This is a genomic window from Algibacter lectus, from assembly GCF_004368925.1.
Lineage (GTDB): Bacteria > Bacteroidota > Bacteroidia > Flavobacteriales > Flavobacteriaceae > Algibacter > Algibacter lectus.
This window is the reverse complement of the sequence record NZ_SORL01000007.1, coordinates 1,458,341-1,573,683: the sequence shown is the minus strand read 5'-3', so window position 1 is coordinate 1,573,683 and position 115,343 is coordinate 1,458,341. Positions and strand designations below refer to the sequence as shown.

The 115,343-nt window shown below is 33.3% G+C and carries 96 protein-coding genes (2 of these 96 running past the window's edge); 62 read left to right on the top strand and 34 right to left on the bottom strand.

The annotated features are described in order from the left end of the window. The 22 genes from DFQ06_RS07200 to DFQ06_RS07095 form a co-directional block, all read left to right on the top strand. Nucleotides 1–378: the 3' end of a UxaA family hydrolase gene (locus DFQ06_RS07200; protein ID WP_133966882.1), read on the top strand. The gene continues 1,284 nt to the left of window position 1, outside the view; 378 of the gene's 1,662 nt are visible here — the last part of the coding sequence; its start codon lies beyond the left edge, outside the window; it ends in the stop codon at nt 376–378. A 31-nt stretch (nt 379–409) separates the two neighbouring features. Then, nucleotides 410–1,192, top strand: coding sequence for an SDR family NAD(P)-dependent oxidoreductase (locus DFQ06_RS07195; RefSeq protein WP_042497407.1), 783 nt, complete (start codon nt 410–412; stop codon nt 1,190–1,192). Between the two features lie 36 nt (nt 1,193–1,228). After that, a complete protein-coding gene (locus DFQ06_RS07190) occupies nt 1,229–2,086 on the top strand; it encodes a fumarylacetoacetate hydrolase family protein (RefSeq protein WP_133966880.1) in 858 nt (285 codons plus the stop codon). Continuing rightward, on the top strand, nt 2,086–2,910 hold the full coding sequence (locus DFQ06_RS07185; RefSeq protein WP_133966878.1) for an amidohydrolase family protein: 825 nt from the start codon (nt 2,086–2,088) through the stop codon (nt 2,908–2,910). Before DFQ06_RS07190 ends, DFQ06_RS07185 begins: the two co-directional genes overlap by 1 nt. 34 nt (nt 2,911–2,944) lie before the next feature. Beyond that, nucleotides 2,945–3,724, top strand: a complete 780-nt coding sequence (locus DFQ06_RS07180) for an L-fucose dehydrogenase (protein WP_133966876.1) — start codon at nt 2,945–2,947, stop codon at nt 3,722–3,724. 49 nt (nt 3,725–3,773) lie between these two features. Continuing rightward, on the top strand, nt 3,774–5,114 hold the full coding sequence (gene fucP, locus DFQ06_RS07175; protein ID WP_133966874.1) for an L-fucose:H+ symporter permease: 1,341 nt from the start codon (nt 3,774–3,776) through the stop codon (nt 5,112–5,114). Nucleotides 5,115–5,135: 21 nt separating this feature from the next. Next, complete coding sequence (locus DFQ06_RS07170; RefSeq protein WP_042502991.1) at nt 5,136–5,465, top strand: L-rhamnose mutarotase; 330 nt, start codon at nt 5,136–5,138, stop codon at nt 5,463–5,465. Between the two features lie 292 nt (nt 5,466–5,757). Further along, nucleotides 5,758–6,948: a BaiN/RdsA family NAD(P)/FAD-dependent oxidoreductase gene (locus DFQ06_RS07165; RefSeq protein ID WP_133966872.1), complete on the top strand. Its 1,191-nt coding sequence runs from the start codon at nt 5,758–5,760 to the stop codon at nt 6,946–6,948. Between the two features lie 103 nt (nt 6,949–7,051). Further along, nucleotides 7,052–7,486, top strand: a complete 435-nt coding sequence (locus DFQ06_RS07160; RefSeq protein ID WP_133966870.1) for a hypothetical protein — start codon at nt 7,052–7,054, stop codon at nt 7,484–7,486. Nucleotides 7,487–7,509: 23 nt separating this feature from the next. Beyond that, a complete protein-coding gene (locus tag DFQ06_RS07155) occupies nt 7,510–8,100 on the top strand; it encodes a TPM domain-containing protein (protein WP_235833506.1) in 591 nt (196 codons plus the stop codon). A 143-nt stretch (nt 8,101–8,243) separates the two neighbouring features. After that, entirely contained in the window at nt 8,244–8,477 is a 234-nt protein-coding gene (locus tag DFQ06_RS07150) for a thioredoxin family protein (protein ID WP_133966868.1), read from the top strand. A 14-nt stretch (nt 8,478–8,491) separates the two neighbouring features. Next, the gene (locus DFQ06_RS07145; RefSeq protein WP_133966867.1) at nt 8,492–8,899 is read left to right on the top strand and encodes an OsmC family protein; all 408 of its coding nucleotides are present in this window, start codon (nt 8,492–8,494) and stop codon (nt 8,897–8,899) included. Next, on the top strand, nt 8,892–9,869 hold the full coding sequence (locus DFQ06_RS07140; protein ID WP_133966865.1) for a permease: 978 nt from the start codon (nt 8,892–8,894) through the stop codon (nt 9,867–9,869). Before DFQ06_RS07145 ends, DFQ06_RS07140 begins: the two co-directional genes overlap by 8 nt. Before the next feature lie 108 nt (nt 9,870–9,977). Then, nucleotides 9,978–10,463 carry a hypothetical protein gene (locus DFQ06_RS07135; protein ID WP_133966863.1) on the top strand — a complete coding sequence of 162 codons (486 nt, stop codon included), beginning with the start codon at nt 9,978–9,980 and terminating at the stop codon, nt 10,461–10,463. Continuing rightward, nucleotides 10,433–10,987, top strand: coding sequence for a hypothetical protein (locus tag DFQ06_RS07130; protein WP_133966860.1), 555 nt, complete (start codon nt 10,433–10,435; stop codon nt 10,985–10,987). The genes DFQ06_RS07135 and DFQ06_RS07130 overlap by 31 nt, the downstream gene beginning before the upstream one ends. Nucleotides 10,988–11,138: 151 nt before the next feature. Then, nucleotides 11,139–12,341: a toll/interleukin-1 receptor domain-containing protein gene (locus tag DFQ06_RS07125; RefSeq protein ID WP_133966858.1), complete on the top strand. Its 1,203-nt coding sequence runs from the start codon at nt 11,139–11,141 to the stop codon at nt 12,339–12,341. 230 nt (nt 12,342–12,571) lie between these two features. Next, nucleotides 12,572–13,036 carry a hypothetical protein gene (locus tag DFQ06_RS07120; protein WP_133966856.1) on the top strand — a complete coding sequence of 155 codons (465 nt, stop codon included), beginning with the start codon at nt 12,572–12,574 and terminating at the stop codon, nt 13,034–13,036. 96 nt (nt 13,037–13,132) lie between these two features. Next, complete coding sequence (locus DFQ06_RS07115; protein ID WP_194235715.1) at nt 13,133–13,732, top strand: hypothetical protein; 600 nt, start codon at nt 13,133–13,135, stop codon at nt 13,730–13,732. Then, nucleotides 13,732–14,166 (top strand): hypothetical protein, encoded by a 435-nt coding sequence (locus tag DFQ06_RS07110; protein ID WP_133966854.1) that lies wholly within the window; start codon nt 13,732–13,734, stop codon nt 14,164–14,166. The genes DFQ06_RS07115 and DFQ06_RS07110 overlap by 1 nt, the downstream gene beginning before the upstream one ends. 221 nt (nt 14,167–14,387) lie before the next feature. After that, a complete protein-coding gene (locus DFQ06_RS07105) occupies nt 14,388–14,933 on the top strand; it encodes an imm11 family protein (protein WP_133966852.1) in 546 nt (181 codons plus the stop codon). Nucleotides 14,934–15,057: 124 nt separating this feature from the next. After that, nucleotides 15,058–15,381 carry a hypothetical protein gene (locus tag DFQ06_RS07100; protein ID WP_133966850.1) on the top strand — a complete coding sequence of 108 codons (324 nt, stop codon included), beginning with the start codon at nt 15,058–15,060 and terminating at the stop codon, nt 15,379–15,381. 119 nt (nt 15,382–15,500) lie between these two features. Next, nucleotides 15,501–15,716, top strand: coding sequence for a hypothetical protein (locus DFQ06_RS07095; protein WP_159140070.1), 216 nt, complete (start codon nt 15,501–15,503; stop codon nt 15,714–15,716). A 61-nt stretch (nt 15,717–15,777) separates the two neighbouring features. Here DFQ06_RS07095 and DFQ06_RS07090 read toward each other — a convergent pair whose 3' ends face one another. From DFQ06_RS07090 to DFQ06_RS07075, 4 genes are all read right to left on the bottom strand, one after another. After that, on the bottom strand, nt 15,778–16,365 hold the full coding sequence (locus DFQ06_RS07090; RefSeq protein WP_133966846.1) for a LutC/YkgG family protein: 588 nt from the start codon (nt 16,363–16,365) through the stop codon (nt 15,778–15,780). 3 nt (nt 16,366–16,368) lie between these two features. Beyond that, nucleotides 16,369–17,748 (bottom strand): lactate utilization protein B, encoded by a 1,380-nt coding sequence (locus tag DFQ06_RS07085; protein ID WP_074939120.1) that lies wholly within the window; start codon nt 17,746–17,748, stop codon nt 16,369–16,371. A 36-nt stretch (nt 17,749–17,784) separates the two neighbouring features. After that, nucleotides 17,785–18,522 carry a (Fe-S)-binding protein gene (locus DFQ06_RS07080; protein ID WP_042502976.1) on the bottom strand — a complete coding sequence of 246 codons (738 nt, stop codon included), beginning with the start codon at nt 18,520–18,522 and terminating at the stop codon, nt 17,785–17,787. A 172-nt stretch (nt 18,523–18,694) separates the two neighbouring features. Beyond that, nucleotides 18,695–19,567 (bottom strand): AraC family transcriptional regulator, encoded by an 873-nt coding sequence (locus DFQ06_RS07075; protein WP_042502974.1) that lies wholly within the window; start codon nt 19,565–19,567, stop codon nt 18,695–18,697. 338 nt (nt 19,568–19,905) lie between these two features. Between DFQ06_RS07075 and trxB the strand changes: the two genes are divergently transcribed. From trxB to DFQ06_RS07030, 9 genes are all read left to right on the top strand, one after another. Beyond that, the gene (gene trxB / locus DFQ06_RS07070; RefSeq protein WP_074939123.1) at nt 19,906–20,886 is read left to right on the top strand and encodes a thioredoxin-disulfide reductase; all 981 of its coding nucleotides are present in this window, start codon (nt 19,906–19,908) and stop codon (nt 20,884–20,886) included. Nucleotides 20,887–21,141: 255 nt separating this feature from the next. Continuing rightward, nucleotides 21,142–22,236, top strand: coding sequence for a sensor histidine kinase (locus tag DFQ06_RS07065; RefSeq protein ID WP_133966844.1), 1,095 nt, complete (start codon nt 21,142–21,144; stop codon nt 22,234–22,236). Nucleotides 22,237–22,239: 3 nt separating this feature from the next. Beyond that, complete coding sequence (locus DFQ06_RS07060; RefSeq protein WP_133966842.1) at nt 22,240–23,568, top strand: sigma-54-dependent transcriptional regulator; 1,329 nt, start codon at nt 22,240–22,242, stop codon at nt 23,566–23,568. 68 nt (nt 23,569–23,636) lie between these two features. Beyond that, nucleotides 23,637–23,939, top strand: coding sequence for a hypothetical protein (locus tag DFQ06_RS07055; RefSeq protein ID WP_074939133.1), 303 nt, complete (start codon nt 23,637–23,639; stop codon nt 23,937–23,939). Nucleotides 23,940–24,019: 80 nt separating this feature from the next. Next, nucleotides 24,020–24,382, top strand: a complete 363-nt coding sequence (locus tag DFQ06_RS07050; RefSeq protein ID WP_074939135.1) for a hypothetical protein — start codon at nt 24,020–24,022, stop codon at nt 24,380–24,382. 28 nt (nt 24,383–24,410) lie between these two features. Then, nucleotides 24,411–25,712 carry a Glu/Leu/Phe/Val family dehydrogenase gene (locus DFQ06_RS07045; RefSeq protein WP_133966840.1) on the top strand — a complete coding sequence of 434 codons (1,302 nt, stop codon included), beginning with the start codon at nt 24,411–24,413 and terminating at the stop codon, nt 25,710–25,712. 25 nt (nt 25,713–25,737) lie between these two features. Next, nucleotides 25,738–26,157 (top strand): GreA/GreB family elongation factor, encoded by a 420-nt coding sequence (locus DFQ06_RS07040; protein ID WP_133966838.1) that lies wholly within the window; start codon nt 25,738–25,740, stop codon nt 26,155–26,157. A 13-nt stretch (nt 26,158–26,170) separates the two neighbouring features. Continuing rightward, entirely contained in the window at nt 26,171–26,575 is a 405-nt protein-coding gene (locus DFQ06_RS07035; protein ID WP_042497459.1) for a hypothetical protein, read from the top strand. 430 nt (nt 26,576–27,005) lie between these two features. After that, complete coding sequence (locus DFQ06_RS07030; RefSeq protein ID WP_133966836.1) at nt 27,006–27,830, top strand: universal stress protein; 825 nt, start codon at nt 27,006–27,008, stop codon at nt 27,828–27,830. Nucleotides 27,831–27,908: 78 nt separating this feature from the next. Here the strand turns inward: DFQ06_RS07030 and DFQ06_RS07025 are convergent, their stop codons facing one another. Continuing rightward, nucleotides 27,909–28,370, bottom strand: a complete 462-nt coding sequence (locus DFQ06_RS07025) for an Lrp/AsnC family transcriptional regulator (RefSeq protein ID WP_042497467.1) — start codon at nt 28,368–28,370, stop codon at nt 27,909–27,911. 168 nt (nt 28,371–28,538) lie between these two features. Here DFQ06_RS07025 and DFQ06_RS07020 point away from each other — a divergent pair, with 168 nt between their 5' ends. After that, nucleotides 28,539–29,498, top strand: a complete 960-nt coding sequence (locus DFQ06_RS07020; protein WP_133966834.1) for an NAD-dependent epimerase/dehydratase family protein — start codon at nt 28,539–28,541, stop codon at nt 29,496–29,498. 10 nt (nt 29,499–29,508) lie between these two features. Then, nucleotides 29,509–30,705 (top strand): glycine C-acetyltransferase, encoded by a 1,197-nt coding sequence (gene kbl / locus DFQ06_RS07015; protein WP_133966832.1) that lies wholly within the window; start codon nt 29,509–29,511, stop codon nt 30,703–30,705. 47 nt (nt 30,706–30,752) lie between these two features. Here kbl and DFQ06_RS07010 read toward each other — a convergent pair whose 3' ends face one another. The 5 genes from DFQ06_RS07010 to DFQ06_RS06990 all read right to left on the bottom strand — a co-directional run bounded on the left by DFQ06_RS07010 (nt 30,753) and on the right by DFQ06_RS06990 (nt 42,711). Next, nucleotides 30,753–35,645, bottom strand: a complete 4,893-nt coding sequence (locus DFQ06_RS07010; RefSeq protein WP_133966830.1) for a T9SS type B sorting domain-containing protein — start codon at nt 35,643–35,645, stop codon at nt 30,753–30,755. Nucleotides 35,646–35,768: 123 nt separating this feature from the next. Continuing rightward, nucleotides 35,769–38,216 (bottom strand): T9SS type B sorting domain-containing protein, encoded by a 2,448-nt coding sequence (locus DFQ06_RS07005; RefSeq protein WP_235833504.1) that lies wholly within the window; start codon nt 38,214–38,216, stop codon nt 35,769–35,771. A 3-nt stretch (nt 38,217–38,219) separates the two neighbouring features. Next, a complete protein-coding gene (locus tag DFQ06_RS07000) occupies nt 38,220–40,940 on the bottom strand; it encodes a T9SS type B sorting domain-containing protein (protein ID WP_074939165.1) in 2,721 nt (906 codons plus the stop codon). A gap of 29 nt (nt 40,941–40,969) precedes the next feature. Next, complete coding sequence (locus DFQ06_RS06995; RefSeq protein ID WP_133966828.1) at nt 40,970–41,794, bottom strand: ABC transporter permease; 825 nt, start codon at nt 41,792–41,794, stop codon at nt 40,970–40,972. A gap of 20 nt (nt 41,795–41,814) precedes the next feature. Next, the gene (locus DFQ06_RS06990) at nt 41,815–42,711 is read right to left on the bottom strand and encodes an ABC transporter ATP-binding protein (RefSeq protein ID WP_042502939.1); all 897 of its coding nucleotides are present in this window, start codon (nt 42,709–42,711) and stop codon (nt 41,815–41,817) included. A gap of 228 nt (nt 42,712–42,939) precedes the next feature. On the opposite strand from DFQ06_RS06990, the gene DFQ06_RS06985 reads away from it, so the two are divergent. After that, nucleotides 42,940–44,007: a hypothetical protein gene (locus tag DFQ06_RS06985; protein ID WP_042502937.1), complete on the top strand. Its 1,068-nt coding sequence runs from the start codon at nt 42,940–42,942 to the stop codon at nt 44,005–44,007. 9 nt (nt 44,008–44,016) lie between these two features. On the opposite strand, the gene DFQ06_RS06980 is transcribed toward DFQ06_RS06985, so the two are convergent. After that, on the bottom strand, nt 44,017–44,253 hold the full coding sequence (locus DFQ06_RS06980; RefSeq protein WP_042501037.1) for a hypothetical protein: 237 nt from the start codon (nt 44,251–44,253) through the stop codon (nt 44,017–44,019). 136 nt (nt 44,254–44,389) lie between these two features. Between DFQ06_RS06980 and DFQ06_RS06975 the strand changes: the two genes are divergently transcribed. From DFQ06_RS06975 to DFQ06_RS06945, 7 genes are all read left to right on the top strand, one after another. Next, nucleotides 44,390–46,345, top strand: coding sequence for a peptidylprolyl isomerase (locus DFQ06_RS06975; RefSeq protein WP_133966826.1), 1,956 nt, complete (start codon nt 44,390–44,392; stop codon nt 46,343–46,345). Further along, nucleotides 46,346–47,200, top strand: coding sequence for a peptidyl-prolyl cis-trans isomerase (locus DFQ06_RS06970; RefSeq protein WP_235833503.1), 855 nt, complete (start codon nt 46,346–46,348; stop codon nt 47,198–47,200). After that, nucleotides 47,163–48,632, top strand: coding sequence for a peptidylprolyl isomerase (locus tag DFQ06_RS06965; protein WP_042501040.1), 1,470 nt, complete (start codon nt 47,163–47,165; stop codon nt 48,630–48,632). Before DFQ06_RS06970 ends, DFQ06_RS06965 begins: the two co-directional genes overlap by 38 nt. Nucleotides 48,633–48,636: 4 nt before the next feature. Beyond that, nucleotides 48,637–49,590 carry an AAA family ATPase gene (locus tag DFQ06_RS06960; protein WP_042502932.1) on the top strand — a complete coding sequence of 318 codons (954 nt, stop codon included), beginning with the start codon at nt 48,637–48,639 and terminating at the stop codon, nt 49,588–49,590. A gap of 25 nt (nt 49,591–49,615) precedes the next feature. Then, nucleotides 49,616–50,752 (top strand): acyltransferase family protein, encoded by a 1,137-nt coding sequence (locus DFQ06_RS06955; RefSeq protein ID WP_133966824.1) that lies wholly within the window; start codon nt 49,616–49,618, stop codon nt 50,750–50,752. A gap of 235 nt (nt 50,753–50,987) precedes the next feature. Continuing rightward, the gene (locus DFQ06_RS06950; protein ID WP_074939180.1) at nt 50,988–53,765 is read left to right on the top strand and encodes a bifunctional aconitate hydratase 2/2-methylisocitrate dehydratase; all 2,778 of its coding nucleotides are present in this window, start codon (nt 50,988–50,990) and stop codon (nt 53,763–53,765) included. A gap of 304 nt (nt 53,766–54,069) precedes the next feature. Then, nucleotides 54,070–56,340, top strand: a complete 2,271-nt coding sequence (locus DFQ06_RS06945) for an aconitate hydratase (protein WP_133966822.1) — start codon at nt 54,070–54,072, stop codon at nt 56,338–56,340. 268 nt (nt 56,341–56,608) lie between these two features. Here the strand turns inward: DFQ06_RS06945 and DFQ06_RS06940 are convergent, their stop codons facing one another. Both DFQ06_RS06940 and DFQ06_RS06935 read right to left on the bottom strand, forming a co-directional pair. Beyond that, complete coding sequence (locus tag DFQ06_RS06940; protein WP_133966820.1) at nt 56,609–57,985, bottom strand: LEM-3-like GIY-YIG domain-containing protein; 1,377 nt, start codon at nt 57,983–57,985, stop codon at nt 56,609–56,611. 86 nt (nt 57,986–58,071) lie between these two features. Further along, on the bottom strand, nt 58,072–58,872 hold the full coding sequence (locus DFQ06_RS06935; protein WP_133966818.1) for a hypothetical protein: 801 nt from the start codon (nt 58,870–58,872) through the stop codon (nt 58,072–58,074). A gap of 211 nt (nt 58,873–59,083) precedes the next feature. Between DFQ06_RS06935 and DFQ06_RS06930 the strand changes: the two genes are divergently transcribed. Further along, entirely contained in the window at nt 59,084–61,327 is a 2,244-nt protein-coding gene (locus DFQ06_RS06930; protein ID WP_133966816.1) for an efflux RND transporter permease subunit, read from the top strand. 24 nt (nt 61,328–61,351) lie between these two features. Here DFQ06_RS06930 and DFQ06_RS06925 read toward each other — a convergent pair whose 3' ends face one another. Continuing rightward, entirely contained in the window at nt 61,352–62,026 is a 675-nt protein-coding gene (locus DFQ06_RS06925) for a hypothetical protein (protein ID WP_133966814.1), read from the bottom strand. Nucleotides 62,027–62,356: 330 nt separating this feature from the next. Here DFQ06_RS06925 and mazG point away from each other — a divergent pair, with 330 nt between their 5' ends. From mazG to DFQ06_RS06895, 6 genes are all read left to right on the top strand, one after another. Then, on the top strand, nt 62,357–63,130 hold the full coding sequence (gene mazG, locus DFQ06_RS06920) for a nucleoside triphosphate pyrophosphohydrolase (protein WP_042501059.1): 774 nt from the start codon (nt 62,357–62,359) through the stop codon (nt 63,128–63,130). A gap of 324 nt (nt 63,131–63,454) precedes the next feature. Next, on the top strand, nt 63,455–63,892 hold the full coding sequence (locus DFQ06_RS06915) for a GNAT family N-acetyltransferase (RefSeq protein WP_042501076.1): 438 nt from the start codon (nt 63,455–63,457) through the stop codon (nt 63,890–63,892). A gap of 26 nt (nt 63,893–63,918) precedes the next feature. Next, nucleotides 63,919–64,110, top strand: coding sequence for a hypothetical protein (locus DFQ06_RS06910; RefSeq protein WP_042501061.1), 192 nt, complete (start codon nt 63,919–63,921; stop codon nt 64,108–64,110). 35 nt (nt 64,111–64,145) lie between these two features. Continuing rightward, the gene (proC, locus tag DFQ06_RS06905) at nt 64,146–64,952 is read left to right on the top strand and encodes a pyrroline-5-carboxylate reductase (protein WP_042501064.1); all 807 of its coding nucleotides are present in this window, start codon (nt 64,146–64,148) and stop codon (nt 64,950–64,952) included. A gap of 1 nt (nt 64,953) precedes the next feature. Further along, nucleotides 64,954–65,724: a glutamate 5-kinase gene (gene proB / locus DFQ06_RS06900; RefSeq protein WP_042502920.1), complete on the top strand. Its 771-nt coding sequence runs from the start codon at nt 64,954–64,956 to the stop codon at nt 65,722–65,724. A gap of 13 nt (nt 65,725–65,737) precedes the next feature. Then, entirely contained in the window at nt 65,738–66,937 is a 1,200-nt protein-coding gene (locus tag DFQ06_RS06895) for a glutamate-5-semialdehyde dehydrogenase (RefSeq protein WP_133966812.1), read from the top strand. A gap of 97 nt (nt 66,938–67,034) precedes the next feature. On the opposite strand, the gene DFQ06_RS06890 is transcribed toward DFQ06_RS06895, so the two are convergent. From DFQ06_RS06890 to DFQ06_RS06810, 17 genes are all read right to left on the bottom strand, one after another. Further along, a complete protein-coding gene (locus DFQ06_RS06890; protein ID WP_042502914.1) occupies nt 67,035–69,032 on the bottom strand; it encodes a DUF349 domain-containing protein in 1,998 nt (665 codons plus the stop codon). An 89-nt stretch (nt 69,033–69,121) separates the two neighbouring features. Next, nucleotides 69,122–69,859, bottom strand: coding sequence for a shikimate dehydrogenase family protein (locus DFQ06_RS06885; protein WP_042498171.1), 738 nt, complete (start codon nt 69,857–69,859; stop codon nt 69,122–69,124). Nucleotides 69,860–69,875: 16 nt separating this feature from the next. Next, complete coding sequence (locus DFQ06_RS06880; protein WP_133966810.1) at nt 69,876–70,895, bottom strand: DUF368 domain-containing protein; 1,020 nt, start codon at nt 70,893–70,895, stop codon at nt 69,876–69,878. Next, nucleotides 70,895–71,815 (bottom strand): polyprenyl-phosphate transporter, encoded by a 921-nt coding sequence (locus DFQ06_RS06875; protein ID WP_133966808.1) that lies wholly within the window; start codon nt 71,813–71,815, stop codon nt 70,895–70,897. The genes DFQ06_RS06880 and DFQ06_RS06875 overlap by 1 nt, the downstream gene beginning before the upstream one ends. A 69-nt stretch (nt 71,816–71,884) precedes the next feature. Then, a complete protein-coding gene (locus DFQ06_RS06870) occupies nt 71,885–73,276 on the bottom strand; it encodes a tetratricopeptide repeat protein (protein WP_042498179.1) in 1,392 nt (463 codons plus the stop codon). Between the two features lie 147 nt (nt 73,277–73,423). Then, the gene (locus DFQ06_RS06865) at nt 73,424–74,608 is read right to left on the bottom strand and encodes an aspartate aminotransferase family protein (protein ID WP_133966805.1); all 1,185 of its coding nucleotides are present in this window, start codon (nt 74,606–74,608) and stop codon (nt 73,424–73,426) included. Nucleotides 74,609–74,666: 58 nt separating this feature from the next. Next, complete coding sequence (locus tag DFQ06_RS06860; protein WP_081959058.1) at nt 74,667–76,823, bottom strand: OstA-like protein; 2,157 nt, start codon at nt 76,821–76,823, stop codon at nt 74,667–74,669. 124 nt (nt 76,824–76,947) lie between these two features. Then, the gene (locus DFQ06_RS06855) at nt 76,948–77,853 is read right to left on the bottom strand and encodes a glycerophosphodiester phosphodiesterase family protein (RefSeq protein ID WP_133966803.1); all 906 of its coding nucleotides are present in this window, start codon (nt 77,851–77,853) and stop codon (nt 76,948–76,950) included. A 60-nt stretch (nt 77,854–77,913) separates the two neighbouring features. Then, a complete protein-coding gene (locus DFQ06_RS06850) occupies nt 77,914–79,491 on the bottom strand; it encodes a calcineurin-like phosphoesterase C-terminal domain-containing protein (protein ID WP_133966801.1) in 1,578 nt (525 codons plus the stop codon). Between the two features lie 10 nt (nt 79,492–79,501). After that, nucleotides 79,502–80,938 carry a SusD/RagB family nutrient-binding outer membrane lipoprotein gene (locus DFQ06_RS06845; RefSeq protein ID WP_133966799.1) on the bottom strand — a complete coding sequence of 479 codons (1,437 nt, stop codon included), beginning with the start codon at nt 80,936–80,938 and terminating at the stop codon, nt 79,502–79,504. A gap of 11 nt (nt 80,939–80,949) precedes the next feature. Further along, entirely contained in the window at nt 80,950–84,324 is a 3,375-nt protein-coding gene (locus DFQ06_RS06840) for a SusC/RagA family TonB-linked outer membrane protein (RefSeq protein ID WP_317129991.1), read from the bottom strand. 154 nt (nt 84,325–84,478) lie between these two features. Then, nucleotides 84,479–85,402 (bottom strand): FecR family protein, encoded by a 924-nt coding sequence (locus DFQ06_RS06835; RefSeq protein WP_133966795.1) that lies wholly within the window; start codon nt 85,400–85,402, stop codon nt 84,479–84,481. 99 nt (nt 85,403–85,501) lie between these two features. Next, nucleotides 85,502–86,080: an RNA polymerase sigma factor gene (locus tag DFQ06_RS06830; protein WP_042502899.1), complete on the bottom strand. Its 579-nt coding sequence runs from the start codon at nt 86,078–86,080 to the stop codon at nt 85,502–85,504. A 148-nt stretch (nt 86,081–86,228) separates the two neighbouring features. After that, entirely contained in the window at nt 86,229–87,506 is a 1,278-nt protein-coding gene (locus DFQ06_RS06825) for an adenylosuccinate synthase (RefSeq protein ID WP_042502897.1), read from the bottom strand. A gap of 11 nt (nt 87,507–87,517) precedes the next feature. Then, complete coding sequence (locus DFQ06_RS06820; protein ID WP_042502895.1) at nt 87,518–87,985, bottom strand: Fur family transcriptional regulator; 468 nt, start codon at nt 87,983–87,985, stop codon at nt 87,518–87,520. Nucleotides 87,986–88,011: 26 nt separating this feature from the next. Continuing rightward, nucleotides 88,012–90,237 carry a RelA/SpoT family protein gene (locus tag DFQ06_RS06815; protein WP_133966793.1) on the bottom strand — a complete coding sequence of 742 codons (2,226 nt, stop codon included), beginning with the start codon at nt 90,235–90,237 and terminating at the stop codon, nt 88,012–88,014. A 66-nt stretch (nt 90,238–90,303) separates the two neighbouring features. After that, nucleotides 90,304–90,882 (bottom strand): non-canonical purine NTP diphosphatase, encoded by a 579-nt coding sequence (locus tag DFQ06_RS06810; RefSeq protein WP_133966791.1) that lies wholly within the window; start codon nt 90,880–90,882, stop codon nt 90,304–90,306. A gap of 276 nt (nt 90,883–91,158) precedes the next feature. Between DFQ06_RS06810 and DFQ06_RS06805 the strand changes: the two genes are divergently transcribed. The 3 genes from DFQ06_RS06805 to hpf all read left to right on the top strand — a co-directional run bounded on the left by DFQ06_RS06805 (nt 91,159) and on the right by hpf (nt 97,227). After that, on the top strand, nt 91,159–96,396 hold the full coding sequence (locus DFQ06_RS06805; protein WP_133966789.1) for a PAS domain S-box protein: 5,238 nt from the start codon (nt 91,159–91,161) through the stop codon (nt 96,394–96,396). Between the two features lie 10 nt (nt 96,397–96,406). Then, on the top strand, nt 96,407–96,820 hold the full coding sequence (locus DFQ06_RS06800; RefSeq protein WP_042498201.1) for a response regulator: 414 nt from the start codon (nt 96,407–96,409) through the stop codon (nt 96,818–96,820). A 107-nt stretch (nt 96,821–96,927) separates the two neighbouring features. Further along, nucleotides 96,928–97,227: a ribosome hibernation-promoting factor, HPF/YfiA family gene (gene hpf / locus DFQ06_RS06795; protein ID WP_042498204.1), complete on the top strand. Its 300-nt coding sequence runs from the start codon at nt 96,928–96,930 to the stop codon at nt 97,225–97,227. A 138-nt stretch (nt 97,228–97,365) separates the two neighbouring features. Here hpf and rlmH read toward each other — a convergent pair whose 3' ends face one another. Then, a complete protein-coding gene (rlmH, locus tag DFQ06_RS06790) occupies nt 97,366–97,839 on the bottom strand; it encodes a 23S rRNA (pseudouridine(1915)-N(3))-methyltransferase RlmH (protein WP_042502889.1) in 474 nt (157 codons plus the stop codon). A gap of 128 nt (nt 97,840–97,967) precedes the next feature. On the opposite strand from rlmH, the gene nadC reads away from it, so the two are divergent. The 4 genes from nadC to priA all read left to right on the top strand — a co-directional run bounded on the left by nadC (nt 97,968) and on the right by priA (nt 102,784). After that, the gene (gene nadC / locus DFQ06_RS06785) at nt 97,968–98,828 is read left to right on the top strand and encodes a carboxylating nicotinate-nucleotide diphosphorylase (protein ID WP_042498210.1); all 861 of its coding nucleotides are present in this window, start codon (nt 97,968–97,970) and stop codon (nt 98,826–98,828) included. 114 nt (nt 98,829–98,942) lie between these two features. Then, complete coding sequence (locus tag DFQ06_RS06780; protein ID WP_074939219.1) at nt 98,943–99,884, top strand: YihY/virulence factor BrkB family protein; 942 nt, start codon at nt 98,943–98,945, stop codon at nt 99,882–99,884. A 2-nt stretch (nt 99,885–99,886) separates the two neighbouring features. Beyond that, nucleotides 99,887–100,309, top strand: coding sequence for a DUF2147 domain-containing protein (locus tag DFQ06_RS06775; RefSeq protein WP_042502886.1), 423 nt, complete (start codon nt 99,887–99,889; stop codon nt 100,307–100,309). Between the two features lie 24 nt (nt 100,310–100,333). Beyond that, the gene (priA, locus tag DFQ06_RS06770) at nt 100,334–102,784 is read left to right on the top strand and encodes a replication restart helicase PriA (protein WP_133966787.1); all 2,451 of its coding nucleotides are present in this window, start codon (nt 100,334–100,336) and stop codon (nt 102,782–102,784) included. A 70-nt stretch (nt 102,785–102,854) separates the two neighbouring features. Here priA and DFQ06_RS06765 read toward each other — a convergent pair whose 3' ends face one another. After that, the gene (locus DFQ06_RS06765) at nt 102,855–103,550 is read right to left on the bottom strand and encodes a LytR/AlgR family response regulator transcription factor (protein ID WP_042498213.1); all 696 of its coding nucleotides are present in this window, start codon (nt 103,548–103,550) and stop codon (nt 102,855–102,857) included. A gap of 206 nt (nt 103,551–103,756) precedes the next feature. Between DFQ06_RS06765 and rpsF the strand changes: the two genes are divergently transcribed. The 7 genes from rpsF to hisS all read left to right on the top strand — a co-directional run bounded on the left by rpsF (nt 103,757) and on the right by hisS (nt 111,013). Further along, on the top strand, nt 103,757–104,095 hold the full coding sequence (gene rpsF, locus DFQ06_RS06760) for a 30S ribosomal protein S6 (protein WP_042498216.1): 339 nt from the start codon (nt 103,757–103,759) through the stop codon (nt 104,093–104,095). A gap of 2 nt (nt 104,096–104,097) precedes the next feature. Then, a complete protein-coding gene (gene rpsR, locus DFQ06_RS06755; protein WP_042498218.1) occupies nt 104,098–104,394 on the top strand; it encodes a 30S ribosomal protein S18 in 297 nt (98 codons plus the stop codon). A gap of 13 nt (nt 104,395–104,407) precedes the next feature. After that, nucleotides 104,408–104,854 (top strand): 50S ribosomal protein L9, encoded by a 447-nt coding sequence (gene rplI, locus DFQ06_RS06750; RefSeq protein ID WP_042498223.1) that lies wholly within the window; start codon nt 104,408–104,410, stop codon nt 104,852–104,854. A 136-nt stretch (nt 104,855–104,990) separates the two neighbouring features. After that, entirely contained in the window at nt 104,991–108,125 is a 3,135-nt protein-coding gene (locus DFQ06_RS06745; RefSeq protein WP_133966785.1) for a TonB-dependent receptor, read from the top strand. A 66-nt stretch (nt 108,126–108,191) separates the two neighbouring features. Next, nucleotides 108,192–109,064 (top strand): glycerophosphodiester phosphodiesterase family protein, encoded by an 873-nt coding sequence (locus tag DFQ06_RS06740; RefSeq protein WP_133966783.1) that lies wholly within the window; start codon nt 108,192–108,194, stop codon nt 109,062–109,064. Between the two features lie 39 nt (nt 109,065–109,103). Beyond that, nucleotides 109,104–109,571 carry a DUF6495 family protein gene (locus tag DFQ06_RS06735; protein WP_042498229.1) on the top strand — a complete coding sequence of 156 codons (468 nt, stop codon included), beginning with the start codon at nt 109,104–109,106 and terminating at the stop codon, nt 109,569–109,571. Nucleotides 109,572–109,642: 71 nt separating this feature from the next. Then, entirely contained in the window at nt 109,643–111,013 is a 1,371-nt protein-coding gene (gene hisS / locus DFQ06_RS06730; protein ID WP_133966781.1) for a histidine--tRNA ligase, read from the top strand. 95 nt (nt 111,014–111,108) lie between these two features. Here the strand turns inward: hisS and DFQ06_RS06725 are convergent, their stop codons facing one another. Beyond that, nucleotides 111,109–115,343 carry the 3' portion of a LamG-like jellyroll fold domain-containing protein gene (locus tag DFQ06_RS06725; protein ID WP_133966779.1) on the bottom strand. The gene runs 2,149 nt beyond the window's last position, so only the last 4,235 of its 6,384 coding nucleotides appear in the window; the start codon falls outside the window, past its right edge — the gene reads right to left on this strand; the stop codon is at nt 111,109–111,111.

Below are 115,343 nucleotides of genomic sequence, written 5' to 3'. Positions count from 1 at the left end.
GATGTTTTAGATTATACGGAGCAGGTTGTAACTTCTGGTTTAAATTTATTATGCACACCAGGTAACGATGTAGAGTCTACAACAGGTTTAGCAGGTTCTGGCTGTAACGTTATTCTGTTTACTACAGGTTTAGGTACGCCTACAGGAAACCCAATAACACCGGTTGTAAAAGTATCTACCAACTCAACACTTTTTAATAAAATGGGTGATATTATTGATTTCAATACGGGATCAATAATCGAAGGTTCTAAAACCATTGAACAAGCTGGCGAAGAACTTTTAGACTTTGTTATCGAGGTGGCTAGTGGTAAACAAACAAAAGCAAGACAATTAAGACAAGACGATTTTATTCCGTGGAAACGTGGTATGTCTCTTTAATAATTATAAAACATAAATTAAACATAGAAAAATGACAAAATTCAGTTTAAAAAATAAAGTAGCCCTTGTAACAGGTGGCGGTAGCGGAATTGGTAAAGCCATATCTTTAACGTTTGCTGAGCAAGGTGCAGAAGTGCATATTCTAGATTTTAATCTTGAAGCTGCGGAACAAACAGTGAAAGAAATTGAAGCTTTAGGTGAAAAAGCAGCGGCTCATAAATGTGATGTTGCAAACCAAGCTAATGTGGATAGTATTGTAAAAACGATTTCGGAAAACGGAACGATTGATATTTTAATTAACAATGCAGGTATTGCCCATGTTGGTAATATTGAAGGATGTGAGGAAGCCGATTTAGATCGTCTTTACAACGTAAATATCAAAGGAGTTTACAATTGCATTAAAGCATGTTTACCAGCTTTAAAGAAAACAGGGAACGGCGTAATTTTAAACCTAGCATCTATTGCATCTACAGTTGGTATTAACGATCGTTTTGCATATTCTATGACAAAAGGCGCGGTGTTAACGATGACGTATTCTATTGCAAAAGATTTTATAAAAGATGGTATTCGTTGTAATTGTATTGCACCCGGACGTGTACATACACCTTTTGTAGATGGTTTTATTAAAAATAATTACCCAGGTAAAGAAGAGGAAATGTTCGAAAAATTATCGGCAACTCAACCTATTGGGCGTATGGGAAAACCTCAAGAAATGGCAGATTTAGTGCTGTTTTTATGTTCTGATGAAGCTGGCTTTATCACAGGATCTAATTATGCTATCGATGGTGGTTTTGTAACACTAAACGGTAATTAAAAATATATATTTATAAACATAAAATAACTTATACAGATGAAATTAATAAGATTTGGAGCAGTAGGAAGCGAGCAACCAGGTGTTCAATTAGAAGATGGGACAATAATCGATGTATCGGCATTTGGAACAGATTATAATGAAGAATTTTTTGGAAACGATGGTATTGGAAAACTAAAAGCTTGGTTAAAAGATAACCAAGATAGTTGCCCAACCGTAGCAGACGATGTACGTTTAGGTGTGCCATTAACAAGACCATCAAAAATTGTTTGTGTGGGCTTAAACTATGCACAACACGCAGCAGAAGCTGGTATGGATATTCCTAAAGAACCGGTATTGTTTTTTAAATCGACTACCGCTTTAGTGGGACCTAATGATGATGTTATTATTCCGAAAAACAGTGAAAAATCTGATTGGGAAGTAGAATTAGCTATCGTTATTGGTAAAAAAGCATCTTATGTAGAAGAGGCAGATGCTTTCGATCATATTGCAGGTTACGTTTTACATAACGATGTAAGTGAGCGTGCTTTTCAAATAGAAAAATCTGGACAATGGTGTAAAGGTAAAGGTTGTGATACATTCGCACCAGTTGGACCTTTTATTGCTACAACAGACGAAATTAAAGATCCGAATAACTTAAATCTTTGGTTAAAAATTAACGGAGAAATGATGCAAAATAGCTCAACATCCGATTTTATTTTTAATGTACAACACGTAGTAAGTCATATTAGTCAATTCATGACCTTACTTCCTGGAGATATTATTTCTACAGGTACGCCATTTGGTGTTGGTTTAGGTTTAACACCTCCAACATACTTAAAACCTGGCGATGTTATGGAATTAGGTATTGAAGGTTTAGGTGTTTCTAAGCAATCGGTAAAAGCATACAAAAAATAATGAAAATAGATGCGCATCAGCATTTTTGGAGTTACAATCCAGTTAGAGATAGCTGGATTGATGCTTCTATGGAAGTGATAAGAAAAGATTTTCTTCCTAAAAATCTAAAACCTATTTTAGATGCCAATGCTATTGATGGTTGCATTGTGGTAGAGGCCAATCCGTCGGAAGCTGAAACCCTATTTTTATTAGATTTAGCCCATAAAAATCCTTTTATAAAAGGTGTTGTTGGCTGGGTCGATTTATGTGCAGATAATGCAGAAGCGCGCTTAAAACATTTTTCTGAAAACAAGATGTTTAAAGGCGTTCGCTATTTATTACAAGTAGAAAACGAAGACTTTGTTTTACGCGAAGATTTTCAGCAAGGCATTAGTAAATTAAGTCAATTCAACTTAGCTTACGATGTTTTAATTTTTCCAAAATATTTGGCAAATGTGGTCAAGTTGGTCGAGAAATTTCCGAACCAACAATTTGTGATCGATCATATCGCGAAACCACAAATTTCAAAAGGATTAGATCCCGATTGGGTAAAGCATATTAAGAAATTAGGCACATTTAAAAATGTGGCTTGTAAAATTTCGGGTATGGTTACCGAAACGGAAGATTTTAATTTTCAACCAGAAGATTTTACGCCATTTTTAGATACAATGGTCGATGCTTTTGGAACCGATAGATTACTATTTGGATCCGATTGGCCTGTATGTCTTTTAGCTGCGGAATATAAAAGTGTTTTACAAATTATTGAAAACTATTTTATCGATTTCTCAGAAGAAGAACAATGCCAAATTATGGGCGAAAATGCCATAAAGATTTACAATTTATAAACGTAGAACTACAACTAAAACTAAAATTCAAATTATGGATTTAAATTTAAAAGATAAAGTTATTATAGTTACCGGAGGCTCCAAAGGTATCGGCTTAGGGATTGTAGAATCCTTAATTCGTGAAGGTGCTAAGCCAGTAATTATAACTAGAAATAAAGCCAGTGTAGATGAGGTTATCGACGTGTTTTCTAAACAAGGTATCGATATATTTTATGCATTAGCAGAACTTACCGATCCTGTACAATGCGAAAAAGCAGTGGCAGCTGTAGTAGAAAAATATGGCCAAATTGATGGCTTAGTAAATAACGCAGGCGTTAACGATGGTGTTGGCTTAGAAAGCGGTAATTACGAAGGTTTCATGGAGTCTTTAAAACGTAATGTTGTACATTATTACCTAATGGCACACTACGCATTACCAGAGCTTAAAAGGAGCAAAGGTGCTATTGTAAATATTGGTTCTAAAACAGCCGATACAGGCCAAGGTGGTACTTCGGGTTATGCTGCATCAAACGGTGGGCGAAATGCTTTAACCAGAGAATGGGCCGTAGAGTTATTGCCATATAGCATTCGTGTAAACGCATTAATTGTTGCCGAATGTTACACACCATTATACGAAAAATGGATTAGTACATTCCCAGATAAAGAAGAAAAGCTAGAAGCCATTACTAAAAATATTCCTTTTGAAAATCGTATGACAACGGCTGAAGAAATTGGAGATACGGTTGCTTTTTTATTATCTAGTAAATCTAGCCATACCACGGGGCAATTACTTTATGTAGACGGCGGGTACACACACCTCGATCGTTCTATATAATACGTCATTTTTTCAATTAAAAATTAATAAGCTATCCTAACTAATTTATATGAATACCACACCAAAAATACCTGTAGTATCAAAAAAAGTACTTATTCCATTTATACTTGTAACGTCATTGTTTGCCCTTTGGGGATTTGCAAATGCCGTTACCGATCCCATGGTAAATGCCTTTAAAAAAGTATTAGAATTAACCAACACACAAGCCTCTTGGGTACAAATGGCTTTTTACGGTGGTTACTTCTGTATGGCCTTACCTGCAGCTATGTTTATGCGTAAGTACTCGTATAAAGTTGGAGTTTTAATAGGTTTAGGTTTATATGCTGGTGGTGCATTATTGTTTTATCCAGCGGCTATTACAGAGCAATTTTGGTTTTTCTGTTTAGGTTTATATGTATTAACATTTGGTTTAGCCTTTTTAGAAACGGCTGCCAATCCATATATTTTAGCAATGGGAGCTAAAGAAACAGCAACCCAACGTTTAAATTTAGCACAATCGGTAAACCCAGTAGGTTTAATAGCAGGTTTGCTAGTGGCAAAATATTTTGTTTACGATAAACTTCAATCTGATGATATTGCAGATTTTAGCGCATTAGACGAAGCTAAAAGAGCCATGATAAAAGTAGCCGATTTAGCAGTTATTCGCGATCCTTACGTTGTTTTAGGTTTAGTAATTACGGCTGTATTTGTGTTGTTTTTAGTGAGCAAAATGCCACAGTCTAAAGAAGAAGGTGTTATGCCAAGTTTAGGGCAAACCTTTAAAAAATTAGGGTCTAACAGTAAATATGTTTTGGGTGTTGTAGCACAAATATTATATGTTGGTGCACAAATTATGACGTGGACGTACATTTACCAATACGCCGAAGCTATCGATTTATCGAATGCCGATGTTCCTGGTTACGAGAAAATAGATGTATTTGCTTATCAATTTATCGCCTTTGTTTTATTTACAGTAGGTAGAATTGTAGGTACAGCCATGTTGCGTGTTATGAGTCCAGGAAAATTATTAATGATGTTTGCACTTTTAGCTATGGCATGTGTTGCAGGCGCTATATTTGTAGAAGGCATTTTTGGCTTGTATTGTGTAGTAGGTATTTCATTTTGTATGTCTTTAATGTTCCCAACTATTTATGGTATTGCATTAAACGATTTAACCGAAGAGCAATCTAAAGTAGGTTCTGCAGGATTAGTAATGGCCATTGTTGGTGGTGCCTTATTACCAATGTTACAAGGTATGATTATCGATGCCGGCGGAAGCGGTGTTGCCGATACTACAATTATGGGTGTTGCCGAGGTTAATTTCTCGTTTATATTACCTCTAGTATGCTTTGTTTACATCGCTTGGTATGGTATGCATGTTTTTAAGAACCACGAAGGAACTGTTGCTTAAATTGAGTTGAAAAATTATAATATGAAAAAACATTGTTTCGCTTTAGATTTAGTAGATGATGCTAAATTAATAGAAGATTATAAAGTGGCCCATCAAAAGGTGTGGCCAGAAATTATAAAGAGTATTAAAGATTCTGGTATAGAAGATTTAGAAATTTATTTAGTAGGAAATCGTTTATTCATGATTATGGTGGTAAACGATAGTTTTTCATTCGAACAGAAGAACGCTATGGATGCTAATAATCCTAAAGTTCAAGAATGGGAAACATTAATGTGGAACTACCAACAAGCACTACCAATGGCCAAAGAAGGCGAGAAGTGGATGCTTATGGAAAAAATATTTCAGTTGTAGAATATAGTAGATGTCTTTGTTTTCGTTTGCACGGAAGCATAAAAATAATATTGTAAAAGCTCAAAAGCATCATTGTTTTTGAGCTTTGCTTTTTTTATGAATTTGGAGAGAACTACACATGAATAATTATCGCTAAATCTGAAATTAATACATGATTCAACTATCTAAATTTTTAAGAGTCAATTTATATGCTTAAGTTTCGGCTTTCAGTTTGAGATTTTCGAAATATGACACAGCATAACACCATATTCCCAAACGGGGCATTTCATTTAAAACCTTTTATTTTTTTTAGATGAAACAGGTATCCATTATTGGCGGAGGTCCAGCAGCACTTATGCTTGCGGCACAAATAGATACTGCAAAATATAGCGTAACTATTTACGAAAAGAAAAAAACGGCCGGACGTAAGTTCCTTGTAGCTGGAGAAGGTGGTTTAAACCTCACGTTTAGTACTTCGGAAGATGCGCTAATACAGCAATATCACCCTAGTGGATTTATGGCGCCCATTATCCGTGAGTTTAATAATCAAGATTTTATAAATTGGCTCAATCAACTCGGTATTTCAACCTTTGTAGGCTCTAGTAATCGTGTGTTTCCAAAGCAAGGCGTAAAGCCCATAGAAGTGCTTAAAACCATTGTAGATTATGTTGCAGCACATGGCGTTCAATTTAAATTTAATACAAAATGGACGGGCTGGAATACGCAAGGCGATTTAACTTTTGAGAATGAAGCTGCAGTAACTTCAGATATTGTAGTTTTTGCATTAGGAGGTGCAAGTTGGAAAGTTACAGGTTCCACAGGTTCATGGAAATCTAAGTTTGAAAAACGCCATATAAATGTTCTGCCTTTTAGAGCTGCAAATTGTGCTTTTGGTGTTAATTGGCAAACCGATTTTATAAACATTCACGAAGGGAAACCTTTAAAAAATATAGCACTTACTTTTAATAATGTATTAGCAAAAGGTGAGTTGGTAATATCTAAATTCGGGTTGGAAGGCAACGCTATTTATGCGCTTAGTCAAAAAATACAAGATCGGTTACTTACAGAAAAAGAAGTGATTATCTACTTAGATTTAAAACCTAAAATGACGGTTAATCAAATACGTAGTAAGTATAAAAATGCACGACGTTCTAAAGTTACCGATATTCTTAAAAATGATTTAAATCTCGATAGAACAGCTATTGGTTTGTTAAAACAATTTACAGATAAACACACCTTTTCAAATCCCGATGTGTTGGTGCAAACTATTAAAGCCGTTCCGGTGGTTATTACCTTGGCAGGTCCTTTAGATGAAGCTATTTCGTCTTTAGGCGGTATCGCTTTAGATGAAGTTGACGCCAATTTTCAATGTAAAAAAATAAAAAACACCTACGCCATTGGCGAAATGCTAGATTGGTATGCGCCCACTGGTGGTTATTTATTACAAGGTTGTTTTAGTATGGGTGTCGCTTTGGCTAATCATTTAAATAGTTTGGAAGGGTAGAGTTGGGCTGCAATGGTCTTTTTATTTTTGAATTGTTTTTTTGGGATGTGTAATATGATTATTATATATTAGGTGGATACAATTTATTAAACAGCACAAAAAAATGGCTAGTCGTAAAACCTTGAAAAGCGTTTCTCATAATTTTGGACATTCATTTGTGAGTTTGATGAATTTTATAGAAACAGATTATTTCTTGGGGCTTTTACTTAAAGAAATGCGAAAAACAAAACTAAACCGACTTGACGTAGATATTTTGAATGATAAATCGTATCCAAAAGAATTGCTCACATTGAAAATTCTAAAATCTATTGGTTATTGGAACAAATCATTTCCAAAATTAGTTGAAAATAGTGGTTCTTCCATGGAGTATGTAAAATCGGCAAAAATGATAATTGAATTTGATTTAGCTTTAAGCAGAGTGTGTTCTCACGACAAACAGTTTATTGAAAATCCATACGTTTGCGAAATAACAATTTTAGATGATAATGGAAAGGAATACAGGAAACAACAAAATGGATGGTGGTTTCCAGAAAATTAATATATTAACTTTACTTTCAAGCCATGAAAAAAGAGAAAACCAAATTAAAGTTACTAACGTCAGTATTGCATAAAATGAAAATAAGTACAAAAATAGTATTGATTTTCTTGGCTTTAAATGTATGCTCTTGCAAAGGAAATGCTCAAGATACCGAAACTGGAAAATTGACGCCGAAATATGAATATTTGGGAATAGAAAATAGTGCGTTTCCAAAACCGATAGGTATAATAAATGATTACGGACAGGTGTTTACAGAATCTCAACGGGCAGAATTATCGAAAATCCTTTATGATTATGATATGGAAACAACAAGGCAAGTTGTGGTGGTCACCATCGACAGTATAAAACCTTATCAAAACATTCAAAAATATGCAACCAATTTAGGACAAAGTTGGGGCGTTGGAACGGCTGAAAAAAACAACGGACTTACCATAGTATTATGCAAGCCTTGTAGAGAAATTGGGATTGCAACAGGAACTGGAACCGAGCTGATTTTAACCGACCAAATTTGTAAAGAAATCATTGATGAAAAAATGATACCCGAATTTAAAAATGAAGCATTTTATGCAGGAATTAAAAGCGGTGTACTTCAATTAATTAAAAAGTGGGAATAAACAGGTTTTTTCTTCTAAATTTACTTCAGTAATACGTCGTGTAGTACATAAACAATACACAAAACAATTCAATTTTAGTGTAACATAAATCACCTTTTTAAATATTTTGGGTGCTTATCTTTGGTATAAGAAACCCGAATATTATGACTACAATTAAAATATTAGGCACCGGATGTCCAAAATGTAAAACAATGACAACCGTTGTTCGAGAGGTCGTTTCAGAAAACAACATTGAGGCAACTATCGAAAAAGTTGAGGATATTATTGAAATTATGAAATTTGATGTCATGACAACGCCAGCATTGGTAATCGATAATGTGGTGACAATAAAAGGGCGCGTACCTTCAAAAGACGAAGTGCTAGCGCTATTTAATTAATACACCAAACGGTTATGGAATATCATATTAAAGCATCGTCTGTTTCAAATCAAGATGCTGTTATTCATATCAAACAATCTGATATAGATTTCGGTACAACGCCAAAAACGGCCGAAACCTTACCAAATCCTGCTGAATTATTCTTGGGGGCTTTCGCATCTTGCGTATTAAAAAATGTAGAACGTTTTTCGGGCATGATGAAGTTCTCTTATACAAAAGCCACCATTGAAGTTAATGCCACCCGACTTGAAAATCCGCCAAGGATGGAACATCTTATTTACAATGTAACCATCTATACCAACGATAAAAAACTGAATACAGATTTACTTAAAAAGAACATCGAAAAGTTCGGCACCATCTACAACACAGTAAAATTATCGTGCTCCATTTCTGGTACTGTTAGTGCTAAAGCACATGTTTAACTGGGTACAAAATATAGCCGATTGGTTTGTTTACAACCTTCTAAATTTAAATAAAGAACAACATATAGCAGAAGCCTTAAACTTCTTTATTTACGACACTATAAAGATTTTAATTCTACTCTTTGTAGTTATCTTTTTTATGGGAATCGTAAATAGTTACTTCCCTATAGATAAGGTTAAAAACTATCTCTCCAGAAATAAATTATTTGGTTTAGAATATCTTATGGCTAGCCTTTTTGGAGTTGTAACACCGTTTTGTTCCTGCTCATCAGTACCTTTATTTATTGGTTTTGTGCGTGGCGGAATTCCTTTAGGTGTCACCTTTGCATTTTTAATAACCTCACCTTTGGTTAATGAGGTTGCCATTGGTCTCTTTATGGGCTTGTTTGGTGTAAAAACAACTATAATCTACGTAATTAGTGGTGTGCTTTTAGGTACAATATCTGGCGTTATACTTCAAAAATTAAAACTAGAACCTTATTTAACACCATGGGTGAAAGATGTTTTAGCACATGCACAAAGAGATCAAGATGTGTTTCAGGCAGAAAAACAAACCTTTAAACAACGCTTACCAATTATTTGGGCCGAAGTTCTTAAAATTATAAAAGGCATCATCCCTTATGTGCTGGCAGGTATCGCCATTGGCGGGCTCATGCACGGCTATATTCCAGAAGGGTTTTTCGAAAAATATATGGATAAAGACAATCTGTTTGCTGTACCTATTGCAACCATTTTGGCAGTGCCTATGTACTCAAACGCATCGGGCATACTTCCGGTGGTGCAGGTATTGGTAGCAAAGGGCATTCCCTTAGGAACCGCAATTGCTTTCATGATGGGTGTTGTTGGCCTGTCGTTACCAGAAGCCATGCTTTTAAAAAAAGTTATGACGCTTAAACTCATTGCTATATTTTTTGGAGTGGTAACATTATGCATTATCATCTCGGGTTACGTGTTCAATTTAATTTTATAATTGAGAATAAAACAAGATTAAAAAAATCTACAACTTTATCAATCTGTTTTTAGTTCGGTTGGTATGTTTGTTATATTTTAGTTGTAGGTAATTTAAACAGATTTGAAATTGAAAGAAGTAGAAAGCAATTTAAACGAAAGTGCATTCGAGGAATTCGAAACTATTACAGAACGAAGAAGAAAACTACTGCCATGGTGGATTAAAGTATTCTGTTGGATTTTTATGTTATTCGGGTTTATGGCTGTTGTGTGTTTAATGTTAGGCTTCACAGATATAAAACCAAATTTGGCGTTTTATGGATTTGAAACAAACGAACCCTTCTCGCTGTTTGGTTTAATGGTAGTTTCCATAGGTGTTTTAAAAGGTTTTACAGCATTCTCGCTTTGGTTTGAAAAAGATTATGCCATAAAAATTGGAAAAATAGATGCTATAATCGGCATCGTTTTATGCTTAATTTCAATGATTGTTTTGCCCTTTTTTCAAAACGGTTTCAACATAACGTTTCGTTTAGAGTTAGCATTATTAATTCCGTTTTTAATTAAGCTTAAAAGAATTGAAAATACATGGGAGTCAACAAGCCTAAAAGTGGCATAAATAAAATACTAAACGTTGTTTTAGTATTCCTATTTCTGTTTTTATTTATGTATTCACCATTTGCCTTTTTTTCTGTAAAAGATAAATTTCTGTACTTAAAACATAAAACAGAGTTTGTAAAACAGAAAGTAAAAGTAGATTCCGTAGAGGTAATAGAAACTGGAACTCATAATACGGGAAGCAGTTCGTTTTATGGCTACCACCTGCACTACAACAACTTTAAAGATATAGTTACGGTTATTTCTCCTAAAAATAATATGATAGTATCTAAACAAGAGGCAGCCGATTTTAACCACTTTTATAAAATCTACGATGCCACACCATTTTATCTTCCCAAAAACGATTCTATTTATGTCTGGCACCATAGCAAACTACAAGATAAATACGCAACCGAAAACCAATTACAACTTAACACCTCTAACTTTGTATGGCATATCATTGTAAATAGCACAATACTCATACTCGTAATTTGGGGATTTACTTGGCAAATAATGCAATGGGTAAAACTGAAGCGAGAGAAATAAATTTTTGCTTTTACGGAAACCCGTAATGTTATGTAAAATCGATGTATTAAATTAGAGGTCAATTAGGAGGGATATGTGTTTTAGTTTATGATGACTATTCATATCCCTTAGTTGGGCAACATGCGAAAAAACACAATACCGTTAAAATTTGATGGATAAAATAAAAATTTTTATAAGCCACTCTTCAAAAGATATTCTGTTAGTCGAATCTTTTGTTAAACATATTTTAAGACTTGGATTAGACATTCCTGCAAGTAGAATTTTCTGCACCAGTATGGAAGGACACGGAATTAGAAGTGGAGAATATATTCCTGATAGATTGAAAACCGAAATTCAATTAGCTTCTCTTGCCTTACTGTTCATTTCAGATAATTACAAAAAAAGTGAAATCTGTTTGAATGAAGTTGGTGCTGCTTGGGCTTCTCTTGAAAAAACAAATGTGATTCCAATTCTACTACCCGAAATTAATTTTAATCAACTAGGTTTTTTAGATTTAAATAGATTAGGCTTAAAAATTGGTGATAAAAAAGACATTCTTAAATTTATAAATGATAATAAAACAGAACTAAATCCAACTTTTAATTTAGAATTGGTTCATGAGCATATTGAAGAATTCTTAAAAGAAACGCAAAATAAAGAACCTACTGAAGAAAAAAAAGAAGAAGAAATTCCTCTAGAAGTTAATGAATGGAATGAATGCTTTGAAAAAAATCTTATCCCTTTTGACCATATTATTAGAAAGTCAATACCAGCTCATGACGATGGTATTCATGAAATAAAAGATGTACAAACTCAAACTAAGTTGATGAAAGAACTTGGTAGAGCTGATTTTTTAAGAAAATTTTGGTATAAAAAATCAGCAGGAGATTTTTATGTTGAGCGTATTAGGCAGTTACCAACTGGAAATTGGTTAATCTCAGCTTTTAATTGGGAAATTAAAATATCGACAATGTGGGTTTCAAAAAATACGGAACCACAAAATGAATTTTTCTTGATTCATTCAGAATTACTTCCACCTTTCAAAATTGAATCAGATATTGGTGGGGAATCTCATAATGTTGGAATATTGACAGATGGGACAATAGTAAGTGAAAACGAAAGGCTAAATGGTTATGCGATAATAAACGGAGAGACAGTTGATTTACATGAACATGGAGTAGAACCAAGAATAAGAGATAGAGAATCTCATTGGGTATTCTTAATTTCTGACTATCACAAAGCTGGATTTAATCCAGATGAAACAATAAAGTTTTGCGAAAAAATTGACAAAGGTGAAATTGAAGTAAGTAAAGAGAATTTAAGAACATTTATTCGCTCATTAAGAAATCATCCAACGGTACTAAGATGGAGATAAAACAAGCACGATTGCCCAACAATGGCTATAATTAATACGGGTTTTAGTTCTTAACACAAAGATTAGTGTTTAAAACCAAGTCCGCCAAATCTTTTGATTTGGCTTTAGAACAAAAAAGATAAACAAAATAAAAAGTTTTGGCTAAGTGCTTATTCGGAAATTCAGTAATTTTAATTCCCGTACTAACCATAGCCGAGACGTTGGCAACAATTACCAATCACACCCAAAGAATGAAAAATTGGAATAAAATCGGAAAAATAAAAAGTTTAGTGATTTTGATTCTTTGTATTTTATCATTAACGCTTGTTGATTTTAGCGGAAAAACGGAATTTAAAAATGACTTTTATATCGGAATTATTATTCTGATTTTTTTATTCTTTGTTGCATTTCTTCTATTAATCACCAAGTTTTTGAGTTTACTTGGGTTTAAGTTTAAAAGACCGAATTGGAATGAAAATCCTATAACTTTTAAATTCTCAAAGAGTTTAAACTTTTTTCATTTTATGGCTTTTTGGTTTATAAGTTCGGGATTTATTAATACTTTATTTGTTGGAATTTTTAATCAACAATTTGACGGAGAAAGTGCTAATTTATTTTTTGCTGGAATCAGTCTATTAATCGGAATAAAATTGAGCTTAAAATGGTTGAATAAAAGTGGAAACGGAAAAGAAAAAACTGTTGCCAACAATGCATAAAAATAATGCTAAATTAGGTGCTTAATCAAAGCTTAGTGCTATTTTGTTACGAGACCGTTGGCAACAAGCTGAAAAAACATCGATACAAAGAACAATATGAATTCAATTACAGCAAATCAAATCCAAGTAAAATCAGTAGTTGGAGATGACTATTCATATGTGACAATTGGAGTTACTTGGAAAGGGAAGGAAAATTTGGAAATACCAACTGAAAATGATAAAACGCAAGTGATGTGGTCACACGAAAGTGCTTATGGAGTTGTTGGCTCAAAAGTTGGCGATTTTATTGGTTGTTATGGAGAAAGCTCTTCGTTACAAGAAGGAATATTTACGCATAGAAATATTGCCGAATTATTAATAGAAAAATTTAGTGGTTTAAAATACAATGAATTAATCTGGCACGAAAACCCTTTAGAAAAAAAACTTAAATCGGGAAAACTAAGAGCCAAAAAGGCAAAATGGCTACCTGAAAAAGAAGCAGACATTGTTCATTTATATTCTGACCAATATATTGATGTACGAAATCCAAAACCTGAAAAAACTGACTTTTATGTGGTTTACAGAGAAAATAAAGGAAAATCAAATTGGAGACACACTTGGCTGATGTGTTCTGATGAAACGGCAACAAGATTGAGGGAATTTAATTTTAGTTGTTTGTATATAGAAGAATCAACAATTATTGGAAAAAAGACATAATGACAAAAGAAGAAATTCTAGATAAACTGGAGGATTTGATTTTAAAAGCTCATAAAAGTGGTGATAAATATGATTTTATTGACGAAGCTTATGATTTAACAGATGAAATTGAAGAACACGAAAACAATCATGATTTTGTTGAGCCAATTTTAAAACTAATTGAAAAAAGTCCAAACATTGATTTTGGTGGTCCAGGACCTTTAGGAAGTTTTATCGAACAGCATTATAAGAAAGGGTATGAAGATATTTTAGTAGATTCTCTTAATAGAAAACCAACTGAATATACCATTCATTTATTACATAGATTAATGAATGATAAAACAAACTCCAAACGAAATGAATATCTTAATATCCTAAAATCAATTGCAGGGAATCAAAACCTGGGAAAGGAAATAACTGAAAATGCGAAGGAAATTTTAACATATTTCACTTAATAAACTGTTGCCAACACGGTGTATAAAACATAGCTAATAAGTACTAAATCTAAAGGTTTGTATATATTTTATAAAGTCCGCCAAATTTTTAATTTGGCTATTAAAATGAGAAAAATTAAAAATAAAATATAAAAATTTGGCTCTGTGTTAATCCGAAAAGTTAGTGTCTTTTTATACGCAACTAACCATACACAAAACCGTTACCTTTAATTTGAAAAAAAATGAAATTTTACACCTTAAAAGCAGCAGAAGGATTTGATTGGATTTGGTCTGATAAAATTGAATTAAGAGGTTATGCTATGGATTTTAAAGGCAAATCAATATTAAATGATTGGAAAATAATTGATATTGATTATGTGGATAATGGAAAAAGGAATTTTGATATTTGTGTAGCAACATCACCTCTATATATTTTAAGTAAAAAGGCTTATGAATTACTGAGAAATATATTAAATGAATATGGTGAATTTTTGCCTTTTAACTCGCCAAATGATAATTATATTGGATATCACTGTACCAACATAATTGAAGATGCTCTTAATGACCAAAACTCAATATTTGATTGGCTAGATAAAGAAGAAGGTTGGCTGAATGGAATTTCAAAATATTCTTTCTTTAAAGAAAAATTAAATAATGAATTAATATTTAGATTACCAAGCAAATATGGGTTTAAAACCTACTTAAGTCAAGACTTAAAGGAAATTATTGAGAAAAGTTCTTTAAAAGCATTTGAGTTTTCTGAAATTAAAGAAATAGAATTCGTCTGAAAAAAACTAAAGGTAACACTGTATAAAATCACCAACTTTTTCAGCCCCAAACCCCATTATAAATATTTTACCTAAATTGTTAAAATATTAAAACCATTAACCAAATCAATTAAAACCGAAAAACATGTTAGGATTAGTATTACTGTATTGGATAGGAAAGTATTTTTACAAATTGGCAGAAGTCTACAATAAAAGCCAATGGGGCTTTGCAATTTTAGGCATAGTAGTATATTACGCAGGTATAGTCGTTTTTGCGTTCGCTTTAGGCATAATAGCAGAACTTGTAGCTCCAGGCGCTATAGATGGTGTTAACGACACGTTGTTAGGTATTATGATGCTTCCTTTTGGACTTTTAAGCACCTATTTACTGTACAAATATTTAGAGAAAACGTGGGAGAAGAACAAGCCAAAAACCGATGTAATGATCGATGAAATTGGTTTAGAGTAGGTATTTAGTTTTCTATTAAAGTACAAGCTAATTAAAGCTCATGTTTTAAAAATTTGCTTTTAAGTAAATATTGCTTAAATTGTTTGTTTAACACTCTAATAATTCTCACGATGAAGAAAATGAAAAATGCAGTAGCTTTAGTATTAGTAGCGATTATGATGTCTAGTTGTGCCACTCTATTTGGAGGCCCTGTAACGGCATCTCAAAAAAGAAAACCAGCTGGAGGCGAACAACAACGCCAAATAAGAGTTGTGGCTTTAGTAGCCGATATTATCATTTTTGCACCTAGCGTAATAGTAGATTTTGCAACAGGCGCTATTTACAAACCAAGATAGTAACTTGGTAAAAGATATATTTAAAAAGCTCAAAAGATATTTTCTTTTGAGCTTTTTTATTTTATTTCAATAATAAAGTTAAACTTAAAGCGCCATGTGCGCCAATAACAAGCGATTGTTCGATATCGGCTGTTTTAGACGGGCCAGCAATAAATACTCCAAAATCGTTAGCATTGCCAGCATTTATTTTGTGGTACGCTTGGTGCATATAAGACACAATATTGTCTTTACTGGTTACAATAACAAGGTGTTTTGTAATAAAGGGTAAAACACGCATAGGTAATTGCTTATCGGTTACCCAAACCGATCCGTTTTCGGCTACAGCCAATTCACTTTCAAGAATTAAAATATCTAAATCTTCTAAATCTTGTGGTTTTTCAATGTTTGCTAAATCTATAGTGTTAAAAGCACTGGTGTTCTCTATAGCCGAATATTTAATTTTAGCATCCGGAAACAAGTTTTCAACCTGCGTAACAACATCGTTAGACACCATATCGATAACGTTAGCACCAACAACTTCAGCTTTCTTGGTAAACTCCTGTACTAAGTCTAAACCTTCATCAAAAAGCGATAAATCGATATTTGGTAACGCTAGAGCGTCTGGTTTATTAGCTTCTATTCGGCTTAATATTTTATCTCTACTGCTCATAGCTTAGTTGTTTTTACCTTTATTTTCTTCTCTTTTTTTGTACCAATCATCAAAACTTTCTTTTGGACCTGTTGGTAAATCACGGGCTTTTCCCCAGGCATTGGGTTTAGAATTTATTACCGCTTTTGGTAAGGTTCTTAAACTCCAACGCGCAATTTTTCCAACCTTTTCAAATTGTTTAGGTTTGGCAAAAATGCTTCCCATAACTTGCATAGACTTCTTTTTTATAAAAGGCTGTGGCGTTTCTTTAGTAATAATTTGTCGCCATTTATAAAGTTGCGCATGGATGTCTATTTTCACCGGACACACATCCGAACAAGATCCGCAAAGGGTAGAGGCAAAGGGTAAGCTGCTGTGTTTTGTTAAATCTTTACCAGGCGATAGTATAGAACCAATTGGTCCTGGTATTGTAGCATCGTAACTGTGGCCACCACTACGTCTGTAAATTGGACAAGTATTCATACAAGCACCACAACGAATACAGTGTAAAGAGGCTCTAAAATCCGGACGACTTAATTGCTCCGATCTGCCGTTGTCTACAATTACAATGTGCATTTTTCTACCATCGCTAGGTTTTTTAAAATGCGATGAGTAGGTAGTTACCGGTTGTCCAGTAGCCGACCTTGCCAATAAGCGTAAAAACACACCTAAATGTTCTTGCTTTGGTATTATTTTCTCGACACCCATGCAGGCAATATGTACAGGCGCTAAATGTGCGCCCATATCGGCATTACCTTCGTTGGTACAAACTACAAAGCCTCCAGTTTCTGCAATGGCGAAATTTACACCGGTAATTGCAGCATCGGCTTCAATAAATTTTTGTCTTAAATGTTTTCTCGCTTCTCCAGTTAAATATTGCGGATCGCCATCACAAGGTTTAGTGCCTAAATGTTCTTGAAACAACTCGTCTACCTCATGTTTGTTTTTATGTATGGCTGGCAATACAATGTGACTAGGTGGCTCTTTGGCCAATTGCACAATGCGTTCACCTAAATCGGTATCGATAACTTCTATACCATCGGCTTCCAAATGTGGATTTAAATGGCATTCTTCAGTGAGCATCGACTTACTTTTTACAACTTTTTTAGCGTTGTTATCTTTTAAAATTTTATGTACTATTTGGTTGTGCTCTTCGGCATTGGCTGCCCAGTGTACTTCTACACCGTTTTTGTTGGCATTGGCTTCAAACTCACGTAAGTAAATATCGAGATTAGAAAGCATGTGCGCTTTAATGCCATGCCCTAAATTTCTCAGTTCTTCCCAACCTTGCACATGGTGTACAGATTTGTCGCGTTTATGGCGCACAAACCACAAGGCTTTATCATGCCAATCGACTTTTTTTTCGTCTTTATTAAATATGCTAGCTAGTTTTGGATGACTCATAATGTTTTGTTTTACAACACCTGTTGGCGGTTAAAATTAAAGACTACTGTTTAAAATTTCGGCAATATGCAAGATTTTTAAAGGCTGTTGGTTTCGGTTAACCAAACCTTCTAAATGCATTAAACAGGAGGTGTCGGTGGCCGTCATAACTTCAACACCACTTTCTAAATGATCTTTAATTTTATCTTTCCCCATTTTAACGGAAATGGCTTCTTCGGTAACGGCAAATGTGCCACCAAATCCGCAACATTCATCACTTCGTTTTACAGGCATTAATTCTACGCCTTTTACTTCTTGTAGTAATTCTTCAATGTAAGAAAAACGCGGTCCTACCACTTCCGAGCAAGAACCTAAACGTAGGCCTCGTAAACCGTGGCAGCTTTTATGTACACCAACCTTAAAGGGGAATGATGCGCCTAAATCTTTAACTTTTAAAATATTTAATATGAAGTCGCACAACTCGTAAACATTGTTTCTAACCTTAGTAACCTCGTCGGTTTGAGGAATAATGTTGTAATGCTTTTTTACATGATAAGCACAACTTCCAGAAGGCGTAACAATGTAATCGAAGTCTTTAAAATTATCTACAAAATTATTGCAAGCACCAACCGATTCGTACTCGTAACCCGAATTGGCCATGGGTTGTCCGCAACAGGTTTGTCCCGACGGATAGGCAACATCAACCTTTAGTTTTTCTAAAAGTTCTAAAGTTGCTTTACCAACTTGCGGATAGAGTTGATTGATGTAACAAGGAATAAATAAACCTACTTTCATAAAATTTCTAATTTAAATGACTTGGGCTTCTAAAATGGTTTAAAATGAAGTTTTAAAACCGTTTTACAGCGCAGGACAAAATTAGAAGGAAATAGTATACCAGTCTGCCTAATTTTTGATCGTGTGTGATACTTTTTTTGCCTTGTATTGATTCTTTACTTAAAAAATGCAATTAATCGTGCTTTGTTTTGTGCTTCTCCAAATACTCTGAGGGTGTGTAATTCATCACGATTTTAAACTGCCTATTAAAGTTAGAAATGTTATTAAAACCAGACTCGTAACATATTTTTGAAATGTTGAATCTGTTCTCTAAGAGCAGCTTACAAGCATAGCCAATGCGGATTTCGGTAACGTATCTAGAAAACGTTTTTTTGTTAACACGCTTAAAGTAGCGGCTAAAGGCCGAAGGATTCATATGTGCAATTTCGGCAGCTTTATTAAGTGAAATATCTAAGTTGAAATTTTTAAAAATATAAGCTTGCACATTATCTTGGGTATCACTTTTAGAGGAATTAAAGGAGTTTATAAAGCCTTGGCTCGATAATTTTTTAGTGTCGGTATGCTTAGCTAGAGCGTGTAGAATATGTAAAAAGGCCATGGTTTTTTCAAAACCTTCCAGTTCTAGCATGCTTTTAATACTGTTAATCAGTTTTTTGTTAACATTTAAAAACTTGAGTCCGTAGCTAGCACGTTTAAATAATTCTAAAATATGAATCATTTCGGGCGTTTCGAAAAACTTAGGTCCTAAATAGTTTTCTTTAAAATGAATAGCAATGGCTTTGGCTGTTTGTTCCGAGGTTTGCTCGAAATACCCGTCGTCGTTCAACCACATGTGCGGCAAGTTTTTACCAATAAGTACCACATCGCCAATACCAAACTTTTCTACACTATCGCCAATAAAGCAGGTGCCTTCACTCTTTAAAACCACCACAAGCTCCAGCTCGGGATGGTAATGCCATATTTTTAAAAAATAAGGATATTCGTTAATTTTAGTGGTAAACGAACTGTTGGTGAGGTTACTACGATCTAAAAGGTGCAGTTTCATTATTAAAGTTAGTATAGGTGGTGGTTAATAGACATAAAATAACGAAAAAGGTTTAATCCGGCAAAAATAATATTGCTATTGTTTTGTTAATTGTGATTTTAAGCAGAAACTAGAGTTGGTTAATGTGCTATTAAATGGGCTAATTGTTGATAATAATTAAAAATCTATTAGGTTTACCATAGCCTTTTTATAAATAACAATGAAAGCCGGTTTATAGCGACTAACTATTGAACTATAAAAACTGTTGATAACTTCTATGTAAGGATTCAATCAAAAATTCTACTTTTGTTATACCAATTTCATAGTTAAATTGGTCTTAATAAAATTTAATAGCAATTATGTCTGATACAATTGAAAAGTTAAAATGCTTAATTATAGGGTCAGGACCTGCAGGTTATACAGCAGCAATTTATGCGGCTAGAGCCAACATGAATCCGGTGTTATATCAAGGAATACAGCCAGGCGGACAATTAACTACAACCAATGAAGTAGAGAATTTTCCAGGTTATCCAGAAGGTGTTACAGGACCTCAAATGATGATGGAATTACAAAAGCAAGCAGAACGTTTTGAAACTGATGTACGCGACGGTTGGATTACTAAAGTTGATTTCTCTGGTGATGTACATAAAGTTTGGGTAAATGATACTAAAGAAATTCACTGTGATACTGTAATTATTTCAACAGGAGCTTCTGCTAAATATCTAGGTATAGAATCTGAACAAAAATATTTAAAACTAGGTGGTGGTGTTTCTGCTTGTGCAGTTTGCGACGGCTTTTTCTATAGAAACCATGAGGTTGTTATTGTAGGAGCAGGAGATTCTGCTTGTGAAGAAGCTCACTATTTATCTAAACTTTGTAAAAAAGTTACCATGTTAGTGCGTAGAGACGAATTTAGAGCGTCTAAAATAATGGCTACTCGTGTTAAAAACACAGAAAATATTGAAATTTTATTCAATACGGAAACAGAAGAAGTTTTAGGTGACGGTCAAGTTGTTACAGGAGTAAGAGTATCAAATAATAAAACGAAAGAAACTCAAGATATTCCTGCTACAGGATTTTTTGTAGCTATTGGGCATAAACCAAATACAGATATCTTTAAAGGCTTTATTGATATGGACGAAACAGGATACATTAAAAATGTACCAGGTCGTGCTTTAACAAATGTTGAAGGCGTATTTGTTTGTGGAGATGCTGCAGATCACGTATACCGCCAAGCTGTTACAGCTGCAGGTACGGGATGTATGGCTGCTTTAGATGCAGAGCGTTATTTAGCTGCTAAAGACTCTTCTTTTGAGGTAAGCACTTCAAACTATAACTAAGAGTATTATAAAATATTTTTTAATATGAAGAAAAGACTGCTTGAAAAAGCAGTCTTTTTTTTGTTTAAAAGTGTGGCTAAGGTTTTGTTTTTTAGTTGAAAATTCATTTTAATAATTTTGATTAAAGTGAAATAATTAAAGCAAATTTCAGGTCGATATTATTTTACAATAGGTTTTAAATTTCGTATTTTAATAGATTAAAATAAAGTTTGTAAATAAGAAGAATTACAAAGGTTTTCTAAAGAAAAAGTAGCGATGAGCAAAGTAACCGATAAGGCATTAAAAGAACGTATTAAAGAGCTTACCTGCCTTTACGAGGTGTCGTCGAGCATTAGTAATGCCGATCCCGAACATATTGAAGCCACTTTAGAGGCTATTGCTAAAAGCCTGCAAAAAGCATTTTTATATCCTAAAAAAATAGGCATTCGTATTCTAGTGAATCGTTTAGAGATACATACCGGAACAGACCCTGAAGATGTGGTTTCAATTCAATCTGAAATCAAAATTTTTAATGTGGTTAAAGGTCATATTGTTTGTAGTTTAAATGCAGATTCTTTTAAGGTGGACGATTTTTTAAATGAAGAACAACTCTTGTTAGATAATGTCGCTTTAAAAGTTGGCGATTTGTTGGAGCGTATTGAAATTCAAAACAGTGAAGCCGCTTTAAAAAAACGTATGGAACATGCGGATCGATTAGGAATTCTTGGTGAAATAACAGCAGGGATTGCTCACGAACTCAATACACCATTAGCCAATATTTTAGGCTTTGCCGAATTACTGAAATCTGATTTTGAAGATGATAAAAAGATATCGGGCGATTTAAATAAAATTATTGATAATGCCATTTTTTCTAGAGAGGTTTTAAAGAAATTAATGTTTTTTGCTTGCGAAATGCCTCAAGAAATGAAACGTGTTAATCTCGTGCCTATTATTAAAAGTGCTATCGATTTACTCGATGCTTCTTTTAGAAAAGAACAGGTTAAATATGTTGTGAAGATTGAAGATGAAACGCTGTGGTTAAAAGCAGATCCTATTCAACTGACTCAAATAATATTCAATTTATTGATGAATGCTATTTACTTCTCTCCAAAAGATGGATTGGTAACCATGGAAGCTCTACAAACAGAAACCGATATTATTCTAAAAATTCTAGATGAAGGTTCTGGCTTTACATCCGAAGCATTAGAAAAAGTATTTCAACCATTTTTTACCACAAAACCTATGGAAGATGGTTCTGGTCTAGGGTTAAGCGTGGTGCATGGTATTGTGGCATCTCACAAAGGCATCATAAAAGCAGAAAATAGAACACGTAAAGGTGCTATATTTACAATTACTTTACCAAAAAATTAAGGCATGCTATTACGTAAAGAAAACATATTAATTGTTGACGATGATGTTGATATTCTAGAGCTCTTGCAAAGGCATTTGCAGTCATGGAATTATCATACCTACAAAGCGGTTTCTGTAAAAGAAGCGGTTACTATTTTGCGCGATACTAAAATAGATTTACTAATTACAGATTTAAAAATGCCTGAAATTGATGGGGCAGAACTCATCAAATTTGTTTCCGAGCATTATCCTAAATTGCCAAAATTAGTCGTTACAGGTTATCCTTCGGTTCAAGATTCGCTGTCGTTTATAAAATCACGTGTGGTCGATTATTTAACGAAACCATTCACGAGAGAGGAACTTCAAAATGCGGTGAATAAATCGTTGGCGATTTCTAATGAAAACAATCAAAAAGCGATTAAACCTTCCGAAGAAAAAAATAAAGCTTACGGCGATATTATTGGAGAATCTGAAAAAATACAGAGTGTTATTCAAATTATCGAACGGATAAAAGATAACAAAGCCACTGTATTTATTAACGGAGAAAGTGGTACAGGAAAAGAACTTGTAGCACGTGCGATACATTACCAAGGTAAATTTGCTAGAGCGCCATTTATTGTGGTTAACTGCGGTGCTATACCCGAAAATTTATTGGAAGCCGAATTGTTTGGTTACGTAAAGGGTGCTTTTACAGGTGCCGATACAAATAGAGATGGCTTTTTTCAGGCGGCAAATGGTGGTACTATTTTTTTAGATGAAATAGGTAATGCGCCTTTATCTGTGCAATTGCGTTTATTGCGTGTGTTGCAAGAAAAGGAAGTGATTAAAGTTGGTGCACAAAAGCCCGAAAAAATTGATATTCGAATTATAGCGGCAACCAATAGCGATTTGCGCGACATGATCCAGAAACAAACCTTTCGAGAAGATTTGTTTTACAGATTAACCGTTGTAGAAATACATGTAGCGCCACTCCGAGAACGCAAAGAGGATATTCCGGTTTTGGTGGATAAGTTCCTGTTTAAATATGGCGTAGAATATAAAGATCGATTTATAAAAATAACACCCGAAGCTTTGGCTATTTTAAACCGCTATAATTGGCCAGGGAATATTAGAGAGTTAGAAAACGTTGTGCAGCGCGCTGTAATTATGTGCGATAAAATTATAGATGTGGCGCATTTGCCAGAGCATTTAAAATACACTTTGGAGTTTAGTGATGCCAATTTTGAACCTCTAAAAGTTATTGAAAAAAAATATATAGAAAAAGTATTGCGTGCCACAGGTAATAATAAAACGAAGGCCGCAGAAATTCTTCAAATAGATAGAAAAACTATTCGCCAAAAACTATCAGAATAACGCCTTTTTACTGAGGCATTTTCTCCCAACTGGGTAATTTTGTACCAGTTTAAAATATAAGTCTTTTATTGAAATATCACCAAAACCCTTTATTCGTAAAGGGTTTTGGTGTTTCTACGTGTTACGTAATTCCAAATGGCACAAACGTTGCCTTTTATGGTTTAAGAATACTAAATGTAATAGAAATGAGTGTCAATCAATTTAATATCTGTCCGAGTTGTGTGCATTGTAAAACATGTGTATTAACGTCTCAAAAGGATAAAGTTTGGTCTTGTAGCGAGTACGAAGAAGAAGTCTTAGAACCGAGTTTTTCATTAGCAAATCGAATAGATAAAAATAGAAGTAAAAAATCTTTAATGACGCTGGCTTAAGTTGGTGTTGTTAGTAATTGATAAAAACAGAATATCCAAAAAAAGAATTTAAATAGTTTTAATTTTAAAAGTAAGTATCCATGAAAAAGTATGTATTAGCAAGTTTTATAGTTTTAGGAAGTTTAAGCATCAATGCTCAAGATGATGTAAATGCATCGGCAACTTTAAAAGTAGGCGATGTTATTGAAATCGGAAATCCTTCAACAAGTAAATACAAACACATTAAGTTTCCGCGTGCAAATTTCATCATTAAAAGAAATGGCGTTGCAGATTATAAAAGCGCTTTAGGCGAAGAAGTTGTTGTAACAGAAGTAGAAACGCTTAAAGAAGGTGATACTAGAATTAGCGTAAAGCGTAAGGATGGTCGACGTTTTTTTAATACAGTATCCAACGTTTCTATAAGTTTAGAAAAAGCTATAGAGGCTAACGAAATTAAAATATAGTACCTAATCTCATTAAAAATCGAAGGTAATGGTAGAAGTAGCAGAATTAAATAAGAAAGCACATAAGAAACCGTTAAAAGGCATGATGGAGAACGTCATGAATCAGTTTAATCATGCTGCTGATATAATTAATTTACATCCTAATATTCGTAAAATACTGAGCATAACCAATAACGAAATTATTGTGCATTTTCCGGTTAAGATGGATAATGGCGAAGTAGAAATATTTACTGGATATCGCGTACAGCATAATAATGCGTTAGGACCTTATAAAGGCGGTTTGCGTTATCATCCAACAGTTGATATTGATGCCGCAAGAGCATTGGCGATGTGGATGACGTGGAAAACCTCTTTGGCTGGTTTGCCTTATGGTGGAGGTAAAGGAGGTATTCAAATAGATCCTTCTAAATATTCTACCTCAGAATTAGAACGTATTACAAGACGTTTCACCTTTGCTTTAGCCGATAATATTGGGCCAGAACACGATATTCCTGCCCCAGATGTGAACACGAATAGCCAGACGATGGCATGGATTTCAGATACGTACATGAGTACGCGTCCGCCAGCAGAACGTTCGGCTAATTTACACGTAGTAACAGGTAAGCCCGCAGGAAGCGGTGGCTTGGAAGGCAGAGATCGCGCAACGGGTTACGGTGTGTTTTTAACCATTAAGTTTTGGGCCGATAAAAATAAAATCAACCTAGAAAATAAAAAGTTTATAGTACAGGGTTTTGGTAATGTTGGGTACTGGGCATCTTATTTTTTAGAAAAAGAAGGCGCTGTGCTTGTTGCTGTGCAAGATGCGTTTGGTAGCATTGAAAACCAAAAAGGGATTGACGTTGAAAGCCTGTTTAATTATACAAAATCTAACGCAGGGAGCATTGTTGGTTTCCCAATAGCTAATGATACTTCGAATGATACGTTTTTTGGAATAGATTGCGATATTTTAATTCCTGCGGCATTGGGTAATCAAATTACAAAAGATAATGCGCACGATATTAAAGCGACCCTTATTGCCGAAGGTGCAAACGGACCAATAAATGTAGAAGGTGAACAAATTTTAGTTGAAAATGGCGTAACCATAATACCCGATATTTTATGTAATTCGGGTGGTGTTATTGGAAGTTATTTTGAATGGTTACAAAACCGAAACGGCGAGCTTTGGCAGTTAGAAGAGGTGGTTGCAAAACTTGATAAAAAATTAAAAGAATCGTTTAATAAAGTTTATGAATATTCTATAAAAGAATCTATGGATATGCGCACAGCCGCCTACTGTATTGCCATAGAACGCATTGAGAAAGCTTATGTGTTAAGAGGGATATTTCCATAAATAGAATTGATAAAACAGAATAAAAATGAAATACGGAAGCCTAATATTAGAGAAAAGAGAATACGTGTATTTAAAACGTATACTTAATGTGTCTAGTTATGCCGGAGATTTTGAAATTCAAAAGTCTTTGCAAAAACTAAGTGAAGAGTTAAAGGAAGCTCAAATAGTGGATAATGAAAAAATGCCAAGCGACATTATTCGCTTTAATAGTAAGGCGACTTTAATTTTTGAGAATGGCATAGAAAAAACATTGCAATTGGTGATTCCAACCGAAAGGGATGTAAACAAGAATAAAGTTTCAATTTTAGCGCCTATGGGTGCAGCGTTAATTGGGTATGCTGAAGGCGATACTATTATTTGGGATTTTCCGGGAGGAAGGCATCATTTAAAAATAGCCCATGTAAATCAGGAAGAAACCGTTAAAGGTTTAAATCTAGTAATTTAAAAAATCTTTAAAAATGAAAACAGAATATTTAGAAATTTACGACCATGATTCTGATGTTGATATTACACATAAAATCAACACCACAGAACTCGATAATTGGATAAGCCATATTAAATACATTCAAAAAGAATTGGATAATTTAACTAGTATATATAGTGCAATAAGCCAAACCGTAGAAGAGGATGGAGTTTTAAATAAGCTTTCTAAAAAGCAAGCAGAAAACCAAATCTTGCTAAATGCACTTAATAAGTATGTACTATTACGCTCTAATTTAATTGAGTGTGATGATATGCAATGCGATATGGTGTACATAACAGAACACGAAAGTTATAGAAGAACTTACCTCTACCATATTGATAAATATCGAAGATTGAAAGATGAGGTATATAGTGTAATACAAGCCAAACTAACTTTGTAAACGGGTAATAGTACTTAATTTATATAATTTTTTGGACCATATTTTATTACATAGAATAGATAATCAAAGGCGACTTTGCATTCAAAAAGATTTAAAAGAATTAAATCTTTGGCTCTATACACTCGAGCAGTTTAATAACAAATTAGATTGCTTTAGTGTTTTAGAAAAACGGCTTATTAAAAGTCCATCGGTTGAAAATCTGATTAAAGCACTCCGACGAAAAAATGTTTTGGTTATGGCCACTTTTTGCAAGTATAGCCAAGATTTAAAAATTGAATTTGAATACGGTAAAACAGAGTACAATGAAGTAAGATCAAAATTGCACGAAAAAAAGCGAGAACAATACAAACTCCTTTTACAGGAATGTACAGCTTTTGAAACGCATATTTATAAATTGTTAATGCGATATAAACTTAAATAATTAGAAAACATGAAAAAGATTTTAATTCCCACAGATTTCTCTACAAATAGCTATAAAGCTATAGATTACATTACAGAGCTCTTTAAAAATGAAGCCTGTGCGTTTTACTTTCTTAATGTTTATAATTACGGAACAGGTGGTTTAAGCGCTATTGAAATGTTGCAGGCCGATGATGAATGGTTTGAAAAACCTAAAGAAGAATCTTTACTACACTTGGGAGATTTACTCGATGAGTACGCTGTAAATAAAAATAATGAAAAGCACGAGTATCATGTTATTTCCGAAGGTTTAAGTCTGGTAAAGGCTATGGAAAAACATATAGAAAGTATCGATGTCGATTTAATTGTGCTAAAAGGCAATGCTAAAATTAGTAAAAACATAGAATCTATTGTTGGTAAAATTAGAACCTGCCCCGTTTTAATTGTTCCACCGTATGCTTCCATGAACAAAAAAATAAATTTAGCTATAGCGTCATATTTTACTGAAGAAGTAAGAACTAATGAAATTGATAGCTTTTTAGAAATCTTTAAAAACACCAATTTCATCATTACTGTCTTAGCTCTCACAAACGAGAAAGACATGCCAGATGAAACTAGTAGACATATTAAATTACTATGTAATCATTTAGAAAATCAAACGGATAAAACTGTGGCCTTAGAGTTTACAGCAAAATCTGATAATTTAAAAACTTATGCTATTTCTCATTTAAGTAGCATTATGTGTGTGGTAGACAAGAAACCAGATCTACTTCGAAAAATTGGGTTGTGTAAATCTAGAGTTATTTCAACTTTAGAGAAACTTCATAACAACCCAGTTTTGACTATACATCAGTAGTTTGAAGTTAATTTTTTAGTTAAGTTGTTGGTAGAGCCTTTGAGATAATCAGAGGCTTTATCTTTTTCTGAAATTAGTTTAAATGTAAAACTCTGTAGTAGAGTGTATTTCTTTTAAAACAAAATAACTTTCTAGTACGCCAATGTTTTCAATTTTAGAAAGTTTAAGCCGAACAAATTCATGATAATCAGTAAGACTTTCAAGATTTATCTTCAGGAAAAAATCAACCTTTCCAGCCATATGGTAACACTCTTGTACTTCTTTTAGAGCTTTAATTTGGCTTTCAAACTTTTCTATAAAACCTTCGTTGTGGTAACGAAGAGAAACCATACACACCGCTGTTACAGCTTTGTTTAAATGTGTTTTGTTAAGTAAGGCAACGTACTTTTTTATGTAGCCTTTGTTTTCTAAACGTCTAATACGCTCGTAAACTGGTGAGGCTGTTAAATTGAGTATTTTGGCAATTTCTTTAGTTGTTTTTTTAGAATCTTTTTGTAAAATTCTTAAAATATGAAGGTCTACGTCGTCTAATTTTTCCATTTGTGCAGATAATTTTACTGTTTAAAAAGATTAAAAGGAGTTGATTTAGTTAATAATATGGTGTTGTTTTTTTTTAAAAGATAAAAATACTTATTTATTGCTTATGTAGAGATTAATTAATGGGTTAATTGTTGTTTTTAGTAATTTTGTTCTGTAATACATTGAGTTATGAAACACGAAAGGATTTTAATTACTGGAGCAGGTGGCCAACTTGGTACCGTATTAACAGTTGAATTACAGAAAAAATATGGAGCGGATAATGTTATCGCTTCAGATTTAAAATTAAACCCAGATTTTATGGGACATTTTGAGGTTTTGGATGCTACCGATTTCGAAGCGCTCAAAAGTGTAGTCTTAAAATATAAGATCACTCAAATATTTCATTTAGTGGCTATTTTATCTGCTAATGGTGAGAAGTTCCCTTTAAATACTTGGGATATTAACATGAAATCTTTATTTAATGTTTTAGAAGTTTCAAGGTTACACGGTATTAATAAAGTGTTTTACCCAAGTTCCATAGCTGTTTTTGGCGAAGATGTAGAAAAAGATAACACACCTCAAAATCCTAATTTAACGCCTTCAACTGTTTATGGTATGAGTAAAGTAGCTGGTGAAAACTGGGCGAATTATTATCATAAAAGATATGGTTTAGATGTCCGTTCTTTAAGGTATCCAGGAGTTATTGGATATCAATCTATGCCAGGCGGAGGTACAACAGATTATGCTGTAGATATTTATCATAAGGCTGTTAAAAATGAATCTTTCGAGTGTTTTTTAGAAGCTTCAACTCATTTACCAATGATTTTTATAGACGATGCCATTAGAGCAACTATAGAGTTAATGGATGCGCCTGCCGAAGAAATTTCAGTGAGAACATCTTATAACTTATCAGGAATGAGTTTTGCGCCACAAGAGGTGTTCGGTGTTATTAAAAAAACAATTCCTAATTTTGAAATAACTTATAAACCCGATTTCAGACAAGGTATTGCAGACTCATGGCCTAATAGTATCGATGATACTCAGGCCAAAAAAGATTGGGGTTGGCAACCAAAATACAACTTGGAAAACATGACGGAAGTTATGATTGAAAAGTTGAGAATATATTATAATAATAAATTAATAGCATAAAAATAAAGCGATGTACGGAGGCATAAAAGACAAATTACAAGAAGAGTTACAAGCCATTAAAAATGAAGGTTTGTACAAAGAAGAGCGCATTATTACAAGTTCTCAAGATGCCGTTATTAAAGTATCAACAGGCGATGAGGTTATTAATTTTTGTGCGAATAATTATTTAGGATTATCAAACAATAAAGACGTGATTCAGGCAGCTAAAGATACTTTGGATACGCACGGATTTGGTATGTCTTCAGTGCGTTTTATATGTGGAACTCAAGATATTCATAAAGAATTAGAAGCTAAAATAGCCGAGTTTTTTCATTGTGAAGATACTATTCTATATGCTGCTGCTTTTGATGCCAATGGAGGGGTTTTCGAACCACTTCTAAATCATGAAGATGCTATTATTTCCGATTCATTAAATCATGCTTCTATTATCGATGGTGTACGTTTATGTAAGGCTGCAAGATATCGTTATGCTAATAATGACATGACGGATTTAGAAGCTAAACTTATTGAAGCTAATAAACAAAATCATCGTTTTAAAATTATTGTAACCGATGGTGTATTTTCTATGGATGGCGTAGTTGCAGAATTGGATAAAATTTGTGATTTAGCCGATAAGTATGATGCTTTAGTTATGGTTGATGAATGCCATGCCTCTGGTTTTATTGGTAAAACGGGTCGTGGTACTATTGAGCTTAAAAATGTATTAGGCCGTGTAGATATTATCACAGGTACGCTTGGTAAAGCTTTAGGTGGCGCGATGGGTGGTTTTACAACGGGTAAAAAAGAAATTATCGATATGTTACGCCAACGTTCGCGTCCGTATTTGTTTTCAAACTCTTTAGCTCCAGCTATAGTTGGTGCTTCTTTAAAAGTGTTTGAAATGTTAGAAAAAGATACTTCGCTTCGAGATAAGTTAGAAGAAAATACAAAATATTTTAGGAGTAAAATGGAAGCTGCTGGTTTCGATTTAGTAGGGGCAGATGCAGCAATTGTGCCAGTTATGCTTTATGATGCTAAGCTTTCTCAAGATATGGCAAATCAACTTTTAGATGAAGGGATTTACGTTATTGGTTTCTTCTACCCTGTAGTACCAAAAGATAAAGCTAGAATTAGAGTACAACTATCTGCTGCGCATACTAAAGCGCACATTGATAAAGCCGTTAATGCTTTTATTAAAGTGGGTAAAAACCTAAAGGTTATTAGTTAAAAAGAAAACTTTAAAGAGTTAAATATTTAAGTTGAAATGCCTTCGTTTTAACGCTTCAAAGCGAAGTGTCCTCTTAAATCGAAGGCATTTCCATCTTGAATAATTTGTGCTAAATACCAATAATCATCAGCAGGAAGATGTTGTCCGTTAAAGGTGCCATCCCAACCATCTGATTCATGAGTAAGTGTTTTTAATAGTTTTCCATATCTATTATAAATATATACTACTGTTCCTGGTAATTGAGCAGCGCCAACAACATGCCAAGTGTCGTTAAACAAGTCGTTGTTAGGTGTGAAGTACTTAGGGATATCAAATATAAACACAGGGCGGGTTTCGTCCATACAGCCATTTAAATCTCTAACAGTAACCAAATGTTCCCCATAAGGAACATTTGTGAAAATATTAGAAGTTTGTGGTTCTCCATCATCTAAGATATAAACATAATCTCCTGTTCCGCCAGAGCGAATATTTACGATAATACTATTTGGATCGGTAAAGTTTGTTGTTGGAGGTGCAATGTCTATTATTGCAGCATCAGATAGAACAACCTCAAAATTGGCCGAACTCGAACAAGAATTTGCGGAAGCGTAATCTCTAGTTACGGTAACACTATAATTTCCTGGGTTTTCTGGTTGAATTGTAATTTCTGGAGTTGTTGCTCCTGTAGACCATAAATACGTATCCCCAGCTACACCTGTTTCTGCGCTAACAGTAATAGGCATGCCATTACAAATCGGGATTATTTCTTCTAAATCAATAATTGGTAAAGCGTTTATGTAGGTGTTAAATTGTGTAATATCGTAACATGTGGTGGCTGTAGACTCTAATCTAGCGTAAATAGTTTCGCCGTTTTCAGCAACGTATAAATTACTTAAAGGATTTATTTTTTCATCCGCATCGGTAACGTTATTGTAATAAGTAATACTGTGTGTATTTGGATTTAAACCTCCAAGAATAATGGTGTTGGCATTGGTTAAATCGAACTCTAACAAGCCATCGTCGTCGTCGTCACATTCTGTTAAATCTGCAGGAGTACTAGAAGCACGCGGGTTAATGTAAACTCTTAAGTTAAACGAAGTCACAATGTGGCAGGTATTATCAATATTTGTTACTCTAGCATAAAAGGTTTGATTTAGATTGGTGTAATTGTACATTGGGTCTAACGGATCCGTGTTGTTCTCGGCTTGCATTTCTGTTTCATGGTAAGAAATGGTTACAGCACTAGTATCATCAACTAATCGAAGGTCTACTTGAGATAAATCGTAAGTATCAGTATCATTATCACAAATGGCGATAGTACCAACCGTTAAGGTTTCTGGTGGTAAGTTAACCTCTAATTCTTGTGGTATAACACTAAAACACCCTGTTAGTGTATTGGTTACTTTTATATATACTGTTTGCGCTGGAGAATTGAAAGCGGTTGGGGTTGTAATTTCATTGGTATTATCGAAACCATCATCACTAATATCATCTAGATTTTCAAAGTAATTGATAGCTATGTTAGATTGAATTCTATCATATATATCAAACTGCGCATCCTCGAGGTTGAAATTTGTAATACCATCATAATCGGCATCACAACTAATTAATGGACCTGTAACTTGCGATATGTCTGGTGCCGAAATAATGTTTAAACTTAAGGTTTCAACTACATAGCATAAAGAATCATCACTTTCAATACGAACAAATAAAGTTTGTGGGTTTACAATATTGGTATAATTAGAATCTGTAATAGGGTTTGTGTTGTCTTGCGCATCTAATTGCGTTGTATGATAAGAAATATTTAAATCATCGGGAGATCCGTTTGTGATTTCTTGTGTTTTTGTATCTAAGTCAAAAACAGCTATTTCATCATTACTAATATCATCACAAATTAAATATTGTGCGGGCGTATTGTAAATAGGGTCTGGAGCTACTTGTATAGTAAACGAGGTTTCAGCAAAACAGTTAGCGTCCGTAATGTTTTCAACACGTACATATATGGTTTGGCTGGGTGTTGTGTTGTTGTAAATATTGGTTTTGTCGATTGGCATTGTAAGTGCTACATCTTCAAAATAGTAAACCTCTTTACCTGTTTGGCCATTTAAAATTTCAGTATCTTTTTCCGATAATAAAAAATCGGCTGTTCTATCTCCATCAACTTCGCATATTTGGTAGTTGGTAATAGTAGGTGGGGTTGGCAGCGTATTTACAATAATTTGTTGTTCTACTATATTATAGCACCCCGAAGTGTTAGCGCTACTTTCTACTCTTACATATACGGTTTGCGTGTTTGCATTGTAAGCGGTGGGTGTGTCTATTGAGTTTATAAAGTTATTAGCATCGTCAACATTGGTGTAATAACTGAATACATTAACGGAAGGATCTGCTACAATTTCGGAATTTTTATCTTCTAAATTAATAATAGAGAATCCATCGTCATCATTATCACAGACCACAAAATCTGAAGGAGTTGTAGCGGCAGGAGCTAAAAGAATTTCAATTTCAAAAGGATTAATAGTTGCGCAACCTGTTGCAACATGTTGTATACGCGCATAAATAGTTTCTAAGCTATTGGTGTTAGTATAGAAAGGCGGTAACTGATTGGTGTTATTTTCTGCATCGGTAAGTTCTCCGAAATAAGTAACTTCAAAATCGGGATTACCGTTTAATACTGTACTGTCTAATGAGTGTAAATCAATGCTAACAAAACCATCATCATCAGAATCACAATAGGGAAGTGGTACGGCAGGGTTAAATAATAATACCGGATTAATGACAAGTGTAATATCTGATAATTCTGAACATCCGCTATCTGTATCTTCTATCCTAATAAATAACGTTGTTGGGTTTTCTGCTGTATATAAAACAGATTTATCTAGCCTGTTTATGTTTGCATCTCGGTCTGATTCATCTTCGAAAAAATTTACACTAATCGGGTTTGGTAACTCGTTAGCAATAAAAGTTTCAACAGAGTTTAAATTAAATTGAAGTAAATCGTCTGGATCTTCATTGGTGTCACAAAGAGCAAAAAAGCCAGTGTCTGTACCTGTTAAAAGCAAGTTCGTGTGAACTTCTAAAGGCACAATGGTAGGGCAACCAGTAGAATCGTCTACAATACGTACATAAAGAATACGGAATCCAGGTTCTCCTGCAGCATTTGTGTATTGGTAATTGGTTTCGTTTGCAATAGGGTTGCTGCCTGTTTGTGCATCGTCTATACTTTCATGGAAAGTTGCTGTAACACCTGTTAAGCCTTGTATAATATCGTCTATTGCTTCTGTTAAATCGAAATTAGCTGATCCATCTTGATCACTATCACAGGCATCCAAATATTGAGTGTCTCGATTTACAATTGGGCTAATTGTTATTTCAATATCAAGTTGCGTTTGGCTTATACAACCTGTAGCAGGGTTGAGGACTCTAACATAAACACGCTCGTTTGGTGTATTCAAGTTCTGGTATGGAGTTGGTATTGGGTTAGCTCCAGTATCAGCATCCGCTTGGCTATAGTGATAAGTTACTATAAGCATGCTGTCTCCTGCACTAATTTCGGAGTCTTTTTGAGTTAAATCTATTATGGCATAACCATCAGGTAAATTATCAGTATCACAAATTTCTAGTACCGTAGGTGTGTTTATAACAGGTAACGGATTAACAATTAAGTCGAAATTAGTATAGGCGAAACAACCAGAATCTGAATCTTCAATACGAACAAAAATGTTTTGAGGATTAGATGCTGCATTTGGTATTGGGGTTAATATTCGGTTTACGTTTGTACGTGCTTCTGTTTCATTGTAGTGATACGAAAAGGTGTAGTTTGTAAACGGAATATTAGCAATTAACTCGGCGGTTTTTGTGGATAAATCGAAAATTTCAATTTCATCACCACTGGTGTCATCACATAATTGATAATCTGTAATTGGTGTAATTTGTTCTTCGGTATTTAATACCACAACAATTTCATCTTCTTCTATACAAGTATTTCCATTTAAAGAAACGCTTACTTCAATTCTATAGGTTCCACTTTCAATGGCTGTGTATGTTGGAGTAATAGCTCCTGTAATTTCAACGTTATCTTTAAACCATTTGTAAGAAGCAAAGCTGTTATTGATATCTCCATCTAACAGTGCAGAACTTTCACAACTTGTAATATCTTCACCTAAATCTAATATTTTAAAACTATCACCTTCTATAAAAACAGCAGAATCGTAAGTGCCATCGGTTTGATCTGCAATAATTAGCTTTACGTGATAAGATACATAAGGCGTAATAGTTGTAGCAGCTGTTAAAACAGTTGTTCTACCAATGTAGTTGGTGTCTCCAATATTATAGCCTGCAAAATATTGCTCGTTTTCTGCAGCACATGCGGGTAATAAGTTAGGGTGAACTGTTCTAGTATTTACCGGTGTTGTTGTGCCTGGGAGAAGAGCTATGTTTTGATAAGGTGCAGTGCTTCCTGTTTCTTTTATAAGAAATACGAAACCATCGGAAACTTGACAAGGATTAATACCATCGTAATCTTCGGAAGCAAATAAATAATTAAATTGAAATTGTCCTGAAATTGAAACAATATCGAACTCTATTGAAGTTGCATTTAAGGTATTGGTTGTACCAAGAGCGGTTTCTAAATCGGGATCTGTTCCCCAAACGGAAGATCCTTCGCTTAATGTAGGTGTAATAAGAGAGTTTCCTCCAGAATTTGCAGCTCCTGTAGAAAGCATGATACCACTTGCAAAAGGAAAGTTAGAACTCGCACGTTCAAAATAACCAAAACTATTAAAACCGTGTGGTGTTCCATTTATGGCCGACTCAACATTAGAAATATCTACACAACCATCTACAAGGTTATCTTCAACTAAAGATTGTACAGGTACACTACTGTCTACCGATATTTTTTGTGCATTAGTAAATTGGCTACAACATAAGAGAGCAATTAAGAATGAATAGAAAAATCTCATGGTTCGTAGGCTATTATCAGTGTTTGAATTGTCGCTATTAATGTGCTAAAAGTATTTGTTTTTCAATTGAAATTTAAAAAATTAAGGTAAAATACCATTTAATAAGGTTTTTAGGCCACCAGATTAGTACTTTAACGTAAAATGATCTTTAAATATTCTGCCATCTTCAAGTTTAATTGAAAACCAATAATCGTCACTTGGTAATTTCTCTCCATTAAATAAACCGTTCCAACCATCTTCAGTAGCTTTTAATGTCTTAATTAACTTACCAAAGCGGTTGTAAATGGTGATTTCTGAGTTTGGTTGGTTTGAGCTCGAAATGCCATAAACTTGCCAAGTATCATGAAAGCCATCATTGTTTGGTGTGAAAAATTTAGGAAACCCAATAACGTATACTTTTTTATTTATTACACCGCAATCGTTTTTGGTGTCTTTAACAGATACGGTATAATCTCCAGGGCGGACGTTCTCAAATAAAACCTCACTTTGGTATGGTGCAACAACCACGTTATTGCTGTTAATTAATCGATACTCATAAACACCTTCTCCAGAAGTTAATACAGTAATGGTGTTATTGTTAGAGACATCGTCTACTTTTATATCGTTAATTTCAGCAATGCCGGACGCTTCAACTGTAATTGTTTTTGTTTTAGAACAACCTGTAGTGTTTGTTACGGTAACCATGTGAATCCCAGGTTCGTTTACGTTTATGGCATAGGTAGTTGCTCCAGTAGACCAACTATAGCTGTAATTACTTGGTAAGTCGTTTACTATACCTGCATTAAGTTCTATGAATTCCGGATAGGTGTTTAAGCAATAGTATAATAGAGCAACTGAATCTATTTCGGGTAATTTCGCCACTGTAAGTTCAACTTCGCTAATACCATAACAATCATTAGCATTTTCAACTCTTGCAAAAATAGTTTGGTTATAGGGTATCGTGTTGGTGTAGTCTGAGTTTAATTCATTTGTTTCTAGCAACGCATCATTGTAAGTTTCATAATAATAGATATTTAAACCAACAGGAAGCCCGTTAACAACTTGGCTATCGGCATTGTTTAAATTAAAGGTTTCTAAGCCATCTTCAACACCATCATTATCGCATAAAGTAAGTGTTGCATTGTTCGAGTTGGTTGTGCTTACCGCTAATGTTAATTCAGCAAAGCTAAAGCATCCTGTTACCGTGTTCGTGATTTCGGTATAAATAATTTGTGGATTTTGGCTGTTTAAAAAAGCATCACCATTCACTTCTATCGTTCTGGCATTATCAGTAAAATAACGTACCGATCTATCTGGCGTTTTACCTGTTAAATTAGCTTCGGCTTCAGTTAAATTAAAATTTGTAAAACCATCGCTTATGCCATCTTCATCACATTGAAGCAAAGTAGTGTCAAACGCTTCCGGATTAGGATTTGTAACTAAATTGAAAGACGTTATGCTTCTACATAGAGAATTTATTTTATCTTCAATACGCACAAATACAACTTCGTTAAAAGCAGTAGTGTTATAGTATAAATCAGGGTGTGGATTATTTTTTGATTCAGCATCTGCTGAAGATTCATAATAAGTGATATTCAAATCATTTAGATCTTGACCATCTAATATTTCGCTGTTTTTTGAAGATAAGGTGAAAGTGGTGCGTCCGTTTTTGTCATTGCCATCATCCATATTATCACAAAGTTCATAATCTGCAGGTTGTAAAAAATCAGGACCTGTGTTTACAACAAGATTAAATTCTGATATTTCGAAACAGCCCGTAGAGTTGTTTGTGATTCTAGCATATATGGTTTGCGGATTGGCAATGTTGGTATATGGCGAACTAATTGGGGTAATACCTATTATCGCATCACTTTCTGAGGCGTGATAAGTAATTGCGGCATCGGTTTGGCTACCCGTAATTATAGGCGTATTTTCTTCTAAATTAAAAAACGTAAAGCCGTCATTATAAGGTAAGGTGACATCGCAATTTTCAAGGTTCTTTGAGGTCGAACTTGTTATAGAAGCATCTGTTGGAGGGTCTGAAAACTCAGCAGTTCCAGTCCATTCTAAATTAAAGGCACTGTTTCCAATAGGTCTATCTATAACAATAAAATAGGTGTCTCCGGCCGATACATTAAGCCAGCTTACAAAACTGTTACCATTTGCGCCAGGCCCTTCAGAAGTATCATTAGCAGTACCATTCATACCTGTATGATTATTGCTGGCTCCAGAAGAAGACGGGTTGGTGGTAGAGCATCTAATAGCTAAACCTAAATTATTACAATCGGCATTTGGACCAAAAACAAAAAAATCGTAATCTTCGTTTATAGAACTACTAGATGGTTTAAGGGTAAAGCCGAGTGTACCATCGGTTACTGGAGTTACTTTTAACCAAACACTATTATTTTCTTGACTGCTACAGTTTTGACCGAAGCCGAGTTCTTGTCGACCAATTCCATTAACATTTAAATTAATATTAGAGTTTCCACATACTATTACAGCGTCGCTACAATCGGTTGGGTTTTGGGCATAGGTATCTAGTTGAAAAGCAAGGCTCATCAAGATAGAAAGGGATAGTAATTTTATTTTCAAAAGTTAATATTTTAAAGTAAAATGATCTTTATGTATACGACCATCTTCCAGTTGAATAACAAACCAATAATCATCGGCAGGTAATAATGCGCCATTGAAGCGACCGTTCCATCCGGTATCTTTTGGACTTAATGTTTTTAATAATTTTCCGTAGCGGTTATAAATTAAAATTTCCGAATTAGGTTGATTGTCACTTGATATGCCGTAGATTTTCCATGTGTCATGAAAACCATCATTATTAGGTGTGAAAAACTTTGGAAACCCTATAACATGGGCTTTTTGATTAACAGCACCACAATCGTTTTTTGTATCGTTAACAGAAACCGTGTAAACCCCAGGGAATACATTTTCGAAAACCGGCTCGCTTTGGTATGGAGCAATTACCACATTATTGCTGTTTAATAATCTATACTCATACTCGCCTTCACCCGAAGCCATAACGGTTATGCTATTATTTGTAGATACATCTTTAATTTCAATGTTATCTATGGTGGCAATATTGGCGCCTTCAATAGTTATGGTTCTAGTTTTAGAACATCCAACGGCGTTGGTAACGGTAACAGTATAAGTGCCAATTTCGTTAATGTCTATGCTGTATGTGTTCTCTGATGTAGACCAGTTATATGTGTAATTACTAGAGAAACCGTTTGTTAAGGCAGCGTTTATAGCAATAGTTTCCGGGAATTTATTAATGCAATAGTAAAATAAAGCTTCGGTTTCTATTTGTGGCAGTTCATTAACCGTAAGTTTAATTTCGCTTATGCCGTAACAATTATTAGCATTTTCTATACGTGCAAAAAGTGTTTGTGAGTAAGCCGTTGTATTAGTGTAAATGTTATTTAAAGCATTTTGTTCTAATAAGGCATCGTTGTAATTTTCAAAATACAAAATGGTTAAACCAGCAGGTAATCCATCTGTAAGTTGTGCATCTGCATTATTTAAATCAAAGGATTGAAAACCATCTTCAGTGCCATCATCATCACATAAAATTAATTCTGCATCTTTAGAGTCGGTGGAGCTTACGGCAATAGTTAATTCAGAATTGTCAAAACAAGTGGTTGTTGGATTGTAAACTTCAACATAAATAATTTGAGGGTTTGAGGTGTTGTTGTAGCTTGTGCCATCTATTTCTAAAGTTCTCGCACTATCTGAATAAAAACGAGTTTCTAAGTCGGCTACATTTCCTGTTAAGGCTTCATTGGCTTGAGTTAAAACAAACGTTGTTCTATCATCTTTTAATCCATCTTCATCACATTGTAGTAGCGTGTAATCGAAGGCTTCGGGGTTTTCGTTAAAATTAACGTAAGCTTCTCCCTCTAAAGCACAATCGCCATTATTCGGGTCTATGTAAACTTCATAATGTCCGCTGGCATTAATAAATAGGCTAGCACTTGTTTCTGCAAGTGGTAAGCCATTCATAGACCAAGTATAGGTGGCCCCGGCAATATCATCTGCAGCAAGGGTATAGGTGTCGTTTTCGCATAAATCTAAATTAATAGTACTTTTTGAATTCTTTATAATATCAATTTTTGTATTGAAAAAAGACTGAATAAATGGAGGTAAACCTTGCGAGGATAAATTAGGGGATAAGTTTACAGCATTATGCTGATAGTTACTAGCCGGGCCTAATTCGTTTGGGTTATTTATTACACCTAAATATGGTAAGCCTTGTCTGTATGTGGCACTTAATGCTCTGTATATTTTTCCGTTTGGAGCAAGCTGTAAACCACCTCTAAAAAGACGCCTGTCGTCTAGCGTTATCGCGGAATTCACAATATCTGTTGCAAGTAAGTTGTATTGTATAAGTTTAGACTCGTGATTGCTTGGGTCTTCGCTAGCTTGTGGATTGCTGTTATCCGAGAAGTCGTTGTATGTGCTTACATAAAGTAACTCACTATTTGGTGAGAATTCTAGTCCGTAAGCTTTGTTTGCAAAACCAGTAATGGGTATAGGCAATTGGTTGCTAACAATACCTGTAGCTACATCAAAATCGTATAAATACATACCATTTGATACATGGCTAATGGCTACCTTGGTGCCATCTGGCGATAGTTTTAAATAGCCTCGATAATCTATAAAAATGGAAGATGGTAATTTAAAAGTAGATTTAATTGGTTTGTTTTGTACACCAGCACTATCAACTTCATAGGCATAAAAGGTGTCTAAATCTCCTGGGTTTCCATCGATTGATGCATAGGCAATTACCCAAATAGAATTGGTGATACAATCTTTTAAAACAGCGGTGATCTTTTCAGAACAATCGTTTAATAAATTAACGTTTTTAGTAGTTACTTCACCTAAGCCACCATCTAGAGTAATATCAACTTCAGAATAGTTTAATCCAAAATGGGATTCATTATTATTGTGGTCGTCTACGGTGAAGATGAAAAAGATATTTTCGTCGTTAGGTTTTGGGACAATAATAGCCGATTGCGTACTAGAAGGATCTCCAAATAAACCACTACCGTTGTTCATGATGTCGTGGTTTCTATTCCAAACGGTTGTACCATCGGTATAGAAAAGTAAATCGCCGAATTCATCCGAAATGGTTGCGCAACCTTCAAAAGTATTTAAATTTCCATCAGTAAGCGTGGTAATACTGTTAGATGCTAAATCGAATTTAATGCCGCTGTTATAACCAAAATACCAGGTAGATGCTTCACTTTGAGCATAGATATTAAATCCAATTAACAAGAATAAAGCGAGTAGTATATTTTTTTTCATCTAAATAATAGCAATAGCTATCAAATATATTACAAATCGCGCTTTTTTAATAATTTAAACGATAAAAATACAAATAGAGCGGTCCAGCCAAGAACAATGGCAATTTCATACCAATGCACTAAATAATCGTATGTTAATTCTGCCTTTTCAGGGAATTTGGACATGGCCACACGTTGAAAAGGTTGTTCTATTAAATTGTACATAGACTGTAGCGGAAAGAAATTTTGAATTTTAGTAGCCACATGATGATCGAATTGCCAGGTAATTAATCCGAAAATAATCCATTCAGAAATAAATAAAATAAATAAGAAAGCCAATGCAAAAGCAGAACGTTTTACAAGCATTCCGAAAAATAAACACAAGCTAAAAAAGCCTAATAATTTCACGAAATAAGCTAATAAAAAATTTGTTTCTCTAAAGATAATGTCAATCTGGTCATAGCTTGAATAATACATGCCAATACAGAATGAAATAAGACCAATAAGCACAGTGGAAATAAGCGAAAAGAAAGCAATAGCATAGAATTTAGATAAAATAAACTCCTTTTTACTTAAGCCGTCAATTAGGTTTTGTTTTATGGTTTTGTTGCTGTATTCGTTCCCAATCATGCTTACCACAACAATCGCGAAAAAGAATTTAAATTGCGAAGCAAAAAATGTGGTTAAATGCCAAATTATAGGAAAGTTGAAAACGCCTAATTCACCAAGTTCTAAAGTGAAAAAGCCAAAAACATTAATTTTTATAGAGGATAAAAGAATAACGAAAAACGGTAAAATAAACGACACAAAAATTAAAACTTTGCTGGTTCTATTTAGTAAAAGCTTTTGTAATTCTAGGTTTAAAAGTCTGAACATGAGTTTTGCTTTTAGTTGTATTAGTTATTATCTGTTAATTGTAAAAATTGCTCTTCTAAACTTTCTTTACGCTGCACTAGATGGGTAAGAATTATACCGTTTTCAAAAAGTTGTTTATTAAAATCTTCCGAGCTCAATGGTTCTTTAAGAAAAGCTGTTATTAAACCACTATCGGTTTTTGTATTCGAGAATGATGGATGGTTTTCAATAAAAGCAAGCAGTTCAGTTTCTTTATTACATTTCAATTCAAAAAAGCCATGGCTAGAAATCATTTCATCTACACGGCCAGAATATAATTTCACACCTTTACGCAAAACAACAACGTGCGAGCAAACTTTTTCAACTTCATCTAATAAATGCGAAGCCAATAAAATAGTAGTGCCTTTAGCAGCAATTTGCTTTATAATTTCTCTAATTTGGTGAATACCTTGTGGGTCTAAACCATTTGTAGGTTCGTCTAAAATTAATATTTCAGGATCGTTTAACAGAGCAGAGGCAATGGCTAAACGCTGTTTCATACCTAAAGAATAGGTGCTGAATTTATGATTTTTTCGATCTAAAAGTCCAACAACTTCTAGTTTTTCTTCAATTTTATTTAAACCAACACCTTTTATTTTACAAACCAGTTTTAAATTTTGTTCAGCCGTCATGTACGGATAAAAATTTGGGCGTTCAATAATGGCGCCTACCTTTTTTAAAGCATCGTGTGTTGAGGTGTTACCATCAAACCAATGGAAGCTTCCCTCCGTTTTATTTACTACGTTTAAAACAATACCTAAAGTGGTCGATTTCCCGCTGCCATTTGGTCCTAAAATGCCGTAAACATTGCCTTTGTTAATGGTGAAAGATAAATCTTTAACGGCTGTTAAATAACCGAATTTTTTGGTGAGATTCTTGATGGTTAATATAGATTCCAAACTATGTAGTTTTTAAAGCCTGCATTTTTTTAAACGCCGGCATGTGTTAGTTTTTTAGTACGACGACCCGTTTTCTAATTTGTTACAAGAAAAGAAATAAAAGATTAATATATAAGGAATAGTATTGTCAATATTAATTTTGATTATTTTTAAGATGAATAAATAATAAAATGAGGAGATTATTTTAATTAGCCGAAAATATTTTATTTTTAGATATATTTACATGCTATGGAAGATTTAAAAATATCGAAGAGGAAACCATCGTTTCCGATTACTGAAAAATTACATAATTATCTTTTGGAATATAATAGAAACACAAAAATTCCAATTTTTTATGATGATTTGTTACGTTTTCAAGGTTCGATAGTAGTTTATGATAAGGATGATAATGATACGTTATGGATTCGCGTATATTATAATGAGTTTGAGCGTCAGGAAATTGAGCAATCTCTAAAGAAAGTATATACCATTCTGCATTCTGATGGAAATGAAAATATTTTTCAATTCCTTAGTGTTGATGCTATAGATTTTTGCACCTTCGGAAATTCGAAGCCTTTTCGGATTAAAATTCGTAATATTTTAAACGATAATTATACTTATTTTTATATTAAAACTGCCGATGCCTCTCGTGTTTATGGTTTAGAATTGGAGCATATGCTTTCGCCATATAATTTGAATTTTTTAGTTTACGAGAACACATTAATAGAAGAGCATATTGCCGGAATTCCTGGAGATGAGTTTATAAAAAACTTTTTACCAAAATGTAGTAATTCAGAAAAAACACAGATTGCTAAAGAGTTTGTAAAGTTTAATGAACGTTGTATGATTAGGCTTTTAGGAGATATGCGATCTTACAATTACGTTATTGTGCCTACGCACGATTTTGACCATGTGGTGTATAAAATTCGTGCCATCGATTTCGATCAGCAATCTTACGAAGGAAAGTTAAATATATACAGGCCTCAGTTTTTTAAAGAGAATTTTAAAATGGTAGAGTTAGTTACCGAGCGCGTACAGAAATTCTCTATCGATCAATATAAAATTGAAGAGCGTTCTATTTTAGTAAAACGACTAAAAAGTTTTAAAGATAGAATAGAAGAGTTGCTAAACTGTATGTATGAAGATACTATTTCCAACGAAGAGAATATTGCTTTATTAAAGTCGAAAATATTCGATTATACTCAAGATATTGAGTTTAAAAACTGTAAGAATATGGGTGATATTTTAAAAAATACGCTTAGATTTTTAACCCACAATTACGAGAATGTTAATCCAAAAGGGTTTTACAATAATTAGAAGGTTTTATCAAGCTGTGTAAACTTGTCCTCGGTGCGGTTTTAGGGCATCGCGAATGGGTTTCATATCGGCCTCATCAACAACTAAAAAGGCAATAGCGTGCATTTCGCTTAAAATTTCAACACCAGTTATTGTAATATCTAGTTTTTCTATACTAATGTATTCTTTTAAATGAATAAGGTGGTGTTCTGCTGTTCTTTGTCCGTTTGGCCCTCTAAAATCCCAGATAAGTTTAAGTTTGCGCATGCTTATTGTTGTGGTTTTCTGGTTCAAATATACTTCAAAAACTGTAATATTTATGTTTTTTAAACGTTTGTTAAAGCAACTTGCTTTATAGCTTTATATTACTATTTTTGTTTTTATTAAAAATTGATATTTTCAAATGAGGTTTAAATATTTTTTTATTCAAATTCCGTTCTTTTTTTGTTTGTTTTTAAATGCTCAAACAGTAGATAAAGAGGTGTTACTAGAAGTTGGTGGCGATCCGGTTTATGTATCTGAATTTATGAATGTTTATAATAAGAACTTAGATTTAGTTCAAGATGAATCTCAAAAAGATGTCGATGCTTATTTAGAACTTTTTACAAATTACAAACTAAAGTTAAAAGAGGCAAAAACACTTGGCTTAGATAAAAAGCCCAGTTATAATCGCGAATTATTAACTTATAGAAAACAATTGGCTAAAAATTTCATGACCGATAATACGGTTACCGAAGCTTTAGTTGAAGAGGCTTACTATCGTATTTCTAATGATGTAAAAGCACAGCATATTTTAGTTTTATTATCTGAAGATGCTGCTGCGGCAGATACTTTAGCGGCTTTTAATAAAATAACCAAATTGCGCGAAACTACTTTAATTGAGGGTTTTGGAAACGTAATGACGCAAAAAGCCGATGGTAAAACAATAATAGCAGAACAACTCGGTTGGTTTAATGGCTTTAAAATGGTTTATGCTTTTGAGAATGCTGCTTTTAATACTGCAGTAGGCGAAACATCTCAACCTTTTAGAACACGTTTTGGATACCATATTGTTAACGTACAAGATAAACGTGAATCACGTGGCGAGCGTACAGTGGCCCATATTATGGTTGTAGATAAGGAAGATGATGCTACTGCCGAGAATCCGGAAACTAGAATTCAAGATATTTATAAAAAAATAAACCAAGGTGAAGATTTTGAGGCTTTGGCTAAACAGTTTTCAGATGATAAAAGTTCTGCTTCAAAAGGTGGGGTGATGCCTCCGTTTTCTGGAGGACAGTTAAGTGCTGCAAAATTTGAAGATGTTGCTTTTAGTTTGGAGCATGTTGGGGCGGTTTCAAAACCATTTAAAACACAGTACGGCTGGCATATAGTTAAACTATATAATAAAAAGCCAGTTGCAGATTTTAAAGATATTAAAACGGAATTGGTTCAAAAAGTTCAGCGCGATGAGCGCTCTAAACGCATTGATGATGCTTTGTATAGTAAGCTAAAGAAAATGTATAATTTAAATAATGAGGAACCTAATCTCGACTATTTTGTTTCGGTTTTAAAGGCTGATTACTACAAGCGTAAATGGAAATTGCCATCAAATTTTGAAGCCGATAAGATATTGTTTACTATTGGTGAAACAAATTATACTTATAAAGATTTCGGGAATTATCTAGTGAAAACACAACGTAATCTTCGTGATAGTGTACCGTTTAATCATATTGTTTCAGAAAAATATACTGAGTTTTTTAATAAAAGTTTAGTGGAGTATCACGAAGCGCATTTAGAAGAAGTAAATTCAGAATTTGCAAATGTTATTAACGAGTATAGAGATGGTTTGTTGCTTTTCGATTTAATGGAAAATACCATTTGGAATGCTTCAAAAACAGATTCTTTAGATATTCAGGAGTTCTATAATTCGAATAAAAAAGAATATATTTTACCCGAAAGAATTGATGCTGTTGTTGCTTCTTCAACTAAACAAAAAACGCTAAAAAAGGTTTCTAAATTGCTAGAGGAAAATATGTCTTTAGATCGTATTAAAAACTTAGTGAATAGTAACGATAGTGTAGAAGTTATTTTCACATCAGGTATTATGGATGCCGAACATCAAGTACTTCCAAAAGGATTTAAGTTCAAGAAAGGTATTTCTAAAATTTTTAAACATCATGATGCTTTCGAAGTGGTTCAGGTAAAAGATATTCTTCCGGAAACTGAAAAAACTTTAGAAGAAGCAAAAGGGGCTGTAATTTCAGATTATCAAAATGAAAAAGAAGCCAAATGGGTTAAATCACTAGCCGATAAATACAAAGTAGTGGTTAATAAAGATATCTTGAAAAAGGTGAAGTCTGAAATAGAAAAACAATAGATGCAGAAAATTATAATTTTAGTTCTTTTATCATCAATTATGGTGTCTTGCGATTTCTCGTTAAAAGAAGAGGGGAATCTCGAACCCATTGCTAGGGTGAATAATTCTTACTTATACAAAGAGGATGTGTCGGAATTGGTTTCTGAAGCAGTTACAAAAGAAGATAGTGCTGTTTTAGTGCAAAACTATATCAATAATTGGGCATCAAAACAGTTGTTTTTAGATGGTGCATTGCTTAATTTAAGTGAAGAAAAACAAGCAGGATTCGATAAGTTGGTAGCACAGTATAAAACAGATTTATACACAAAGGCTTATATTGAAGCCTTAGTAAGTAGAAATCTAGATACGGTTGTTAATCGAAGCATGGCAGAGGCATATTATGATAAAAATAAGGACGTTTTTAAGTTGAATGAAGAGTTGTTGCAGTTTCGATATATTCATGTAGACGAAAACATTATTGACTACAGTGGTATTGAGAAAAAATTTAAGCGTTTTAATGAAAAGGATAAAAGAGAACTAGATTCTATGTCTATTCAGTTTAAATCTTATTCTTTAAACGACTCTATTTGGATAAAAGCAAGCCAAGTTATTAGTAAAATTCCTGCGATTACGCCCGAAAATAAAAATCAACTGTTAAAAAAATCTAATTTTGTACAGCTCAAAGATTCATTAGGAGTATATTTGATGCAAATTAATGATGTTTTATTACGAAATGATACGGCGCCGCTAGAATTTGTAACGCCAACAATTAATCAAATTGTTAGAAATAAGCGTAAATTAGAACTTATTAAAAAATTAGAAAAAGACATTACTAAGGATGCTATTAAAAATAAAGAATTTGAAATTTATAAATAACCTAAAATTTACTACTGTTGCTTTACTATGTTTAGGAAACGCAGCATTTGCACAAGAAATTATTGAAGAGGATGTTGTTGCAAAAGTAGACTCTACAACCTTAGTACAAAACACTAAAAGTGATGTGCCAAGCAATTACAAAAAGCAAAAAGTAGATGCAGTTGCTGCTGTAGTTGGTGATTTTATTGTGTTAGAATCTGATGTGGATAAAACCTATTTACAATTAGAAGCACAAGGTGTTAATGTCAAAGATATTGAACCTTGCCAATTATTTGGTAAGTTACTAGAGGACAAATTGTATGCGCATCACGCTATACAGGATAGTATTATAGTTTCAGATGCTGAAATTCGTAGTATGGTAGATTACCAAATGGAACAGTTTTTAGCTGAACTAAATGGTGATATGAAACGTTTATTAGCGCTTTATGAAAAGGATACAGAGAAAGCAGTTCGTGAAGAAATGTTCGAAATTAATAAAAAGAATAAGTTAGCTCAAGAAATGCAAGCTAAAATTGTTTCGGAAATTGAAGTGACTCCCGAGGAAGTTCGTTTATTTTTCTCTAAAATACCTAAAGAAGATCGTCCAACATTTGGAACGGAGCTTAAAGTAGCACAAATTGTTTCGGAACCTAAAGTTTCTGAAGAAGAAGAACAACGCGTTATAGATAGATTGAAACAGTTTAAAGCAGATATTATAGAGAAAGGTGCAAGTTTCCGTTCTAAGGCGGTATTGTATTCTGAAGATCCTGGTTCTGCGAGTCGTGGAGGAAAATATACGCTAAATAAGAAGAAACCAAGAATGGTTAAAGAGTTCCGTCAAGTGGCTTTTGCACTTCAAGAAGGAGAGATTTCAGAGCCATTTAAATCAGACTTTGGTTACCATATTATTACTGTAGATAAAATTAGAGGTCAAGAGTACGATGTAAGTCATATTTTACTAACGCCTAAAGTGTCAAGTGAAGCTATAGCAGAAGCTAAAGAACGCCTTGAAAAAGTAAGAGAACGTATTGAAAGTGGTGCAATTACTTTTGCAGATGCTGCTCGTGAGGCTAGTGATGAAAAAGAAACTAGAAATGATGGTGGGCAATTAATTAACCCAGCGACTCAAGATTACAACTTCGAATTAACTAAATTAGACACAGAATTATATTCTCAAATTCAAGATTTAAAAGAAGGAGAAGTTAGTTTAGTTTTAACAGAGCAAGACAGAACCGGAAATGTTAAGTTTAAAATATTAAGAGTAACCGATAGAATCAATGAGCATGAAGCAAATTATGCTCGCGATTACTTAAAAATTAGAGAACTTGCTCTAGATGAAAAGAAAATTAAAGCGATCGAAGATTGGCAAACAGAGAAAATTGAAGATACTTATATCAAGATTGGATCTAAATATAGAGATTGCGATTTTTCTGGTAACTGGTTAAAAAAATAAATCTATGTCCGATGTAGCTGCCATTGAACAATTTGTAAAACAATTTAAAGCATTAAAAACCGAAGTTGCCAAGGTAATTGTTGGTCAAGATGCTGTTGTAAACCAAATTTTAATTTCTGTGTTTTCTGGAGGTCACGCCTTACTTATTGGTGTGCCTGGATTAGCAAAAACCTTAATGGTAAATACTATTGCACAAGCGTTAGGTCTAGATTTTAAACGTATTCAGTTTACTCCGGATTTAATGCCTAGTGATATTTTAGGTAGTGAAATTCTAGATGAAGATCGTCGTTTTAAATTTATAAAAGGACCTATTTTTGCTAATATTATTTTAGCAGATGAAATAAATAGAACACCTCCAAAAACGCAAGCCGCACTCTTAGAGGCTATGCAAGAGCGTGCTGTTACTGTTGCAGGGCATCATTATAAACTAGATTTACCTTATTTTGTATTAGCAACTCAAAACCCAATTGAACAGGAGGGAACTTACCCGTTACCTGAAGCTCAGTTAGACCGTTTTATGTTTGCTATTAATTTAGATTACCCAACTTTTGAAGAAGAAGTACAGGTTGTAAAATCGACTACAAATGATAATAAGGTTAAGGTAAATGCTTTGTTCTCGGCAAAGCAAATTGTCGATTTTCAACATCTAATTCGTCGTATTCCTGTTGCAGACAATGTTATTGAATACGCGGTTGCTATGGTTGGTAAAACAAGACCAAATAGCGATCAGGCTCCAGAAATAGTTAAAAATTATTTAGACTGGGGAGCAGGTCCAAGAGCTTCTCAAAATTTAATTTTGGCAGCCAAAACACATGCAGCTGTAAATGGTAAATTTTCTCCAGATATAGAAAATGTACAAGCCGTTGCAGAAGGTATATTAAGACACCGTATTATCAAAAATTACAAGGCCGAAGCCGAAGGTATTTCAGAGACAGATATTATTAAGAGTTTGTTCTAAACGTTTTATACAAGAATTCTAACCCATGTCTATAAATGCAAAGCATAGAATTTTTGGATTAGACGTTGTTAGGGCTACAGCCATATTACTCGTGTTATGCTCGCATTCCACGCTGTTATTATTTCCAAATGAATCTCATTTTATTATTACCATAGTCCAATTTTTTGGGGCTATTGGTGTCGATTTATTTTTTGTATTAAGTGGATTTCTTATAGGAGGTATTATTATCAAAAACATAGATAATAATAAAACTACACCGAGAGATTTTATTCAATTTTGGGTTAGGCGTTGGTTTAAAACGTTGCCAAATTATTTTCTAGTCCTTCTGTTAAACATCAGCGTGTTTTATCTTTTTAATAAAGAAATTATAGATGGTATAGGCGATTTTTTTGTTTTTATTCAAAATTTTAAAACAGAAATGCCCGACTTTTTTACAGAATCGTGGAGTTTATCTATAGAAGAGTTTGCATATCTTTTGGTGCCTGTTTTACTTTTAGCGGCTATTCATTTTAGTAAAACGGCTTCGAAAATTAAATTGTTTGTCCTAGTAACTTTGGGCGTTATTTTTGCCGTATTTTTAGCGCGTTTGTTATTTTATTTTGATAATGATATAACATCTTATAAAACATGGAGCCATCAAGTTAGAAAGGTTGTTATTTATAGAATTGATAGTATTTACTACGGGTTTTTAGCGGCTTATTTTTTCACTAAAGGGCGTTTATTATGGAATCGGTATAAAACAAGCGCCTTTATTTGTGGGCTTATTTTGTTTTTTTCTATGCATGGCTTTATCTTTATTTTTAATAGTGAACCACAAACGCATCCATTATTTTATACGGTTTTTTACTTACCGTTTTTATCTATAAGCTTACTCTTATTATTTCCTGTTTTTTCTAATTGGGAAAAAGGTCTCTTACTCAAAGAACAAATTACTTTTATAAGTTTAATTTCCTACGCGCTCTATCTTTTAAATTACTCGTTAATTTTACTTCCGCTACAGCGAATATTTAATGTTGAAACCTTTTCAAGCATTGAAAAAGTGATGATTTTAGTGTTCTACTGGGGTGTATCATTCTTTTTTTCTTACTTACTTTATGCGTATTTCGAAAAACCGATAATGACTTTTAGGAATTCACGATTTATTAATAAGTATTTTTGTTAATTACTTAAGATATTGCTATTTTTTTTATTAAATACGTGAAAAATAAATAGTCATATTAATTTAAAATGGTATTATAATAATTAACTATAATTAGTTGTTGTATTACGCTGTTTCTTTTTAAAACTTTGCTTTAAATTTTTTAAGTTTGCAAGACTTAAAAAAATAAACTTAAATAAACTATCCGGCTCTGAATTTGGTAATTCGAGCCTAAACTAACACCGTAAATATTTCTTTCATGAATACTTATAAGGATTACATTAAGCAGATCGAAGAACGAAAAGGTCAAGGGCTTAACCCACAGCCAATAGATGGCGCTGAATTACTTAGCGAAATTATTGCGCAAATTAAAGATGTAAATAATGAATATAGAGAAGATTCTCTAAATTTCTTTATTTATAATGTTTTACCTGGAACCACGAGTGCTGCTGCTGTAAAAGCTAAGTTTTTAAAAGAAATTATTCTTGGTGAATCTGTTGTAGAAGAAATTACACCGGCTTTTGCTTTTGAACAATTATCACACATGAAAGGTGGACCTTCTATTGAAGTTTTACTTGATTTAGCTTTAGGTGAAGATGCTGCTATTGCTACAGATGCTGCAAAAGTTTTAAAGACACAAGTGTTTTTATACGAGGCAGATATGGCGCTTTTAGAGAATGCTTACAAAGCAGGAAACCCAATTGCCAAAGAATTATTAGAAAGTTATTCGCAAGCTGAGTTTTTTACAAAACTACCAGATGTTGAAGAAAAAATAGAAATAGTAACTTACATCGCAGGTGTAGGTGATATTTCTACAGATTTATTATCTCCTGGTGCAGATGCACACTCAAGATCAGATCGTGAATTACACGGTCAATGTATGTTTGAGCATAACAAAGACATGCAAAACGAATTGTTAGCTTTAAAAGAGCAACACCCAGATAAACGTGTGATGTTAATCGCCGAAAAAGGTACTATGGGAGTTGGATCTTCAAGAATGTCTGGTGTAAATAACGTAGCGTTATGGACTGGTGTTCCTTTTAGCCCTTACGTGCCATTTATCAATTTTGCGCCAGTAATTGCTGGTACAAATGGTATTGCGCCAATTTTTTTAACAACTGTTGGAGTAACTGGAGGTATTGGTATCGATTTAAAAAACTGGGTACAAAAGAAAGATGCAGAAGGTAATACTGTTGTAGATGCTGATGGAGAACCAGTTTTAGAAGAAGTGTATTCTGTAGCTACAGGTACGGTATTAACGATTAATACAAAAACAAAAAAATTATATAACGGAGATAAAGAGTTAAAAGATATCTCAGCTGCATTAACGCCACCAAAAATGGAGTTTATCAAAGCAGGAGGATCTTACGCTGTTGTTTTTGGTAAAAAATTACAAACTTTAGCTTGTAAAATATTAGAAATCGATATTCCTCAAGTATATGCACCTTCTAAAGAAGTATCTGTTGAAGGACAAGGTTTAACAGCTGTTGAAAAAATATTCAACAAAAATGCCGTTGGAAATACTCCAGGTAAAACATTACATGCAGGTTCTAATGTGCGTGTTGAAGTAAACATTGTAGGGTCTCAAGATACTACAGGTTTAATGACGTCTCAAGAATTAGAGATGATGGCAGCGACTATCATTTCTCCAATTGTTGATGCGGGTTACCAATCGGGTTGTCATACAGCTTCTGTTTGGGATGATAGATCTAAGGCTAACATTCCAAGATTAATGAGTTTTATGAACGATTTTGGTTTAATTACTGCACGTGATCCTAAAGGACAATATCACGCGATGACCGATGTTATTCATAAAGTATTAAATGATATTACTGTTGATGATTGGGATATTATTATTGGTGGAGATTCTCATACACGTATGTCTAAAGGTGTTGCTTTTGGAGCCGATTCAGGAACTGTTGCCTTAGCATTAGCTACAGGTGAGGCTACTATGCCAATTCCAGAATCTGTAAAGGTTACTTTTAAAGGTGAAATGAGAAGCTTCATGGATTTCCGTGATGTGGTACACGCTACACAACAACAAATGTTAAAGCAGTTTGGTGGAGAAAACGTATTCCAAGGAAGAATCATTGAGGTTCATATTGGAACGCTTACTGCCGATCAAGCTTTTACATTTACAGATTGGACTGCTGAGATGAAAGCTAAGGCTTCTATTTGTATCTCTGAAGAAGAAACATTGATTGAATCATTAGAAATTTCAAAAGGTCGTATCCAAATCATGATTGATAAGGGTATGGATAATGACAATAAAGTACTTCAAGGTTTAGTTGATAAAGCAAATGCTAGAATACAGGAATTAAAGACAGGTATTAAACCAGCTTTAAAACCAGATGCTGATGCAAACTATTATGCTGATGTTGTTATTGATTTAGACGAAATTGCTGAACCAATGATTGCCGATCCAGATGTAAATAATGATGATGTATCGAAACGTTATACACACGATACTATTCGTCCATTATCTTTCTACGGAGGAACTAAAAAAGTAGATTTAGGTTTCGTAGGGTCTTGTATGGTACACAAAGGGGATATGAAAATATTAGCTCAAATGTTGAAAAACATTGAAGCACAACACGGTAAAGTTGAATTTAAAGCACCTTTAGTAGTGGCACCTCCAACATATAATATTGTTGATGAGTTGAAAGCTGAAGGCGATTGGGATGTTTTAGTTAAATACTCAGGATTTGAGTTTGACGATAGCGCACCAAAAGGTTTAGCACGTACTAAATACGAAAACATGTTGTATTTAGAGCGTCCAGGTTGTAACCTTTGTATGGGTAACCAAGAAAAAGCAGAACCAGGAGATACGGTAATGGCGACATCTACGCGTTTATTCCAAGGTCGTGTTGTAAAAGATACTGGTGAGAAAAAAGGTGAATCTTTATTATCATCTACACCAGTTGTAGTACTATCTACAATTTTAGGTAGAACACCAACTATGGCAGAGTATGAAGCTGCGGTTGACGGTATTGTATTAACGAAGTTTAAACCTTCTACAAAGCAACTAGTAAGCTAATTAAAAGGTTTTATTATAATATCTTAAAATCCCGAGTCTTTAGACTCGGGATTTTTTTGTTTAATACAGTTAATTATATTTTTTTTCAAGTTAAGTTCAAAAGCGTAAAAGTGGTAATTTCGAAATTATATCAAAAGACGTACATCACCTTGTATTTATTAATTCTTGAAGTTAAGTATTCGAAAAGCGATGATGGTCTTAGAAATTATTAAACGTTATCAAAATGTGAAAATATGATTGTAATAATTCAATATTTTGTACATTGTAGTAATTAAAATTCAAATAACAAAAAAACAAATATTTTATGGCATTTGACATCGACATGATTAAGGAGGTTTATACCAAAATGGCTCAACGTGTAGACAAAGCACGAAGCATTGTAGGTAAACCATTAACACTTTCTGAAAAGATTTTATATTCTCACTTGTGGGACGGAAACCCTACCAAACCATTCTCGCGAGGTAAGGATTATGTAGATTTTGCGCCAGATAGAATTGCTTGCCAAGATGCAACAGCACAAATGGCTCTTTTGCAATTTATGCAAGCCGGAAAAACTAAAGTCGCTGTACCAACAACGGTGCATTGCGATCACTTAATACAAGCTAAAGATGGTGCAGCAACCGATTTAAAACACGCCAACTCTGTGAGTAGCGAAGTTTTTAATTTCTTAGAATCTGTATCAAATAAATACGGTATTGGTTTTTGGAAACCAGGCGCAGGTATTATTCATCAAGTCGTTTTAGAAAATTATGCATTCCCAGGAGGAATGATGATTGGTACCGATTCCCACACAGTAAATGCTGGTGGTTTAGGTATGGTCGCAATTGGTGTTGGTGGAGCCGATGCGGTAGACGTTATGGCCGGAATGGCTTGGGAACTTAAATTCCCTAAATTAATTGGTGTTAAGTTAACTGGTAAATTATCAGGATGGACAGCGCCAAAGGATGTGATTTTAAAAGTAGCCGGAATTCTTACTGCAAAAGGAGGAACTGGAGCTATTGTAGAATACTTTGGACCTGGAGCAACATCAATGTCGTGTACAGGTAAAGGAACTATTTGTAATATGGGAGCCGAAATAGGCGCTACAACCTCTACTTTTGGGTACGATGAGTCTATGGAGCGTTATTTACGTGCAACCGATAGAAGCGATGTTGCAGATGCTGCAAACGCCGTTAAAGAACATTTAACGGGAGATGCTGAAGTATACGCAAACCCAGAACAATATTTCGATGAACTTATTGAAATTAATTTATCAGAATTAAGTCCATTATTAAACGGACCTTTCACGCCAGATTTATCTACGCCAGTTGGTAAGGATATGAATGAGAAAGCAACCGCTAACGAGTGGCCTTTAAAAGTAGAATGGGGTTTAATTGGTTCTTGTACCAACTCATCTTACGAAGATTTATCTCGTGCATCATCCATAGCACAACAAGCCTTAGATCAAGGTTTAAAAATGAAATCGGAACTAGGTATTAATCCAGGATCAGAGCAAGTACGCTACACAGCAGATCGTGATGGTATTTTAGGGATTTTCGAAAATCTAGATGCAAAAATATTTACAAATGCCTGCGGACCATGTATTGGACAATGGGCAAGATATAGCGATCCAAAAAACGCACCAAAAAACAGCATTGTACATTCGTTTAACCGAAACTTTGCTAAACGTGCCGATGGAAATCCAAATACACACGCCTTTGTAGCTTCTCCAGAAATTACTGCAGCCATCGCCATTGCAGGTCGTTTAGACTTCAATCCAATGACAGATAAGTTGATTAATGAGAATGGTGAAGAAGTGATGTTCGATGAGCCAACAGGATGGGAATTACCACCAAAAGGATTCGAAGTAAAAGATAACGGATACTTAGCTCCAGAAGCCGATGGTAGCCACGTACAAGTAAAAGTAGCCGAAGATTCGGAGCGTTTACAATTATTAACGCCATTTACACCGCTTGGTAACGATATTTCAGGTGCAAAACTATTAATAAAAGCCTTTGGAAAATGTACCACCGACCATATTTCTATGGCAGGGCCATGGTTACGTTTCCGTGGGCACTTAGATAATATTTCAAACAACTGCTTAATTGGAGCCGTTAACGCATTTGGTCAAAAAACAAACTTTGTGAAAAATCAAATAACAGGAGATTATGGTGGCGTGCCAGATACAGCACGTGCTTACAAAGCCGCAGGAATTAAAACTGTTGTTGTGGGCGACCATAATTACGGAGAAGGATCCTCTCGTGAGCATGCAGCCATGGAGCCAAGGCATTTAGGTGTTGCCGCTGTAATTGTAAAATCGTTTGCGCGTATTCACGAAACAAACCTTAAAAAACAAGGGATGCTAGGTTTAACATTTGCTAACGAAAGCGATTACGATTTAATTCAAGAAGATGATACGTTCAACTTCACAGATTTAAATGCCTTTGCACCAGACAAGCAATTAACCTTAGAGGTAGTTCATGCCGATGGCAGTAAAGATGTTATTAAATTGAATCACACCTACAACGATGCGCAAATTGAATGGTATAACGAAGGTTCTGCCTTAAACTTAATTAAAAAAGAAAACGGAGCATAGTTTTCTAAAATCATAATAATTAAAATCCGGCTTTCGAGCTGGATTTTTTGTTTTAAAACGGTTTCCTGTTTTAGAATTTGTATTTGGGCGTTACCTAGGTCCTGAAAAAAAAACAGGACCTAGGTCGGGCTTTCCGTTGCAAGTCCTGGCACTTCCTTCGTCAGGCTGTGGGCTTTTCTCTACAATCCCTAACGCGGGCGTATTTGGATAAATATTGCTTTTTGATAATATTTGGTTCGTTAGTCAGTTTATAATTTAAATCAGGAAATTATTGATGGTCATTTAAAAATTTAGTATAAAATTCCCAATCTTTATCTGCATCTTTTTTTTCTTGACTGATTATATTTTTATCAGACTTTTTTGTTGATAAAACATTAAGTGTATCTACAAACTCCATGTGTTTAGAGCTACTTATACTAATTATTTCCCCTTCCAAATTATATTTGATAAATCCTTTATTGGTAATAAATTCTTCAATTAATCTACCACATTCATGATAATACGAGTATTCAATGGTATTGTTGAAATTATTGTAAGAATATTTTTTCTGACCATTTGCATAATAAAGTTTTTTTGAAACCTTTTTTGAGTCTTTACTATGTTCTTCTAAATAGTATGTTGAATTATCATTATAAAAACTCCAGTTTTTTTTAATTATACCGTTTTCATAATATTTGCTTTTTAATGATATTGAACCGTTTAGGCTATAACTTTTAGAGAAAGAAATGGAGCCATTTGTGTTATATTTTTTTAGTGTTTTTGTTTTACTATTTTCATAGTATTCAATCCATTTCCCTAATGGTTTTCCGTTTTTTAGGTATTGGATGTTTTGTATATTGTTATTTGGAAAAAAGGTTTCTATTTTTAATATTTTATTTTCAAAGATTACTTTGATTTTAGAAAAACCATTTTGTTTTAAAGTTAAGGAGAAATCATTTTTTTTAGAAAGTTTATCTTTTACTTCTTCCAAAAAAAAAGAGTCAGAGATGTTGTTATTCAAGGATATAAAACCCAGTGAGAAATAAAAATCTACGATAGGTTTTTTACTATATATGAAGCCAGCATAGTAGATAGGAATATTTTCATTATTAATTTCGAAAAATAAGTCTATCATATTTTTGTCTTTATAAAAATCAATAATAGGTTTAATAAAAACAAGAACCCCATCCAAGTCATATTTGTGTATAAGATACTTAGGTGTTATTTCATCAAGATGAATAATAGAAGACGTTTTTTTTATTGAATTGAATTTTACTTGAGCTAAAAAATCTAAGGAAGTTAAATCAAAATCTATATTAGGTTTAGTTTCATAAAACAGACTTTTACCAGGACTCCAGAGACCTCCAGGTGTGAAGTTTAATAGATTTCCTTCTTTAAAGGATTCTCGACCAATTTTATAAATAATTATTTTTTCAAGATGAAATGCAGTGCTTTCTGTTAGGTGTAAAAATAAAAAATCAACTTTAACTTGTAGGTTTTCGGATTCGATTTCTTTTATTCTATTATATTTGAAAATATTTTTTATGTCTTTAGGGAGTTCTTTAAAATGAGAGTCATATCTACTACCTTTTCCTTTACCAATATAAAAATATTCATTATTTCTTGGGTCGATTAATCCGTAAACATAGTATTCTTTTTTCTCCACGATAATTTGTTAGAAATATTTAGTTATGTATTAAATTTAATGAATTAAAGTTTATCACTAAAATATCATACTTTAAAAATTTAATATTAATTCAATTCACGCTTATCCAAAACACTTCTTATTTTCTTATAAACAAGAAGATAAACTGTAGCTGCTCCAAACGAAATAAGAGTACCAACATAAATTCCATAAAGTGGATAAACTATAGAAATAACAAGCGAATAAATTATTAATGAAAACATACCAATAGGAACATTTTTTATCACCGTATGCACATGTTCTTTAGAATATGTAAAATGAATAATTAGCATAAGCGGAAACAAGGTTGTCGGAAATGCAGAGAAAAGTCCTGCCCAAGTTGGACCAACAAATTTGGGGACACTCGTAATTACTAAAATAATTAAAGCAGCAAAAAAGGCGCGCACAAAAAGAATTTTATAATTAAGTTTAGCCTTAGTTTTTATGTTAATATTTTCAATACTTTTAAAAAGACGAATAAACAAAAATGAGAAAGTAATTGGGATTAATATGGCTATATATTTATTAATTTCTATAAGGTGTAATAGCGAAACTACAGCAAAGTAAGCCGTTATAGCCGATAAAGAAGATAGCAAAATATTAAACCTTTTAAAGTATCTAGAGGCTATGTAATACACATAAACAAAAGTTAAAGCAGCCGTTAAGCCCATCATATTATAAACAGCGCTTTTTGCAGCAAAATCAGGACTAACTTCTAAGCCAAAGAAAAATAAAGTGATAGCAGATCCCGTTGGGTATCCCGATAAAATACCAGCCACTTTAGGGCTTACATTTTCAGCTAGTATTGATAAGCCGATAACAAAGGCGATAGCCACTAATAATTTAATTATGAATAATAATTCTATCATTTTACTATTATTTATTTGTTGCAAGCTTGTTATAGAAAAATATCCATTTGCTTGATAACATGATTTAAATTTAAGCTTCAAAATTAGAACAATCTATTGGTTTCTTTTCAACAAAACTTCTGCTATTTTAAGTAGAATAGAGTAAAAGGCTATTAAAGTAAAATTGTGCTTCGTATCTTGTATGCTCTAAGCTAAATAGAGGCAATTACATATGATTGAAAAACTCTTAAAATACAGATATATCTACATAGTCATATTAATTTTACTTGTAGTATTTGCAGCAATAAAAGCGCCAAATATTGAGGTAGATACCGATATATCTCAGTTTTTTCATGAAGATGATGCCGATTACACTTTTTATCAAGACATGAAATCGGAATTCTCTAGTCAGGATAATTTAATTCTATTAGGCGTTAAACATCAAGATTCTGTTTTCAATTTGGAATTTCTTAATAAAATAGAAGCGCTAGCCGATAGCTTAAAACAGATTCCGAATATAAAAAAGGTAAATAGCTTGCTAACGCTGTCTTACCCAATAAAAAGTATGTTTGGTATTATTGGGGTACCGTATTTAAAAATTGAAGATAGCGGTAAATTAGCCTATAATAAAAAGAAAATTTTAGGCGATGAGTTACCTAAAAGCTTTATTAATAGACAAGGCGATGCGTTGTTTTTATGGATAGAAACCGAGCCAAACTTAGAGACTAAACCCTTAGATAAATTAATAGGCGATATTAATGCGTTAAGAACCGATTACGGCGAACTTACCACGTTTTTATGGGGAAGAGAAGTTATTGATGTTTCGTTTAAAAACATTCTTATTAAAGAGATACTGACGTTTAGTTTTTGGATTTCTATTTTTTTATGTCTGAGTTTAATTTTCATATTTAAAAAACCAGCAGCTATTTTATTTCCCATAGTGTTGGTTGTTGTGGTTATTATTTTGTTTTTGGGAGGTATGGTTACTTTGGGGAGACCTATAAGTACCATGTCTAATTTATTTCCAACTATTATTTTAATTGTAGCGGTTTCCGATGTTATTCATTTGTGCATAAAATATGATATTGAAGCTAAAAAAGGATTATCATCTAAGCAAGCAACCAAAAATGCGTTAAGCGAAATTGGGTTTACAACCTTAATCACATCGTTTACAACAGCAGTTGGTTTTTTAGTATTGTATATGTCTCCCATGCAGGCAATGCGAAATTTTGGAGTTGAGTCGGCAATTTTAGTGATTTTAACCTTTGTTTTAACGCTTATCTTTTTACCTATATTTTTTAGCGGTCTAAAAAAGGGAAATCTATTTACCATCAGTAAACCGTTTACGGCATTATCTACGAAGCTGTTTAAAAAGCTAGATTTAATTTATAAATATCAAAATACGGTACTTGTTGGGTTTGCTGTAGTTCTTGCTCTGAGTTGTTATGGAATGACTTTAATTAGTACAAATGGGAGTCATTATTCGTTTCCTGAAAAAACAGATTTATACAGCAGTTATAAATTCTTCGAAAATAATTTTGGAGGTTCTCGTACGTTCGAGCTTGTGCTTTCATCTAAAAATGAAAAGAAATTAAATGAGCCTGAACTTTTAGAAACGGTTTATGCTATTGATAATTACCTAGCGGAACATCCTAATTTAAACGATGTAAAATCACCTGTAAATTATTATCAAATTATGAGTCAGGCGTATTATCCAAATACCTATAAAGAACGACCGTTACCTCTAGATATTAAGACTATTAAAAAATATGAAAAACAACTAGCTTCACTTTTAAAGAAAGATTATTTAGCTAATAAAAACCGAACTATTTTTAAATTTAATGCCCAAATGAAAGATTTTGGAAAGCATGATATTGATGCCATCCATACTGATATTTTGGCACATGTAAATAGTTTAATTGCTAATAAACCAATAGAAGCAAGGCTATCTGGTATCGATATGCTTATCGATATATCTCAAGAGAAAAGTATAGAAAATACATTTTTCGGACTTTTGATTGCCATAATAATTGTGTCTATTACTTTAGGAATAGTTTATAAAAATTTGGCTTTAGGTATTTTGGCTGTATTCCTTAATTTAATCCCGTTGATTATAACGGCTGGAATTATGGGGTTTTTTAAAGTCGATTTAAGAGCAGAAATTGCACTAATTTTTACAGTTGGTTTTGTTATTGCTGTAGATGATACCATTCACCTTTTAAGTAAATTTCAATGGGAACGTAAAAAGGGTGGCTCTGTAGACTATGCTATAAAAACGGCGGTTTTAGAGTGCGGAAAAGCTATTTTGGCTACCAGTATTATTCTGGTTGGTGGCTTTTTTATTTTAATGAGTTCAGGATCGTTAGAAATTTTTATACTCGGTTTATTAGTAGGGCTTATTGTGATTATAACCTTATTTGTAGATTTAGTTCTGGCTCCGATAGTTATATTAAAATGGTTTAAAAAGTTTCTTTAAAAAGAACTTAAATATTGTTGTGGACTACCTTATTTGGTAGATGGAACAATAACTGTCTTTTTTATCTCCTAAAATGTCAACATTTAATAAACCGGAGGTAACTGCAAATGTAATAGTATCATCTTTTGCTAAATCTACGGTGGTTGAAATTCGCCTGTAAGGAGATGATACATTTATAAATGCAACTGCTACGCTAAGGTAATTTTCCTCAGCAATTAAAATTCCGTTTTTTTCAATGCTTAATCCAAAGTTTGTGTTAGCAGATATTATGTTGCCAATTTTTATTTGTGCATTTACGATATAAATACCATCTTGCTTAGCTGTAAATGTATTTGTAGTTAAATCGAATTCATCGTTATTGTCTACTTCTTCACTATCAAATGTTATTTTAGAGCTTCCAAGAGTAAGTGATAAGGTTTGAGGGCCTCCACTAGAAAATGAAGCCTTAACTATTGTTGGTAATGCAGCATCTATAATATCGTTGGCAAGTACCGTGTTAACAATGCCTGATTTAGAAATAACTAAAATAGAATCTTGTATAACTTCTATATCGTTTTCGTTTACAGTACTTCTTACTTTAAGTGTACCATTTACATCTAGCATAGCTTCGGGGCTAGTGGTGCCAATTCCTACTTGGGCAAATGATACTGTAGACAGTAAGAATAATAATACAGGGAATATAGCATGTAATTTCCTCATGATATTTTGTTTTGGTTGATCTTCGGGAGAAAGATTCGATTAAAATAATAAAAAATAAAATAAAATTCTGACAATAATAGTGGTTTTTCGACTACGTGTATGTTTTTTGTCGAGGTTTTATAAAAAGTAGAAGTAAATTTTAATTATTAAGATAATTTATATCGATTTTGCGAGAAAATTAAACTGTAAGCTTGATTGTATATTAGTATTAGGTTACCGCCAATTCTTTTAATATCAATATGAACCCCAGCATTATTTTCTTCCTGTAAATTAAAATTATAATTAGTAGAAACTGTATTTTTACAAAAAAGAATACAATTTCAATTTCTCATGAATTCTAGAGCAAATCAACTAACAGCATTCGATAGATTATTAACTATTATGGACGAGCTTCGTGAGCAATGCCCATGGGATAAAAAGCAAACCATGGAAACGCTTCGTCATTTAACCATAGAAGAAACGTATGAGCTGGGTGATGCTATTTTGGATAAAGATTTAGAGGAAGTAAAAAAAGAACTAGGCGATGTGCTTTTGCATATTGTATTTTACGCTAAAATTGGTAGCGAAACTAAAGATTTTGATATAGGTGATGTTTGTAATTCTATCTGTGAAAAATTGATACACAGACATCCACATATTTATAGCAATGTAAAAGTTGAAAACGAAGAAGATGTTAAAAGAAACTGGGAAAACTTAAAACTTAAAGAAGGAAAATCTAGTGTTTTAGAAGGCGTACCAAAAAGTTTGCCTGCACTTGTAAAAGCAGGACGAATTCAAGAAAAAGTAGCTGGTGTAGGTTTCGATTGGGAAGAACCTTCTCAGGTTTGGGAAAAAGTAGAAGAAGAGCTTAATGAGTTTAAAGTAGAAGTTGAAGTAAACGACCAAGATGCTATGGAAAGTGAATTTGGAGATGTTTTGTTCTCGCTGGTAAACTATGCACGTTTTAAAAATATTAACCCAGAAAATGCTCTAGAACGTACTAATAAAAAATTTACTAAACGTTTTCAATATCTAGAAGAAAAAGCTAAAAGTTTAAATAAACCATTGAGAGACATGACGCTTGCCGAAATGGATGTGTTTTGGGAAGAAGCCAAAAAACTATAATATTATAAAACAAGCGTTTTTTACGAATTGTATTTATCTTAACATGGTTAATTTGCTATTGGGGTTCATTTTATTTAAATTTGCATCATGGTAAAAGGCATACATGAGAAAAGAAATATCAGAATCTTTAACTTCAACTTTCTAGTTTTTAGAAATCAGTCGGATAAATTCATTCCTCCTGCATTCTAGTATTCAGCCAATCTCCTTACTCAATTTTTAAACGTTAATTATTTACTTATTAGTTTATAAGTGAATAGTTTTTTGCGTTTACCTCATTTTTATGTTTACCTAAATTTAGGTATACCCACAAATAATAATCATTTAATGACTATTACGACTTTTGATGCCTTTTCTAGGTTGTCAATCAATGATATATCACGTATTTCCAAGTTTTTGCATGAATATTCTGGTGAGTTTACAGACACCAAAAGTGCCATCCAAAAATCAATTATGTATGCTGCAAAAGAAGTTCCAGGACTTGGCGGTTATGTTTTTATTATGGAAAAGAAACAAGAAATTTTAGGAGCCATAGTTGTTAATAGAACAGGTATGAACGAGTATTTAGCAGAAAACATATTGGTATATATGGCTGTTAAAACCGAGTATAGAGGTAGAGGGATTGCTCAGAAGTTAATAGAACATACCATAAAATATTGTGATGGCGATATCGCTATACACGTAAATAAAGATAACCCAGTTATAGAATTATTCGAAAAACAAGGGTTTAAAGCAAGAAATATAGAAATGCGATTAGTTCGATAATCCATTTTAAAAAACACACACAGAACATGAAGATTATACAAATAAAGAGAAAAACATCTTACGAGAAAATACATAGCGTAAAAATGGGCGAACTTACAAGTAAAGTAACACACATTAGAAAATACTTGTTTGGTTTACCTATAAAAACGCTTCATAAATATCGTGAAACATATTATGGTGAAGTTAAAGATTACAAAGATTGTATTCTTTTTGTTTAACCAAATTTTTAATAATTAATTTAAATATATATTAAATGAAAGTACTGGTAATTGGAGCAGGAAACATGGGGCTTACTTATGCACAAGGCATGTCTAAATCTAGACTGCTTAAAAAGAGAAATATTATGGTTTTGGATAAATCTGAAGAGAAATTGGAGGAGCTCAACCAAATATCACATTTTGATGCATTTAAAGAGCTTGAAGACTGCGTGCCAAAAGCAGATATCATTTTTATTGCAGTAAAACCATACCATGCTGAAGGCGTTTTTAAAGCCATCAACAAATTGGTAAACTCACAACAAATTATTGTCTCTATTATGGCAGGTGTAACAATAGCCTCTATAAAAGAACTAACAGGTTTAGAAAAAGTTGTACGTGCTATGCCTAATTTACCGGCACAAATAGGTAAAGGCTTAACATCTTACGTAACATCACCAGAAATTTCTAGAATAGAAATGCTAACGGTAGAAAGTTTATTGGATACCACAGGTAAATCAATGCGAGTTTCTAACGAAAACTTTATAGATGCCTCTACAGGTATTTCGGGAAGTGGACCAGCTTATGTATTCTATTTTATGCAAAGTATGATGGAAGCGGCTTTACAAATGGGCTTTTCTAAAAACGACTCTACAGTATTGGTAAGTCAAACTTTTACAGGTGCTGTAGAACTTTTTAATCAATCTAATCTATCTCCAAACTCGTGGATGGATCGAGTAGCTTCTAAAGGAGGCACTACACGTGCCGCGCTAGACTCTATGGAAGATAATAATGTTAATGAATTAATTAAAGAAGCCGCTTTTGCTGCATTTAGTCGTGCAGTAGAAATGGGAAAAGAACACTAAAATGTGTAAACAAAGAATAGTGATTAAGGTTGGTACTAATGTAATGACCAACAAAGATAATAGAATTGTAAGACCAGTTTTAAGACGATTGGTAAAACAAATAGCAGAGCTTTACGAGCGTGATATCATGACGATATTAGTCTCTTCTGGTTCTGCCATTGCAGGAAAAGAAGTTTTAGGGAAATCTAAAATTAAAGATAAAACCGTACGGCGCCAAGTATATTCTTCTATTGGGCAACCAAGAATGATGCGTCTTTATTATGATATTTTTCATGATTATGGAATGAAGTGTGCGCAAGTACTACCTACAAAGCGAGATTTTAGCCCAGGAGTACACAGGCAAAATATGATTAACTGTTGTGAAGGTTTACTTTCAGAAGGTGTTATTCCTATTGCTAATGAGGATGATGCCGTATCGGTAACCATGTCTATGTTTTCTGATAATGACGAGCTGGCGAGTTTAATTGCTCAGCTAATTAACGCAGATAAGCTTATTATTCTAACCGATATAGATGGTCTTTATACAGGGCATCCGGAAGCGGAAAGTAGCGATTTAATAAAAAATGTAGATCCGGGGGACGATCTTAATAAATATATTCAGGACAATAATAAAGGTGAAGGAGAAGGCCGTGGTGGTATGGGATCTAAATTAGATTATGCGCAACAAACTGCAGCCAACAACATTCCAACTTTTATTGCTAATGGAAAAAGTGATAACACCATTATCGATATTATAGACGGAAAAGCTGTAGGAACTAAGGTGTCACTTTAAAAAAAGAGAGAAAATGGAATTATTATCAGAAGAAATAAAAAATAGTGTTTTAAAAAGTATGGAGGTTCTTTTAAAGGAACATGAGGATACTTTATTAAATGCAAACAAAAAAGATATAGCGGCTTTTAATCAAGAAGATCAAGCCATGTACGATCGCTTAATTCTTAATAAAGATAAGGTCGATGGTATGATTACCGCAATACAGGTAGTGCGTGAACAAGAGGATCCTGTGAATAAAATAATTAGCAGAAAACAGTTTGATAACGGTTTGGATGTTGTGAATAAAACAGCACCATTTGGAACTATTATGATTATTTATGAATCTAGACCAGATGTAACTGTAGAGGCTACAGTGCTTGCTTTTAAAGCTAATAATAAAATACTGCTTAAAGGAGGTAAAGAAGCCGTACACAGTAACACAGCTATTGTAAAACTTTGGCATATGGCATTAGAAGAGCATAATCTGAGCACCGATTATATTCAAATGTTAACCATGAATAGAACAGAAACTCAAGCTTTTTTAAGAAACCCTACCGAGCAACTCGATTTAATAGTGCCTAGAGGTGGCGAGCAGCTTATAAAGTTTGTAAAAGAGCATGCTAAGTGTGCTGTTTTAGTGAGCGGACGTGGTAATAACTTTTTATACATTGATGAGGCTGCCGATTGGAAACAAACCATAGAGGTGATTTTAAATGCTAAAACTCAAAAAATTTCGGCATGTAATGCTTTAGATAAAATTTTAGTAAGTAAAAAACTTCCTGATTATGCAGGTAGAATTTTAAATTTAAATGAAATTTTAAAAGACAGTGGTGTAGAGGTTTTAGTTGATGAAGAAACAAAATCTATTTTAAGTGATGAAAAACTTATAACAGATGATTCCATTTGGTATCAAGAATTTCTTGAAATGAAATGTTGTATTGGTACCGTAAATTCGGTTTTTGATGCTATTGAAAAAATAAACGAATACTCTGGTGGACATTCTGCTACAGTCATGACGACTAATACAGATATTGCTAAGAAATTCATGGAACAAGTAGATTGTGCTGTGGTATATCAAAACGCATCAACACGTTTTACCGATGGCGGACAAATAGGTGTAGGAGCAGAGCTTGCTATAAGTACAGATAAATTACACCATCGCGGACCATTAGGGTTAAAGGAGCTTGTTACCAATAAATATTATGTTTTTGGAGACGGCCATGTTCGTGTTTAATATTTTAGTGTTTTAGAAAACACGACATGAAACTAAAAAGGCAGCTTAGAATTTTTCTAAGCTGCCTTTTTTCTATTGTAATAAATAGTGTTACAAATTAATAACGCTCTTTAATTTTTCTTAGTTTTTCTTTTAAAAGAACAAGAGAATCTTTGTGGCCTTTAATGTTGTTGTGCACATCTTTAACTAGCGGATTATCTTCATCTACATTCGTGAAAAACTGTAAATTATTTTCTAACTGATTAATTTGCGCTTTTACTTCATCCATTTTTTTACGAATGAATAAGCGTTCGTTATCTAAATTTCTTGTATCACCATCAGAAGAAGTTAAGCTATCAAGTTTGTTCTCGTACTTAATCATTTCGATTTCTGTTTTATCCATTTTTAAACTAGATAATAAATCGTCAATGGTTTTCTGGAATTTATCTTCAATAAAACGTTTGTCGTTTGGTACACGTCCTAAATCTTTCCAAGTATTAATATGTCCTTTAATGATTTCAACATCTTTGTCTTTATCATCTGTAGGTGTCACAGCTTTAAGAGTTTCTAGTAATTCAGATTTTTTATTGAAAGCATCAACGTGTTCTTGACTTACAGCATTTCTTTTTGCATGCACTTTATCGAAATAGTGATTACAGGCAGCTTTAAATTGTTTCCAAATTTTGTCGCTGTCTTTTCTTGGAACATGACCAATTTTTTTCCAATCGTTCTGAATTTTTTTCATCAAAGGCGTTGTTACCGCAGTATCTTCGCTTTCTTTGTTGTCTTCAGCAATTTTTATTAACTCTAATTTTTTCTGTAAATTAGTGTATTGTTCCTTTTTTAAATCTTTGTAATAAGCGTTTTTGTTTCTGTTAAAAGTTCTAACAGCATCTTTAAACTTAGCCCAAGTATCTTCGTTAACTTTTAAAGGTACTTTTCCGGCATTAAAAAATTGATTTCTTAAATCTTCAATAATTTTAATACGCTTTTGCCATTCACTATGCGAGCCTGCAGGTTGTGCAGCAACAAATTCAATATTAGCAATTATTTCTAATTTAGTTTCTAGGTTTTTATCGTAAACCTTATCAATTTCTTTGTAATAAACTTGGCGTTTATCGTTTATAATTTTTGTTGCAGCTTTAAAACGATCCCAAATTTCTTCACGATGTTCTTTACCAACAGGGCCGAGCTCTTCTTTCCACATTTTGTGTAATTCTTGAAGTTCTCTAAACGATCGCATTACATTATCATCTTGGGCTAACTCTTCAGCGCGCTCAATAATTAATAATTTCTTCTCTAAATTATGTTTAAAATCTAGATCGCGTAAATCTCTGTTAAGGTGTAAAAAATCGTAAAATAACTCCACATGGTGATGGTAGCTATTCCACGCGTTATTGTATTTATCTCTCGGAATTGGTCCGGTTGTTCTCCAACGTTCTTGTAATTCTTTAAAATGCTTGTAGGTTGTATTTATATTCTCTTCAACATTAATTAAACCTTTAAGTTCTTCAATTATTTCTAGCTTATCGGTTAAGTTTTGCTTTAAGTTTTTTTCTAAACTTTTATAGTGATCGTTAAGCTTATTTCGGTATTCTTTGTAAGCTGCTTTGTAACGTTTTTCAATAGGAGAGGCGTAGTAGAAATCGATTTCATTTCCTCCTTCATTTAAAAATTCTTCCTTTTTCTCTTCAACTAAGGCTTGGTGCTTTGTTTTAAACTCGGCATTAATACCATCTACATGAGATTTTATAGCCTGTACTTTTTGTCCCTGAACAAGTTTTTCTAACTCAATGGCTAAAGCTTCAAGCGACATGCTATCGTATTCCTTAACTTCAATGGTGTGCCTATCTTTGTTTCCTTCATCTTCGGCATCTTCTGCGTTAGATTCTTCGATTTCATTTAGAACTTCATCATCTTCACTGTCTCCTTTTACAGGGGCAGGTGTAGCGGCCACAGTATCTTCTGTTTGTACTTCAGTGGTTGGTGTTTCAGAAGTTTGTGAATCATCAGGAGTTACAGCTTCCGGAGCCGCGGTTTCTGGTGTAATAGATTCACTGTTTACAGGATTAGCATGATCTGCGTTTTCTGCGTTAGGGTTATTTAAGTCAGACATTATAAAATGTTTAGGTTCGTAGTTTTTACTATAGACTTTAAAGATACTAACAAGTCTATTATTAACAAAGGCTTAGGTGTGGATATTTTTTATAAATCCCAAATGGCCCACGATTTTTCTGCTTGTAATTTAAGCATATTTAATCCGTTAATAGTTGTGGCACCGTTATCCTTACCTTGTTTCAGGAATTTAGTTTGATCTGGATTGTATATTAAATCGAATAGAATATGTTTATCCGTTATACCGTTGTATGGAATATTTGCGCAAACTTCAATGTTCGGGAATGTCCCTAATGGCGTGCAGTTTACAATCACTTCGTGTTCTGCAACAATGGTTTCTGTTAAATCGTCGTAAGTAAAAGTGACACCTTTAGAGTGTTTTCTAGAAACATATTTATAATCTATTCCTAATTCTTTTAAACTGAAAGCAACCGCTTTACTAGCACCACCTGTACCTAGAATTAAAGCTTTTTTATGATGCGGTTTCACGAAAGGTTTAAGTGTGTTTTTAAAACCATAACAGTCTGTATTATAGCCAACAAGTTTTCCTTTTTTTGTGATTTTTATGGTGTTAACCGCTCCAATAGCTTTCGCTTTTTTATTTATTTTATCAAGAAAAGGCATAACCGCTTCTTTATAAGGAATAGTCACGTTTAAACCCTTTATGTTTTCTGTGTTTTTTATAATTGAAGGAAATAGATCGATGTTTTCTAAATCGAAATTTTCGTAGCTTGTATCTGTTATATTTTCATTTTCAAATTTATTTTTAAAATAATTTCTTGAAAATGAATATGATATATCTTTGCCTAAAAGTCCTAATTTTTTCACTTGATAATTTTTTATATTATTCTTGTATATGTCTTGTTTTTTGTCCGTACCACTCTAAGCCTAAAACAAATGCTATGCCTAGTAATATAAAGCCAATAGCTAAATAAGTATCGGTGTTTAATTCAGGGAAAAAGCGTTGATAATTATGAACCACTTTAGATCCTGTAGAATCGAATAGAAAACCACCATTTTGATCTAGTTTGTAGATTGTTTTTTTCCAAGGCCAAACAACGCCTAAAGAACCTATAATGAAACCTAATATTGATGAAGTGGTAATGCTTTTGTAACGTTTTAAAATATAGCTTAATAAATGCGAAAAAGTTACTAAACCTGCTACTGAGCCTAAAGTAAACACAGCGAGCACTTGTAGCATTCTTAAACGTTCTGGATTGTTGGTAAAACCGAAATCATTTCTAATTATTTCTGAAAAAGTATCGTAAAGAGCGTTTACAGAATCGACTAAAAGGAGTACATAGTTACCAAGTAAAATGAGAATAAATGAACCTGAAAACCCAGGTAAGGTCATGCCTGAAACACTTATAATGCCACAGAAAAATACAAACCAAAGATTATCGTTTTCCTTAGCAGGATTTAAAAAGCTAATACCAACACCTAGTAAAATACCAATAGCTAGTGATAGATAGGTTTGATAATTACGGTCTTTAAAATCTTTATTTATATAGTAAATTGAGCCTATAATCATTCCGAAGAAAACACTCCAAACATATAATTCGTATTGTTTGATAAGATAATCTAGAATTTTAGATATACTAAAATAACTAACTATCATACCGAAGAAAAGTAAACTTAAAAATCTACCATTTATGTAATTGTAGAAACTCTTAAAGCGCCCATTAATTAGGAGTTTAAAAGCTTTACCGTTTACCTTTTTTAGTGAGTAAATAAACTCTTCGTAAAAACCAGCAACAAAAGCGACAACACCACCAGAAATCCCAGGTACCTTATTGGCAGCACCCATTCCTAATCCTTTTAAGATTAGAAAAATTTTATCGGTAAGTGTTCTGGTGCTTTCCATTATTGTTTTTTATTGCCCACTTTTTCAAGAATAAAAATAGTTAAAAATCCTAGAATCATTAAGATAATAGCAAAAAGTAATTGGTTATTTCCATCGAAAGAAAAAGGTGAAACACTTTCTTGTAAAACGGCAGATTTAATTCCTTCGGAATTGGTGTGCCATGTTAATGTTTTTTTCCAAGGCCAAACTTTATTTAGGGATCCAAAAATAAAACCTGTAAGCACTGCTAAGGTGATATTATGATAATGTTTGAATAACCATTTTAATAAATGACTAAAACTTAAAAGACCCACAAGAGCTCCTGTAGCAAAAATTAATATTTTCTTGATATCAAAATCATGAAAAGCATCACTTAAAGCTTTGTATGCGCCTAAAATTATTAGAATGAAGGCTCCCGAAATTCCTGGTAAAATCATAGCGCAAATTGCGATAGCTCCGGCGATAAATAGAAACCAAGGATTTTCATTATTAGATGAAGCAGGAAGTGTTGTAATGTAAAAGGCTATAAAGGCACCAACAATTAAACTAATAATTACGGCTAAGTTCCATTTTTGAATTTGTTTTCCAACAAAAAAAATACTTGCCACAATAAGACCAAAAAAGAAAGACCAAATAAGTACAGGGTGATTTTCTAATAAGTATTTTGCTAAACGCATTACAGATACAAAACTGACCATAATACCAGCTAATAGCGCTATTAAAAAATTACCGTTCAGTTGTTGCCAAAAGGGTTTTATACCTTTAGTGAAAAGTGATTTAATTAAATCGACATTTATATTGCTAATGGAATTTATTAATTCTTCGTAAATACCTGAAATGAAGGCAATAGTTCCACCAGAAACACCAGGGACAGCATCGGCAGCTCCCATAGCAAGGCCTTTAAGCGAAATAATTAAATAGTCTTTTAAATGTCTTTGCATCTTTTGATTTTTTACGTAAAAAACCAAAGGTATGTATTTTAATGAAAATGTTTATATAGAATATAAAACTTACTTCGAATTTTGTTTTAGCAAGCTTTGTACTGCAACTTTCTTATAGATTTCAGGGAAAAGTTCTTCAATAATAAAGCTATAATCTTCATTAATATTTAGAGCATTCTTTAAATGAAATGTCCCTTTATCCGTTTCGTGAAGTGCTAAATACAATCCAGCTAAGCGGTACTCTAATTCTGCGCTATCTGAGTAAAACTCTACAGCTTGTTCAAAATTATCAATAGCTGCTTCTGTTTCACCTAATTTAATAAGTAAATCGCCTCGGGTTAACCAAGTGTTTAGCTCGTAATTGCCAAGTTCTAGCGTTTTTTTGTATCCGCGTTCTGCTTCTTCATAAAAATTTAAACGCTCGTTTATTTGCGCATAAAGCTTCCAATACATCACGTTTTCTGAGTCTATATTGATAGCTTTATTTATAAAATAGAGAGCACGCTGATAGTTTTTTCGTTTATTATAAAACTTAGTAATAGCTATCCATCCTTTATCTAATAAAGGATCTTCGTGTACAGTTCTATCATAATATTGGAGGGCTAAATCGTCCTTTTTTAATTTTTCGTAGCAGTTACCAATATGTAATAGAGCAAATGAGGTAGGGTCGTCTAGTTTTAAAGTGATTGAGTAATTTTCGATGGCGTCTTCATAGCGCCCTAATTTCTCTAATACTTTACCACGTTCAATGTATGCTCCAATAAAAGTATCGTCGGAGATAATTGCAAAATCAAACGCTGCTAATGCTTTTTTTAGTTTTTTTAGTGCAAAATATTGAATACCTAATTGGTGCCATGCGACTTCGCAATACGGATTTTTATCTAAAAAGGTGTTTAAATAAGTGATAGCCTCTTCATTTTGATTTAAATATTCGAAGCAATATATAATATTGTAAAGTGATGAATAGTCTTCAATATCACTTTCTAAGCATTTCATGAAATTGATTTTTGCCTCTTCAAATTTATCCAAAAACAAGTATTCCATTCCTATTAACGAGTATAGGTCAACTACATCGTCAGCTAATTTTAGAGCTTGTTTTAAGACTTCTATTGCTTTTTCGTGATTATCTTTTTTAGAAAAAATATTGGCTTTTTGAATGTATATTTCTTCGTTTTGAGGATCTAGGCTGTAAAGTCGATCTAATAAAAGGTCTGCTTCTTCAAGCTTATCTTCAAAAACAAAGACTTCAACTCTGAATAATTTTAAATTAATGGATGTAGGGTGCTGATCCAAACCTAGTTTAATCGCTTTTTTTGCTAAAGCAATTTTTCCTAAGTTAAGATAATGATGAATGATATTTTCAAACTCTTCTGAATCGAAAAATAAAACATGATTTGTTTTAAGCATCGACTCAAATTTAGTTAGAGGTAAGCTATTATTGTGGTCGTGACCATACTCCATAAGCACTTTTGTGTGTTTTCTACTTTATTAAAGTTAGTATTCTATTTTTGGTTTACACCAAAACCGACGAAAATGTTTTTAACAAAGTAATGAACATTTTTGTTTTTTATTTGAAATTAAAAACATAATACTCTGTTGGTTAGGTTTTTAGGTGTTTTTAATTTCGTCTAAAATTTTGAGGATTTTAGAGCAACCTTCCTTTATTTCAGCATTAGAAATTGTTAATGGAGGGGTGATTCTAACGGCTTTTGACTCAAAAAGTAGCCAAAATAGTATTAATCCGGCATCTTGACATTTTAAAATAAGTGCATTTGTTATATCCGCAGAAGGTGTTATTATGGCTAACATTAAACCTCTACCACGAATTTCTTTTATTAAAGGGTGAACTAATAGTTTTCTAAAGAGTTGTTCTTTTTTAAGGGTCTGTTCTATCAAGTTACTTTTTGTAATTTCAGTTAGAGTTGCTAATGCAGAAGCTGCAATTACGGGATGGCCTCCAAAAGTAGTAATATGACCAAGTTTGGGGTTATCTTGTAAAAGATTCATTAATTCAAGAGATGCTGTAAATGCACCAATAGGCATACCGCCTCCAAGTCCTTTGCCAGTAACTAAAATATCAGGAATACAATTGTAATGTTCAAACCCAAAAAGCTTACCTGTTCTTCCAATACCTGGTTGAATTTCATCTAAAATTAAAAGAGCTCCAACGGCATCACATTGTTTTCTTACTTTTTCTAAGTAATTGTTTTTTGGTTCTATAAAGCCGGCTCCACCTTGTATGGTTTCTAAAATAACACAAGCACTCTTTGTTGTTATTTTAGAGAGATTATCCTCGTTATTAAATTCTATAAATTTAACATCAGGAAGTAATGGCCTAAAGGCTTGTTTTCTATCTTCATATCCCATTACGCTCAAAGCTCCCATGGTGTTACCGTGGTAGGCATGGTTTGCTGCTATTATTTCACTTCTTCCAGTAGCACGTTTTGCTAATTTTAGTGCACCTTCTATAGCTTCTGTTCCTGAATTAGTTAAATATGTGGATTGTAATGATGTTGGTAAATGTTTTGCTAAAAGTTTAGTGAGTTCTACTGCTGGTTTTTGTATGTATTCACCATAAACCATAACGTGTGAATATTGATCGAGTTGGTTTTTTATGGCAGAATTAACTTTAGGATGTTGATGACCCAATGGACATGCTGAAACTCCGGCTACAAAATCGAGGTAAGCTTTGTTGTTTGTATCGTAAATATATGAACCATTGGCATGAGAAATTTCCATAGCTAATGGGTGAGGAGAGGTTTGTGCTTGGTGGGAGAGAAAGTCTGGTTTCATACAATAATAATTGTTGTCAGATGCTGTTTTTTCTAAATTTTGATATTTATAAAGCCTTTTATTTTAGATACATTGACATATTGTAATCTAATACAGTATTTGTACTTGCAGATAAATCGAAACTTTTAAAATAACCAACTAAAAGCTGTAATGAATTTACGCCTGAATAATATTCAATATTTTTTTGTGATGATTTCATTATTTCTTCATAAAGATTTATTATGGTTTCTCCATCTTTATAGGTTAAATAAATAGGGTTGTTTATTGGATTCCAATCCGTAATGCCTTTTAGTATTCGGAGTTGATTTAAATTATCACTTTTTGGTTTTTTTTGTAAATCTAAAACATAAGTTCTATCTAAATCTTTTAAGTTCTTATAGCTGAATTCGATATATATTCCCATAACAACAGCGTTTGGTTTGCCTACAACTTTGGTTATATTAAATTTAGTTTTACTAATTTCTTTTAAAGAGAAAGGTTTTCCTCCTCTCAAAGTTAAGTCGCTAAGTTTAATGGTGTATTTAGCTTTTTCTTTTCTACCCACTTGACTCATCCGCTCCAATAACTCCTCATCAAAAAAGTTCTCTTGTGGCACATAATCTTCCAAGCCTTTAATAACAGTTAATTCAAAAGGCTTGTCTTCTTTAAATAAATCGTCAACACTTAGAGGACGCTCATCTTCCCTCCAATCAAAACCTTTTAGGAATTTATCTTTTTCTTGATAATCTTTTTCAGGGAATAGTGTGCCATCAACAGTATTTAATCGCGTATATTCTTCAATGTCACTATTTGCAAATAACATCTTTATACTACCAGATTTAGCTTTGTCTATACCTATTAATTCTTGATTTTCATCACGTGTATAAAATATAGATTCTGCATTTTTATTAATATTTACTTCTCGTAATTCATTCGCGTCATTAAATAAACCAACTAAGGTTATTCCAAAAATTTGATTATATCCATTTTCACTAATAGTATCTTTACTAATTATAAAAGCGTTATTAAAAACACGAAGTGAATCTAGTTTTTCTGTTTTTGAATTTGAGATTAAATGAATAGTGTCACCTGTCATTTGGTTTGCGTTATTCCATAGGATGGGGCGTCGCTTTGTTGAAAAAGCATCGGTAGGAGCAAAGCGGTCTAGATTTATTAATTCGGTAATACCTGTTTTTTGATCAGCATGAATAGAATCGGCTTTTGCACTAATGTCTGTTTTAAAGAGTTTAGCATTGTAATAGGCTCGGGTAATTCTATTTTCAGGTTTACCGGTAACCATTATTTTATCGGCATGTAAATAGACAGAATCTTTTTCTTGAACCGTTGTTACTAAGGCGCGTTTAGTTATAAAAAGAGAATCTTTAGCTCTAAAAACTTCGGCGTAATGCCCCGTTACAATACTCTTATTTATGGTGTCAGTAATTTTAATATTGTTGGTTGCTGAAGCAAAACTTTTAGTGTTATCAAAATATAGACTATCACCTTCTATAATACGATCATCATAATATATCTTAGAATCTTTCAGTGCATACCCAGTCTTGTTTTTTGTGTCATAAAAGCCTTTTTCACAGTAGGTTTTACTATCTTCTGTTGTTATGGTTGATGGGCCGAATAAATAAGCAAGTCCTGTATCTTCATAAAAATCGAAATAATTTGAATTTACCACAGTGCCGTCACCTGTTAAAACAACATCGTCAACAAACTGGAATTTTTTATCAGTCATATAATAACGACCAATTTTACTTGTAATAGTTCCTGATGAATCTTTAACAACATTACCACCACTTTTATAAAAAGATTGTTGTTTTATTCTATCGAAATATAAAGTATCTGAAGAAATAGTTGAATTTGGACTTTTTAAAACAACTTCACCACTAGCGAAGGCTAGTTGAGAGGTTCCACTATATTCAACATATTTAGATGTCATGGTTATGGTATCACCTTGCTTTACAATAACATTTCCGTAAGCTTCAACGAAGTTTTCACCACTGTAGTAAATGGCCTTATCGCACCACATATTACTACCAGCATGGGCAATATGTACCTGCTGCATGCTGTTACGTGTTAGTACTTTTGCTCCTGGATAATTTTCTTCATCTACATTTAATCGCCCAGCATATTCAATGCTTATTTTCTTTTTGTCTTGTGCTGTTAAAATTGTCGAAATTCCAAGAAAGAAAATGATGAAAGTGTATATAAATTTTGTTCTTATCAAAATGAAAATGTTTGTGACAAAAATAACGATTATTAAACAGTATAATTGTATTGATGTAAAAAACGCTTCAATAATTTTTGAAGCGTTTCTCAAGCATTAAAATATTTGACTTTATTTTTAATAATTAATCTAACAAATTTAGTACACGTTCTGGGTAATCGGTAATGATGCCATCTACTTGTAATTCAATCATTCGTTTTATGTCCTCCTCGTTATTAACAGTCCATGGAATTAATTTTATATTTAAATCTCTTAGAGAATCGACGGTTGTTTTGTTTTCTATGAGTTTGAAATTTGCTCCATAAATTTGAGGTTTAAAATCTAATTGGTTCAAATTACTTTGAATGCTTCCCTTTGAAACCAAATAAGCGATTTCAATTTTGGGATATTTTTGATGTAAAACATTAAGGGGGGTAGTATCGAAAGATTGAATATTCACTTTATCTTCCATTTGTTTTTCTTGAATAATTTGCATTACTAAGTCAACAAAGATATCTGGTTGGGGCTGATAGATTCCATAAACCTCCGCAATTGATTTTATTTCTATATTGTATTTTACGGAAGGTAATTTCTGCTCTTTAATTTCTTTTTCGATAACATCAAACACTTCGCTTAACAAGGGTTTGTAAGTTTTTATTTTTTTTTGATTCGGGAAATTTTGATTTCCTCTAGAACCTCCATCAAATGTTTTAATGCTATCATACGTCATTTGGTATAAATTATAATTTTTCTCTTCGGATTTTAAAATAGGTTCACCTGAAGGTTTAGACATATACAAAGAAGACATGTAAGGCTCATGCGATACCACGACTTGATTGTCTTTTGATATAATTAGGTCTAGCTCAAGAACATTTGCGCCTTTATGAAGTGCGCTTAAAAAACCTTCAATTGAGTTTTCTGGAAAGTTGCCACGGTCACCACGATGTCCTTGAACTTCAATGTTATGTTTTGTAATTGGTTCTTTAGTTTCTGATTTACAACTCACGGTTAATATGAGTAAGATAACTATTAAGGTTTTCACTATTTTCATCTGTTTACAATTAAAAAGCTTGTTTATCATTTTACGGACAAACAAGCTTTTGGTTTAAATTTATTGTTTTGGAGTTTCTAATCTGTAAGAACTCGTTTCGGTATACTCGTTTCCAAACATATCCGTAGCTTTAATTTCAATTTTATGGACTCCAATTTCTAATTTAGTCGGTATGGAACCACGCCATAAATGATTGCTGATAATTGGATTTGACGACCGTCTCCCAGCCATTAATTCGGTTTTGGTATCCCATTCATTAACCTGTGATACGTAGGAGGGATCGTAATCTTGAACATGCTTCATAGGTTGCCATTCACCACTATCAATACGATATAAAACCGTGTCTTTTTCACTACCCATAAAGAAGTTGGCATAAATTCCCGCTCTTGTTTTTCTTCCTTGCCCAACTACTTTTGGAGCAAAAATTTCTATCTGAAAATCTTTTGGTTTTCCAGCTACTTTATATTCTATGTTGTATTTGTTTTCATCAAAATGTAAAAAAGCGTAACCTTTTGGCGTACCATCTCTCATGGTTGAAATAGGGATGCCGGCTTCGTTTAATTTGCCTGAATACCAATCGCCAGAAGTAGTACCTACATTATATTCATGATGTGGTTTTGCTCTTAACCAACCTTGTGAAGCATCAAAAAAGGTTTGTTTTTGAATGTGTGTATGAGCTGAAAGTGATAGTGTATTAGGATAATCTTTTAATAGACTAAATAGCTTTTCACGATCTTCATCTTTAAAAGCATCGCCATTTGGTTCGCTTAGAGGAATATGAAAAGCCAAAACGATAAGATGATCTTTTGGAACAAATTTTAAATCGTTGGCTACAAAATTTAATTGATCTTCTCGAAATCCACCCCAATAGCCTTTGCCATCTCTTGGATCTGGATAAAGAATATTATCTAAAATTATAAAGTGCACTTTACCAAAGTTAAAAGCATAATTTGCTGGGCCAAAATGAGCTTCGTATGTTTCATCGCTAATAGTATCTGTTTTAGCATCAAAGTTCATATCATGGTTTCCCATAACATTATACCAAGGCACTCCAATTTCTTTTACAGCATCAATATATGGATTAAATAAACTTAAATCATCACCGACTAAATCGCCCAAACTTAATCCAAAAGGTACATTTTTGATGGCTTCAACTTCAGAAACGATACCTCTTTTAAAGTATTCTATTTCTTCTAAAGTATAAGCTTGCGGGTCTCCAAATACCAGTGCTGTAAATTTAGTGGTTTCTTCTGTTTTAATTAATCCGAAATTAATCGATTTAGGAAGTTTACCAGTAGATGCTACGCCTTTAAACTCTAATTCTGGAGAACCTTGAGGTTTGTGGTTGTAGAAGAATTGGGGTAGGTTATTGGCATCTGTAGTAACGTTGTACCCAGAAGGTTTTATAATAGAAATAATATGATCGGTACCAATTGGGAGTTCGTATTTTCCATTTTTATCGGTTAAAACCACTTGTTCTCCGTTACTAACGGCTACATCTTTAATGCCTTGTTCTTTTCTTTCTTTTTTATTGTTTTGGTTCAGGTCGTTGTAAACATAACCTGTTACCTTGTTTTGTGCTGTTACACCTAATGTTAATAAGGTGGCACATGTTAGAATAAATGTTGTTTTTTTCATGGTATCTCAATTATTTGTTTTCCCACCAAACAGGTGTGTTTATATCATCTGGGCCACCTAACATTTCAACTGCTTTTTTGTAATTAGAAGCATTGTTAATCTGTACGTCGGTTGGATAGTAAAAACGAACAGGCATTATTTTATCATTTAACATGGCTTCTGTAGTTGGTAATACTGGCAACCCAGTACGTCTATATTCAAACCATTGTTGATAATCGACAAAATAAAGGGCATAATATTTTTGTAGCATGATTTTATCTAAGGTACCATCATATTTTGTATTGGAATTATCAAAATAAGTTGACGGCATTTCAATATTAAACTGTTCAATTGCAGCTGTAACACCATTGTTATAATGTGTTTCTGCATTAGAAGTATAGCCACGCTGTGCTAATTCTGCTTTAATAAACTCAACCTCTGCATAAGTCAATAGGAAAATTTGCATAGGGTTGTTTGCTTGGGCTGTATTGAGCGCAGAAGCGTTATAGGTAAACTGAGATTCTGGACCGTCGAAAGCACTAGGTATTCCTTTATATCCTATTTCTACATTATTCAAGTCTCTAGCAATGGTTGATATATAAGCGCGTCTTGGGTCTTCAAAATCATTTAAATTATCAATAAAAAAAGAAGCTATTTTAGTAAATAAACTAAAATCTTGTGGCCTACCCCAAGGAGATACATTTGGAGTAACACCAGTAACTTGTAAAATAGCAGACTCTTCATTGTTTTCAAATACAGGGTAGATTATAGGATTGTTGACTATAGCCGTCATTTTTTGAAACGCGTTGGTTTCTGTTCTATTGGAAATACGAAGCAATAACCTTAAGTGTAATGAGTTTGTGAATTTTTGCCACTTTTTAATATCATTAAAAAAGAGAATGTCATCGGCGTAAGCCATACCTTTACTAACATCATAAATGCTATTGGCTTTTTCAAGGTCTGCAAGAATGGTTTCATAAATAAGCTCTTGAGAGTCGAAAGCAGGGTAGAAGTTTCCTTCATCACCTTTTACTGCCTCTGTCATTGGTACAGGCCCAAATATATCGGTAAGGTTGGCATAGACCATAGCGTTAAGTGTTAAAGCGATGGCTTCGTAATTTTTGTCTTCTAATATTAGGGCTGCAGCATGCATTTCCTTGATATTATTAAGCCATTTGTAATAATTATTCCATGATGAATTACCGGCACTCTGACTTACATCATAACGATGTAAACCACCAGAAACACTAGGTAGTGGTACAGATACTTGCATTAAATCGAATGTAACACTGGCACTTCTGCCGGCGTTATGGGCTGCTAACCCATAGATAATTGGGTTTATTAACGTGCCCGGACTAATTTCATTAATACGATTTGGATCTTCGTTAATTTCTGCAAAATCATTTGTACATGATACTACAATAGTAAAGCAAAGTAGTGTACAAAATAAATATTTTAGTGTTTTCATTTTTATAGATTTTATAAATTTACTTTTAAGTTAAAACCATAGTTGGCTGGTGAAGGCATTTGTCCCATTTCAATTCCTGGTAAAATAGTGTCTCCATTTAAGGCAGCTGTTTCAGGGTCGTAGATTGGAAAATCAGAAACGGTTGCTAAATTTCTTCCAAAGGCGGAAATGCTTAAACTTGTAATTCCTGTATTTTTTAAAGATTTTTTAGGAAAGTTGTATTGCAAACTCACTTCTCTTAATTTTAAGAATGAAGCATCAAAAGAGTTCGATTCTACATTGGCACGACGGTAGTAACGATTGTACCAGTCTGGAGTTATTGCAGCAGTAGTATTTGGAGAATATGTGCCATCTGTATTTAATACCACACCGTCTCCTGTTATAAAACCTGTTTCTCGTCCTTCATAAGTAGATGTTAATTTACCTTGTTGAATAAGTTTGTGATTAGACTGAGAGTAAACAATGCCACCGTACTGGCCGTCGACCATAACATTAAGCGTTATATTTCCAAAGCTAAAACTGTTATTTAAACCAGCTTTCCAATCTGGACTAGCGTCTCCTATGTATTGAATTTCGTCTGGGTAGGCTGGTAGCCCTGCATTATCATAAACAATTGCACCTTCTGGCGAACGTACAAAACCAAACCCGTAAATAGCGGTTGTTGTACCGCCTATTTTAGCTAATAATGTGGCATTACCACCAGAGCCTATTTCTTGTTGACCATCAACTCCATCAGCAAGTTTTAAAACTTTATTCCAGTTTTTAGACCACGTTAGTGTGCTTTTCCAATTAAACTTCTCTCTTTTTATTATTTTTCCGCTAAGTGTCAATTCTACCCCTCGGTTACGCACTTCACCAGAGTTTAAAACCCCAGAGCTATAACCTGTAGTGATATCTAAAGGCACTGAAATAATTTGGTTTTTAGTGGTTGTTTCGTAAACAGTGGCGTCTAAGTTTATTCTGTTGTTTAATAAACGAGCTTCGATACCTGTTTCATAACTTGTTGTTATTTCAGGTTTGAAATTGGCATTGAACAAGTTGGTAGCTACAGATGCCGAACTAGCAAACGCACTTTGACTATAATATTTACTCGTTTTATAAGGATCGGTGTCGTTACCAACTTGCGCGTATGAAAAACGATATTTTAAGTAATCCATCGCATCGGGTAAATCGAATATTTCAGACATGATAAAACTAGCATTTGCCGATGGGTAGAAAAATGAATTATTTTCTATGGGTAAGGTGCTAGACCAATCGTTTCTTCCAGTTAAATCTAAAAATATTTTATTGTCGAAAGCCACTGAAAACAAACCATATAAGCTGTTTACTCTTTTGTTTTTGTCATAGGTTTGAATTAGCGGATTGTTTACGCCGTTAGCTAATTTATAAACGCCTGGAACAACTAAACCATCAACAGAAGCATCTGTTCTTCTATATTTATAATCCATAGAGTTTCCTCCTAAAGAAGCAGAAAATGAAAATTTATCACTAAGTTCATTGTCATAGCTTAGCAGGAAATCGGTATTAACTTCTTGCTTCCAAACGTCTTGTGTTTCGTAAAAGCCTTGTTTGTATCGGTTGATACTGTATGGTCTTTTTTGTTCTCTTTCTTGGTAATAGGTGTTTAATGATGTTCTTAGCATTAATTTTAATTGTGGAGCTAATTGAATGTCACTAAAAATATTTCCTACGATTTGATTACTTGCTAGCGCATTTGTTGCTTCATAAGCTATGGCGTATGGATTGTCTATGTAAGAACTAAATGGTTGAATTTGTTGAATTTGATCCTGACCTTGTTTCCAAATATTACGGTACCAATCTAAATTAACATTAGGGTTTTGAAAAATCATAAAGTAAGCTATAGAGCCGTTGTTGTAGCCTGTACTTGGTAAATTGTCACTAGTTCTATTATTATAGTTTACAACAGAGCCTATTTTTACATGATCTGAAACTTGATAATTAGCGTTTAGAGACGCTGTTACTCTTTCAAAACCAGTGTTAGGCATAATCCATTCGTTTTTAGAATGTCCAACAGAAAGTCGCATTGAGCCTTCTTGATTTCCTCCTTGAATAGATATATTATTGGTGGTTGTTACACCGGTACGCCAGTAGTCTTTCCTATTATCTTCGTAAGGCTGCCAAACCTCTCTCTGAGCAGATTGGCCTTCTAAATTCGGATCGTATTGGTAGTAATATTGATTGTTAAATTCAGGCCCCCAAGCACTACTTGTTCCGCCAGTACTATTACCATCTTCCGAAGAACCATAAGAATAATAAGGAATGCCTTCAGTATTAAAACTTTTACCTGTTCCTTGCCCATATTTATATTGCCAATCTGGCCAACGTTGTATAACATCTAAGCTTATACTTGAGTTATAGGTTACACCCAACCCTTTTGTTTTTTTACCAGATTTTGTAGTAATAATTAAAGCACCATTAGCAGCACGACTTCCGTAAAGTGCTGTTGCGCCTGGGCCTTTTAAAACAGTTACGTTTTCAATATCATTTAAATTCAGATCTGATATTCCATTCCCGTAATCTATTGGAGAATCTTCGCCTATATAAGCATTTGATGATCCTGAAGTTGTCATTTCACTGTTCACAGGTACGCCATCAACCACAATAAGTGCATTGTTGCCGTTAGCATTTAAAGAGTTGTTACCTCTAAGTGTTATTTGCTGTGAATTCATTGGGCCAGAACCCGACGATACAATATTTAAGCCTGCAACTTTTCCTTTTAATCCAGACGACCAGTTGTTAGGTGCTGTTTGTGCTAAACTTTCACTTTCAACGGTGGCTTGCGAGAAACCTAGTTTTTTTTCTTCTCGTTTTATACCTAAAGCGGTAACAACGACTTCGTTTAGGCTATTTATGTTTTCTTGTAAAACAATTTCTAATAAAGTGCCAGGTTTTGCTTTTATGGTTTTAGAAATATAGCCCATAAAAGAAATAGTTAGTTCTGCATTTTCTTCAGTTAACGCTAAACTAAACATACCATCAAAATTAGTTGAGGTGCCATTTTTAGTTCCTTTTTCCATTACAGTGGCGCCAGGTAACGGTAATCCTGCTTCATCCATAATTTTACCTTTAACAAGTTTTTGTTCTCTAGAATTTAAAACGGTAATGGTATGGTTTAAGATTTTAAATTGAAATCCGCTTTGTTTTGTTATTTTCTTTAAAATAGTTTGTAAATCTTCATTTGTAGAATTAATAGAAACTTTTTGAGGTATTTCTGTTATTGAATTATCAAAAATAAAAGTATAAGCAGTTTGGTTTTCAATGGCGGAAAACACATCTGTGACTAAAGCATTTTTTAAATTTAAAGAGACTTGAGTATTGGTTATGTTATTAGATTTTGCAGTGGCTATCGTTGTTGTTAATAGCATACATATTAAATAAAAATTTTTAAGAGTTAAATAATTTTTAAAAAAGTGTAATTTAGTATTCATTTTCAATGATTAACGTTAATTAATTTAATGTTATTTGTTATTCAGCCCATTTTCGTTGCAGCGGAAATGGGTTTTTTTATTATTAATTTTTCTATGGGTTCTTTCTTATAATAATATGGTTTGGTGTTAAGTAATCTATTTTTAAATCTTTAAGTAGCTCGATACTTGTCATGACGTTTTTTAAGGTTTCATTATTAAATTTTCCGGTAATGGTTTCTTGTTTCGTTTTTTCATCTTTAAATTCTATTGAAACATTATACCAGTTTTCCAAAATCTTAGCTGTGTTTTCGAGTGTTTCGTTATTCAAAACAATAATGTTTTTGGTCCAAGCAATTAAATCATCACTATTGGTATTATTCAGAATAATAGGTGTTTGATTTAAAAAGGTAACTTGTTGATTTTTGGTTAAAATCACTTTATTTTTAGGAGATACTTTGGAGCGAACAAGTACTTTACCGGTATTTACACTAACGATAGTTTTATTGTTGTTGGTAGCGTTAATATTAAAGGATGTTCCTAAAACCTTAGTTTCTGTATTATTTGAAGATATAATAAAAGGCTTCTTTAGGTTTTTGGTTACTTTGAAAAAAGCTTCACCTGTTAATGTAATATGTCTTTCATCTGTAAAATTATCATGATAAGTTATACTACTGTTTGAGTTTAAGAACACGCGGCTGCTATCTGGAAGTAATACTTCTCTTCGTTCACCCATTTGAGTTTTAATAGTTATGGGGTTTATACTAAGAAGTGAATATGAAAAGGTGATACCTATAATGAGTAAAATGGAAGCAGCAATGGAAAGATTTTTGTAGTTAAATGGATGTGCTTTTTTATGAATAACGCTGTCTATAGCATTTTTTATTTTTCTTTCTTTTCGAAAGCTTAAATTAATGGGGATCGATTTATGCTTTTCTTGCATGGCATCGTAAAAATTATCGACTTGCCTTTTTTCATCTTTAGTGGCAACGTTATTAATGTATTTTTTAGCTATGTGAATAAAATGTTTGTCTTTCAAAATGGTCTTGTTTATTTACAAGTCTCAATTTTTAAGTATAACACGTAGAAGAAAAGTGGAGGTTAAAGGTTTCTTAATATAAGTAGCCCCATGTTTACTTTATAGAAACATTGTGATAACAAAACCAATAATATGATTTGTTTTTAGAGAAGATTTTAATTTTTTAAGCGCATCGCTAATATGCTTTTCTACCGTTCGAATAGAGATGTCTAGTTTTTGAGAAATTTCGGTATTAGATAATTGTTCAACCCTACTTAAAATAAATACTCTTTTGCATTTAGGAGTTAGTTTGTCAATTTCTAAGAACAGGCTTTCTTCTAGCTCTTGGTACTCTAGGTTTTTTTCTGACGGACTAGAAATGAAAATATTTTCTAGTGCTTCAAAATGGGTAGAAGTAAATTTTAAATCGCGGATATAGGTTGTTATTTTGTACTTAATGGCTCTAAAAAGATATCCCTCAAGATTTACTATTTCTATGGTTTTAGATTTGTGCCAGAGGCTTATAAATACCTCTTGAACAATATCTTCGCAAATTTTTTCTTCAGTATAAATTCGGTATGCATAGGTATATAAAATTTTCCAATAGCGAATGTATATTTCGTTGAAAGCACTCTCATTACCTTTTTTTAGAAGGATTTGAAGTTGTTCGTTAGAAGAGTTTTTGAGAGGTCGTTTCATAATTACAGCATACAAACAAATGTAACTGTAAAATGAATTTTATTGAAAGCATTTAGTTTAACTAATAGTTAAGAAATAAGCAACAAAAAAAAGACCTGACAGTTTCGAGAAACATATCAGGTCTTAAAATATTATTTAGAAATAGGTTTTATTTATTTCTGAAAATTGTCTGTTTTCTATCTGGTCCAACAGAAACGATAGTAATAGGAATTTCTAATTCTTTTTCTAAAAACTCAATATATTCATTTAAAGCTTTTGGAAGTTGAGATGCTTCAGACATTTCTGTTAAATCTTCTTCCCAACCGCTAAAATCTGTATAAACTGGTTCAACATTTTCTGGTTCGATGTTGTAAGGGAAATGCTCTATAACGTCTCCTTTATATTTGTAAGCTGTACATACTTTTAAGGTTTTAAAACCAGAAAGCACATCACCTTTCATCATCATTAATTGAGTAACACCATTTACTTGGCAAGCATATTTAAGCGCAATTAAATCTAACCATCCACAACGACGTGGACGACCTGTAGTTGCACCAAATTCGTTACCGACTTTTGCCATTTGAGCACCATCTTCGTCAAATAATTCAGTAGGGAATGGGCCAGAACCAACACGAGTTGTGTAAGCTTTGAAAATCCCGAATACCTCACCAATTTGTCCTGGAGCAACACCTAAACCAGTACAAGCACCGGCTGCAGTGGTGTTACTAGATGTTACAAATGGATATGTTCCAAAGTCAATATCTAATAAAGATCCTTGTGCGCCTTCGGCTAAAATTGTTTTACCAGATTTTTGTGCTTGGTAAACATATTCTTCAGAATCTATAAATTTAAGAGATTTTAAAACTTTAACAGCTTCAAAGAATTCTTTTTCAAGCTCGTCTAAATCGTATTCAATTTCAACATTGTAAAAAGAAATCATAGACTGATGCTTATTAGCTAAAGCTCTATACTTTTCTTTCCAATCGCTTAATTCTAAATCGCCAACACGTAAACCATTTCTTCCGGTTTTATCCATGTAAGTTGGGCCAATACCTTTTAATGTAGATCCAATTTTAGCTTTTCCTTTAGAGGTTTCGCTAGCTGCATCTAGTAATCTATGTGTTGGTAAAATGATGTGTGCTTTTCTTGAAATAACTAGCGATTTTCTGTAATCTACGCCTTGTTCTTCAAGTTTGTCAAGTTCACCTTTAAAAATTACTGGGTCTATAACAACACCGTTTCCTACTAAATTGGTAGCATCATCATGAAAAATACCCGATGGAATAGTGTGTAAAACGTGTTTTTTTCCGTTGAAAACCAAAGTGTGTCCTGCGTTTGGTCCACCTTGAAAACGTGCAATAATGTTGTAGTTAGAGGTTAGTACGTCAACAATTTTCCCTTTGCCTTCGTCTCCCCATTGTAATCCAAGTAGTAAATCTACTGCCATTGTAAAATTAGTTAGTTGTCCTTTTTGCTATCGGGAGATTTTTTTTTCCCGTAGAAATAGAGTGAATGATTATTTATCTCAATATCGAAAACTTCTTCGATAGTTTTTTTAATAGATTGAATTCGAGGATCGCAAAACTCGATAACTTCTCCTGTATCTGTTAAGATAACATGGTCGTGTTGCCTGTCAAAATAAGATTTTTCGTAATGTGCTTGATTTTGGCCAAATTGGTGTTTTCTAACCAAACCGCACTCTAGAAGTAGTTCTATAGTATTGTAAAGTGTAGCTCTCGAAACACGATACTTTTTGTTTTTCATATTAAGATACAGAGATTCTATATCGAAATGTTCGTTGTTATTATAAATTTCTTGAAGTATAGCATAGCGTTCGGGGGTTTTACGGTGTCCCTTATTCTCTAAAAAGCTTGTAAAAACGCTTTTAACTATGTCTTGATTTTTTGTATCTACTTTTGTATCCATAATTTCATCGCAAATTTACACTTTTTTTACACTCTAGTAACCTTATCTATACCATTAATTTTTTTAAGACGGTCTAAAAGTTTTTTCAAAAGGGTTTTATTCTTCACCACAACATCAATTTTTCCTGAGAAAAGCCCATCGTCACTTTGAAAACTAATACTTTTCATATTAACACTCATGTTCTCAGAAATTATGGTGGTAATGTCGTTGACTAACCCAATATGATCAATTCCGGTTAAAGAAATATGTGCCAAGAATTCTTGCTGAGAAGAATCGATCCATTTGGCAGGCATGATCCGGTAGGCGTAATTAGATTGTAAACTCAATGCATTGGGGCAATTCATTTTATGAACTTTCAAACCATCGGAAACAGTTAAAAACCCAAAAACATCATCACCAGGTATCGGGTGGCAACAGGTGGCTAATTTATAATCTAGCTTTTCTTCTTCTTTATTAAAAACAACAGCATCGTATTTTGCTGTAATTTCATCTTTTTCTAATTCGTCGGTATTAATATTGGCTTTACGAGTTATTTTACTTTTAAGGAAACTCATTAAAGCATTACTTCTCGATGCCGCATATGCCTTAAGCATAGTGTTATCTATAGTGCCAAGGCCAACTCTGTAAAATAAATCTAAACTTGTTTTAAGCTTAAAGTAGTTAACCATTTCGTTAACAGAAGCTTCGTTAAGGTTAATTTTAAGTTGTTTTAATTTTCTGCGTAAAATTTCTTTACCATCTTCTCCTATAAGTTTTCTGTCTTCTTTTAAGGCAGATTTAATTTTACTTCGTGAGCGCGCCGTGGTAGAGTAATCTAACCAGTTTGGATTAGGTTTGGCATTTTCTGAAGTTAAAATATCGACTTGGTCTCCACTTTTTAGCTCGTAACTAAGCGGTACCAGCTTGCCGTTAACTTTAGCGCCTCTCGTTTTCATACCAACTTCAGTATGTATGCTAAATGCAAAATCGAGAGTTGTGGCACCTTTTGGTAAAGATTTTAAATCTCCTTTAGGAGTAAAGACAAATATTTCTTTTGAATATAGATTTAGTTTGAATTGCTCTACAAAATCTACAGCATTGGTATGCGGATTCTCTAAGGCTTCCTGCAATCTATTTATCCAACTTTCTAAATTATCTTCTTTTTCGCTTCCTTGTTTATATTTATAGTGTGCTGCATAACCTTTTTCGGCGATTTCATTCATACGCTCACTACGTATTTGCACTTCTACCCAACGGCCTTTTGGCCCCATTACTGTAATATGTAGCGCCTCGTAGCCTGTACTTTTAGGTGAAGAAATCCAATCGCGAAGACGAATAGGGTTTGGCCTAAAGTGATCGGTAACTATAGAATATATTTTCCAAGCAAGAAATTTTTCGTTCTGCGGGTCGGCATCACATTTATATATAATTCTAATTGCAAACTTATCATAAACTTCATCGAAAGATACCCCTTGGTTAATCATCTTCTTCCTAATAGAGAAAATAGATTTCGGACGTCCTTTTATCGTGTAGTTTAGTTTTTCTTTGTCTAGAGAGTGTTTAATAACTTCACTAAATTGTTCAATATAAAGATCTTGGTCTTTTTTGCTTTCTTTAGTTTTGTTTAAAATATCGTTGTAATCTACAGGCTCTAGATATTTTAAGCCTAAATCTTCTAATTCTGTTTTTATATTATAAAGTCCAATACGGTGGGCTAAAGGAGCATAAATATAAAGGGTTTCCGAGGCAATTTTAATTTGTTTATCCGGCCTCATGGAATCCATAGTTTGCATGTTGTGCAACCTATCGGCAATTTTTATAATAATAACGCGAACATCATCATTTAGAGTAAGTAACATTTTACGAAAGTTTTCCGCTTGGAGCGAAACATCCATATCTTGATCTTTACTTAAAGAAGAAATTTTGGTTAATCCAGCAACAATTGTTGCAATGGTTTTGCCAAATTGTTTTTCAATATCTTCTATGGTATAATCTGGGCTATCTTCAACAACATCATGCAGTAAAGCAGCGGCAATAGAGGTACCGTCCAAGCCAATTTCTTGAGCTACAATTTTGGCCACAGCAATGGGATGGAAAATGTAAGCTTCTCCAGATTTACGGCGTTGGTCTTTATGTCCGTCTACGGCAACTTCAAAAGCCCTACGAATTAGTTTTTTATCATCATCAGAAAGCGTAGTGTAACTAACCTTTAGCAGTTCTTTATACGCTTTTTTTATGGCCGCATTCTCTTTTTCTAAGTATTCCTCTGTCATAGACTAAATGTAATAAAACAATTTTAATAGCCAACCCCAAAAAGATTTTTTTTTAATGCGTTATGCTTAATTTTTTTCATTTAAAAAATCAACTAACTGCTTAACAGCTTTACCTCGATGGCCAATACTGTTTTTTACACTTAAGTCCATTTCGGCAAAGGTATTGTTATGGTTATTGGGTTTAAAAACGGGATCGTAACCAAAACCTTTTTCACCATGCTTTTGTGTTGTAATTTCACCTTTACAAATACCTGTAAATGTATACAGTTCTCCATTTAGATGTAGTGCGATTACCGTTTTAAATTGGGCAGATCTATCGGTTTCATTGTGTAATTCGGTTAAAAGTTTGTTGGTGTTATCTTCTGCATTACGCTGTTCTCCTGCATAACGTGCCGAATAAACTCCTGGTTCACCGTTTAAAGCATTAACTTCTAAGCCTGTATCGTCGGCAAAACAGTCGTAATTATAATTCGTTTTTATGTATTCGGCTTTTTGCTTGGCATTACCTTCAATTGTATTTTGAGTTTCAGGCACATCTTCAAAGCAGCCAATATCTTTTAAACTAAGAAGTTCAATTTCACTCGGAATTAAAGATTGTACTTCTTTTATTTTATTCATATTATTTGTAGCAAAAACTAGTCTCATTCGTAATGTGGGGTTTTTATGACTGTAAAAGTCTTATTTAGTTTAACTTATTGTGAAAAAAACGTACATAATTATATATAATTTCATATTTTGGCATAGTTTTGTTAATATTTGTAGCCCCGAATAATAATACATATATCCCTCTGTTTCGTGTTTTTCTTATTCCAATTGTGGGCTTAAGTGTAATAATAGCATTCTATTTTTAAATATTAGAATTAAAATAAAAATAATTTTTGTTAAGTAAAGTCAATTAATATTGATTGCTAAAAGCTATTAATGGAAAAATTAGAAAAATCTATAAAGAAAAGATATCTACTATTTGTCTCTTCTATTATAATAATCACTTTAACTGCCTTGTTTATTGTTCAAAGTAGTATCAGCTCACAGATTTTAGATTCTAAATTAATTAGTGTTGCTGGAAAACAACGTGTTTTGGCTCAGCGTATCTCTAAAATTGCGTTTAGTATTGGGTATGACGACAAGCAGGAGGCCAATATAAACTTACTAGACAATTTATCGAATGTTACAAAACAATGGGATAGTTTACAGGCATATCAGCAGGCTATTAATAACAAAAAGGAAAATAGCGAAACTGTAGCTGTTCTTCTAGAAAAAAATAAATCCTATTTAAATAAATTATCAGCTTTTGGTAAAAATGTTATTGGTCAATCTGATTTTGAATTATTAAAAGCAGAATTAGAAAATATTGCAGAATTCGAGAAGCCTTACTTTGAAAATATTGATACTTTAATTTCTGAATATCAAAAAGAAGGAGAGAAAAACCTAAAAACTTTAAAAACTGTTATTTATTCTCTTGCTATAGGAACCTTTTTATTGTTACTAGGTGGTTTTTTAACAGTGATACGCCCAGCATTCAAGAAATTTTTGTTCAATTTAAAAGAAATAAAATCTTCTAACTATGAGTTAGAAGCGTCAAGAGCTGAAATAAAAATAAACCTTTCCGAGCTTAGAAAGCTTAAAACAGATTTGGAACTTAAAGAAGCCAATAATAAAATATTTATAGAGCAGGCTCCAACAGCTATTGCTATGTTAGATACTAATATGTGCTATATAGCAGCTTCTAAAAAATGGATTTCAGATTATAAAATGGAACATGAAGAGATTGTTGGTCGCTGCCATTATGATCTTTTTCCTGAAATTGGAGACGAGTGGAAAGCCAACCATCAAAAATGCTTAAATGGAGCGATAGATGTTTGTGATGAAGCTCCTTTTGTGCGTTTGGATGGCACAGTGCAATGGATTTATTGGGATGTGAGGCCTTGGTATATTTCCGAAGGTGTTGTTGGAGGCTTAATTATGCATACCGGTGATATTACGCATATTAAACAGAAAGAGGAAGAAAAAGATAGGATAGAAAAAATATTAGAAAAAACAACTGAAATTGCTCGTATTGGAACTTGGGATGTTGATTTAATAAAAGGCACCATATTTTGGAGTAAAGTTGTTTTTGAAATACATGAATTACCTTTAGATTATGAGCCAGATTTAGAAACGGCTATTAATTTTTATAAAGAAGGAGAAAGTAGAGCTACTATACAAGAAGCCGTTAGAAAGGCAATGGAGCATGGTACGTCTTACGATGTAGAACTGGAATTAGTAACAGCTAATGGAAAAACGGTTTGGACGCGGGCCATTGGTCAGGCTGAATTAGTAAATGGCGAATGTGTTCGTATTTATGGGGTTTTTCAAGATATTGATAAGATAAAAAGTTCTGAGCTTGCTTTAAGTAAAGCGCATACAGAATTGAAAGCTATTTTTAATTCTGGAACAATAGCCATTGTTTCTACTAATGCAGATGGTATTATTAATCATTTTAATCATGGAGCTGAACTTCTAACAGGATATTCTGCATCTGAAATGATTGGTCTAAAAAGACCAAGCTCGTATCATTTACAAGAAGAACTCGATAGGTTTAGAACAGATATAGCTGATTTATATGGAAAAGATTCCGAAGGCTTTAATGCGCAGTTAGAACTCTCCAAAAATAATGCTTATGATACTCGTGAATGGACGTATTTAAGAAAAGACGGAACAACGCTGCCGGTACAATTAACCTTAACTTCTATAAAAGATGAAGAAGGTGAGCTTATTGGGTATTTAGGAGTATCAACCGATGTGTCGGAAAGAAGAATTGCTCAAAACGAACTTTTAAGAAAAAATCAATTATTAACATTTGCTGAGAAAATTACCAAAATGGGAAATTGGCAGTGGGATGTTGTCAATAATACAGGGAAATTATCGGGTGGAATGTATGAGATTTATGAGGTAGACCTTAATGTGACTACTATGGGGTTTGATGATTTTTTTAAGTTTGTTCACCCAGAGGATAAGGAGAAAGTGGGACTTCATGCTAAAGCTTCATTAGAAAACAAAGTATTTGAAAACAACTTTGTACACCGTATAATTACTGCTAAAGGAAATGTGAAAATAGTTCAGCTATTAGGTGAGGTAATTACAAATGAAGTAGGAGACGTTATTGAAATTATTGGAACATGCCAAGATATTACCGTACAGAAAATGTCAGAAAATAAGTTTAGAGGCTTATTAGAATCTGCTCCAGATGCCATGGTAATAACTAATGAAAAAGGAGAAATTCAACTTATAAATAAACAAGCTGAAAAATTATTTGGCTATAACATAGACGAATTATTAGGGCAATCTGTAGAAATACTAATTCCTCAAAGATTCTCAGGACCTCATCAGGGGCATAGAGAAAACTATTTTGAAAAACCTCACGTTCGATCTATAGGAGAAGAAAAAGAATTGTATGCCATTAATAAAGAAGGAAAAGAAATTCCAATACAAATAAGTCTTAGCCCTCTTGAAACGGAGCAAGGTGTATTGGTGTCAGCAGCAATACGAGATATTACAGCCCAAAAATTGGCTAAAAGTGAGTTATTGCGTAAAAACCATTTTTTAAGTTTTGCTGAAAGAATAGCCAAGATGGGGAATTGGCAATGGAATGTAGTTGCTGATACATTAGAATGGTCGGACAATATGCATGGTATCTACGGAAGTGATAAAAACGAAACAGATTTAAATTATTATACGTTTTTTAATTTTGTTCACCCAGAAGACCAAGACTTGGTTACTAAATATATAGATGAGGCTTACAGAGAAAAAAAGTTCCCGAGTAATTTTATACACCGCATTATTACTACAGATGGTGAATTGAAAACCGTACATTCTTTAGGTAAGGTTATTCTTGATGATCAAGGTGAAATTATCGAAATGATTGGAACCACCCAAGATATTACGGAACATAAAATGGCTGAAGCCGAACTTTTGCGTAAGAATCATTTTCTAAATTTTGCTGAAAGAATAACAAAGATGGGGAATTGGCAATGGGATGTTGTTACAGATACCCTAAAGTGGTCGGCTAATTTGTATGGTATTTTTGAGCATGATGTAACGGATGAGAATTTAAATTATAATACGTTTTTTAGTTATGTGCATCCCGACGATAAAGCATTTATTACGCGTTTTATAGAAGATGCTTTTTTAGAAAAGAAGTTTCCGGATAATTTTATACACCGCATAGTTACAAGTAGAGGAAAAATAAAAACAGTTCATTTCTTAGGTGAGGTAATTCTTGATGATCAAGGAGAAATTTTTGAAATGATAGGAACTTGCCAAGATGTTACCGAACAAAAAATGGAGGAAAATAAGTTTAGAGGCTTGTTAGAATCTGCGCCAGATGCTATGGTGATTACTGATGAGGCTTCCAAAATTCAAATGATTAATAAGCAAGCAGAGAAAATGTTTGGTTATAAAATTGAAGAATTATATAATAAATCTGTCGATTTACTATTGCCTAAACGTTTTTTAACGGGCTGCGAAGCTAAAGTTGATACGTTATTAGGAGATTTAGTAGGAACTGAATCTTCGGGGGAAGAAGATTTAGCAGCTATGAATAAGGAGGGAAAAGAATTTCCCGTTCAAATAACTTTAAGTCCATTAGAAACGGAAGATGGTGTTTTAGTTTCTGCGGCAATAAGGGATATTACGGCGCAAAAATTAGCTAAGGCAGAGTTGCTACGTAAAAATCAATTGTTAACTTTTGCTGAGAAAATTACCATGATGGGTAATTGGCAGTGGGACCTTATCACAAATGAGGTAAAATGGTCTGCTAATCTTTATAAAATTTTTGGATTGGATAAAGATACTGAGTTGGCTTATGATACCTATTTTAGTTCTGTTTATGAGGATGATAAAGAACTTGTTTCAAAGCATGTAGAGCAGGCTATTGCTGATAAAGACTTTTTAGATTTAACACATCGTATTTCGTTGCCAGATGGTTCTTTAAAAACAATTCAACTCTTAGCAGAGGTGGCTACAGATGCTAATGGTGAAGTTATTGAAATGACAGGAACTTGCCAAGATGTAACAGCCCAGAAAATGGCTGAGAATAAGTTTAGAGGCTTACTAGAGTCTGCGCCAGATGCTATGGTAATTACTAATGAAGACTCCTTAATTCAAATTATAAACAAGCAGGCAGAATTACTTTTTGGATATAAAATAGACGAAATTTATAATAAACCTATAGATTTACTCTTGCCAATTCGATCTTTAGAAGATCATGAGTTTCAGAGAAAATCGTTTCTTAATAAACCGAAAACAACCGAACTGTCTGAAGGTAGAGATATGTTCGCCATTAATAAAAATGGAAGGGAATTCCCTATACAAATGAGCTTAAGCCCCTTGAAAACAGAAGAAGGGATGTTAATATCTGCTGTAATAAGGGATGTTACGGATCAAAAAACGGCTCAAAATAAAATAATTAAAGCTAAAAATGATCTAGAGATTCTAGCTCAAAAATTAATTAAAAATAATAATCAATTAGCCGATTTTGCACACATTACATCGCATAATTTAAGAGCTCCAGTAAGTAATCTTAATTCGCTTCTAGGTCTGTATAACGCTTCAGTTAGTGAAGATGATAAAGCATTTTTGTTCGAGAAATTTGAAAAAGTAATAAATCACCTTACGGTGACATTAAATACTTTAGTAGATGCTGTTAAAATTAAAAACAACACACCTAAAGAATTTGAAAAACTTAAATTTAATGATGTTTTAAATAAAACAAAAGAAATTTTAACAGGGCAAATCATGAAGAATGAGGCTATTATTACTAGCGATTTCTCCGAAATATCAAAAATAAAATACGATAGAATTTATTTAGAAAGTATTTTTCTTAACTTAGTAGGGAATTCTATTAAGTATCGCTCTAAAAATCGTGTTCCAGAAATATTTATTAAATCTGAGATTATCGATGGAAAAGTTAGATTGTTCTTTCAAGATAATGGCTTAGGAATTGATTTAGAAAAGCACGGTCATAAATTATTTGGCCTTAACAAAGTATTTCATAGGCATCCAGAAGCAAAGGGTGTTGGTTTATTTATGGTTAAAACACAAGTAGAAGCATTGAATGGTACAATATATGCAACAAGTAAAGTAAACGAGGGTACTACGTTTTATATTAATTTTAATTAATTGAGTTATGATGAATACACCTGTTAATATTTGCATAGTTGATGATGATGATATTTATCAATTTACTGTAGTAAAAACACTGGAGTTATTAGAGTTTGAAAAAAATATAAAAGTTTTTTCTGATGGAGAAGAAGCCTTAGAGTTTCTGTTAAGCAATCTAAACCAAAATGATGAGCTTCCAGATGTTATTTTTCTAGATATTAATATGCCTATTATGGATGGCTATCAATTTATGGAAGAGTATGTTAAAATTAAATCTAAGCTTGGTAAGAAAACAGTAATATATATGGTGTCTTCATCTGTAGATCCTGTAGATATTGAAAAGGCTAAAAGAATTAGTGATATATCAGATTATATTATAAAACCTATTGAGCCAGGGAAGCTTAAAAGCATAATGGAACAATTAATAAAAGAAAGTAATTAGAGAGCTGTTGAGTATGAGTTAGTTGGGCTAAAACCGTTTTATATATGACGAAAATCATTTAAAATCAGAATTCCCAAAGCTATATTTGATAATATAAAATATAAGTTATGATAGTAAATTTTGAATACGTAGGAGTAGATGTAAGCGAAACATTAACAGCTTTCACAGAAGAGAAATTAGAGAAATTATTTAATCGTTATGAGTTTTTAATAAGCGCAACGGTTCATTTTAAACAAGATGAAAAGGCTCATGATGCTGGTAAAATATGTAATATTGAATTAAGCTTACCAGGACCAAGAATATTTGCAACATCAAACGAGCGTAATTTTGAGGTTTCGGTTAGAGAAACAGTTAACGATTTAGAAAAACAACTTAAAAAACGTAAAGAAGTTTATAAAACGCACTAGAATTTAAGAGTATCATATACAAGTTAGAAAGAGGGCTGAAATTTTATTTTAGCCCTCTTTTTTGCTTTTGAATAAGGTTTTAATAAAATCTTAGATTAAAATCTGTTTTACTAAAAGTTTAAAAATTATAATTTTAACCTAACGGTGGTGGTAAGGCTCATTTCTTAAAATAGTAAAACCCCGATAAAGTTGTTCAATAAAAAACAGGCGAATCATTTGGTGCGAAAATGTCATTTTAGATAAAGATATTTTACCTTTTGCTACGGCGTAAATCTCATCCGAAAATCCGTAAGGTCCACCAATAACAAAAACCAATTGCTTAATTCCAGAGTTCATGTGTTTCTGTAAGTAATCAGAAAAACCTACAGAATTAAACTGTTTTCCGTTCTCGTCAAGTAATATTAAGGTGTCGGTATTGCTTAATTTCTTCAAAATAAGTTCGCCTTCTTTTTGTTTTTGTAAATCTTCACTTAAATTTTTAGAATTTTTTATATCCGGAATAATTTCTAACGAGAACTTAATGTAAAAACCTAAACGCTTCTGATAATCAGCTATTAACGCTAAAAGTTGTTTGTTGTCTGTTTTTCCTATGGCAATAAGTTTGATAGTCATATAAGCAAAATTACTATTTAGTATTTATGAATAATGTATTTAAATAAGAAAAATTCTTAAATTTCGTAAAAGTAAAATTTATTTTCGTAAATCAATTTCTTACTTTTGTTGCAAACCAAAAATAAATTATGATTACACAGGAGCAATTTGATACAGAAGTGAAAATGATAATTTCTAACGCTATACGTGAAGATGTTGGTGATGGTGATCATAGTTCTTTAGCTTGTATCCCTGAAAATGCAAGAGGGAAAGCTAAACTTTTAGTTAAAGATAAAGGTATTATTGGCGGTGTTAATTTTGCTAAAAAAGTTTTTGCTTACGTAGATAAAAATTTAAAATTAGACGTACGTATTGAAGATGGAACAGAGGTAACATACGGAGATATTGTTATGTATGTAGAAGGTTCTTCTCAATCTATTTTAAAAGCAGAGCGTACGGTTTTAAACGCAATGCAACGTATGAGTGCTATTGCTACTAAAACGAGAATGTTTGTGGATTTGGTGGAAGGTACTAAAACTAAAATTTTAGATACTAGAAAAACTACACCAGGAATTCGTGTGTTAGAAAAATGGGCTGTAAAAATTGGTGGTGGAGAAAATCACAGATTTGCACTTTACGACATGATTATGCTTAAAGATAATCATATCGATTTCGCAGGAGGTATTACTAAAGCCATTACTATGGCTAAAGAATATTTAACAGAAACTGGTAGAGATTTACAAATTATGGTAGAAGCTCGCGATTTAAGTGAAGTTGAAGAGATTTTACAATCAGAAGGTGTTTATCGTATTTTAATAGATAATTTCGATTATGAAGATACTAGAAAAGCGGTAAAATTAATTGGTAATAAGTGTTTAACAGAATCTTCTGGAAATATTAACGAAGCAACAATTCGTCATTATGCCGAATGTGGAGTTAATTTTATTTCTTGTGGAGCGTTAACGCATTCTGTACACAATATGGATTTAAGTTTAAAAGCGATGAAATAGTTTTTAATTTCATAAAATATATAAAAGAGTGTCTATATAGACACTCTTTTTTTATACCTTGCTTTCAGTAATTACTTTATTAACTTTGTATTTATTCTGTTTAATTTTTTATTAATGACAAAACCCATTGAAGACAAGCTAGATAAAATTCCTGTAATTAATATCTTGGTTCGGTTTTTAAAAAAATTAAAATTACCAGGATTAGAAGGTCTTTCATTTTACGATTTAGTAGAGCTTTATGTTATCGGGATTGCAAAAGGTGCTTTAGCTACACGAGCTAGTGCCATCGCTTTTAGTTTTTTTATGGCTATTTTTCCGTTTCTATTATTTGTGCTTATCATTATTCCATATGTACCTATAGATGATTTTAAAATAGAATTTTTAGTGTTTCTAGAATCGTTTTTACCACCAAATACATCAGATTTTTTCTTTGAAAATATTTTTGAAAACATCGACCAATCGCAGCGTGGCGGTCTATTATCCTCTGTGTTTGTTTTATCCATTGGTTTAATGGCAAATGGTGTAAATGCAGTGTTTTCGGGGTTCGAGAACTCGTATCACGAGCAACTTACCCGAAATGTGTTTAAACAATATCTGTATGCATTAGGTATTGCATTAATATTGGCATTTTTACTTATTATTACCATTGTGGTGTTAGGTTATTTTCAGTTGTACGTGGTGCAAGGCTTGTTTGATGCCTTAGAGCATCGTGGTTACGAGGTAGCGAGCCAAGGCTTGTTCTGGACCGATGTTGTAAAGTATTTATTTTTTGTACTTATGGTGTATTTAGCAACGGCAACCTTATATTATTTTGGCACAAAAGAAGGGAAATATTCTAATTTTTTCTCAATAGGTGCTCTTTTTACAACCTTACTTATTATATTAACGTCTTATTTTTTCGGTTTGTATATCGAAAACTTCGGACAATACAATAAACTATACGGGTCTATTGGCGCGTTATTAATATTAATGTTTTACTTATGGCTCAACTCTAATATTTTGTTGCTTGGTTACGAGTTGAACGCCTCATTAAATAAACTTAGAAAAAGCTTTTAATTATGAAGAAATACATTTGGTTAATTACAATTTGCATGCTGTCGATATCAGTTCAATCTCAAGACATTTTAGGACAATGGAAAACAGTTGATGATGAAACAGGAGCGCACAAATGTATTATCGATATTTATGAAGAAAATGGTAAAGTGTACGGTAAGGTTATAGAAATTCTTGAACCCTTTGATAAAAACACCTTGTGTCAAGATTGCGAAGGTGATAAAAAAGACAAGCCTATCCTTGGTATGGTTATTATTAATGAGCTCGAAAAACATGGAGAGCATTATAAAAATGGAACTATTTTCGATGCTGAAAATGGTAAAGAGTACAAATGTAGAATTGTGTTAGATAAAGAAACAGGTAAGCTACAAGTTCGAGGCTATATTGCATTTTTATACCTTACGCAATATTGGATTCGACATAAATAATTATTCAATTTAAGGATTATTGCTTTGCACTATATAGACGTTATAATACCCATTCCGCTTCAAAAATTATTCACCTATAGCATTACAGCTTCGGAGTTCGATTTTATAAAGCCAGGTATGCGTGTTGCTGTTCCTTTTGGGAAATCTAAAATTTATACGGGTATTGTTTATCGTGTGCATCATGATGCACCAACGGCTTATGAAGCTAAAGAAATTCAGCAAATTTTAGACGAAACTCCTGTTGTTAATCAAAAGCAATTGAAGCTCTGGGATTGGGTTTCTAGTTATTATATGTGCACCATGGGAGATGTTATGCGTGCCTCATTGCCAAGTGCATTTATTTTAGAAAGTGAAACTGTAATTTCTAAGAATAATAAAACCACTATAGACGAATCTACTTTAAAAGATGATGAGTTTTTGGTTTACGAAGCTTTGCACCATCAATCGTCTTTAAAAATTCAGGATATTTCTAATATCTTGAGTAAGAAGAATGTGCTATCTGTTATTAAGCGCTTAATTGAAAAAGAAGCTATTTCTGTTGAAGAAGAGGTTTACGAAAAGTATAAACCAAAATTAGTGCGCTATGTTAAGTTGCATACGTTTTATTCTACGGAAAAAGAATTTCATGAGTTAATGAACGATTTAAGTCGCGCTCCAAAGCAGCGTGATGTCGTGATGACGTTGTTTTCTATTTCTGCAAAAACGAGAAAACCTGTAAAAGTTTCTGAGTTATCGGAAGAGAGTGGCGCTTCAACTTCAATTATAAAATCTTTAATAGATAAAAGTGTTTTAGAAGAATATTTTATTCAAACAGACCGTGTTCAGTATTCTGGTGAAGAAAATGAAAACTCTAAAAAACTAAATAGTTACCAAGAGACGGCTTTATCAGAAATAAAAGACACTTTCGAAAAGCATCAGGTTACTTTATTACATGGCGTTACTTCTTCAGGAAAAACGGAAGTGTATGTTAAGTTAATTGAAGATATTCTAAATTCTGGGCAGCAAGTATTGTATTTGTTACCAGAAATAGCTTTAACCACACAGTTGGTTAATAGACTTCAGAATTATTTTGGAGATCAAGTCGCGGTATTTCATTCTAAATATTCATCTCATGAACGTGTTGAGGTTTGGAATCAGGTTTTAGAACTTTCCGCGAAAGCGAAAATAGTGTTAGGTGCGCGTTCATCGATATTTTTACCTTTTGATAATTTAGGATTAATAATTGTTGATGAAGAGCATGAGCAATCGTTTAAACAATTTGATCCAGCACCACGCTACCATGCAAGAGACACAGCTGTAGTTTTGGCTCATTTACATAAGGCTAAAGTGCTTTTGGGCTCGGCAACACCAAGTTTAGAAAGTTATTTTAATGCACAGCAAAACAAATATGGCTTTGTAGAGCTTATGCATCGCTTTAATGATGTATTGATGCCAGAAGTGGAGTTGGTTGATATTAAAGAAAAGCAGAAGAAAAAGCGCATGAAAGGTCATTTTAGTGATAGACTTATTGCTGAAATGACAGAAACATTAGCGGAAGGGCATCAAATTATTTTGTTTCAAAACCGCAGAGGCTTTTCGCCTATTGTAGAGTGCAGTACTTGTGGTGAGGCACCACAATGCCCTAATTGTGATGTTAGTTTAACGTACCACCAATATCGAGACCAGTTACGTTGTCATTATTGTGGGTATGTTGTGGCTATGCTTAGAAAATGTGCAGCTTGTGGTAGTCCAGAACTGGATAACAAAGGTTTTGGAACAGAACAGATTGAAGCTGAGGTAAAGGTGTTGTTTCCTGAGCATAACGTGGCGCGTATGGATTTGGATACTACGCGGGGTAAATATGGTTACGAGAAGATTATAACGGCATTAGAACAGCAAGAAATCGATATTTTGGTTGGTACACAAATGCTTACTAAGGGTCTAGATTTTAGAAACGTAAAGCTAGTTGGTATTATGAATGCCGATAATATGCTTAATTTTCCTGACTTTAGAGCGCACGAGCGTAGCTTTCAGCTTATGTTGCAGGTATCGGGTAGGGCAGGTAGAACGGAAGAGCGCGGCAAGGTTTTAATACAGACTTACAATCCGTACCACAATATTTTACAGCAGGTGTCTACTAATAATTATATCGATATGTTTAAAGAACAAATGAACGAGCGGTATAATTTTAAGTACCCGCCAATTTATAAGCAAATTAAAATTACGCTAAAACATAAAGATTATAGTCGTGTGGAAATCGCAGCAGATTGGTATGCTACGTCGTTAAGGCAAGTGTTTAAAGAACATGTTTTAGGGCCAGAATTCCCGCCTGTATCACGAATTAGAAATCAATATCATAAAAATATTTTGGTAAAAATACCGAAGGAACACTCTTTAGCAAAAACAAAAGAAGCTATCATTAAAATTAACAATAGCTTCTTGAATGTAAAAGATTTTCGCTCGGTTCGTGTTATCCTTAATGTGGATAATTACTAGTTCAGCTAAAATAAAAATGGGGTAATAATTATTTTAGTAGAATTTTCCTTTTTTTTAAAGGAGAGCGTTATTAAATATTATTTAACGCATCAACAAGTTGCGTTTTCTTATTTCTACTTAAAGGAATTTCATAAGCACCAACTTCAACGTTTTTGCTATTAAATCTGTCAATTTTATCCAAATTAACGATGTAAGATTTATGAATTCTTAAAAATTTACCTTCTGGTAATTCTGCTTCAAAAGATTTCATAGTCGATAAAACTACTAAGCTATTTTCTTCAGTTACTAGTTTAACGTAATCACCAAGGGCTTCAATCCACTTAATGTCTTTAATGTAAACTTTACGTTTTTTAAGGTTACTTTTTACAAATATATGTTCGCCATCTTCTTCGTTAAAGTCTAGAGTTAATCTATGTTGCTCTAAAGCTTTATCTACAGAAGTATTAAAGCGCTCTCTTGTAATTGGTTTATGTAAATAATCGGTAGCATCATAATTAAATGCTTTAAATGCATATTCCGTTTTACCTGTTACAAATATAATTTGAGGTTTATTATTTAATACATCTAAAAGCTCAAATCCGTTTAGTACTGGCATTTCAATATCTAAAAAGATTAAATCTACTTGATGTGTATTTAAACCATTTTTGGTTTCCAACGCACTACTGTACTCTGCTATTAAATTTAATGAGGGATGGTTCTCTACTAATTTCACAATAGAGAGGCGTTGTATGGCTGAATCGTCTACTACTACACAGTTTAATGTCATAACATTTCTTTTATTTCGGTTAAGATATCGACAATAGTACGAAAAATTCGGCTAAAAACCAAAAATCATCGGCAAACTGTAGATTTTAACATTTTTTTAACACTGAAATAATATGCTGTTCGCATAAAATAAATAAGATTAAGTTGTGTAAGATATAAATATTAATTACTTTTGCAGCCAATTTTTAACAATAAAAATAGATTTTTATGAATCATTATGAAACTGTTTTCATCTTAAATCCCGTTTTATCTGAAGATCAGATAAAGGAGACAGTAAAGAAATACGAAGATTTTCTTGTTTCTAACGGCGCTAAGATGGTATCAAAAGAAAACTGGGGGCTTAAGAAGTTAGCTTACCCTATTCAAAACAAAAAAAGTGGATTTTATCACTTATTTGAGTATCAAGTAGCCGGAGAGGTTATCAATCCTTTAGAAGTAGAGTTTAGACGTGACGAGCGTTTTATGCGTTATTTAACAGTAGCGTTAGATAAACATGCTATTTCTTGGGCAGAAAGAAGAAGAGAGAAACTTAAACAAAAAGCTTAATTATGTCATCAATAGAACAACAATCTAAAGGAAAAAAAGACGGCGAAATTAGATATTTAACGCCTCTAAATATTGAAACTAATAAGCAAAAGAAATATTGTCGTTTCAAAAAATCAGGTATCAAGTATGTAGATTATAAAGATGCAGACTGGTTACTAAGATTTGTAAATGAGCAAGGTAAAATTTTACCTCGTCGTTTAACAGGAACTTCATTAAAGTATCAAAGAAAAGTGTCTGTTGCTGTAAAAAGAGCGCGTCACTTAGCTTTAATGCCGTATGTAGCTGATTTATTAAAATAAAATACTGATAACAATGGAACTTATATTAAAACAAGACGTTGAAAATTTAGGATTTAAAGACGATGTTGTAACAGTTAAGAACGGTTATGGTAGAAATTTTTTAATTCCTCAGAAACAAGCTATTATAGCAACTGTTTCAGCTAAAAAAGTATTAGCAGAAAATTTAAAGCAACGTGCCTTTAAAGAAAAGAGAATAGTTGATGAAGCTAATGTAGTTGCAGAAGCTTTAAAAGCATTAGAAATTAAAATCCAAGCTAAAGTTGGAACAGGAGATAAATTATTTGGTTCTGTAAACAACATCGATTTAGCAGCGGCTTTAGAAAAAGAGGGTCAAGCAATTGATAAGAAATATATTACGCTTACAACTGTTAAACGTTTAGGTAAATATACTGCCGCAATTCGTTTACACAGAGATGTAAATGTTGATTTAGAATTCGACGTTATTGCTCAAGCAAACTAATTTGTTAACATAAAGTTAATAAAAGTTTTAAATATAATTAACCACTCCTTTGGAGTGGTTTTTTTTTGGTCTATTTTTACTAGCGTTATGCATGCATAATTTTTCAAACTTAATACTTTAACTCAATCTTCAAACAATGAAAAAAATTACATTATTATTTTTCTTTATGTTTATTGGAGTAATGGCTTTTGCACAAGTCACCACTTCTAATATTAAAGGACTCGTTTTAGATCAAGGTTCAGTTCCCTTACCAGGAGCTAATGTTTTAGCTATCCATACACCAACAGGTACAAAATATGGAGCAGCAACTAATTTTGATGGCCGTTTTAATTTACTAAATTTAAGAGTAGGTGGGCCATACACTATTACAGTGAGCTATGTAGGTTACAAAGAGCAAACCTTTAATAATGTTTACCTAACATTAGGGAAAACTCAAAATGTAGATGTTACTTTATCTGAAGATAGCGAACAACTAGATGCTGTGGTTATACAAGGTACAGGAGGTACAGGTACTTTTGGTAGTGATAGAACTGGAGCAGAAACTAGTGTTGGTCGTAGAGAGTTAACACGTTTACCAACTATTTCTAGATCGCAATCTGATTTTACCAGATTAGAGCCAACTGCTAGTGGTGGATCTTTTGGAGGTAGAAACGATCAGTTTAACAATTTCTCCTTAGATGGTGCCATTTTTAATAATCCTTTTGGATTAGATGCAGCAACTCCAGGTGGGCAAACAGGTTCTCAACCCGTTTCTTTAGATGCTATAGAGCAAATTCAAGTATCTACAGCACCTTATGATGTTACACAATCTGGATTTACTGGAGCTTCAGTAAATGCAGTTACTAAAAGTGGAACAAACCAATTTCATGGTACGGTTTATGGGTTTTATAGAGATGAAACCATGACTGGGAAAAAAATTAAAGGAGAAGATGTGGCGAGACCGGACTTAAACCAAACACAATATGGTGTGAGTATTGGAGGACCAATTATTAAAGATAAATTATTCTTTTTTGCGAATTTTGAAAAGGATGAACGTGACGATTTAGGAACTAACGGCTGGACACCAAACACGGGTACCGGCGGTATTACCGAGTCTAGAGTTTTAGAAAGTGATTTAATTGCTGTGCAAACAGCGTTAAGAGCTCAAGGTTACGATCCAGGGGCTTACCAAGGATTTACACATGCTTCGGAATCTACAAAAGGTATTTTTAAAATAGATTGGAATATTAATGATAGCAACCGTTTAGCTGTTATTTACAATTTTTTAAATGCTTCTCAAGAAAAACCAGCCCATCCTTCGGCTATTAATCCACGTGGTCCAGATGCAACAACGTTACAATTTCAAAATTCGGGTTACGAAATTAATAATAATTTAAAATCTATACAGGTTGAGTTAAATTCTACTTTATCCGAAACATCAACTAATAAATTACAAATTGGGTATACACATTTCGACGATTTTAGAACACCGTTTTCTACACCTGCTCCAGTTATTAATATTTATAAAGATGGTTCTCCATATATTATAGCGGGTCACGAACCTTTTTCAATTAATAACAAGTTAGATCAAAAAGTATTTCAATTTACAGATAATTTAAACTTCTTTCAAGGCGATCACACCTTTACTATCGGAACATCTTTCGAGAAATTTGAATTCGATAACTCTTTTAATTTAAAAGGATATGGTTTTGATGTTTTTGGAAGCGTGGATATTGCAGATTTTAATGCTGCTGATTATGATTTTGCAGGAGCACAAGCAACATTCAACTCTAGAAATAGTTTGGCTGATGGAGTAGATAATGGCTGGTTATTAGCAGAAACAAACGTTGGTCAGTTGGCTTTTTATGCTCAAGATGAATGGAATGTTTCTGAAAAACTAAAATTAACATATGGTGTTCGTTTTGATAAGCCTTTGTTTTTTGATACAGCAGATAATGCGCAAGAATTTATAGATACAGAAAATGGAGAAATCTATTTGCCAGATGTAGAATATATAGATCCTAATACAGGAGAACCTTTACTAATAGATTCAACAAGAATGCCTAATAATGATTGGTTAGTATCGCCTAGAGTTGGTTTTAATTATGATGCTAATGGCGATAGCTCTTTTCAATTAAGAGGTGGTACAGGTTTATTTACAGGGCGTTTTCCTTTTGTTTGGGTAGGAAACCAAGTAAGTGGTGTAGATGCATTTTTCTACCAAGCTGTAGATCCAGATTTTAAATTTCCACAAGTTTGGAGAACAAACTTAGGTTTAGATAGAAAACTTGAAAACGGTATTATATTAACAGCAGATTTATCATATACTAAAGATGTAAATGGAATTCACGTTCAAAACTGGGGGTTAAATAAACCTACAAGTCAGTTACAAGGTGTAGATAATAGAGCCATTTATGGAGATGGTGATCATGCCAAAGCAACATTACCTTGGGGAGAAGTTATTAATGGCAATGCTTTTGTAATGACAAACTCGAATAAAGGTCGTATTTGGAATGCATCTTTAAAAGCTCAAAAAACCTTTGCTAACGGTATATATTCTATGCTAGCATATAGTTATTTAGATGCTAGGGATGTAAACTCTATTGAGGCTGAAATTACAGGAGACGCCTTTAACGGTAACCCTGCATTAGGTAACGTAAATAACGATGTGCTTTCGCATTCTAAATATGGAGATAAGCATCGTTTTATTGGTGTAGCTAGTAAAAAATGGGATTACGGAAACGATAAATGGTCTACCACAATATCTACATTTTTTGAATATGCACAAGGTGCTCGTTTTAACTATACCTATGGTGGAGATATAAATGGAGATGGTTCTGGAATAAACGATTTAATTTATATTCCTACTTCTAGTGAAATTGGTCAAATGCAATTTGCTGGAACTGGAGATGCTGCTGCACTAGAGTCTTATATAGCTCAAGACGATTACTTAAATGACAATAGAGGACAATATGCAGAACGTTACGGAGCATTAGCGCCTTGGAGAGGTAAATGGGATGTAAAGTTCATGCAAGATTATAGAATTAAAGTATCTGAAGATAAAACAAATACCATCCAATTTAGTTTAGATATTTTAAACTTTGGTAACTTATTAAATTCAGATTGGGGAATTATACAACAACCAAATAATGTACAACCAATAGGAGTTTCTGTTGACGATACAGGAGTGCCAACTTACTCTTTTAACGGAAATCAAACTCAAACCTTTGGTTTTGATTCTAGTTTAGCTTCTAGATGGCAAGCTCAAGTAGGTTTACGTTATATTTTCTAAGATAATAACAGATATATTCTTAAATTTGGCGCTCCTTAACTAAGGGGCGCTTTTTTTATAAATAATATGAAATATATAGTTATACTTTGTCTTTTTGTAGTGAGTTTTTCGTGTAAAGAAGAACCTAAAAAACAAGAAGCATCTACAAAATCGGTTTTAATTGATCGATTGGCTTATCAGGCTAATAAAACTCCTGTTATTAGTGTGCACAGAGGAGGGAAGTCTATTGAGAATTACCCAGAAAATTGTTTAGAAACCTTAAAGTATATAAACGATAGTATTCCTGCCGTTTATGAAATTGATATCGCTAAAACTAAAGATAATGTACTTGTTTTAATGCACGATAATAGCTTAGGTAGAACTTCTACGGGCGAAGGTGATATTACAAATTATACCTATCAAGAATTATTACAGTATAATTTAGAAGACGATTTTGGTAACGAAACCACTTTTAAAATTCCATTGTTTAAAGATGTTCTTATTTGGGCTAAAGAAAATAATGTGATATTAACTATCGATATAAAAAAGAGTGTTTCTGTAGATCAAGTTGTCGCTTTGGTTAAAGAAACTGGTGCTGAAAATATTTCTATAATTATTACTTATGATATGAAACAAGCCAGCGCAGCCTATAAAGCAGCTCCAGAATTGTTGTTATCTGTATCTGCTAGAAATGATAAGGAATTAGATTGGTTGTTACATTCTGAAATTCCTACTGAAAATATGATTGCTTTTACCGGAACAAGATTGTCTCCTGAAGCATTTTATAAAAAACTACACGATTTAGGTATTACTTGTATGCTCGGTACTTTAGGAAACTTAGATAAACAAGCTCAAGCTAAAGGTGATCATCTTTACAAAAAATGGGTTGATTTAGGTGTTGACGTTATTGCAACCGATAGGCCTTTTTCAGCGGCTGCAAGTTTAAATATTAAAAAATAAAATATACAATTCTCTTAATTTCGAGAAAAACATATAAGAATGAAGTATTCAAGATTAACAAAAGAACAGTTCGAAGAATTACACCAAGAATTTATAAACTTTTTGGCAACCCAATCTATAACTGCCGATGAGTGGACCAACTTAAAAGCTAATAAACCCGATTTAGCAGAAATGGAATTGGATGTGTTTAGTGATTTAATTTGGGAAGGCGCTCTAAATAAAGCGGAATATCTTGAGCATTTTGCTCCAAAACACATGTATTTATTTCATTTAAAGGAAGATCAAATGCATGCCATTGTAGTTAACATAAAAAACGATGTTGATATTACAACACAGGAAGGATACGATTGGCTTCGTGAAAACTTAATGGATGAAAGTGTTGAGTTTTTGCAAGCAGATAAAGCTTATTCTGATGATAAAAATTTAGATAAATTTAAAATGATTGAACAAGGCGCTTCTATTACTAAAGGTGAATTGTACAAGTATTTTTATAAGCTGATTAATTAAGGATTCGCTTACGCGGAAATTAAAAAAGTACTAATTAAAAAGAAAACCCTACGTGAGTAGGGTGTTTATATATGGCTCAAAAACCAAGTATTCCAAAAGGAACTAGAGATTTTAACCCAGAACAAGTTGCAAAACGAAACTATATTTTTAATAGTATTCGTGGCGCTTTTCAAACCTTTGGATTTCAACCTATAGAAACACCAAGTTTTGAAAACTCCGATACCTTAATGGGGAAATATGGAGAAGAAGGCGATCGTTTGATTTTTAAAATTTTGAATTCAGGTGATTATTTAAACAAGGCTAACGAGCAAGCTTACACTGAAAAAGACTCTACCAAATTAACATCTAGTATTTCAGAAAAAGCACTCCGCTACGATTTAACTGTACCTTTTGCACGTTACGTAGTACAGCACCAAAACGAAATAGAATTTCCTTTTAAACGCTATCAAATACAGCCAGTTTGGCGTGCTGATAGACCACAAAAAGGCCGTTTTAGAGAGTTTTTTCAATGTGATGCCGATGTCGTTGGATCTAAATCACTTTGGCAAGAAGTAGAGTTTATTCAGCTTTACGACACTGTTTTTTCAGCATTAAAACTAGAAGGAGTTACTATTAAAATTAATAACCGAAAAATACTTTCTGGTATTGCAGAAGTTATTGGAGCAAGCGATAAATTAATCGATTTCACGGTGGCTTTAGATAAGCTTGATAAAATAGGCGAGGAGAAGGTAAAAGAAGAAATGCGTTCTAAAGGAATTTCAGAAGAAGGCATTTCAAAACTTCAACCGTTATTTACACTTTCTGGCGATTTTGAATCTCAAATAGAAAGCTTAAAATCCATTTTAAACACGTCCGAAGAAGGAAAAAAAGGTATTGAAGAATTGGCTTTTATTAACGAAGCTATTTTAGAATTAGGTTTAAAAACAGCAGCATTGCAACTCGATGTTACTTTAGCCAGAGGTTTAAATTATTACACTGGTGCTATTTTTGAAGTCGCAGCACCAAAAACGGTGAGCATGGGTTCTATTGGTGGCGGTGGTCGTTACGACGATTTAACTGGTATTTTCGGTATGAAAGATATGAGTGGTGTTGGTATTAGTTTTGGTTTAGATCGTATTTATTTAGTTTTAGAAGAACTTGGTTTGTTCCCTGAAACGGTATCAAAAAACATTGAAGTGTTATTTATCAACTTTGGAGATAAAGAGGCTTTATTTAGTTTAAAAGCTATTAAGGTGTTACGTAAAAATGATATTAATGCAGAACTTTACCCTGATGCTGCTAAGATGAAAAAACAAATGAATCACGCTAATAAACGTGCTATTCCTTTTGTAGTTTTAGTTGGTGATAACGAAATGGAATCTGATACTTACACTTTAAAAAATATGGTGTCGGGTGAACAACTAAATGTATCGCTACCTGATTTGATAAAACAAATAAAGTAAGCATAAAATATAAAGTATATTACTAAAAAAAAAGCGTCCTGAAAATTAATTTCAGGACGCTTTTTTTTCATATAAATACTATGTTGAGTGTTTATCTATTCTATTAATACCTTATTGGTAACAATACCATTATCGGTGTTTAGTTTTATAATATATGATCCTGAACTAAGATTTTCAGTAGCTTGAATTATAGACGTTTGATTCGATTGAGTGTTGAAGTTATAAACAGACTGACCTAACATATTAAAGATTTCTGTAGACTTTATGTAAAGTGCATTCGGATTGCTAATAACAACACTTTCATTATCGTTAGAAAAGGAAACTAATACAGGTCGGTTTATCAACTCTAAAGGTTTTGTTCCTAAAGTTTCCGAACTGTTTGTAAACGTAATTTCAAAACGATCGAGGTATTTACCTGCAATTAAAGTAACATAGTAATTACTTTCTCTTAAATTGTGATAAAGGTTTAATTCTTTATCATGAAGATAGATGTTGTAAGGCGTTACTTCGTTCTCTATCTCATCGATAGAAATAATATTTACACCTTCGTTTTTTAAGTGAATACCTAAAGGTAAAACGGTTGTTTCGGTAATTTCATTTATACCTTGTATAACGTAGGTGTTATGATCAATTAACCAATACATATCATCAATTTGATAGTCGATGTTTGGTCCATCATAACCCCAATCGTAACCAATAGATGCACTTGGGTCTACGGTAGTTAATAGTTGTCTTTTTATCTTATTTGTAGAGTAAAAACCAATTCTTAACTTCTCTCGTAAATCGTCATGATTATTTGGAGAAGTGTTTGTGTTTTTACTATTAGTAGATTTTAGGAAAACAGAATTAGTGCCATCTTCGGTTTGAAAAACACGTTGTGAGTTGTTAAATTTTATAGTTCCTGTTGCTTCTGCAGTAACAAAAAATCCTTGAGCAACGGGAATGTATCTGCCTGGTGTTTTAGTAGATACACCACCTTGATCAACATTAGGATCACTTGTAGCTTTTGCTGCAGCTGGTACACCACCTGATAGAGAATACGAAGCATAACCGCCTTGGTAGCTACTTAGGTTATGTGAATTTCCTCCCCAGTGTTCCCAAAAATAAAGTGTTCCTGTTGTAGATCCTGGTCCAGCGATAGTAGTACCATTATCTAATATAAAAGCTTTAGCATCAATTGCAGACGGGTAAGGGTTACCAACCAAATATTCGTTACCAGAATTAATAGGTAAGTTAATATCTCCATTATTAGGTTTTCCTTTTAAGAGATAATTTTGCAAATCTGATGGAACTCCAGATCCCGGACCTTTCATTGAAAATCCTTCACCAGGTAACATAGAGCCAGTGTTTCCTACGTGTTGCCATTCTGCATAATTACCTAATGTTCTATTGTTGAATTTCCAAATCCAAGCAGTAGAAATACCTAAAGGCGATACAGTTCCGTTGTAACCTGATGTTAAAAAGTTAACACCATCAAAAATTTCTGGTAATGTATAGCTGTTATTGTTTGAAGTTGTGTTTTGCGGACCAACAGGAGAAGACCAGTAATTATAAGTAAAGGTATCAGCGCTTCCTTGTTGGTTTTTGTGTAAAATCCCCGAACTCGTAACATCTAGTTCACTGTCTACACCTTGTATAAGTTGAGAGTCTTCTTCTAAAGTAAGGGCTCCATTTAATTTTAAGTATCTAGAAACATTTAAACTATCGGAAGCTTTTACTGTTAATGTCGCAGGGCTATCTATTATTAAAGCAGAAACGCTATGTCCGGTGTTATTTGTAATATCATGATTTATTTCCGTAATATTCCAATTTATGTGCGTACCATACATAGCGGTGTTTGGTGCATATTGTACATTGTTATTTAGCCATGTTGTTGCATCTTCCCAGTTTCCGTTTACAGCAGATTTATATGGTAAGGGTGCGGTTTGTGCTTGAATGGTAGTGGTATTGTTTTTTGATGTACCATCTATATTATAGTTTGAATGGTCGGTGGCGGTGTTATCTGTCATAGGGTAATATCCTCTTAAATTAGACCAGCGTAAACCAGAATGAACATCTTGATTAGTAATTTTACCGTTTACAACAGTTCCAGATTGAGCTATTTCCTGATTCATCATATCTTGAATCTGCTGTTGTGTTAAGCCGACATTCCATACACGAACTTCATCTATAAAACCATTGAAGTGATTTTTTACCGAAGAAGCCAAACTACTATCATAACTAGCCCCTATTAAAAAAGATTGAGTATTACTTATAGGTCTTGCTGTGCTCTGGCTTGCAACTAAAACTCCATCGAGGTATAGTGATGCTATACTTCCGTTAAACGATGTTGCCACATGGTGCCAAGTATTGTTGGTAATTTCGAAAGGTGAAGAGAGATCTAAAATAGCATTTCCTGAGTTGTCATACCAAGACAGATTAGGGTAACCATTTTTTATAGTTAAATGATAACCTCTAAGGTTACCTGTTTGGGTTTCTCCTTTTGAAATTATTGCTGCCGTTCCGGAATTGGTTTTTTGAAGTACCCAAGATTCTAATGAAAATTGACTTGTAAAATTATGGTTTCTGCCAAAGTCTATATAATAATCCGTACCATTAAAATCTATAAATGTGTTTTCTAAACAGATTGTGAATGTACCGGTATAGCTATTACTTGAGTATGTGTCTACCGAGATATAATAGGTATCTCCTGGTGTTAAATTAGTAGCCGATAATGTAACATCATCATTTGAAGATGAATATCTAGCACTGTTGACTTCTATAGTTCCGCCATCTTTCCATAAGGCCACTTGAGTTCCTCTCTGTGTACCTTTTTCGTCACCTCTATCAATTAGAATATTAAATTGACCTGAAACTGGAGGAGCAATAAATTTGAACCATCGGTTGTATTTAGGCCCACTATTATTCCAAGCCGTTCCGCTATTTAAATCTGGCGAAGCTCCTCGTGTTGTGTAAATGGCATCTGCAGAACAAGAGTTTATTAATGAAGTGATATCTATAGCGGCTTCATAATAATCATAATCTATTGTATTTTCAATACATAAGCTAAATGCACCACGGTAATAGGCCGCGTTTCTATGATCTACTGAGATATAATACCAATCGCCAATAGTTAAATTGTTAGATTGTAGATTGATGGAGTCCGTGCTATTGAAGTAATTCTCGCTTTTAATTTCGGTTCCTGCAACATCCCAAAGTGCTATATATGGGTAATCCATATTACCGTATGAACCGCCAATTTTTAAATCTGCTTTTAGTTGTGTTGTTGTGGCTTGAAATTTAAACCAGACGTTGTAATTCGGGCCATCGAACCAAGCACTACCTTTATCTCGATCTGCTGTTGCATGAATTGTAGAATACTCAGCATCTCCGGAACACCAATTTGTGGTATGCGGTACTTCTAATGCACCTTCTTTATAATCATAACCTACTTTGTTTTCAATACATAAAGTAAAAGTACCACGGTAATAAATACTATTTCTATGATCTACTGATATGTAATACCAGTCTCCAATAGTTAAATTATTGGTTTGTAGGTTTATGGATTCATTGTTATAGTAATTCGTGCTTTTAATTTCGGTTCCCGCAACATCCCAAAGTGCAATAAAAGGGAAATCTACGTCACCGTTAGTTCCACCAATTTTCACATCTGCTCTTAATTGTGTTGAAGTAGCTTGAAACTTAAACCAAACGTTATAGTTAGGGCCATCAAACCATGCGGTACCTTTATTGCTGTCGGGTGAAGCATGGACTGTAGAATACTCAGCATCTGCAGAACACCAAGAGTCGGTATGAGGAACTTCAACTGCTCCTTCTTTATAATCGAAATCGACTTTATCTTCGATGCATAAACTAAATGTACCACGATAATTAATATTGTCGCGATTATCTACCGATATGTAATACCAATCTCCAACAATTAAATTGTTTGATTGTACTTTAATAGAACTGTAACTGCTGTAATAATTAGTGCTTTTAATTTCTGTTCCAGCATTATCCCAAATTGCAATAAAGGGGTAGACAATATCTCCGTATGTACCGCCTATTTTTAGTTGCGCACTTATTTGTTGTGCTGTAGCTTGAAACTTAAACCAGACATTGTAATTAGGTCCATCGTACCAGTTGCTGCCTTTAGCTTCATCTGGCGACGCATTGAATGTTGTATATTCTTCATCTCCGGAACACCAAGAGGTTGTGTGAGGGACTTCAATAGCTCCTTCTTTATAATCGTGACCTACTTTGTCTTCAATACACAACGTGAAATCCCCCATATAATAGATGCTGTTTCTGTGGTCTACAGAAATATAATACCAGTCTCCAATGGTTAAAT

Coding starts and splice junctions, on each gene's coding strand:
- DFQ06_RS07195 (WP_042497407.1), top strand. CDS start 410: ATGACAAAATTCAGTTTAAAAAATAAAGTAGCCCTTGTAACAGGTGGC.
- DFQ06_RS07190 (WP_133966880.1), top strand. CDS start 1,229: ATGAAATTAATAAGATTTGGAGCAGTAGGAAGCGAGCAACCAGGTGTT.
- DFQ06_RS07185 (WP_133966878.1), top strand. CDS start 2,086: ATGAAAATAGATGCGCATCAGCATTTTTGGAGTTACAATCCAGTTAGA.
- DFQ06_RS07180 (WP_133966876.1), top strand. CDS start 2,945: ATGGATTTAAATTTAAAAGATAAAGTTATTATAGTTACCGGAGGCTCC.
- fucP (WP_133966874.1), top strand. CDS start 3,774: ATGAATACCACACCAAAAATACCTGTAGTATCAAAAAAAGTACTTATT.
- DFQ06_RS07170 (WP_042502991.1), top strand. CDS start 5,136: ATGAAAAAACATTGTTTCGCTTTAGATTTAGTAGATGATGCTAAATTA.
- DFQ06_RS07165 (WP_133966872.1), top strand. CDS start 5,758: ATGAAACAGGTATCCATTATTGGCGGAGGTCCAGCAGCACTTATGCTT.
- DFQ06_RS07160 (WP_133966870.1), top strand. CDS start 7,052: ATGGCTAGTCGTAAAACCTTGAAAAGCGTTTCTCATAATTTTGGACAT.
- DFQ06_RS07155 (WP_235833506.1), top strand. CDS start 7,510: ATGAAAAAAGAGAAAACCAAATTAAAGTTACTAACGTCAGTATTGCAT.
- DFQ06_RS07150 (WP_133966868.1), top strand. CDS start 8,244: ATGACTACAATTAAAATATTAGGCACCGGATGTCCAAAATGTAAAACA.
- DFQ06_RS07145 (WP_133966867.1), top strand. CDS start 8,492: ATGGAATATCATATTAAAGCATCGTCTGTTTCAAATCAAGATGCTGTT.
- DFQ06_RS07140 (WP_133966865.1), top strand. CDS start 8,892: ATGTTTAACTGGGTACAAAATATAGCCGATTGGTTTGTTTACAACCTT.
- DFQ06_RS07130 (WP_133966860.1), top strand. CDS start 10,433: ATGGGAGTCAACAAGCCTAAAAGTGGCATAAATAAAATACTAAACGTT.
- DFQ06_RS07125 (WP_133966858.1), top strand. CDS start 11,139: ATGGATAAAATAAAAATTTTTATAAGCCACTCTTCAAAAGATATTCTG.
- DFQ06_RS07120 (WP_133966856.1), top strand. CDS start 12,572: ATGAAAAATTGGAATAAAATCGGAAAAATAAAAAGTTTAGTGATTTTG.
- DFQ06_RS07115 (WP_194235715.1), top strand. CDS start 13,133: ATGAATTCAATTACAGCAAATCAAATCCAAGTAAAATCAGTAGTTGGA.
- DFQ06_RS07110 (WP_133966854.1), top strand. CDS start 13,732: ATGACAAAAGAAGAAATTCTAGATAAACTGGAGGATTTGATTTTAAAA.
- DFQ06_RS07105 (WP_133966852.1), top strand. CDS start 14,388: ATGAAATTTTACACCTTAAAAGCAGCAGAAGGATTTGATTGGATTTGG.
- DFQ06_RS07100 (WP_133966850.1), top strand. CDS start 15,058: ATGTTAGGATTAGTATTACTGTATTGGATAGGAAAGTATTTTTACAAA.
- DFQ06_RS07095 (WP_159140070.1), top strand. CDS start 15,501: ATGAAAAATGCAGTAGCTTTAGTATTAGTAGCGATTATGATGTCTAGT.
- DFQ06_RS07090 (WP_133966846.1), bottom strand. CDS start 16,365: ATGAGCAGTAGAGATAAAATATTAAGCCGAATAGAAGCTAATAAACCA.
- DFQ06_RS07085 (WP_074939120.1), bottom strand. CDS start 17,748: ATGAGTCATCCAAAACTAGCTAGCATATTTAATAAAGACGAAAAAAAA.
- DFQ06_RS07080 (WP_042502976.1), bottom strand. CDS start 18,522: ATGAAAGTAGGTTTATTTATTCCTTGTTACATCAATCAACTCTATCCG.
- DFQ06_RS07075 (WP_042502974.1), bottom strand. CDS start 19,567: ATGAAACTGCACCTTTTAGATCGTAGTAACCTCACCAACAGTTCGTTT.
- trxB (WP_074939123.1), top strand. CDS start 19,906: ATGTCTGATACAATTGAAAAGTTAAAATGCTTAATTATAGGGTCAGGA.
- DFQ06_RS07065 (WP_133966844.1), top strand. CDS start 21,142: ATGAGCAAAGTAACCGATAAGGCATTAAAAGAACGTATTAAAGAGCTT.
- DFQ06_RS07060 (WP_133966842.1), top strand. CDS start 22,240: ATGCTATTACGTAAAGAAAACATATTAATTGTTGACGATGATGTTGAT.
- DFQ06_RS07050 (WP_074939135.1), top strand. CDS start 24,020: ATGAAAAAGTATGTATTAGCAAGTTTTATAGTTTTAGGAAGTTTAAGC.
- DFQ06_RS07045 (WP_133966840.1), top strand. CDS start 24,411: ATGGTAGAAGTAGCAGAATTAAATAAGAAAGCACATAAGAAACCGTTA.
- DFQ06_RS07040 (WP_133966838.1), top strand. CDS start 25,738: ATGAAATACGGAAGCCTAATATTAGAGAAAAGAGAATACGTGTATTTA.
- DFQ06_RS07035 (WP_042497459.1), top strand. CDS start 26,171: ATGAAAACAGAATATTTAGAAATTTACGACCATGATTCTGATGTTGAT.
- DFQ06_RS07030 (WP_133966836.1), top strand. CDS start 27,006: ATGAAAAAGATTTTAATTCCCACAGATTTCTCTACAAATAGCTATAAA.
- DFQ06_RS07025 (WP_042497467.1), bottom strand. CDS start 28,370: ATGGAAAAATTAGACGACGTAGACCTTCATATTTTAAGAATTTTACAA.
- DFQ06_RS07020 (WP_133966834.1), top strand. CDS start 28,539: ATGAAACACGAAAGGATTTTAATTACTGGAGCAGGTGGCCAACTTGGT.
- kbl (WP_133966832.1), top strand. CDS start 29,509: ATGTACGGAGGCATAAAAGACAAATTACAAGAAGAGTTACAAGCCATT.
- DFQ06_RS07010 (WP_133966830.1), bottom strand. CDS start 35,645: ATGAGATTTTTCTATTCATTCTTAATTGCTCTCTTATGTTGTAGCCAA.
- DFQ06_RS07000 (WP_074939165.1), bottom strand. CDS start 40,940: ATGAAAAAAAATATACTACTCGCTTTATTCTTGTTAATTGGATTTAAT.
- DFQ06_RS06995 (WP_133966828.1), bottom strand. CDS start 41,794: ATGTTCAGACTTTTAAACCTAGAATTACAAAAGCTTTTACTAAATAGA.
- DFQ06_RS06985 (WP_042502937.1), top strand. CDS start 42,940: ATGGAAGATTTAAAAATATCGAAGAGGAAACCATCGTTTCCGATTACT.
- DFQ06_RS06980 (WP_042501037.1), bottom strand. CDS start 44,253: ATGCGCAAACTTAAACTTATCTGGGATTTTAGAGGGCCAAACGGACAA.
- DFQ06_RS06975 (WP_133966826.1), top strand. CDS start 44,390: ATGAGGTTTAAATATTTTTTTATTCAAATTCCGTTCTTTTTTTGTTTG.
- DFQ06_RS06970 (WP_235833503.1), top strand. CDS start 46,346: ATGCAGAAAATTATAATTTTAGTTCTTTTATCATCAATTATGGTGTCT.
- DFQ06_RS06965 (WP_042501040.1), top strand. CDS start 47,163: ATGCTATTAAAAATAAAGAATTTGAAATTTATAAATAACCTAAAATTT.
- DFQ06_RS06960 (WP_042502932.1), top strand. CDS start 48,637: ATGTCCGATGTAGCTGCCATTGAACAATTTGTAAAACAATTTAAAGCA.
- DFQ06_RS06955 (WP_133966824.1), top strand. CDS start 49,616: ATGTCTATAAATGCAAAGCATAGAATTTTTGGATTAGACGTTGTTAGG.
- DFQ06_RS06950 (WP_074939180.1), top strand. CDS start 50,988: ATGAATACTTATAAGGATTACATTAAGCAGATCGAAGAACGAAAAGGT.
- DFQ06_RS06945 (WP_133966822.1), top strand. CDS start 54,070: ATGGCATTTGACATCGACATGATTAAGGAGGTTTATACCAAAATGGCT.
- DFQ06_RS06935 (WP_133966818.1), bottom strand. CDS start 58,872: ATGATAGAATTATTATTCATAATTAAATTATTAGTGGCTATCGCCTTT.
- DFQ06_RS06930 (WP_133966816.1), top strand. CDS start 59,084: ATGATTGAAAAACTCTTAAAATACAGATATATCTACATAGTCATATTA.
- DFQ06_RS06925 (WP_133966814.1), bottom strand. CDS start 62,026: ATGAGGAAATTACATGCTATATTCCCTGTATTATTATTCTTACTGTCT.
- mazG (WP_042501059.1), top strand. CDS start 62,357: ATGAATTCTAGAGCAAATCAACTAACAGCATTCGATAGATTATTAACT.
- DFQ06_RS06915 (WP_042501076.1), top strand. CDS start 63,455: ATGACTATTACGACTTTTGATGCCTTTTCTAGGTTGTCAATCAATGAT.
- DFQ06_RS06910 (WP_042501061.1), top strand. CDS start 63,919: ATGAAGATTATACAAATAAAGAGAAAAACATCTTACGAGAAAATACAT.
- proC (WP_042501064.1), top strand. CDS start 64,146: ATGAAAGTACTGGTAATTGGAGCAGGAAACATGGGGCTTACTTATGCA.
- proB (WP_042502920.1), top strand. CDS start 64,954: ATGTGTAAACAAAGAATAGTGATTAAGGTTGGTACTAATGTAATGACC.
- DFQ06_RS06895 (WP_133966812.1), top strand. CDS start 65,738: ATGGAATTATTATCAGAAGAAATAAAAAATAGTGTTTTAAAAAGTATG.
- DFQ06_RS06890 (WP_042502914.1), bottom strand. CDS start 69,032: ATGTCTGACTTAAATAACCCTAACGCAGAAAACGCAGATCATGCTAAT.
- DFQ06_RS06880 (WP_133966810.1), bottom strand. CDS start 70,895: ATGGAAAGCACCAGAACACTTACCGATAAAATTTTTCTAATCTTAAAA.
- DFQ06_RS06875 (WP_133966808.1), bottom strand. CDS start 71,815: ATGCAAAGACATTTAAAAGACTATTTAATTATTTCGCTTAAAGGCCTT.
- DFQ06_RS06870 (WP_042498179.1), bottom strand. CDS start 73,276: ATGGAGTATGGTCACGACCACAATAATAGCTTACCTCTAACTAAATTT.
- DFQ06_RS06865 (WP_133966805.1), bottom strand. CDS start 74,608: ATGAAACCAGACTTTCTCTCCCACCAAGCACAAACCTCTCCTCACCCA.
- DFQ06_RS06855 (WP_133966803.1), bottom strand. CDS start 77,853: ATGAAAATAGTGAAAACCTTAATAGTTATCTTACTCATATTAACCGTG.
- DFQ06_RS06850 (WP_133966801.1), bottom strand. CDS start 79,491: ATGAAAAAAACAACATTTATTCTAACATGTGCCACCTTATTAACATTA.
- DFQ06_RS06845 (WP_133966799.1), bottom strand. CDS start 80,938: ATGAAAACACTAAAATATTTATTTTGTACACTACTTTGCTTTACTATT.
- DFQ06_RS06840 (WP_317129991.1), bottom strand. CDS start 84,324: ATGCTATTAACAACAACGATAGCCACTGCAAAATCTAATAACATAACC.
- DFQ06_RS06830 (WP_042502899.1), bottom strand. CDS start 86,080: ATGAAACGACCTCTCAAAAACTCTTCTAACGAACAACTTCAAATCCTT.
- DFQ06_RS06825 (WP_042502897.1), bottom strand. CDS start 87,506: ATGGCAGTAGATTTACTACTTGGATTACAATGGGGAGACGAAGGCAAA.
- DFQ06_RS06820 (WP_042502895.1), bottom strand. CDS start 87,985: ATGGATACAAAAGTAGATACAAAAAATCAAGACATAGTTAAAAGCGTT.
- DFQ06_RS06815 (WP_133966793.1), bottom strand. CDS start 90,237: ATGACAGAGGAATACTTAGAAAAAGAGAATGCGGCCATAAAAAAAGCG.
- DFQ06_RS06810 (WP_133966791.1), bottom strand. CDS start 90,882: ATGAGACTAGTTTTTGCTACAAATAATATGAATAAAATAAAAGAAGTA.
- DFQ06_RS06805 (WP_133966789.1), top strand. CDS start 91,159: ATGGAAAAATTAGAAAAATCTATAAAGAAAAGATATCTACTATTTGTC.
- DFQ06_RS06800 (WP_042498201.1), top strand. CDS start 96,407: ATGAATACACCTGTTAATATTTGCATAGTTGATGATGATGATATTTAT.
- hpf (WP_042498204.1), top strand. CDS start 96,928: ATGATAGTAAATTTTGAATACGTAGGAGTAGATGTAAGCGAAACATTA.
- rlmH (WP_042502889.1), bottom strand. CDS start 97,839: ATGACTATCAAACTTATTGCCATAGGAAAAACAGACAACAAACAACTT.
- nadC (WP_042498210.1), top strand. CDS start 97,968: ATGATTACACAGGAGCAATTTGATACAGAAGTGAAAATGATAATTTCT.
- DFQ06_RS06780 (WP_074939219.1), top strand. CDS start 98,943: ATGACAAAACCCATTGAAGACAAGCTAGATAAAATTCCTGTAATTAAT.
- DFQ06_RS06775 (WP_042502886.1), top strand. CDS start 99,887: ATGAAGAAATACATTTGGTTAATTACAATTTGCATGCTGTCGATATCA.
- DFQ06_RS06765 (WP_042498213.1), bottom strand. CDS start 103,550: ATGACATTAAACTGTGTAGTAGTAGACGATTCAGCCATACAACGCCTC.
- rpsF (WP_042498216.1), top strand. CDS start 103,757: ATGAATCATTATGAAACTGTTTTCATCTTAAATCCCGTTTTATCTGAA.
- rpsR (WP_042498218.1), top strand. CDS start 104,098: ATGTCATCAATAGAACAACAATCTAAAGGAAAAAAAGACGGCGAAATT.
- rplI (WP_042498223.1), top strand. CDS start 104,408: ATGGAACTTATATTAAAACAAGACGTTGAAAATTTAGGATTTAAAGAC.
- DFQ06_RS06745 (WP_133966785.1), top strand. CDS start 104,991: ATGAAAAAAATTACATTATTATTTTTCTTTATGTTTATTGGAGTAATG.
- DFQ06_RS06740 (WP_133966783.1), top strand. CDS start 108,192: ATGAAATATATAGTTATACTTTGTCTTTTTGTAGTGAGTTTTTCGTGT.
- DFQ06_RS06735 (WP_042498229.1), top strand. CDS start 109,104: ATGAAGTATTCAAGATTAACAAAAGAACAGTTCGAAGAATTACACCAA.
- hisS (WP_133966781.1), top strand. CDS start 109,643: ATGGCTCAAAAACCAAGTATTCCAAAAGGAACTAGAGATTTTAACCCA.